We start from the raw sequence: 112,519 nt of genomic DNA, 5'->3' as shown, positions 1-112,519 counted from the left end.
TTGAGCTCCTCCTGGCTGCCGTGTCCCGAGACGTGCACGAGCGTGTTGGAGCGGTCGAAGACGGTGCAGCCGATCTTTGAGAGCGAGTTGATGATCCCCGCGACGCTCTTCTCGTTGCCGGGCACGGGGGTAGCCGAGATGATCACCGTGTCCTCGGAGGTGATGGTGATCGACTTGTGGTCTCCCGTGGCCATGCGGCCGAGCGCGCTCATGGGCTCGCCCTGGCTGCCCGTGCACATGACGACGATCTTCTCGTCGGGGAGGTCTGCCAGGTCGTAGGCGTCGATGATGTCGTCGTCGGAGATCTTGAGGTAGCCCAGCTCGCGCGCGACGCGCGTGTTGGTGACCATGGAGCGTCCCGTGACGACCACCTTGCGCCCCACGGCCACGGCCGCGTCGCAGACCTGCTGGATGCGGTGGATTTGGCTCGAGAAGGAGGCCACGATGACCCTGCCGGGCGCGTTCTTGATGATGTGGCGGAGCTGGGGGCCGACGGCGGACTCGGAGGGCGTGAAGCCCGGACGGGTCGCGTTGGTGGAGTCGGAGAGGAGGAGGTCGACCCCCAGCGTGGCGAAGCGGTTGATGGCCTGGTAGTTTGGCCTCACGCCGTCGATGGGGGTCTGGTCGAGCTTGAAGTCGCCGGTGTGCATGACGGAGCCCGCCGGGGTACGCATGTAGACGCCCATGGCGCCGGGGATCGAGTGCGTCATCGCGAAGAAGTCGATGCTGAAGGCGCCGAGGTTTAGATGGGCGCCGTTGGTCACCTCGCGGAACTTGGGCGAGTTGATGCGGTGCTCGGCCAGCTTGCCCTCGATGAAGCCCAGGGTGAGCTTGCTCGAGTAGATGGGCACCTTGCGGCCCAGGTCCATGAGGAGGTAGGGCAGGGCCCCGGTGTGGTCCTCGTGGCCGTGGGTGATGATGATGCCGCGGAGCTTGTCCTCGTTTTCGAGCACGTACGAGTAGTCGGGAAGGACGAGGTCGACCCCGGGTTGCTCATCATCGGGGAACATGAGGCCCGCGTCCACGAGCACGAGGTCGTTCTCGTACTCGAAGGCGGTCATGTTCTTGCCGATGCCGTCCAGACCCCCGAGGGGGATGATCCTCAGGGGACTCTGCTTCTTTGCCATGTGCGTTGGGTTCCTTTCGTGGTGCGGTGGCATTTCATGTATGTGAGACCCGCCTCTGCGGGAAACGTTCCAGACATTCCTCTACCCATTGTAGCTGCCGCCAGTCACCCTTGTCCCTGTGGAGGGCAAAGCGGACGCATCCCACATCTGGGGTCACGGCACAGAAAAGGGACCCGCCGGCCTTTGCCGGCGGGTCCCAGCAGCCCCGTCAGTCGAGGGGCCGGGAGCTATCGTTCGGGACTAGCCCTCGTGGTGTCGACGGGGCTGGCGGCTCGCGGAGCCACCCCTGTCGCCAGGACGGCGGCCGGCGCGCTCGCGCCTCTCGCCCTCATGCTCGCGGGGCTTGGAGGAGCGGGCGGGAGCCTCGGGCTTGTCCAGGCGGTCCAGGCTGACCTTGCCCTTCTCGTCCACCTCGAGGACCTTGACCTTGACCTCGTCGCCGATGTTGAGGACGTCCTCGACCTTCTCGACGCGGCCCTTGGCGACGCGCGAGACGTGCAGCAGGCCATCCTTGCCGGGAAGGAGCTCGACGAAGGCTCCGAAGGGCTGGATGCCCACGACGCGGCCGTTGTACTCCTCGCCCACCTCGGGGACCTTGACGATGGCCTTGATGCGCTCGGCGGCCTCGTCGCCCGCGCCGTTGGTGCCGGCGATGAAGACGGTGCCGTCCTCCTGGATGTCGATCGTGGCGCCCGTGTCGTCCTGGATGCCGCGGATGACCTTGCCGCCGCTGCCTATGACGTCGCGAATCTTGTCCGTCGGAATCTGGAGGCTGATGATCTGGGGCGCGTTCTCCTTGGTGGACTCGCGCGGCGCGGGAATCTGCTCGAGCATGGCGTCGAGGATGAACATGCGACCCTCGTGGGCCTGCATGAGGGCCTGGCGCAGGATCTGGGGCGTGAGGCCGGTGGCCTTGTTGTCCATCTGCATGGCGGTGATGCCCTTGGTGGTGCCGCAGACCTTGAAGTCCATGTCACCGAGGAAGTCCTCGAGGCCCTGGATGTCGGTGAGGACGACGGTCTTGCCCTCCTCCTGGATGAGGCCCATGGCCACGCCCGAGACGGGGCGCTTCAGAGGCACGCCGGCGTCCATGAGGGCGAGGGTCGAGCCGCAGGTCGACGCCATCGAGGAGGAGCCGTTGGACTCCATGACCTCGGAGACCACGCGGATGGTGTAGGGGAACTCGTCCTCGCTCGGGATCACCGGGAGAAGGGCGCGCTCGGCAAGGTTGCCGTGGCCGATCTCGCGCCTCTTGGGCGACCCCATGCGCCCGGTCTCGCCGGTGCAGAAGGGCGGGAAGTTGTAGTGGTGGATGTAGCGCTTGCCGTCGACGGGCTCGATGGTGTCGAGGCGCTGCCACTCGTTGAGCATGCCCAGGGTGGCGACGGAGAGCACCTGGGTCTGGCCGCGCTGGAAGAGGCCGGAGCCGTGGACGCGGGGAAGGTAGTCGGGCTTCACCATGAGCGGGCGGATCTGGTCGGCCGAGCGGCCGTCGACGCGCTCGCCGGTCTCGACGACCATCTTGCGCATGGCGTGCTTCTCGAGCCCCTTGAGCTCCACGGGGATCTCGCGCTCCCACTGGGCGCGCTCCTCGTCGGTGAACTCGGCACGGATGGAGTCCTTGAGGGCCTCGACCTTGCCGATGCGCGAGAGCTTGTCGGCGTCCTTGAGCGCGGCCTCCATCTCGGCGTAGTGGGCGAAGACGCGGTCGTGGACCTCGGGGACGGGCACGTCGAGGACGTACTCGTGCTTGGCGATGGGGCCGTTGGCCTCCTCGTACTTGGCAATGAAGGCCTTCTCCTCCTCGCAGAACGCGGCGATCGCCTCCTGGCCGAAGGCCATGGCGGCGAGCATGTCCTCCTCCGAGATCTCCTTCGCGCCGGCCTCGAGCATGCTGATGAAGGTGGCGGAGCCGGCGAGCTCGAGGTCGAGGTCGGACGCGTCGCGCTCCTCGTAGGTCGGGTTCACGAGGAACTCGCCCGTCTCGGGGTTGCGGCCGATGCGCACGCCGGCGAGCGGCCCCTCGAAGGGCACGCCGCCCACGGAGAGGGCGACGGAGGCGCCCATGATGGAGATGGTGTCGACGGAGTTGACCTGGTCGGCCACGAGGGGCATGGCGACGATCTGGACCTCGTTGCGGAAGCCGTCGGGGAAGGACGGGCGGATGGGGCGGTCGATCATGCGGGCCGTGAGGGTGGCCTTCTCGGAGGGGCGCGCCTCCCTCTTGAGGTAGCCGCCGGGGATGCGCCCGACCGCGTACATCTTCTCGATGAAGTCGACCGTCAGGGGGAAGAAGTCGTAGTTCTTGCGCTCCTTCGAGACCACGACGGTGACGTTGACCGTGGACTCGCCGCAGGAGACCAGGCACTCGCCTGTGGCCTGCTTCGCGAGCTCGCCCGAGCTGAGGGCGTAGTGCTTGCCGTAGAGGTCGAACTCGTGCGTAACCTTTGCCATGTTTCTTTTCCTCTTATCTCCGCCTGCCCCGTTGCAGGCGGGCCGTCTAACGCAAGGGAGCGCCCGCAGGCGCTCCCCTCTTGCACGCTTGTTACTGGATGTTGTCGCGGATGCCCAGGCTCTTGATCAGCGTGCGGTAGGCCTCGACGTCCTGCTTCTTGATGTAGGACAGGAGGCGGCGACGCTGGCCGACGAGCATGAGGAGGCCGCGACGGGTGTGGAAGTCCTTCTTGTGGGACTTCATGTGCTCGGTCAGGCCCTTGATGCGCTCGGTGAGGAGGGCGACCTGGACGGCGGCGGAGCCAGAGTCCTTCTCGTCCTTGCCGTACTGGGCGATGAGCTCGGCCTTGCGATCCTTGGTGACTGCCATGTTGCGTTTCCCTTCTTCATGGATGCGCCCCGAACTGGGATGGCCGTCTGGCATGGGCGGGCCTCCAAGTACGGGGTATGACTGGGGAATCATAGCACGAGAAGGGCCACGCGGCCCGCCGGAGGGGCGAGGCCGCGCGCGTTTTGTCCCTTCTACACGCCAGGCACACGATATGGCACGCGAGTCTTACACCAACGTGATGGGCAGGCCGCCGCCGACGTAGGAGGTCCTCCAGACGTTCCTGACCTGCACGCCGTCGGGCGTGTTCGAGTCGATCATCTTCCCGTCGCCGATGTACACGCCGACGTGCCCGGTGTGGTACTTGTCCTGCAGCGGGGAGAAGAACACGAGGTCGCCGGGACGGAGGTCCGGTATGGACGTCTTCCAGCCCGCGCGCTTCTCCACGCCCCACATCTGGCTGTCGTTGCGGTTGTCCTGCTGCGCATAGTAGGAGAAGTAGCCCTGGTTGTGCGAGAGGTTGATCCCCAGGGTGCTGTAGACCCACCATGTGAAGCCAGAGCAGTTGAAGGCGCGCCTGTCGGGATAGTAGGCGCTGTCGTCGTACGAATAGCTGCCGCCGAGCATGGTGCGCGCGGCGCTGACGATCCTCCTGCCGAACTCCTCGCGCGAGACGAGCACGCCGTCGTTGTCGGCGATGGCGACGGTGTCGTCGTGCCAGTCGCCGGGGAAGGAACCGTGGGTCTTCGCGTAGTAGCGGGAGACCACGTAGGTCCCGCGCACCACGTAGCCCTGGTCCTCCCGGCCGTAGTAGCGCTTGCCGTCGTAGGTGAACAGCCCGAGGCGGGCGCCCAGGAGGCCAGCGCCCACGGAGTCGTCGACGTAGTAGCGCTGCAGCTCGCCGTCGTCGTACTCCCCCGTCACGACCATGCCCCGGGACCAGAGCAGCGCGCCGGTCGTGGGGTTGGCGACGAGCATCCCCTTGCCCTGGCGGAGCTTGCCGCGCAGGATGCTCCCGTCGGAGGCCTGGCCCCAGAAGTGCTTCCCACCCCGCTCGAAGTGGCCGACCCTGGCCAGCGAGAAGCCCTCGCCGCCATCGTGCAGGTAGTACAGCCGCTCCCTGCCGTCCGCCCCCCTGAGCTTTGAGAAGCCCTCGCCGCCCGCGGCGAGGAGCCTGCCGTCGTCGTCCGCCACCATGGCGTAGCCGTCACCGAGGTCCCTGACGCCCCGCAGGATGGAGCCGTCGGAGCTTGCGTAGGCGTAGTAGCCCGCGCCCTCGGAAGGGGTCACGACGCGCTCGCGGGCGAGGAGGGCATCGCTCCCGACCCAATAGCGCTGCTTCGATCCCCAGGCACTAGTGACCATCCAGAAGCCCTTGATTGGCTGGGTGGCCTGCCTAGAGGCGAACCACGCCCTGCCCTCGTCCCTCCATCCGGCAGCGACAAGGTGCTTTGCCTCCTGGGGGCTCACGGTGAAGTTGTGCGCGCCGGCCCTCGCGTTGGGGTTGTACTGCCGGAGGACCGCCGTGCCGTCGTCTCCTTCGGACCTCCAGCCGATGCCCTCGTAGCGCCAGCCCGCCCTCACGAGCCCGTCGCGCTCCCGAGAGCTTGTAGTGTAGTGATGGTCCCCTGCGTTGGGGTTGTAGAGGCGAAAGACCGCCGCGCCGGAATCGGGAGACACCCAGCCCACGCCCTCGTAGCGCCAACCCGCCTCGCAGACCGTCTTGAGCTCCTTCTGGCTGCTCGTGTAGAAGTGCTCGCCTGAGTTGGGGTTGTAGAGCCGGAACATGTTGAGGTACTTGACGGCGGGCTTCTTGCCGGTCGGCTTGTTCGCCACGAGCTTGGGAGCCACGGGCTCGTCCACTTCGGGCTGCGTGGCTTTCACAGACTGGGGGGCCGTTGCCTCGGGCTTGCTGGACCAGCCCTCCTCCTCGCCTGCCGTCCCTGCCCTTGTGACGATGGCCATGTGGGGGCTGGGCGCGGCAGGGCCTGTCTCGATGGTCTCCTCGGGAGCGCGAGTAGGCGCCCCCCTCGAGAACTCGCTCGTCTGCGAGACCGCATGGGTAGCTTCGGCATCCTCGAACGACTCGTGCTCGTCCGGCGTCCCCTGGCCTTCGACGTCAGCTTGAGCCTGAGGGGCAACGACCCTCAGGGGAAATTCAAGCTTTGCTTCCGTGACCTTATCATCCGTTGGTTCCGTCTGACCCTCAGGCACATTTTGAACAGGGGATGCAGGCACGGATACGGGCGCATTGCACGCTTCCCGTGCGTCAAGCAAGGCCCCTTCCGCAGAATCGGTCGTGGACGCCGTGGCCCCAACGTCCACCTGGGATGAGCCGACATCGATGACGCGTTCCGCCTCGTTGGCAAGGGCGGTGTGGGCGCCCATGAGCAGGACGGCCACCACGGCGGCGGAGGCCAGAGCACCACAACAGGCGGGATGGGGCCACGAGAGGCTGATGTGGGCGGATGGTCGGTCTGTTCTCATGGGTTGCTCCAAACGGAGGATCTTCTTTGGGTAGGGACTCATGCAGCAAACTATCTTAAGCCTGTTTTTAGTCTTTTGCAAAGAAGCCCGGGCTCCGCACGTCGCAAAGCATGCCGTACCCGAATCCATCACATGCTGAACATGAACTCCAGGGCGCGAAGGCGTGCGTCCAAGTGGGTCGCCGCCCAGGCATGCGCGATGGAGAGGAGCTCCGTGGCCACTTGCTCGCCCACCTCGGCCCCCATGAGCTCCCCGAAGGTGGAGCCCAAAAGCGCCCGGAGCCACTGGAACTCGGAGCGGGAGAGCTCCTGGGCACCCGCCACGCCCCTCGCGCAGCTGGCGCAGAGCGCCCCTCCCGCCACGGGCGAGAAGTGCGTCACGTCCGGGTCGCCGCAGGCTATGCAGGAGTCGAGCTCGGGCATCCAGCCCTCGTGGGCGAGCACCTTGAAGGCGTACGCGGCCACCAGCAGGTCGAGATGGGGCTGCCCGCTTGCCCGCTCGCAGGAGCCCAGGGCGGCCGAGCAGATGCGGAAGAGGTAGGGGTCCTCGCTCTCCTCGAAGGAGCTGAGGCGCGCGACCTCGGCGACTGCGGAGGCGGCGCAGAGCCGGGCGTAGTCCCCCCTGATGCCGGGGTGCGCGTCGACGGTGACGGCCTCGCTCACCACGTCGAGGCTCCTCCCCCTGGCCATGAGGAAGTCCGTCTCGCAGAAGAGCTCCGAGCGCGAGGCGAGGCGTCCGCCCGGCTTCCGCGCGCCCTTCGCCACGGCCCTCAGCTGGGCCCCCGACTCCCCCAAGATGGTGAGGATGAGGTCCTGCTCCGAGAGCTTGGTGCGGGCGAGCACTATGCCCTTGCTCCTATAGGTCCGGCGCCCTCCCGCCACGGCCTACTCTTCCGCCTCGTAGCCCAGGCGGCGGATCTCGTTCTTGTCCCGGCGCCACTGCGGCTGGACCCTGACCTGCAGGTCGAGGAAGCACTGGGCCCCGAGGAGGCGCTCCACGTCATGGCGCGCCTCGGACCCGATGCGCTTGATCATCTGCCCCCCCTTGCCGATGACCATGCCCTTCTGCCCCTCGCGCTCCACGATGATGGTGGCGGCCACCGAGGCGTGGCCCCTCCTGGGCCACGAGATGTCCTCGCAGATGACGCCCACGGAGTGGGGGACCTCCTGGCGCATGTTGAGGAGCACCTTCTCGCGCACGAACTCCGCCACGAGATCCTCGTCCGTCATGTCCACGTCCATGTCGTCCGGGAACCACTTCGGGCCCACGGGCAGGTGGGCGGAGACCAACCCCACGAAGGAGTCGACGTTGAAGCCCTCCTTGGCACTCACGACGAGGGCGTCGTCGAAGCGGGCGAGTGAGTGCGCCGCCTCGAGCTGGGACTTGACCTGCTCGGGCCCGGCGAGGTCCGCCTTGGTGACCACGAGGACCTTGAAAGGCGCGCGCGCCGCGTCGACGTGCTTGGCGACCCACTCGTCGCCTCGGCCCACGGGCTTGGTGGCGTCGACGAGGAGGGCGACGACGTCCACGTCGGCGAGCTCTCCCAGGGCGACCTTGTTGAGCTCCTTCCCCAGGGCGTCCTTGGGCTTGTGGAGCCCCGGCGTGTCCACGATCACGAGCTGCGACGTGGGGGTGTTGACCACGGCGCGCATGCGCCGGCGCGTGGTCTGCGCCACGGGGCTCGTGATGGCTATCTTCCCGCCGTAGCAGGCGTTGAGCAGGGTCGACTTCCCCACGCTGGGGCGTCCCACCAGCGCGACGAAGCCGCTGCTGAAGTCCTCGGCGGGCACCGTGTCGTCCGTGCTCTTCTCGTCTTGCATCTCTCCTCCTTGAAAGGGAAGCCCTAGGGCAGGAGGGCGCGCACGAACACCACGGCGCCCACCACCGCCACCACGACGCAGAGCAACCACACCGCGGCGGCGGCGATGTCCTTCGCCCGTCCTGCGAGGGGATGGAACTCGGGCGAGACCAGGTCCACGACAGTCTCCACGGCCGTGTTGAAGAGTTCGGCCATGATGACCACCGCGCAGCACAGGAGCACAACGGCCCAGCTCAGCGCATCGATGCGCAGCACGATGCCCATGACGAGGGCAAAGGCGGCCCCGCCCAGCATGACCTTGATGTTGCGCTCCTGGCGCACGGCGGTGCGGAAGCCCTGGATGGCGAAGAGGAAGCTCCGCCTGAAGGTGGGGTGGCTCGGGCGCTTGCCGGGAATCATGCGTCGCCGCCTTCCCGGTGTCGGGTCAGGGTCACGTGATCCAAGGGCTGGTCGGTCTTCATCTTGAGGAGGAGCTGGTCCTCGCGGGCCTCCATGAGCTCCGCCTCCGCGTCCTCCAGGTGGTCGTAGCCAAGGAGGTGGAGCATGCCATGGACCAGGAGCAGGCGGAACTCGTCGCGTGCGGTGGTCCCGAAGCCCGGCGCCTGTTGGGCGATGTACGCGGGCGCGAGGACGATGTCGCCCAGCTCGCAGGGCTCCCCGGGGGCGAGGTCGGGGTCGTCCGGGCGCTCGCACTCGAGGCTCAGCACGTCCGTCGCCCGGTCCTGTCCGCGCCACTCGAGGTTGAGCTCGCGCATGCGCCCGTCGGACACGACGGAGACCGACACCATGCAGGGCCTGGCCACGCCCTCCTCGGCGAGCACCAGGTCGCAGGCGGCCTTGATGTCTGCTCCGTCGACCGGTGCGACGACGCCCTCCTCGAACACGAGGTCATAGTCGTTCTCCATGCTACCTCCCGCCGCCGCGCGCCGCGGCGCGGTCGTAGGCGTCCACGATGCGTGCCACCAGGGAGTGGCGGACGATGTCGTTGCGGTCGAGGTCCACGAACTCGATGCCATCAACCCCCTCGAGCACCTCGCGGGCCGACTCCAGCCCGTTGTGGCCCAGGAGGTCGCGCTGGGTGAGGTCTCCCGTCACGACGAACTTGGACGAGAAGCCCAGCCGCGTGAGGAACATCTTCATCTGGTCGGGAGTGGTGTTCTGTGCCTCGTCGAGGATGACGAAGGAGTCGTTGAGGGTGCGCCCGCGCATGAAGGCCAGGGGCGCGATCTCTATGACCCCCTGCTCGATGAGGGAGCTCCCCCGCTCCATGTCGGTCATGTCGAAGAGCGCGTCGTAGAGCGGGCGCACGTAGGGGTCGAGCTTCTCCTGGAGGGTGCCTGGGAGGTAACCCAGCGACTCGCCCGCCTCGACCACGGGACGGGCGAGGACGATGCGCGCCACCTCGCGCCTCTTCAGCGCCGCCACGGCCATGGCCATGGCGAGGTAGGTCTTGCCGGTGCCGGCGGGGCCGATGCCGAAGCTGATGGTGTTTCGCCGCATCGACTCGACGTAGCGCAGCTGCCCCGCCGTCTTTGGCCTTATGGCACGCCCGCGGTAGGTGAGCAGCAGGTCGCGACCCATGTCCGCGGGCTCCTGGGCGCCGTGCGACGCCTGGCCCACGAGGAGCTCCACCTCGTCGGTGGTGGGCACCTCTCCCCTCTCGACCATGTGGATGAGGCGAGAGAACACCGAGACGACGCCGTCCACGACTTCTGCGGGGCCCGAGACCAGGATCTGGCTTCCGCGCACCGAGACCAGGGCGTCGAAGCCCGCCTCTATGCGACGCAGGAGCGAGTCGGCCGGCCCCATGAGCAGGGTCGGGTCGACGGAATCGGGAATGGTGAGTCTGACCTGCGTCGGCTCCATGCTCCTCCAACTGCCTCCGGACGGCGCGCCGTCCCAATCATAGCCGCAACGGCGGCGTCCTACAGCAACGTGCCCACGAGCGTCCCGTCGTCCATGACGGACGTGACGCGGGCCCTCACGAGCGCGTCGAGGGGGGCGGACGGGTCGACCAGGAGGTCGTGCAGGCGCCCGGTGACGGCACGGCCTGGGTACTGGACCACGGCGAGCTCCTCTGAGCCCACTCGCGCGGAGGCGCTCTGGCGGCGCATGCGCGCGGCGAGCTCCCTCATGCGCCGGCCGCGCTCGGCCATAACCCGGGGAGGGACCTGCCCCTCCGCCGTGGCCGCGGGCGTGCCGGGGCGGGCGGAGTAGCGGAAGACGTGCATCTTGGCGAAGGCCATCTCCTCGCAGAAGGCGAGGGACGCCTCGAACTCCTCGTCCGTCTCGCCCGGGAAGCCCACGATAAGGTCGGTCCCCAAGGCGAGCCCCTCGATGCGCTCGCGCGCGTGGAGGACGGTCCTGCGGTACTCTGCCGTGCTGTACACGCGACGCATGCGCCGGAGCGTGTCGTCGCAGCCGGACTGCAGGCAGACGTGGAGGAAGGGCGCGACCCTCTCGCCTCCCCGCGCCATGGCGTCCAGGAGCTCGTCGGTGACGTCGGGCGGCTCGATGGACGAGAGCCGGACGCGCTCCACCTCGGTCTCCCCGAGGATGAGGTCGATGAGGCCCGAAAGCGCGATCCCCCTGCCGTCCTCTGCCTCACCTCGGAAGCGCCCCAGGTTGATGCCCGTGAGCACGACCTCGTGGCCCCCGCGAGCGACGGCGGAGCGGACCTGCCGCAGCACCTCGCCCACACCCATGGAGCGGGAGGCGCCGCGCGCCTTCCAGACGATGCAATAGCTGCAGCGGTTGTCGCAGCCGTCCTGGACCTTGATGCCGGGCCTCATCCTGCCCGTGGGCGTTGGCGTCACGGCGAGCTCGCCCGCGTCCGTCACGCTTCCGGGCTCAAGCCCGAGCCTGGACAGGGCGACCTCGGCGAGGCGCGACTTGTCGCGCACCACTTCGATGTTGGGGGCGAGGCCCTCGAGCTCCTCTCCCCTGAGGTTGGCGACGCAGCCGCTCGCGAGCACGAGGGGCGCCTGGGGCAGCTGCGCCACGCGGCGCAGCCGCTTTCGGGTCTTGGCCTCGGCCTCGCCCGTCACGGCGCAGGTGTTGACCACCACGAGCTCGGCCGCCGCGGGGTCGCAGAGCTCGAGCCCCGCCCCCTCGAGCTGGCTCGCCACGAGGTCATTCTCGACCCTGTTGACGCGACAGCCCAGGTTGACCAGGGCCACCTTGTGGCGCGTCACTTGTGCCCCTTGCGGCCACGGCGGCGGCCCTTCTTGGCGTCGTCGGCCCCTGCCTTGCCCGCGCCGTCCCCGGGACGGGACGAGCGCTGGCCCACGAGCTCGCGGACCGCCTCCATCTGCGCCTCGTCCAGGTCGCAAGGGACTTCGACCTGCACCACGGCTATGAGGCTGCCGCGTGAGCGCGAGTTGAGGCGGGGCATGCCCCTGCCCTCGACGCGGATCTGCTGGCCGTGCTGGCAGCCCGCGGGGACCTCGACGTCCACCCGCTCGCCGGCGAGGATCCCGGGGATGGCCTTCTCGCAGCCCACGATGGCCTCGAGGGCGTCGAGGGCGAGGCGGCAGTAGAGGTCGTCGCCCTGTCGCTCGAAGTCCTCGCTGGGCTCGACCTCGACGCGCACCACAAGGTCTCCCGCCACGTCACCGCGCAGCCCGGCCTCCCCCTTGCCCCTGATGCTTATCGACTGCCCGGAGTGGACGCCGGCGGGCACGCTGACCTCGACCGTCTCGCGCGAGGGAGTGCGGCCCTGCCCCTGGCAGGTCTCGCAGGGCTTGTCCACCACCTTGCCGGTGCCCCCGCAGTCCGGGCAGGTCGCCTGCGACTGCATCTGGCCGAAGATGGTGCGCTGGACCTCCACCACACGACCCGTGCCGTGGCAGCGCTCGCAGGTCCTCTCGTGGCCACCCTCGGCGACGCCGCTGCCGTGGCAGTCGTCGCAGGGGGCAAGGCGCTCGTAGGCGACCGTCTTCGTGCATCCCGCAGCGGCCTCGGCGAGGCTCACGCGCAGCGTCATGCCCATGTCGCGCCCGCGGGTGCGCGTGGCGCGCTGGCCGCCCTGGCGACCTGCTGCCCCGCCGAAGAAGGAGTCGAAGATGTCGTTTATGCCGAAGCCGCCGCCAAAGATGTCGGACATGTCCACGTAGTCGGAGCCGAAGCCACCGGGTCCGTCGGGCGTGCCGTAGCGGTCGTAGTTGGAGCGCCTGCGCTCGTCGGAGAGGACGGAGTACGCCTCGTTGACCTCCTTGAAGCGCTCCTCGGCGTCCGCCTCCTTGTTGACGTCCGGATGGAGCGTGCGCGCCTTCTTGAGAAAGGCCCTCTTAATCGTCTTGGCGTCGGCGTCGCGCGCGACGCCGAGCACCTCGTAGTAGTCCTTCGAAGCCAATGTCACCAATCCCCAAAGCAGTTGCAGACGAACGGATCGCGGGCAAGGGCCCGCGAAGGGAGGCTATCCCCTATAGCCGGCGCTTCCCAGCCCCGAGCCGCAGGAGAACATCATCACCAGGAAGAGCGCGAAGACCACGCCCGAGCTCGCGCCGTTTGCGAGCGACCTGAGGCCCGACCTCCACCAGCCTCGCGCGTGGGCGAGGCCCTCGCCGAAGGCGAGGAAGGCGCCGACCCCCACAAGCGTCACGATCACGAGGGCGACGGAGCCCAGGGTGTTGGTGAGCGCGCCCAGCACCAGGAAGGGCACGGCCAGCCCCAGCGAGTGGAAGCCGGAGGCCTGCCTCTGGCTCAGCCGCTCGGACGCCACCCCCACGCGGCAGACGAAGTCGCCCGAGGCCTGGCCGTTCGTGCCCGCGTTGCCCATGCCGGGGATGCGAACCTCGTCGCCGTCATGCGAGCCGGCGGGAACCTCGACCACGACCTCGCTCGCGGAGAGCACCCTGCCCGAACCACCGCAGTTGTGGCAGGGGTCGCTCACGACCCTGCCCGTCCCCTCGCACTCGGGGCACTCCATCTCCATGACGCCGAAGCCGAAGATGCCCGTGAGGTCGACGCTCATGTGGCCGCTGCCGCCGCAGGTGGGGCAGGTCTCCGCATGGTCGCTTCGCACCGAGCCCTGCCCGTGGCAGACGTCGCAGGCGACGTAACGCTGGTAGGTCACGCCCCGGCGCACGCCCTTGCGCGCCGACTCGTCGTCCAGGTCGAGGCGCACGGTGACGTCCGCGCCGACGCGTGGGTTGTAGGAGCGGGAGCGCTGGCCTCCGCGACCTCGCTGGGCCACGTCGGAGAAGGGGAAGCCCCAGCCGAAGGGGAAGCCCCCGTAGCCGTCGGGCGAGGCGCCGGGGGTGCCGCCGTAGTCGGCGGAGGCGAAGGGGTTCCCGGAGCGCATGGCGTCGTAGCGGCGCCTCTTGCCCTCGTCGGAGAGGACGGCGTACGCCTCGGAGACCTCCTTGAAGCGCTCCTCGGCGTCCGGCTCCTTGTTGACGTCCGGATGGAGCTTGCGCGCCTTCTGCTGGAATGCGCGCCTGATCTGCTCCGTCGTGCTGTCCTGTTCCACGCCCAGGATGGCGTAGTAGTCCTTCTCGTTCATCGAGGCCAAGTGCCTGCCCTACCTTCCCCCGTGCGCCGCCATGGCGACCTGACGTGCGGAACTATACCCCATGGCCGCATGCCGGATACCTCCGCCACGCAGCTTCACGAAGGGCGGTCATGGCTTGGGCGCGCCGCGGCCCTGGCAGCGCGACGTGAGGGTCTCTCCCCCGGCGAGGTCCCAGAGGGTCCCGTAGAGCTCGTTTCCCAGAAGCCAGCCACGATGGGTGGGGGCGAGCCTCCCGCCACCGTCCCGGGCGAGAAGCCCGCGCGCGACGCAGTCGTCGAGCGTCGCCTGGACGCGGCCCCCTCCGAGGACGAGCCTCGCGTGCGAGACGAGCGCGGGGTCGAGGCCCCGCGTCATGCGTGCCCCCAGCATGAGGTCCTCCGCCGCCGCCTGGCCCGCATCCAGCTCCTCCACCTCGAACGAGAGGCTGGAGAGCCGCGGGTCCTCCGCGATCGCCCTGCGGCCCGTGAGCACGCGGAGCCTCAGGCGCGCGCTGGCGGGGGCGGGCTCGGGCAGCTGGGGGCAGCAGGCGTCCCTGAGCCTCAGGTAGCCCTCGCGGGCGAGCATCCCCGAGGCGGAGCATCCCAGGCCCAGGTAGGGACGGCCGGTCCAGTATGCCTGGTTGTGCGCGCAGGCGCGCCCTGGCCGGGCATAGCTCGCCACCTCGTAGCGGGAGAGGCCCGCCTCCCCCAGGATCCGCTCCGCCTCCTCCATGAGCTCCGCGGCGAGCCCGTCTTCCGGCTCGTCCATGAGCCCCTCGTCCACGGCCCTGCCGAAGGCCGTCCCGTCCTCGATGGCGAGGGGGTAGACGCTCACGTGCCCGACCCCCTCGCCCAGCACGCCCCGGAGGCTCCTGGCCCAGCTCTCGGACGTCTGACGGGGGATGGCGCACATGAGGTCGCAGGAGACGTCGAGCCCGCTCGAGACGGCGTCCCCCAGCGCCCGAAGGGCCGTCCTTGCGTCGTGCGCGCGTCCCAGGAGGCGAAGCTCCCCGTCGTCGAGGCTCTGGACCCCCAGGGAGACGCGCGTCGCCCCCGCCTCGGCGAGCGCGCCGGCCATCCCCTCGGCAAGGGACTCCGGGTTAGCCTCCACACTCAGCTCTGCCGCCGTCGTCGAGGCGACGGCGCGCACGAGGTCCGACAGCCCGTCCGTGCCGAGGAGGCTGGGCGTGCCCCCTCCCAGGTAGGCCGTCCTGCAGGAGGAGAGGAGCCCCGCCCCCTTGAGCTCGCGGACCTGGGAGCCGAGGGCGCGGGCGTAGGCGCCCATGAGGGGGTCGCCCTCCCGGGTGACCCAGGAGGCGAAGTCGCAGTAGGCGCACTTGCTCTCGCAGAAGGGCAGGTGGAGGTAGAGGGCCTCTGCCGCCGTGGCGTGGAGGCGGCCCTCCCAGGCGTTGGGCGAGGGACCGTCACCCACGGCGGACGTCCTCCCGGCCCGCGGCGTCCCCATCCGCGAATGCCCTCACCCTAGCGAGGAGCCCGAGGTAGTCGTCCAGGCTCACGCAGCGCATGGCGCCGTCCCGCCAGGCGGCGGCGTGAGGGAGCCCCTTCAGGTACCAACCGGCAAGGCTGCGGGCGCGGGCGAGGTGGCCGCCGGTGGCGTCGAGGAGTCTCACGTGGCATTCGAAGGCCGCGAGGCGCTGGGAGAGGGTGGGCGCCGCAGGCCTCTCGCCCGACGCGAGGGCCAGCGCGGACGAGAAGACCCAGGGGTTGCCGTAGCTCCCGCGGGCCACCATCACGCCCGCGGCGCCCGTCTCCTCGAGCATCCGCAGCGCCGCCCCAGCGTCCTCCACGTCACCCGAGCCTATGACGGGCACGTCGACTGCCCCGGCGACCCGGCGCACGACGCCCCAGTCGGCACGACCGCGGTAGAGCTGGCTCGCGCTCCTTCCGTGGACCGCGATGGCGGCTGCCCCGGCGGCCTCGAGCGCGCGGGCGAACTCGGGCGCCTGCTCCTCCCCGTCGCGTCGGCCGCGGCGAATCTTGCAGGTGACGGGCACCTGACCCTGCTCGAGGCAGGCTCCGACGATCCTGGCCGCGAGGGAGGGGTCGTCCATGAGGGCGGACCCCTCCCCCTTGCGGGTCACCTTGGGCACGGGACAGGCCATGTTGACGTCTATGAGGGCGAGGCGCGGCCCCAGGCGCTCGGCCACCTCGAGGGCGGCCTCGCGGAACTGCTCGGGCTTCGACCCGAAGAGCTGCACGGCGACATCGGGCTCCCCCTCGGCGGGCAGGACGAGGTCCCAGGTCTTCTGGCCGCCGAAGTGTATGCCGGCGACCGAGACCATCTCGGTGTAGGCGAGGGAGGCCCCGCCCGCCCTCGCCATGAGGCGGTAGGCGCCGTCGGTGACGCCGGCCATGGGCGCCACGAGGAAGGGGTTCTGCGCCAGACGCGCCCGCACGTCCGCCCGCGGCACGGGACGGGCGTCAGGAAGCCTGAGCCCGGCTGGCGTGGCGAGGCCCTCGAGGATCCGAAGCGTCCCCTGGCCCCTGGCCGCGGACGTCACTCGTCGTCCACCTTGAGCACGGCGAGGAACGCCTCCTGCGGCACCTCGACCGAGCCGATGGACTTCATGCGCTTCTTGCCCTCCTTCTGCTTCTCGAGGAGCTTGCGCTTGCGCGAGATGTCGCCGCCGTAGCACTTTGCCAGGACGTCCTTGCGCACGGCACGCACGGTGGAGCGGCTGATGATCTTGTTGCCGATGGCACCCTGGATGGGCACCTCGAACTGCTGCCGCGGGATTATCTCCTTCAGGCGGTCGCAGAGGCCACGCGCCAGGGCGTAGGCCTTGTCGCGGTGCACGATGAACGAGAGCGCGTCCACCTCGTCGCCCGCGAGCAGGATGTCGAGCTTCACGAGCGGTGACTCGCGATAGTCCGCGAACTCGTAGTCAAGTGACGCATAGCCCTTGGTGCGGCTCTTGAGCTGGTCGAAGAAGTCCAGGATGAGCTCGGCGAGGGGGATGTCGAAGTGCATCTCGACGGACTTCTCGCTGAGGTAGACCATGTCCCTCGTGACCCCGCGGTGGTCTATGGCGAGCTGCATGACCGCGCCCATGTACTCGGGGGGCACGATGACCTTGGCGTTGAGGTAGGGCTCCTCGATGCGGTCTATGCGCGTGACGTCCGGCAGGTCCTGGGGGCTCCTGAGCTCGACCATCTCGCCGTCGGTCGTGAACACGTGGTAGTTGACGGAGGGTGAGGTAGCTATGAGGTCGAGCCCGAACTCGCGCTCCAGGCGCTCCTTCACAACCTCCATGTGCAGGAGTCCCAGGAAGCCCACCCGGAAGCCGAAGCCCAGGGCCACGCTGGTCTCGGGGGACCAGACGAGCGAGGGGTCGTTCACCTGGAGCTTCTCGAGGGCGTCGCGGAGGTTCTCGTACTGCTTGTTGTCTATGGGGAAGAGCCCCGTGTAGACCATGGGCTTCGCCTCGTGGTAGCCCGGGCAGGGCTCGGCGCAGGGCCTGGCCTCCTCGGTGATGGTGTCGCCGGTCTTGACCAGCCCGGGCTCCTTGAGGCCCGTCACCACGTAGCCCACCTCGCCCACCCCAAGCTGGTCGAGCGGGGTCTCGAGCGGGCGCTTGACGCCGACGCCGTCGCAGGTGAAGGAGTCGCCAAGGGCCATCATCTTGAGCTGCTGGCCCTTGCGCACCGACCCGTCGAAGACGCGCACGGTGGCGATGACGCCGCGATACTCGTCGAAGTAGGAGTCCAGGATGAGCGCCTTGAGCGGGCCATCCGGGTCGCCCTTGGGGGGAGAGACGAGGTACACGATGGCCTCGAGCAGCTCGTGGATGCCCTCTCCGGTCTTGCCCGAGACGAGCACGCTGTCCTCCGCGGGAATGGCGAGCTCGTCCTCGATCTCGGCCTTGACCTCCTCGGGATGGGCCGAAGGGAGGTCGATCTTGTTGATCGCGGGGACGATGTCCAGGTTGGCGTTCATGGCGAGGCTTGCGTTCGAGACGGTCTGCGCCTCGACCCCCTGCGTGGCGTCCACCACGAGGACGGCCCCCTCGCAGGCGGCGAGCGAGCGCGAGACCTCGTAGGTGAAGTCCACGTGACCAGGCGTGTCGATGAGGTTGAACTGGTAGGTCCCCCCGTCGTCCGCCTCGTACATGACGCGGACGGCATTGGACTTGATGGTGATCCCGCGCTCCCGCTCGATGTCCATGGAGTCGAGCATCTGGGAGGCGAGGTCCCTCTGCTCGACCGTGTGGGTGAACTCGAGGATGCGGTCCGAGATGGTCGACTTGCCGTGGTCGATGTGAGCGACGATCGAGAAGTTGCGGATATGTGAGGTATCGTTGGTAGTCATGCGGATGATATTATCCCAAAGGCTGGTGGAGTGCTATACTGCGCTGGTTGACCTCGCCGTGTCAGGTGTCGGATCCCCCACGTCCTTCACCTCATTAAGTTCAGAGGCCTCAGGGATAAGTACTGAAAGGAACCGCACGTGGCTAACATCAAGTCTCAGAAGAAGCGCATCATCACCGCCGAGAAGGCCCGCGTCCGCAACAAGGCGGTCCGCTCCGAGCTGAAGACCGCCGTCAAGAAGGTTCGCGCTGCCGTCGAGGAGGGTGACGCCACCGTCGCCCAGGACGCCGCCAACAAGGCCGGTCGTCTCCTCGACAAGGCTGCCTCCAAGGGCATCATCCACAAGAACCAGGCCGCCGACCGCAAGAGCGGCGTCCAGAAGCTGGTCAACACCCTGAAGTAGGCCGCTTCCCCTCAAATCGTCGTAACGTCGACGGGCCCGGAGCTGAATTCTGGGCCCGTCTAATTTATGTCGGCGGACCAAACCTGCCGAGCTGCCCCCTCAAGACATGTCGGGCTCCATCCCGAAAGCGCGACCGGGTCGCGTGGGGGCCTAGGGACGCCCATGGACGACGGCCGCCCGCATGAGCTTTTCCCAGGCGGCCAGGTTCGCCTCGTAGTTCTCCTCGTCGAGCGCCACGCGCCTGGAGAAGCGGGAGAACTCCCTGGCAACCTGGCCAAACGGGAGGTAAAAGCGCCTCTCCATCCTTGGGGCGAGGTATCTTAGCTCCCCGCTCACCCTCCGCGCCCTGGAGTCGAAGTCGTCCCGCCCCGCAAGCCACATCAGCAGCGGCTTGTAGCTGATCCACCCGAGGCAGGCCTTGTAGAACCTCTCCACGACCCTCGGATCCGTGGCCTCGACGCGCCCCAGGCGCAGGGGGAGGTTCCCCTGCAGGAGGCCCGAATACCGCATGAAGCCGTCGTGGAAGGTGTAGACCGGCGCGCGCGCGACCTTCTGGTCACCCAACGCCGCCGCAAAGAAGGCGTCCTCTCCCCCTCGCCCCGCTCGGATTGAAGAACGGGACCGTGCGCGTGCGATCCGTCAGCCTGATGCCGAGGTTCGACCCAGAGATTGGGAGCCCGTCCGTCCTCCCGCGCTCGAGGGCCGTCACCCTTGGCTCCGCGAGCGCCCCGTCATCCGCGTAGGTCACCCCACCGTTCCTCATCACGGCCGACATGCCGTCCCAGTTGAGGATGTCGTTGCTGACGGCGTCGGCGAAGACCCTGAAGTCGTCCTCCGTGAAGTCGTCCGTGAAGCCCATGTGGGGTATGGGCGAGACGTAGCCGCAGTGGTACCCGTTGGTCACGTCAAACGTGCCGAGCGCCTTGACGTGCTCTCGGAAGACGTCTTGGCCGCACCAGTACGCGAGCCCATCCCGACTCGTCACGGCAAGGGGGTACTCGTCGTCATCCAGGAAGAGGAGCGCATCCATGCCCCTGCGTATGGCCTCGTACAGGACCACGTTCCTCTTGCCCGCATAGCCCCTGCCGAAGAGCTGCCGTGCCTCCCTCTCCTCCAAGACCCCTCCGCCACAAAGGTCCTCGCACATGCCTCGCACCGACTCGGGTCCAATGAAGGAGACTGACCGGAACGTGTCCCTGATCTCGTCCTGGAGGTTGACGTAGTCGTCCACGCTCGTGTGGTTGTACTCCAGGTCGTAGGCAACGATCAGGTGAATACCTACGGGGTGTTCCCTGATCAGGCCCCTCCAGTGGCAGGCATAGGTCTTCAGAACGTTACGAAAGCTCTTCCGACCAGTCACGAAACCGATGGCGATGTCTCTCATCGGGTTAGCCCAACCTCCAGTCCTCGACGTGGCAACCAACAAGCGCGCGGCCGCGCGGGATGTGCGCGTTGACTCCCGGGGCGCGACCGCCTCGCGAACCTCAATGGCAGCAGCCGCCCTCGTGGTCGTGCCCTCCGCAATCGCCCTCGTGGCTGCCGCAACCATGGCCGTGCTCGTGGTCGTGATGGTTGCAGGTGGCAGACTCGAGCTTCACGAGCCGTCCGGAAAGGTACGCGTCCACCGCCGCGTCCGCATCGCCCTCCTGCCCGGGGTACACCTCTATGCCCGCGCGGGCCAAGGCAGCCTGGGCCCCACCGCCGATGCCGCCACAGACGAGGAGGTCGACCCCTCCCTCGGAGAGCAGCCCCGCCAGAGCGCCGTGGCCCACGCCGTTGGACCCCAGCACCCGGGACGAGGTGACCTTGCCTCCCTCGACCTCGTACACCTTGAACTGCTCCGTCCTCCCGAAGTGCTGGAAGACCTTCCCGTCCTCATAGGTGACCGCAATCCTCATGGTTCTCTCCCCCTTCTCAAGCGCCCAGGACCCGTCCCGGGCGTCCATGCCGGGGCGGAGGCGGACGTTTCCGCCTCCCACCACCAGCTCCCCGCCATTCACGAGGAAGTCCGCGACCTTCTTCCGCGCCCGGTCATAGATGCTGGCGACGGTGGAGCGGGCCACGCCCATGCGCGACGCTGCCCCCTGCTGGTCCAGCCCTAAGAGGTCGATGAGCCGAATGGCCTCGAGCTCGTCGAGGGCCAGCTCGAGCACGCGCTCGTGCGCCACCCCGTCCGGTACGAAGCGGAGGTATTCGGGCACCAGGCCCACCTCCCTGACCTTGGGTCGCCTTCCCAGCATGGGACCTCCTACTTAATGGCAAATGTCAGCAAGTAGTATAGGGCTTCTTGGGATGATATGTTGGAATATGTCAAAAGATTTAGAGAGGGCAGGTCAGCACGGGAGGCTCCCGTGACGCGAGGGAGCCGCACCACAGACGTCCAGGATGAGGGAGCTGACGCAGCTGCGTGGGTCGGCGCCGCCCTTCAGGGCGGCATCCGCGCCCCCACAGAGCACAAGCGCGCGCTCCAGCTCCCCATCGCCAAACGAGCCGGCCCACCTCTGGTGGTTCTTGAGCTGCCAATCCTGCTTCACGCGGGGCTTCGCTGGCCTCTTCGACCCCTTGCGCCTCACCGCGGGAGTCGCCGCGATCGAGTCATAGGCGAGGAGTTCGCCACCCAGACCCGCGATGGTGCCACGACGCATGAGCGAGCGGGCGCAGACGAGCTCCCGCAGGCGCGCGGCGAGGAGCGAGACGAGCCTGACCTCGGAGTTCGCAGGCATGAGCGCGTACACCGAGAGGGCCCTTCCAGCGTCCCTGTCGCAGACGGCGTCGAGGAAGTCCCAGGGCTTCACCTCCGCCATCCGGACGACGTGCTCCACCACATCCGCACGCGTGATGGAGCCGCTTGCCCGGCAGAGCTCGCTCAGGGTCTTGAGCTGGCCGTCTATCAGGGCGATCGACTCGCCAACGCGGTCGACGAGCTCGCGGGCGGCGGACTCGTCGATCGACATCCCCCGGCGCTGGGCGAGCCGGCGGACCTCCGCCGGGAGCTGCCAGGCCTTCTTTCCGCCGCAGTCGATCACGGCATCCCTGCCCACCGCCGCCACGGCCTTGTAGAGGCGGGTGGTCCTTGCGAGGGCCTCGGCCACCAGGCAGAGGACGCAGCCGGGATTGGGGTTCTGGAGGTACCCGACGATCGCCTCCGAGCAGGGCTTGGCAAGCTTGTCCGCCCCGTGGATGATGACGAGGCGCTGGCCAGGGCCGACGGGCAGCGTGTTGAGGGAGGCGAGGAGCTCACCCGGCTCGCTCACGGCAGCCGACTCCCGCTCGTCGAGGTTGAAGGCCGCGAGTCCGTCGTCGAGGCGCGCGCGGAGCCTTTCGACGACGCGCCCGGCCTTGACGGAGTTGCTGCCCACCGCCAGATATGCGGGGAGAAGAGCCCCCGATGCCTTTCCTGTCAAGACGACCCCCCCCTCTGCACGTCAGACCACTATGACACATGGCGACCACGGTGGTCGTCCTCTTCCATGCGGACGCATGACCGGACGAGGGCCAATGCAACCAGGCCCGACCAAAGGAGGGGCTCGACCCCTCCCCAATCCGGAAGTCCCACGGCGGCGAGGGGAAGGGCGGAGAGTGCGCCCACCAGAGCGGAAAGCAGCTCGAAGCAGCATCGGGACACGTCCAGGGGGAGTCGGGCCCAGGGCAGCAGACCCTCGAGCAGGAGCCCGGGGAGGCCTGTGGCGAGCCCGAGGGTGAAGGGGACGACCGCCAGGAGGTTTGAGAGGGGGGCGACCAGCGAGAGCGTCCCGAACGCAGAGCTGCACAGGGGCAGGGTCGAGACCTGGGCGACGAGGCTGGCCGACGCGAGGTCGAGGGTGACGGACGAGAGCTTGGAAAGCGGCTGGGGCAGGCGACGGCGCCCCATGCTCCATGGGGGCGCAAGACGTCCCAGGGCCCGGCGCAGGGCCTGGGACGTCGGCCAGGAAAGGAGGCAGAGCCCCGCAACTGAGACGAGCGAGAGCAGGAAGCCCAGGCTCCCGGAGAGCGAGGGGTCGAGGAGCGCCATCACCAACCCGACGAGGCAGAGGGACGACAGCGCATGTCCGCGCCTTCCCAGGAGCTCCGAGCCAGAGGCCGAGGCGGACATGAGAAGTGCCCTCACGGCAGACGGTGGCGCGCCACAGAGCAGCACGAGGGCCATCCCCAGGGAGAGGGAGGCCGCGAGACGGGGCGCAAGCGGCATGTCGAGGCGGAGGAGGAGCGTGCAGGCGATGGAGGTGGCGATGGCCAGATGGCTGCCGGAGACCGCCAGGAGGTGCGACAGCCCGCAGCGGGAGAGCCTCTCTCCCATGCCCCTCTCGCGCGCCAGCGCGGGACTGCCGAGGGCAACACCCGCAATCCATGCCGCCGAGTCGGTGGGTTGGGCGAAAAGCCCCTCCAACCTGTCCGAGCGCCAGGCCCTGAGCCGACCCAAGGGGCCCGGCTGCCAGGACCTGGAAGAGATGGACACGATCCGCAGGCTCCCAACGACCCCCTGCATCCTGGAGCTCGCGCCAAAGCCGTCCTGGTCGAGGGGCGACCAGCGCGTGCTGCAGCGAAGCAGCTCCCCCATCCAAACCCTCTGGGACGAGCGCAGCCAGACGCGGCAGCTCCTGCCCGAGGGCAGCTTCACGCTCGCACGACAAGAGTGGCTCCCCCGCCCGCACACGGAGTCCGACTCCACGAGCAGGGTGCAGCTCGACCCCGCGACGCGACCGAGCTCCGCCTCGCAGAGCCCCATCCCCCGGACAAGGAGGCCCGAGAGCGCCCAGGCGAGGGACGTGGACAGGGCCAGGGTGAGGATGACGCCCGCGACGGGCAGGCGCAGTCCGTCCCCAACAGTGGCCGACGAGGCGGCCAAGACGACCATCGCGCATGACGCGACGACGAGCGCAGTGACGTGGGAGGGAGGCGGGGGCGGCAGGCGGCCACCCAGCACGGCGCGCTCGACGAGGACGCACGCAACCAGCAGGTGGGCGCTCGTGGGAATCTGCGGGCGCGGCATCCCCTCCCCCGCCCGCGCCCTAGATGCAGGCATGGTCCCTGATCCTCTCGAGCTTCTTCTGCCCTATGCCCGACACGCGCGCCAGGTCGTCCACGCTCGCGAAGTCGCCATGAGCCTCTCGGTCCTCGATGATGGCCCTGGCTGTCGCGGAGCCCACGCCCGGAAGCGACTGAAGCGCGGCCACGTCCGCCGTGTTGAGGTTCACGAGCTGGCCCTCGGTGCGACCACCGGTCGGAATGACGGACGCGGTCCCGACCGACCCAGCGGCCTCGCCCTCGTGGGGAACGTGTATCTTCTCGCCATCCCTCACCTCGGCCGCGAGGTTGAGGCTCGTGCAGTCGGCGTCGTCGAGAAGCCCCCCGGCTGCCTCCACGGCATCGTTGGCGCGCGGGCTGCGCTTCCTCAGCTCGACGAGCCCCGGACGCGCGACGGCCCCGTCAACGTGCACCAGCACCGCAGCCGGTTCGGGCGCCTCCTGGACTGCGGCGCCTCCCTCGGCGGCCTCCTCCGGGTCTGCCCCAGGCACGCCCTCGGCCGCGACGTCGACCGTGGCGGCCTCTCCCTGGGACGCCCGCCCTCCCATACCCCAGGCGCCGACGCCTGCCGCGAGGAGACAGGCGAGCGCGCACGCCGCAATCGTCCCTCGCGACGGCGCGAGCCCCAACCTCGCGATCGACCCGCCCTTCCTTCCGCCGCCAAATCCCCTTTGTGCCAAAGAGACCACCCCCACCCCCATCTTGGGGGCGGGGGCGGGGCGAAGCGGCGGGAAATAAAACTGGGCTTGCAGCTGGCTGGCGGCATACTTGCAGGCAGCTGCAAGCATCTAGGGCGTCAGCTGGGATTTCTATGCGTTCCGGTCAGGCTCGATCGGGGCCAGGCTCGAGTGCCTCGCCCTGAGGCCCCTGGGAGGCCTGTAGGACGGGCACTGGTCGAAGTCGACGTACTCGGCCTCCTCGACCAGCTCGTCGATCATGGCGTCGTGGTCGAAGGAGTCCCAGGCGGCATGCACCTCGTCCATGCGGGCGTGGGTCTCGGGACAACGCGGCATGAAGAGGGTGCAGCAGTCGTCGGCGGACTGGCTGCTTATGTCGTAGGTCCCGATCTCCTCGGCGCGTCGCATTATCTCCTGCTTGTCGGAACCGATGAGGGGGCGCAGGACGGGCAGGCCCACCATCTCGTTGACCGCGGCGATGTTGTCGAGCGTCTGCGAGGCGACCTGGCCCAGGGACTCGCCCGTCACGAGCGCCTTGGCGCCCTCGAGCCGCGCGATGCGCTCGGACACGGCGAACATGACGCGCCGGTAGGTGATGATGCGCAGGCCCTGGGGCACCGCGAGCGAGATCTCCCTCTGGCGCTCCCCGAAGGGCACGGCGTACATCCTCCCCACCATGCCGGAGGGCTCGAGCGCCTGGACGATGTCCTGGCAGAGCCATTCGCTGGTGTCCGCGGTCATGGGACGGCCCGAGAAGTGCACGGGGACGCAGACGGCGCCCCGGCGGCCCACCATCCAGGTCGCGACGGGAGAGTCGAAGCCGCTCGAGAGCAGGGTGACCACCTTGCCCGCCGTGCCGACGGGAAGCCCCCCCACGCCCGGCATGGAGGCCGCATAGACATAGACGCAGCCCTGCACCACGTAGACGTAGACGGTCACGTCGGGATGGTGCACGTCCACCCTCTTGTCGGGGAACTCGCCGCAGAGGACGGAGCCGACGAGACGGTTGAGCTCGAGCGTGTGGAGCTCATAGGTGGTCGAAGAGCGGCGCGCGTGCACCTTGAAGCTCTGGAAGTCCCCCGCCTCATGCAGCGCCCTCACCGCCGCCGCGCTGAACTCGTCGCTGTCGAGCGCACAGACGTAGGCGAGCGAGACGCGCGCCACGCCAGGAACGCGGGAGACGACCCTCGCCACCTCCTCGTCGGCGTCGCGACCCTCGAGCGAGACCAGGATGTGGCCGGAGATGCGCCTGACGGAACCGACGGGCCAGTCCCTGAGGGCGCGGCGCAGGTTCCTCACGAGCTGGTTCTCGAAGGTCGAGCGGTTCTTCCCCTTGAGGCCGATCTCGTGGTAATGGACGAAGCAGACTCTTCTCGGCATGCGCTTAGAGGTTGTGCTCGACCTGGGCGTTGGAGCCCTTGATCTGGTTGTCGAACTCGTCCTTGACGAAGCTCAGGGTGCCGTCCTCGATCTCGGACATGGCGATGGAGACGGGGTCCTCCCCGGAGATGACGGGCGTGATGTCGTCGAACTCCTGGATGGCCGTCACGCGCAGGTGCTGGCCGCGCACCATGTTGTTGATGTCGCAGGCGCGCTTGGACGCGACGGCACAAAGGAGGAAGGGGTTCTGCTCGGTCTGGTCGAGCAGGGTGTCGATCTCGGGCTTAGTCACTGCCATCTTGGGAGTTCCCTCCGTTTTTCTCGAATGAATCGATCGTGTCCGCGAGGCGGGCCGCCGCTGCCTCGAGCTCGTCGTTGACGACGCGCGCATCGTACTCGTGCGCGCGCGCCATCTCGAGCCTGGCGTTGGAGAGTCGCAGCCCTATGGAGGCCTCGTCCTCGGTGCCACGGGCGCGGAGCCTCTGCTCGAGGAGCTCCATGGAGGGGGGCTCGATGAAGACGAGCACGGCATCAGGATAGATGCGCCGCACGTTGAAGGCTCCCTGTGGGTCTATCTCGAGCACCACCGAGCTTCCGCGGGCGAGACGGTCGTCCACCTCGCTTCTCAGCGTCCCATAGCGATGCCCGTGGACGTTCGCCCACTCGAGGAAGGCGCCCTCCGCGACGAGGCGCGAGAACTCGTCCTCGCCGAGGAAGTGGTACGAGACGCCGTCCACCTCGCCGGGGCGTGGGTTCCTCGTGGTAGCCGAGACCGTCAGGCCCAGGTCGGGACGCTGCCTCAGCACCTGCGAGAGCAGCGTACCCTTCCCCGCTCCTGACGGTCCGGAAATGACGAAGAGTCGTGGGGTCCTAGGCACTACTTGGAGAGCACCTCGATGAGCTGCTCACGCTGGCGAGCACCCAGGCCCTTGACGCGACGGGTGGCGGAGATGCCCAGCTCGTCCATGATCTTGGTGGCCTTGGCCTTGCCGTAGCCGGGAAGGGACTCGATGAGGGCGGAGACCTTCAGGCGGCTGGCGATGGGATCCTCGGAGTTAAGAACCTCCTCGAGGGTGATGTCACCCCTCTTGATCTTGTCGCGGAGCTCAGCGCGCTCGTGGCGAGCGGCAGCGGCCTTCTCGAGTGCGGCCTTGCGCTGCTCGTCGGTAAGCTGAGGTAGTGCCATGGTTCCTCCAAACATCGGAAAAATACGTCGTGATCCATACGTCACGGCAAGTACGAGCCGTCGGCGCAAGCCCATAGTTTGCCAATTGACTAGGTATTTTACAAGTCTACAACTGCAGCTTTGTTCTTCAAGGCCATTCTTCTACACAAAATGGCCCCGAATCGACCGCAACCGAAGGGCGCCTAGCCCTCGCAGAGCTCGGAAACGATGGACTCGAAGGTGGCCACGGGGTCTCCCGCCCGCGTGACGGGGCGGCCCACCACGAGCTTCGAGGCGCCGGCCGCAATCGCCGCGGCGGGCGTGGCGACGCGCCTCTGGTCGCCCAGCGCGGCGCCCGCCGGCCGCACGCCCGGGGTGACGATCAGGGCGTCGGGGCCGAGGAGGGCGCGCATCGACGCCGCCTCCTGGGGAGAGCAGACGATGCCGTCCGACCCCGCGCCGACGGCGAGCGAGGCGAGCCGGGAGACCTCGTCCGAAAGATCGCGGTCGATGCCGACCGAGCTCAGCGCCTCCTCGTCCATGCTGGTGAGGACCGAGATGGCGACGAGGCGGGTCCTGTCTCTCCCGCACTCCTCGGCGGCCCTCTCCACGCCCGCCCTGGCCTGGCTCACCATCTGCGCGGACCCCAGCGCGTGGATCGAGAGCATGTCGGCCCCACTGAGCGAGGCGGAGCGCGCGGCCCCGAAGACCTGGAAGGGGATGTCATGCAGCTTGAGGTCCAGGAAGACCCTGAGCCCCCTCTCCCCCATCTCGCGGACGATGGAGGGCCCCTCGGCATAGAAGAGCGTCATGCCCACCTTGACCCAGCGGGCCCTGCCCTCGAGCTGGCCGGCAAGACGCAGGGCCTCCTTGCGGTCGCAGTCCAGTGCGACGATGACGCTCTCGCGCGCCTCTGACTCGCTTAGCATTCCACGGCTCCAATCAGGTCGTTGACGTCCGCGACCCCCTGGTCGCGGACCCAGTCGGTCAGCTCCGCCAGGATCCTGGGCGCAGAGCTTGGGTCGGTGAGGTTTGCGGTCCCCACGGCGACGCTCGTGGCACCCGCCAGGATGAGCTCCGCGGCATCCTCGCCCGTTCGCACGCCCCCGATGCCCACGAGGGGGAGGCCCACGGCCTTGTGGGCCTCCCACACCATGCGCACGGCTATGGGGTGTATGGCGGCGCCGGACATGCCTGCCGTGGGCCGCGAGAGGCGGCTCCTGCGGCTGCGGATGTCTATCGCCATCGCGGGAATCGTGTTGATGAGCGAGAGCGCGTCCGCGCCCTCCGCCTCGAGCGCGCGGGCGATCTCGGACACGTCATGGGGGGCCATCTTCACCACCAGGGGAAGCTTCGTGCGGTCGCGTACGGCCCTCATGACCTCGGCGGCGGCCTGTGGCGTGGCGCCCATGGCCGCACCCCCCTGGCTCACGTTGGGGCAGCTGATGTTTATCTCGAGCCCTGAGGCGAAGGGAGCCAGCTCGTCATAGAGCTCCACGGCGCGGGCGTACTCGCCGAGCGAGTGGCCAGCGACCTGGCAGATGACCTGGCAGCCGCGGTCGCGCAGGCCCTGGAGGTACTCCCCGGCCTGTTCGACGAAGGCGGGGATGCCCGGGTTCTGGAGCCCCACCGAGTTCAGGATGCCCGAGTCGACCTCCGCCAGGCGCGGCGCGGGGTTGCCGGCCCAGGGGACGGCGGAGCAGCCCTTCGTCGTTATGGCGCCGAGCAGTGACACGTCAAAGAATCCCTCGAACTGCCAGCCGTAGCCAAAGGTCCCCGAGGCGGTGTTGACGGGGTTCTTCATCCTGATCCCGCCAAGGTCGACGGCCATCCTGGGTTCGCTCACCATGCCAGCTCCTCCGCGTCGAAGACGGGCCCGTCGCTGCAGCAGGAGCGGTAGCCCCCTGCCGCCATGGCCACGTTGCAGCTGTTGCAGGCGCCGAACCCGCAGCCCATCATCCGCTCCGTCGAGACCTGGCAGGCAATGCCCGCCGAGCGCGCGAGCCTTGCCACGCCGGCTATCATGGGCTGTGGCCCGCAGCTCATGACGAGGCCGTAGTCCCTCTCCCCCAGAAGGCGGGACATGGCGTCGGTCGTGAAGCCCTTGATGCCCCGGCTCCCGTCGTCAGTGGTGACGAGCACCGTCCCGGCGCCAAGGGACGAGAGCCGCTCCTCTCCCCAGAGCCTGGAGGCGGTCTGCGCGCCCAGGACGGCGTCGAAGGGGACCCCCGCCCCGGCGAGCATGCCCGCGGCGGCGACTATGGGAGGGGCGCCCACGCCACCCGCGACGAGGAGGACGCGGACGGGTGCGGGCTCCGGCAGCCTCCAGCCATGGCCGCTTGGCCCCACGGCCGTCGAGCGCTGCCCGGGAGCCATGTGCGAAAGGCGCTCCGTCCCCTCGCCCACCACCGCATAGACCAGATCGACCGTCCCTGCGACGGCGTCGGCCGAAGCGAACGAGAGGGGAATCCTCAGGGGGTGGCTGGGGTCCCCCGGGACCTCGAGGTTCATGAACTGGCCGGGCCGAATGGAGCCCGCCAGGGCGGGCGCGCGCAGGACAAACCGCCAGGTGGAGGTAGCGACCTCCTCGTTCGAGACGACCTCGAACTCGTGCAGCCCCACGCCAGAGCTAGGAATCAACTCGCTACTCCCCGCTACGAGGGGAGGCGCCCCGAGGGACGCCTCCTGTCCGACAGAGGCCCAGGCTAGGCGACGACGCCATCGACCAGGGTACGGCGACCGTCCACGAAGACGTCCGTGGCGGCACCGACGAGGGTCTGCCCCAGGAAGGCGGAGTTCTTCGAGAGCCCCTGGAGGTAGTCCTCGTCCACCTTGACCTCGAGCTCGGGGTCGACCAGCGTGAGGTCCGCGCGCGACCCCGCCTCGACGCGGACGGGGCGCAGCCTGAGGATGCGGCGCGGGTTGACCGCCATGACCTCGACCAGGCGATCCCAGCTCATGCGGCCCGTGCGCACGAGGTGAGTAAGCATGAGGGGAAGCGAGGTCTCGAGCCCGACGGTGCCAAAGAAGGCTATCTCCCACTCGCAGTCCTTCTCGTGCTGGGCGTGGGGGGCATGGTCGGTCACGACGCAGTCGATCGACCCGTCCAGGATGCCCTCGACCAGCGCCTCCATGTCGGAGGGAAGGCGCAGGGGTGGGTTCATCTTGAGGTTGGTGTCGTAGGCGTCGGTGATGTCGTCCTCGTTGAGGAAGAGGTGGTGCGGGGTCACCTCGCAGGTGACGGGCAGGCCCTCAGCCTTGGCGGCCTTGACAAGGTCGAGCCCCTTCTTCGTCGAGATGTGCGCGATGTGCAGCGGGCAGCCGGTGAGTCGGCAGAGCTCGATGTCGCGATAGATCTCCATCTCCTCGCCCAGCGCGGGCCAGCCGAACATGCCGAGCCTCGTGGAGGCCCTGCCCTCGTTGATGACGCCGTGTGCCGTGAGCGACTCGTCCTCGCAGTGCGCGATGGCCACGCGGTCGAACTGGGAGACGTAGTCCATGCAGGTGCGCATGATGCCGGCACTCTGGACTCCGTGCCCGTCGTCGGAGAAGGCGCAGGCGCCCTCCATCACCATGTCGCCGATCTCGGCCAGGGCCTCGCCCCTCTGTCCGCGGGTCAGGGCCCCGATGGGACGCACGTGGCAGAGCCCCGCGGCGTGCGCGCGGTCGATCTGGTAGCGCACGCCGGTGCCGGTGTCGATCACGGGGTCGGTGTTGGGCATCGTGGCGACGTCGGTGAAGCCGCCGTGCGTGGCCGCGCGGGCGCCGGTCTCGAGGGTCTCCTTGTACTCGAAGCCGGGGTCGCGGAAGTGGACGTGCATGTCCACCAGACCAGGAAGGAGGTACTTGCCGGAGCAGTCGATGACCTCGCAGCCCTCGGGGGCCTCGAGCGACTCCTTGACCGCGACGACCTCCTTGTCGTCCACGAGCACGTCACGGACGTCGTCCAGGCCAAGCTGAGGGTCGACGACGTGGGCAGCCTTAAGCAGAAACGGCATTGTTCTCTCCTCCCAGAAGCAGGTACATCTCGGCCATGCGGGTGAGGACACCGGCATTGACCTGGTCGAGGATCCTCGAGCGCGCGCAGTCGGCCACGTCTGCGTTGATCTCCATGCCGCGGTTCATGGGGCCGGGGTGGCAGATGATCGCATCGTCCTTCATGCGGCTCACGCGCTTCATGTCAAGGCCGTAGAGGCGGTTGTACTCGCGGCGGGAGGGAATCGCCGCGCCCTCCATGCGCTCCAGCTGCACGCGGAGCATGTAGACGACGTCCATGTCCTCGATGACCTCGTCGAGGCTCGCGGTCTGGGGGCAGCCAAACCAGTCGGGGTCGTCCACCTGGAAGGTCGGGGGGCCGACCAGCGTGACGTCGGCGCCCATGGTCTTGAGCGCGGGCGCCAGCGACCCGCAGACGCGGCTGTGCGCGAGGTCGCCCACGATGGCGACCTTCAGCCCGTCCAGGTGCCCGAAGTTCTTGCGGATGGTGTAGAGGTCGAGCATCGCCTGTGTCGGATGCTGGTGCTTCCCGTCGCCGGCGTTGATCACCACGGCGTCAGTGTTCTCGGTGATCTTCTGCGGGGTGCCCGCCAGCTTGGCGCGGCAGATGAACATGTCGACGTTCATGGCGTCGATGGTCTGGATGGTGTCCGCCAGGCTCTCTCCCTTGACGACCGACGAGGTGGAGCCCCCCATGCTCAGGCTGTCCGCCGAGAGGCGCTTCTCGGCCAGCTCGAAGGAGCTCTTGGTGCGGGTGGAGGGCTCGAGGAAGAGGTTGACGATGGTGCGGCCGCGCAGGGCGGGGACCTTCTTGATGGCGCGGTTGTTGACCGACTCGAAGGAGGCGGCCGTGTCGAGGATCTGCGTTATGTCATCGGCAGTGAGGCTGTACGTGTCGATGAGATGCTTGACCGAGAGCATTTACCTGGCACCTCCGGAGTTCTTCTCGCTGTTGACGTCCCAGATCTCGACGCTGTCGCGGCCGTCGAGGGCCTCCACGCAGACGCGCACGTCCTCCTCGTGGGAGGAGGGCACGTTCTTGCCCACGTAGTCGGCTCGGATGGGCAGCTCGCGGTGCCCGCGGTCGACCATGACCGCCAGCTGGACGGTCTTGGGGCGGCCGTAGTCCATGAGCGCGTTGAGGGCAGAGCGCACCGTGCGACCGGTGTAGAGGACGTCGTCCACGAGGACGATGTCCTTGCCGTCGACCGAGAAGGGGATGTTGGTGGCGTGCAGCACGGGCGCGATGTTGCGCATGACGTCGTCACGGTAGAAGCTGATGTCCAACGACCCGATCTGGGGACGCGAGCCCTCGATCCTCTCGATGGCCTCGGCGAGCCTGTTGGCCAGGGTCTCTCCGCGACGGATGATGCCGACCAGCGCGATGTGCTGGGCCCCCTCGTTGTGCTCGATTATCTCGTGGGCTATGCGGGTCACCGCCCGCTCCATCGCCTGGCCGTCCATGATGGTCGCCTTGGGTCTGGACTGTTCCATTGCTCTCCTCCCAGAACTAGAAAAAATGCCCTGACCGTCTGTCGACGGTACAAGACACCTGGGATGAGGCTATGTAGGGACGCATCGGTCCCGCACCTTACCGGTATCTCGTACCGCGCTTAAAGGTCAAGGAGAACGATACACGAATTCCGTCGGCTGGCAAGGGCGATTCGCCACTCTTGCCAGACCTGCCCTCGGGCGAAAAAAATCCAGAAATTCATGCTTGCAGGATCGTCTCTCTTGGCTATACTGGTCACCCGTGCACAGCGCACGACGAATTCCCCGGTGGCGCAGTGGTAGCGCAGCTGACTGTTAATCAGCGTGTCGCAGGTTCGAATCCTGCCCGGGGAGCCAGACGCATCAGGCCCGTGGGACTCGTTCCCGCGGGCCTTTTCCATGGGCGGGCCGCATGCCCGTCGCCTGGTGCCGTCTGGCGTTTGCATGAGGCCGCCGTTGGTGTGATAGCATCAAAAGGATTAGTGCGAACATGGCATCTACCTGCATGTGGGCAGGCATTTCATACCCAGGAGGAACCTTGGAAGAAGCTCCGAGCACAGGCGTGCCCAAAGCCCAGAGGACATCCCGAGAGGACGCGTGGTATCCCGCCGGCGAGCGCAACGCCTCGATCCTGCGCCAGCTCGTGTCGAAGGACTTCAAGCTCAAGTATCGCCGCAGCGCCCTGGGCGTCGCATGGAGCGTCCTCAACCCGCTCATGATGATGGCGGTCATGGCGGTGGTGTTCTCCGCCCTGGCCGGCCGCTCCGCGGAGGGCATCCCGAGCTTCCCGCTTTACATCATCCTGGGCAACGTGACCTTCTCGCTCATGAGCGAGTCCACGAGCCAGGGCATGTCATCAATCATAGGGGCCGCGTCGCTCCTCAAGAAGGTCAAGATCGACCGCTGGGTCTTCCCCATCGAGAAGGTCCTCTTCGCCGTCGTGAACTTCGTCTTCTCGCTCATCGCCGTCGCGCTCGTCATGGGCTTCGTGGGCATCTCCCCCACCGTCTACGTCCTGATGCTGCCCCTCCTTGTCCTCTACCTGGGGACCTTCTGCGCCGGCCTCTCGCTGCTCCTCTCCGCCGCCTCGGTCTTCTTCCGCGACGTGATGCACCTCTGGGGCGTCGTGCTCACCGCCTGGACCTATGCCACGCCGCTCTTCTACGCGGAGGAGATCCTTCCCGGCTGGCTCCGCTCCCTCGAGGTCTTCAACCCCATGTACCACTACGTGCGCTACATCAGGGAGCTCGTCCTCTACGGGCGCATGCCCTCCCTCAAGCTCAACCTCGCCTGCGCGGGCTGCGCCGTCGTCTCGCTCGCGGTCGGCGCGCTCGTCTTCCGCAAGAACGAGCGCAAGTTCATCCTCTACATCTAGGAGCAGCTCGTGTCCGAGACCAGCAGCAACGTTTCCGGCGCGACGCCAGCGAGCCCCGAGGGGCCCGGCTGGGGCGTGACCCTCAAGCTCTCGGCCGACACGGTCGACGACGCGACCCCCATCTTCGCGACAGCCCACGTGGAGGGAGCCGTGGAGTGGACGGACCTCGAGTTCCGCTATCGCTGGTCGCTCGACGTGGAGGAGGACGGGCCGCTCCACGGCAGCTCCGGCGTCTACGACGACCAGTCCCAATGGGGCTTCATCCCGCCGCAGACCGGCTCGTTCTGGCTCTGCGTCAGCGTGCGGCACAAGCACACGGGTGTCGTGATGGAGGCGTCGCGCTGGGTCACCGTCCAGGAGGACGAGAGCTTCAGGAGGCCTCCCCTGCCCTCGGCGGACGCGCCCAGCGTGGTCGAGGTCAAAGACGTCTCGATGATCTTCAACATCGCGTCCGAGCAGTTCAACTCACTCAAGGAGTACTTCCTCGCCCTCGCCCGACACGAGCTCAAGTTCAAGGAGTTCCGCGCGCTCGACCACATCGACTTCGAGGTCAAGCGCGGCGAGGCCTTCGGGCTCGTGGGAACCAACGGTTCCGGCAAGTCCACCATGCTCAAGATCATCGCGGGCGTGCTGGACGCCAGCGAGGGCAGCTGCAAGGTCACGGGCACCATCGCGCCCCTCATCGAGCTCGGCGCGGGCTTTGACATGGACCTCACGGCCAAGGAGAACATCTACCTCAACGGCGCACTCCTGGGGTATCGCAAGGAGTTCATCGACGCCCACTTCCAGGACATCGTCGAGTTCGCCGAGCTCCAGAACTTCATGGACATGCCGCTCAAGAACTACTCCAGCGGTATGGTGGCGCGCATCGCCTTCTCCATCGCGACCATCACCGAGCCCGACATCCTGATCGTCGACGAGACGCTCTCCGTGGGTGACTTCCTCTTCCAGAAGAAGTGCGAGCGCCGCATCAAGGAGCTCGTCCAGTCGGACGGCGTCACCGTCCTGCTCGTGAGCCACTCCATCGACCTGGTGGAACGCATCTGCGACCGCGTCTGTTGGATCGAGAAGGGCAAGATGCGGATAGTGGGCCCCACCGACGAGGTCTGCGACGCCTACAAGCGGCTGGCCGGCTAGGTGCTAGGCGCGCGCACCAGGCGAGGGCGCGGACGTCCTCGCCTTCGAATTCCTTTGGAAGCGACCGGGCGACGCCTCGCCCAGAAACGGGAGAGAGCATGACAGACGTGGCCCCGACGAGGACGGCGCAGGACGGCATCGACGTCAGCGTCATCGTCCCCTGCTACAACACCGAGGCCTTCCTGGACCAGGCGCTGAGTTCGCTCGAGGCAAATGACCGCTGCTCGCTCGAGGTCATCGTCGTGAACGACGGCTCCACCGACGGCTCGCTGGCCATCATGCGCGAGCACGAGGCGCGCAACCCCCGCGTGCGCGTCATCGACAAGGAGAACTCGGGCTACGGCGCCAACATGAACCGCGGGATCTCCGAGGCGCGCGGGACCTACGTCGGCATCCTGGAGCCCGACGACTACCTGCGCCCCCACATGTTCGACGTCATGTTCGAGTGCGCCGAGCGCCACGGCCTGCCCGACATGGTCAAGACGCCCTACATACGTGTCTGGATGCCCACGACCCCGCAGGAGCACCTCTACATGTGCTCCTACTACGGTCGCATCAAGCCCGAGGACGAGCCCTTCACGCTCGCGGACTGCCCCCGCCTCATCCAGCACCACCCCTCGATCTGGTCCGCCATCTACCGGCGCGACTTCCTGACGCAGAACGACATACGCTTCATGGAGGTGCCCGGCGCCGGCTGGGTGGACAACCCCTTCCTGATCCAGACCTGCGTCCTGGCCAAGTCCATCGTCTACATAAACGAGCCCTTCTACTGCTACCGAGAGGACCTTCCCGGCTCCTCGTCGGTGCTCAGGAAGGCGGGGCTCTCGTTCGAGCGCTGGAACGACATGGCCGACGTCATCGACCGCTGCGGCGTCACCGACGAGGGCATCCTGAGGTCCTTCTATGTGATCGGCTTCCGCTACGCGGGTGCCGCCATCGACGAGTTCGGGCTCGAGGTCCCCGAGGTCAGGGAGTGGATCAGCCAGATGTTCAGGCGCATGGACCCCAAGGTCGTGGCATCGATAGTCACGCTCTCGGGCTCCTTCAAGCGCACCTACTTCAGGCTTTCCGGCTACGAGCCGGTCCCCTTCAGCGACCTCCCCTACCTCAGGAGCCTCGTGGGCGAGTTCTTCTACAGCTGGTGCACCAACGGACCTGCCTTCGCCCTCTCGCGCCTGGGCATCTTCGCCCGCAGGCGCGCGGCGGAGAAGGGCCTCGTCAAGCCGACGTCCACGCACTCCGCCTCGATCTAGGATGCGGGGAGAGGGACGCGCCGCCCAGGTCGCAAGACCATGTGAAGCGCAGGGCCCGCAGCCATGTGGCTGCGGGCCCTGCGCTTCGCTGGCATGACCGTTCGACGGCCTACGTCGCAGAGGGGCCCCTCTCCCCCTTCAGGTTCCAGAGGTAGTAGCCCACGACGGAGACGGCCACTCCGCAGGTCACGAAGACGTCCGCGACGTTGAACACCGGGAAGTCCACGAAGCGCGTGGCGAGGAAGTCGGTCACCGAGCCCTGGAAGAGGCGGTCGATCATGTTGCCCACTCCCCCACCGGCGACGCAGCCGATGGCAACGGCAAGGGGCAGCGGGATGTCCTCCCTCCAAACCAGGGCCACGCAGCCGGCGAGGACCGCGATGGCTATGACCACCAGCAGCGGGCCCATGCCGCGCGCCATGCTGAAGGCGGCGCCCGTGTTCTCCACGTGCAGGAGGTCGAGCACGCCGGGAATCAGCGTCTCCCCCTCCCCCACCGGATAGAGGGCGCGCACCGCGGCCTTGACTGCCTGGTCGACCACCACGACGAGGCACACAGCAAGGAGGAAGGCCACGGAGCGCATTCCGCGACGGGACAGGGGCCTCGTGGCGTCCACGTCAGCCCTCCTACTCTGTCGCGCCGACGACGGAGGAGCAGCGCGCGCAGAGTCCATCCTCGCCCAGCTCGCGCCAGTTCCAGCAGCGGGGGCACTTCTCCCCGTTGGCGGGAAGGACCTCGCAGGAGAGCGCCTCTCCCTCGTGGACGCAGACCTCGGAGCACACGAAGGCCTCGGCGAGGTCGGGGGCGCCATCGCCTGCGAGGAGCGCGAAGGCGTCCTTGGTCAGGGTGAGCTCGGCGCGCGTGGCCTGGGTGGTCTTCTCGCTCACCACGCCGGAGGCGAGCGCCTCGTCATAGGCCTTGGTGAAGGCGCCGCGGGCGTCGACCATCGCCTGGTACGTGGCGAGGAGCGGCTCGTACTCCGACGCCTGCATCGGTGCCTGGAACCAGTCGAGGAGCGCGGCGTAGCGCTGGCCGTCGCGCAGGGACTCGGGCAAGAACGCCATGGCCTCGTCAGTGGTGTAGGCGAGGATGGGCTGGAAGTCGTGGACCAGCATGGAGAGGACATACGACCAGACGGTCTGGGCGCTCCGACGCTCGACGCTGCCGGGGGCGCCGCAGTAGCTGCGGTCCTTCGTCGCGTTGAGGTAGTCGTTGGAGAGCTCGGTGATGATGTAGTCGTACAGGGTGCGGTAGACCACGTTGAACCGGTAGCCCTCGTAGGCGCGCGAGACCTCATCGTGCACCTGGCACATGCGGGCGAGGGCGAGGCGGTCGTACGGCAGGAGTCCCTCGACGGGCAGGCCGTCGGCCGCGAGGTCGAACTGGCCCTCGAGCTCCCCCAGGAGGAAGCGGAGGGTGTTGCGGATCTTGCGGTAGGCGTCGCCCACGTGCTCGAGGATGCTGTCGTCGCAGGGGACGTCGGTCGAGGTGTCGACGGACGAGACCCAGAGGCGCAGGATGTCGGCGCCGCGGGTGTCGCACTCGGCGTTGGGATCGATCACGTTGCCCAGGGACTTGGACATCTTGCGGCCCTTGCCGTCCAGGGTGAAGCCCTGGCTCACCACGGACTTGTAGGGGGCCACGCCATACGCGCCGACGGAGGTCATGAGCGAGCTCATGAACCAACCGCGGTGCTGGTCGGAGCCCTCGAGGTACATGTCCGCGGGGAACTGCAGGTTGTCGCGGTGACGGCAGACGGCGGTGTGGCTCACGCCGGAGTCCCACCAGACGTCCAGGATGTCCTTGTTGGTCTTGAGATGGTGCCCTCCGCACTTGGGGCAGACGCAGGCGTCGCCCAGGTAGCTGGCGGGGTCCTCGGTGAACCAGCAGTCGGAGCCCCGCTCGCGGAAGAGCTCGATCACGGCATCGAGGGTCTGGTCGTTCATCACGGTCTCGCCGCAGTCCTGGCAGGTGTAGGCGGGGATGGGCACGCCCCAGTTGCGCTGGCGGCTGATGCACCAGTCCGGACGGCCCTCGACCATGGAGCCGATGCGCTTGACGGAGTGCGCGGGATAGAAGTCGACGTGCGAGAGCTCCTCGAGCGCCTGCCTCCTGAGGCCGGTCTTGTCCATGGAGACGAACCACTGGCTGGTGGCACGGAAGATGACCGGGTTCTTGCAGCGCCAGCAGTGGGGGTAGCTGTGGTTGATGTCCTCGTGGAGGATCAGCGCGCCGCGCTCGTCGAGCCACTCGATGATCTTGGGGTTGGCCTCGTTGACCTCCATGCCGCCCCAGGGGCCGCCGGTCCCCATGCCGTCTCCCACGTAGAAACGGCCGTCGTCGTCGACGGGCATGACCACGGGCACGCCGAAGCGCATGCCGGCGTTGTAGTCGTCCACGCCGTGACCGGGGGCGCTGTGCACGATGCCAGTGCCGTCGTCCAGGGTGACGTAGTCGGCAAAGATGAACACGCCCTCCTCGCCCTGGTCGCCGAAGATCGGCTGCCTGTAGCGGTTGCCCTGGAGCTCGGTGCCCGTCGCGTGCCAGGGCTCGCCGTCGGCGTCGCGCACGAGCTCGACGCCCTCGTAGCCAAACTTGGCGCAGCACCTCTCCTGCAGGGCCTCTGCCATGAGCTCGACCCTGCCGTCGACCCGCACGGCGACGTAGCTCGCCTCGGGATGGAGGATGACGGCGTCGTCGGCAGGAAGCGTCCAGGGCGTCGTGGTCCAGATGTCGACGAAGAGCGAGTCGGCATAGGGCTCGAGGCCGGCTGGCGCGGTGGTCATCCGGAAGCGGACGAAGATGGCGGGCGAGACCTCGTCGGAGTACTCGATCTCCGCCTCGGCGAGCGCCGTGTGGCAGTGGGTGCACCAGTGCACGGGCTTGCGGCCGCGGTAGATGGCGCCCTTGTCGAAAATCGCCTTGAAGATTTCCACGTCGGTGGCGTCATAGTCGTTGACGTAGGTTAGGTAGGGGTTGTCCCACTCGGCGAGGACGCCCAGGCGCTTGAAGCCCTGGCGCTGGGTGTCGACCTGCTCGACGGCCATCTTGCGGCAGAGCTCGCGGATCTTCTCCGTGGGAAGCTGGTTGAACTTCTCGGTGCCCAGCATCTCCTCGACCTTGTGCTCGATGGGCTGGCCGTGGCAGTCCCAACCGGGCACGTAGGGGGTCTGGTAGCCCCGCATGGACCAGTAGCGGTTGATGATGTCCTTCGAAATCTTGTTCTGCGCGTGTCCCAGGTGGATGGGGCCGTTGGCGTAGGGAGGGCCGTCGTGGAGCACGAACTTGTCGTGGCCTTCGTTCTTCTTGAGCATCTGCCCGTAGACGTCGTTGGCCTCCCACTCGGCCAGGCGCTTCGGCTCGTTCTGGGCCAGGCCCGCCCTCATGGGGAACCCCGTCTTGGGGAGGTTCATCGTCTTCTTGTACTCGTTTGCCACGCTCGCGCCCTTCCTCTCGTGCCCTTCGCCCCCGCGCGCCGCGGGTGCGTCCCCTCCGGACGCATGAAAAAAGCGCCCGTCCCTCCTGCTGGGACGAAGCGCTCGCACGACACTTCGCTTGTGACCACCCAGCGAGCGGAAATCCGCCAAACTCGGCTGGCCTGTGACGGCGGCCACTCCGACGGCGCCTACTCGCGAGCGTGCGACCCGTTGCCGGTCGCGCCCGCTTTGGGGCCGCGGCTCCGGGGTGATGTTCTCCGGGACGTGGTCGCGACTTCTCAGCCTCGTCGCTCTCTGTTGGCCACGCTGCCCCGGATACTCTTCCCCTTCACAGCTTTTGATGGGAGAGATGATAGCACGCAGGCGGTAGCAATGCGCGGGCGAACGGACCCTCCACGCCGGCGGTACGCGGGGCGGTCGTCCAAGGTCCGCCAGGCTCACCACATGCGGCCGGCCGTCGCCTGCCGAGGCCGCCATCTTTCGGCTGCCCGGCCGGCCGTCGCCTGCCAGACCCGCCGCCTTTCGGACGCCCGGTCGTCCATCTTGTCTATTGCCACGCTTTTTGGCGAGAATCGCTCACATTCCGTGGCGAAAGACAAGATGGTGCGTCGGGCGGCTCCTGGCAATGGTGCCTGAGAGGAGGCTGCGGCTCTCGCCTGCGGGCATCGTGCAGCTTCACGCAGGCGCACGACGCCTCCCACAGGTATCTTTGCCTCCCAAGCAAACACAGGGCACGAGGAGGGGGAGCGGAGATGTCGCGCGACGCGGACCAGAGGATTGGCAAGCTGCTCGACGCCGGAGAGCGCAAGCGCAGACTCGTCCATGCCGACACGAGGGCGGACGCGGCAAAGCTGCAGAGGCTGCGAGCCAAGGGCGCGCTGGTCTCCCCTCATCATGGCCTCTACGTCCGCACGAGCGCCTGGGCCGCGCTGACAGAGCCGGAAAGGGCCCTCTGGAAGATGAGGGCGCTCTGCGCCAGGCATCCCGGCTGGATGTTCTGCGACGTGTCCGCGGCGCTGGCCCATGGGCTGTCGGTGCCCCTCCGGGAGGTCGGGACCCTCCACGTCCTGAGCAGCCCTGGCTCGCCCACGAGAAGCACCGGAGCAATCGTTCGGCACGCGACGTCGGCACGAGGGGCGTGCTGGAAAGACGGCGTCCACGTCACCGACCTTGCGCAGAGCGTCTACGACTGCCTGAGGAGGCTTGGCTTCAGGGACGGCCTCGCGGTGGCGGACTCGGGCATGGCGGCCATGGAACTGGACGACTGGGAGACCCTCGCCGACCGCCTGATCGCCCTCCATCACGGCGAGCCGGGACTCCGCCGGGCGCTTGGCATCCTGCGGCACGCCGACCCCCGCGCCGAGAGCGGCGGGGAGTCCATCGCCCGCGCAGCGATGCTCGAGCTGGGCTTCGAGCTTCCGGAGCTCCAGGTCGAGGTGCCGGACCCGTTCGCCCCCGGACGCAGCTACCGGGTCGACTTCCTCTGGACGCTGCCGGACGGGAACCGGGTCGCCGGCGAGCTGGACGGGCGCGAGAAGTACGTGAACCCGCAGATGACCAAGGGTCGCAGCGCCGTCGAGGTACTGGCGGAGGAACGGTTGCGCGAGTCGAGGCTGAGCGCCGCGGGCGTGCGCGTCATGCGCTTCTCGTTTGCGGACGTCTGCAGGCTGGGCTTCTTCGAGTCGCTCCTGGAACGCTACGGCATCCCGCGGCCGGGACGCCCCTCTCGCCTGCGAAGCCCCTTCAGGGAAGAGTGGCGTCCCATGGAGCTTGGCGGCTGGAGGCTGCGCTGCAAGCGGGTCTGGCCGAGGAGCCGGCTGGCGCGCGAGCCGGAAGGTGGCCGCTGACATGGTCGAAGAGCCGCTCCGTACGCGACGGCAAGGCGGTCGATGGGCGGGTCCAGCCATCCATCTTGTCTTTTGCCACGCTTTTTGACGAGAATCGCGCGAATTCCGTGTCGAAAGGCAAGACGGATGGCCTGACGCCACCGGAGCCCGACGCCACCGGAGCCCGACGCCACACAAGCGCCACGACCACGCAGCCAAGCGGCGCCCATGCCGCCCGTAGGCTACCACGCACGGAAATCCACAGCTTGCGCATTGAAAGAGACGCCGCCGTCCCCAACGATGGGCACATGGCACAAGAGTTCCGCGGCCTCGTCCCAGCTGGCGCGGCCGCGACGGGGAGAAGGGCGGGACACCTTGGCAGGCGAGGCTCTGGAACCGACGGGCACGACGGCGGACGAGGCTCACGGAGGCCCTGACGACCTCCGCTACCTCAGGCTCCTCTCGCAGAACTTCCCCACCATGCGCTCGGCCTTCACCGAGATCATCAACCTCGAGGCCATCCTCAACCTGCCCAAGGGCACCGAGCACTTCATGAGCGACGTCCACGGCGAGGACGAAGCCTTCGAGCACATCCTCAACAACTGCTCCGGCGTCATCCGCGAGCAGGTGGACCGCATCTTCGCGACCGAGCTCGGGAGCGGCCAGCGCGCCGACCTCTGCACCCTCATCTACTATCCCAAGCAGAAGCTCGCCCGCGTGCGCGCGGCGGGCGCCAACACCGACGAGTGGTATGCGGCGACGCTCTTCCGCCTGGTGCGCCTTGCCCGCTACCTCTCGGGCTTCTACACCCGCTCCAAGGTGCGCAAGGCGATGCCCGTCGAGTACGCCTACATCATCGACGAGCTGCTGCACGCCTCCGGCCAGGGAGAGACGAGCCGCCACGAGTATCACGAGCAGATCATCTCGTCGATCGTGGGCACAGGTTCCACCGATGACTTCCTCGTGTCGCTGAGCTCGCTCATCAAGCGACTCGCCGTCGACCACCTGCACGTGGTAGGCGACCTCTTCGACCGGGGCGCGCACGCCGACAAGATCATCGAGCGCCTGATAGCCTACCATTCGCTCGACATCCAGTGGGGCAACCACGACATCTGCTGGATGGGCGCGGCGGCCGGCTCCGAGGCCTGCGTGGCCGCCGTCGTCCGCGCCAACGTGCGCTATCGCACCCTCGAGGTGCTCGAGAGCGCCTATGGCATCAGCCTGCGCCAGCTCGCCCTCTTCGCCGAGAAGACCTATGTGGACTATGACGTCATCTCCCCCATGGAGAAGGCCATCAGCGTGATCCTCTTCAAGCTCGAGGGCCAGCTCATCCAGAGGCACCCCGACTTCGGCATGCAGGACCGCCTGCTCCTGGACAAGATCGACGTGGTGGACGGCACGGTGGCCATCGGCGGACAGGAGCACGAGCTCAGGACCTGCGACTTCCCCACCATCAACACGGCCCACCCCTACGAGCTCGACCCCGAGGAGACCGAGGTCGTGCGCGGCCTGGTCAAGTCCTTCCGCGCGAGCGACCGCCTGCGTCGCCACGTCGCCTTCCTCTACGAGCACGGCAGCCTCTACCTCGTGCGCAACGGCAACCTGCTCTTCCATGGCTGCCTGCCGCTCGACGAGGACGGGCGCCCCAGCACCGTCACGGGCGAGGGCGTCAAGTACGCGGGCCGCGGGTACATGGACTTCTGCGACCGCATCGCGCGCCGCGCGTGGACGCGGGGGGACCAGCCCGCGCTGGACTGGATGTGGTACCTATGGTGCGGCCGGCACTCCCCGCTCTCGGGCCGCGTCGTCAAGACCTTCGAGCGCACCTTCGTGGCCGACCGCGCGACGTGGGAGGAGCCGGAGGACCCCTACTACCGTCTGACCAACTCCCCTGAGGTCTGCGAGCGCGTGCTCGCGGAGTTCGGACTCACCGGGAGGCACTCGCACATCATCAACGGCCACACCCCCGTGAGGGCGCGCGCGGGCGAGAGCCCCTGCCGCGCCGGGGGGAGACTCCTCGTGATAGACGGCGGCTTCTGCCATGCCTACCACAAGAAGACCGGCATCGCGGGCTACACGCTCATCTTCGGCGCGGGCGGCATGCGCATCAAGGCGCACGAGCCCTTCCAGGGCGTGGACGCGGCACTCGACCAGAACGCGGACATAGAGAGCGACGTCACCGTCATCGAGCAAGCCGACCGTCCCCTCAAGATCGCCGACACCGACACCGGGCGCAGCATTCGCGCGCAGATCCAGGACCTCTCTCGCCTCCTCGACGCCTACCGCTCCGGCCGCATGGGCGAGGGCAAGCGCCCCTAGGGCGAAGGCGAGAGGGCCCGCATCCCGGCACGAATGCGCCTCGCATGCGACCTGCTTCCGCGGCAGGGGGAAGGCGCCTCTCCCCCGCCCCACTTCCTGTGGAGCGGGAGTGAAGTGCCCCAACTTGGGTATCTAAAGCAGAACCGCCCCCTCGCGAGGGGACGGGGGAATCACGGCTCGAACACCAGCACGCGCCCAGAGGCACGGCAGAAGGAGAAATGCCAGATGGAGATGGACAACAGGAAGAAGCGACAGTCGATGATCCTCTACATGGTCATCGCCATCGCCCTGGCCATCGCTGTTCGGACGACGCTCTACCCCAGCATCGTGAGCAGCCAGGTGACCAGCGTCAGCTACAGCCAGTTCCTCGGGATGGTGGACTCGGACGAGGTGAGGCAGCTCCAGCTCGACACCTCGAACGGCAAGATCCGCTTCACCACCGGTGAGGGCGACAGCGAGAAGATATACGAGACCACGCAGTTCCCCGGCGACTCGACGCTGGTTGACAAGCTTCGACAGCACAACGTCGACATATCGGCAAACATCCCCGACCAGAGCTCCAGCGTGTGGCTCTACCTGCTGCTCTCGTATGGCCTCCCTCTGCTCTTCATCTTCGGCGGCGGCTGGCTGCTCAACCGCAGGCTCAAGAAGTCCATGGGCGAGGACGGACCCTCGATGAACTTCGGCGGCGGCTTTGGCCTGGGAGGCGCAGGGCTCGGACGCTCCGGCGCCAAGGAGGTCAAGGGGGAGGAGACCGGCATAACCTTCCAGGACGTCGCCGGCCAGGACGAGGCCAAGGAGTCCTTGGAGGAGATAGTGAGCTTCCTCGAGAGCCCCGAGAAGTACAACCAGATCGGCGCGCGCTGCCCCAGGGGCGCCCTGCTCGTGGGCCCTCCTGGCACCGGCAAGACCCTGCTCGCCAAGGCCGTCGCCGGCGAGGCCAAGGTGCCCTTCTTCTCCATCAGCGGCTCCGAGTTCGTCGAGATGTTCGTCGGCCGCGGCGCCGCCAAGGTACGTGACCTCTTCAAGCAGGCCAAGGAGAAGGCGCCCTGCATCATCTTCATCGACGAGATCGACACCGTGGGCAAGAGGCGTGACGCGGGCCTGAGCACCAACGACGAGCGCGAGCAGACCCTGAACCAGCTCCTGGCCGAGATGGACGGCTTCGACAACCACAAGGGCATCGTGGTGCTCGCCGCCACCAACCGTCCCGACTCCCTCGACCCGGCGCTCCTGCGCCCCGGCCGCTTCGACCGCCGCATCCCCGTCGAGCTCCCCGACCTCGCGGGCCGCGAGTCCATCCTCAAGCTCCACGCCAACGACGTGAAGATGGAGGGCGGCGTCGACTTCGGCGCCGTGGCGCGCCAGACCCCCGGCGCCTCGGGGGCCGACCTCGCCAACATGATCAACGAGGCGGCGCTGCGCGCGGTGCGCATGGGACGCAAGAAGGTCACCCAGACCGACATCGAGGAGTCCGTGGACACCGTCATCGCCGGCGAGAAGAAGAAGTCGACGGTCCTCTCGGAGCACGAGAAGGAGGTCGTCGCCTACCACGAGACCGGCCATGCCATCGTCGCCGCCGTGCAGGACGGCAAGGCCCCCGTCTCGAAGATCACCATCGTGCCCCGCACCTCGGGCGCCCTGGGCTTCACCATGCAGGCGGAGGAGGACGAGCACTACCTCACCACCCGCGAGGAGTACAAGCAGCGCATCGCCGTGCTCTGCGGCGGGCGCGCGGCGGAGGAGCTGATCTTCGGCCACATGACCTCAGGTGCCGCGAACGACATCGAGAAGGCCACCAAGATCGCCCGGGCGATGGTGACCCAGCTGGGTATGTCGGACAAGTTCGGCATGACCGCCCTGGGCGAGACGACCAACCGCTACCTGGGTGGCGGCTCCCAGCTCACCTGCTCGGAGGGCACCGCCCGCGAGGTGGACGAGGAGGTGCGCGCGCTCGTGGAGGAGGGCCACCAGACCGCCCTCAGGACCCTGCGCGAGAATCGCTTCAAGCTGCACGAGATTTCGCACTACCTGCAGAAGAAGGAGACCATCACCGGCGAGGAGTTCATGAACATCCTCAACCGCGACGACGGCTTCGCGCCCAAGTACCAGCAGGACTAGCGCAACGCTCCAATCCCAGGCCCCGCCCTCTCCGATCGGTAAGCGAAGAGCATCAAGCCCACGCTTTCCTATTCGGAGAGGGCGGGGCCCTTTCTGTCGGCACGCTCCTCCAGGTCCGGCGCGAGGGCGGCGTGCGGATGGAGGAGCGTGGGGAGGGGACGAGCCTAGCGCCTCGCGCAGAGCTCCCAGAAGGCGACGGCGCTGCTGGCAGCCACGTTGAGGGAGTCCACGCCCGCGGACATCGGGATGATGGCGCAGTCGTCGCAGGCGGCGAGCGCCTCGCGGCTGAGCCCCCAGCCCTCGCTGCCAAAGGCGAGCGCGAGGCGCGAGTGCTCCTTGAGCGACGTGTCGTCGAGCCGCAGGGCGCCCTCCACGAGCGCCATGCCCGTGACGTGGAAGCCCTCGGAGCGGAGCACGTCGAAGGCGTCTCCGGGCCAGTCACCCTCGGCGACGGCCCAGGGAAGCTTGAACACCGTTCCCATGGACACCCTGATGGCGCGTCGGTTGAGCGGGTCGGCACAGCTGGGCGAGAGGAGCATCGCGTCGACCCCCAAGGCGGCCGCGGAGCGGAAGAGGGCGCCGACGTTGGTGATGTCGACCAGGCCCTCAAGCACGGCGACGCGACGCGCCCCGCGGAGCGCCTCGGCGGCGGAGAGGGGCCGGGGCCGGTGGGCGACCGCGAGGTACCCCCTCGACTTGTTGATGCCCGTCACGTCCTGAAGCAGCTCCCGGTCGCAGCAGTAGATGGACAGGTCGGCTTCCTCGAGCTGCGGGACGCGTCCGAGCAGGGTGCCCAGGTGCCTCTCGTCCACGAGGACGGACTCGAGCTCCAGGCCCTCCCCCACGGCCAGCTCGATGACGTTGAGGGACTCGAGGACGCACCTCGCCTCCAACTCGTCACGCAGGCTCCTGAGCTGGCGGTCCGTGAGCCGTAGGTAGGGGTCGAGCTGCGGGTCGTCCGGTGTGTCCATGCGAAGAATTGCCATCCTTGCGCCCTCCATTGGAAGAATGCCCTAGCCGAAGGGTACTATTACTCCCTACCCATGCAGCAGGAAATGACGACGTACCAAGGGATGAGGCCATGAGCCTGCAAGAGAACCCCAAGACGACACCCTTCGTGCCCGACCCGGCGCTGAGCTCCCTCAGCCGCTCGAGGATCGGCTCGCACTTCTCCCCCGCCGACGGGCCGACGCGCCAGGACGAGACCCCCGGCAGGGGTGGCTCCGGCCGCGCCCCCAAGGTCGCGGCCGCCGTGGTGGCTGGTCTCGCCGCGGTCTACCTGGGCGGCGTCGCAGTCTGGTCCAACGTCTTCATGCCTAACACCTCGGTCAACGGCGTCGACGTCTCGCTCGAGACGCCGGCCTCCGTGGCCCGACAGCAGACTGTCGCCACCAGCAGCTACGAGCTCGCCGTGTCGGGCGAGGGACTCGACCTCAAGGTCTCGGCGTCGGACGTGGACCTCAGCTGCGACGTCGACGCCTTCGCCCGCGACGCGCTCGCGCAGACCAACGCCTGGGCCTGGCCCGTCGCCGCGATCAGGGGCAGCAAGGTGGACGTGCGGCCCCAGGCCTCCTTCGACGCGTCCAAGCTCGACGGGCTGGTGGGAAAGGCCGTGGACGCCGTCAACGCCCATGCCACCCAGCCCGTGAACGCCTCGGTCGGCTATGACCCGACGAGCTCCGGCTTCGTGGTGAGCCCCGAGAAGGCGGGAACGGCCCTCGACGCCGCGAGCGTGACCAAGGCCGTCGGCTCCGCGCTTAAGGAGGGCGCTACATCGCTTGCGCTCGACGAGTCGGCGCTCGCGCAGCCCAGCATCCTCTCGGGCGACGGGCGGCTCGCAGAGGCCGCCAAGACTGCCAACTCCTACCTCGCCGCGACCCAGACCCTCACGGTCGACGGCAATGCCGTCGCAACGGTCGACGCCGGCAGGATCGCCGAGTGGGTCCACGTCCAGGACGACCTCTCCGTCACCCTGGACGATGAGGCTATCAAGGCCTGGACCACGGGCGAGCTCTCGCGCCAGCTCGACACGGTGGGCACCACGCGCACGTACACGCGTCCCGACGGGGTCACCATCAAGGTGAGTGGCGGACGCTACGGCTGGAACCTCAACGGCACCGAGCTCGCGGAAACCCTCGCACAGAACGTGAGGGCCGGCAGCGCCACCTCCGTCGAGCTCCCCTGGTCGAGCACCGCCGCGCAGTACGGGAAGCGTGGCGCCGCCGACTGGGGAGACCGCTACATCGACGTCGACCTCACGAACCAGCACGCCCGCATGTATGACGGCGGTAGCCTCGTCTGGGAGTCGGACTTCGTCTCCGGCAACACGAGCCAGGACCACGGCACCCCGGAGGGCGTCTATTCCGTCAACTCCCACATGGGGACCAACCAGACCCTCAAGGGCATCGACGAGGACCACGACGGGGAGCCGGACTACGTCAGCCACGTGAGCTACTGGGTGCCCTTCATCGACAACCTCTACGCCTTCCACGACGCGAGCTGGCGCTCGCGGTTCGGCGGGAGCATCTACCAGACCGACGGCAGCCACGGCTGCATCAACCTCCCCAGCGCGAAGGCAGAGGAGTTGTACGACCTGGCCAAGGTCGGAGACGTCGTGGTGGTGCATTACTAGTCGTCTGGCGAGAGGGGCGCTAGTACCTCTCGCACAGCTAACCTAGACGAGCAAAAGGCCGCACCCCGGAACCCAACGGTCCGAAGCGCGGCCCTCCTTGACCGGGTTGTCTGCGGCGAATGGCGCTAGAACTTCCGACCGCCCTTGCCACCGTACATCTTCTGGAGCGCCGAGAGGTCCATGCCTCCCACGCCGCCGCCCATGCCCATGTTACGCATCATCCCGCGCATCTGGCGCATGGACTTCTTGGAGCCCATGCCGGCAGCCCCCGTCATCTGCCGCATCTTGCCCATCATCTTGTTCATCTCGCCCCATTGCTTGAGGACCTGGTTGACCTCCTGGACGCTGCGGCCCGACCCTGCGGCGATGCGCTTGCGGCGCTGGCCGTTGATCTTCTTGGGCTTGAGGCGCTCCTCCTTGCTCATGGAACGGATGATCGACTCGATGCGCACGATCTGCTCGTCGCCCATCTGGCCGCCCGCCTGCTGCAGCATGCGCTCTCCTCCGGGCAGCATGCCGATCATCTTCTTGAGACCGCCCATCTTGCGGATCTGCTGCAGCTGCGAGAGGTAGTCGTCCATGGTGAAGCCCTCGCGGAGCATGCGCTCGGCGTCCTCGACCTGCTGCTGGTCGGCGACCTGCTGGGCCTGCTCGATGATGCCCACGACGTCGCCCATGCCCAGGATGCGCTTGGCCATGCGGTCGGGGTGGAAGACCTCGAGGGAGTCGGGCTTCTCCCCCATCGAGACGAACTTGATGGGCTTGCCGGTGACCTCGCGGACCGAGAGCGCGCCGCCGCCACGGGCGTCGCCGTCGAGCTTGGACATGATCACGCCGTCGAAGTCGACGCGCTCGGCGAAGGTCGAGACGACGTTGACCACGTCCTGGCCGGCCATGGCGTCGACCACCATGAGGATCTGGTCGGGCTTGACGGCCGCCTTGATGTCGACGGCCTCCTGCATCATCTCCTCGTCGATCTGCAGGCGGCCGGCCGTGTCCACGATCACAATGTCGTTGAGGTGGTCGACGGCCTGCCGGATGGCTCCCGAGGCCACCTGGACGGCATCCTTGCCGTCGCCGCGCCAGACGCCGACGCCGATCTCTCCCGCCAGGGTCGCCAGCTGGTCGGCGGCGGCCGGCCGGTGGGTGTCGCAGGCAGCGAGCAGGGGGCTGTGGCCCTGCCTCTTGAGCAGGTAGGCGAGCTTCGCCGCGGCCGTTGTCTTGCCCGAGCCCTGCAGGCCCACGAGCATGATCACGTTGGGCGTGCGGTTCTGCGCCAGGACGAGCTTGGACTCGGTCGAGCCCAGGAGCTGCGTGAGCTGGTCGAGGACGATGCGCACCACGTTCTGCGAGGGCGTGAGGGACTCCATGACCTCGGAGGTCAGGCACTTCTCCTTGCACGCCGCCACAAAGCCCTTGACGACGCGGTAGTTGACGTCCGCCTCGAGCAGGGCCATGCGGATCTCTCGCATGGCGACGTTGATGTCGTCCTCCGTGAGGCGGCCCTTGCCGCGCAGCTTGTCGAAGGTTCCCTGGAGGCGGTCGGAAAGGCTGTTGAACATCGTCTACTCCCCCTCTCCCTCGCCCACGAGCGCGCGCGAGAACTCGAGCGCGTCGAAGCTCTGGAGGTCGTCGATTCCCTCGCCCACGCCTATGCGCAGAATGGGGAGGGCAAGGTCATGCGATATGGCGACGGCGATGCCGCCCTTGGCGGTGCCGTCGAGCTTGGTCACCACGAGGCCGTCGAGCTCGAGGGCCTCGTTGAACTCCTTGGCCTGGGCGAGACCGTTCTGCCCGGTGGTGGCGTCTATGACGAGCACGACCGAGACGGGCATGCCCGCGCGCCTGCGCGTCACCTTGACCACCTTCTGGAGCTCGCGCATGAGCTCGGGGGAGGTGTGCAGGCGGCCTGCGGTGTCGATGAGCACGAGATCGCAGCCCTCGCGCTCGGCCCTCTCGATCACGTCATAGCAGACGCTCGCCGGGTCGGCGCCGCGCTCCCGCGTGACGACCTCGACCCCCGCGCGCTCGCCCCAGACCTGGAGCTGCTCGATCGCGGCGGCACGGAAGGTGTCGGCGCCTCCCACGAGGCAGGAGCGCCCCTCCGAGCGGGCGACGCCGGCGAGCTTGCCCACCGTGGTGGTCTTCCCCGCCCCGTTGATGCCCACGAAGAGAACGCAGGACGGGAGGTCCCGGAAGGGGTCGCGCTCGGCATGCGCGAACTCCCCCGCTATGCGCTGGGCGAGGGCCTCCTTCAGCTGTCGGGAGGTCCTGAGGCCCTCGCGCGCGGCCTGTTCGCGCAGGTCGTCGGTGACCTGCATGGCCACCTCCGCCCCCATGTCGCCCATCACGAGGCGATCCTCGAGCTCCTCCCAGAACTCCTCGTCCACCTCGCCGCCCATGTAGAAGATCTCGGATATCGCCTCGCGCGAGCGGGTGAGACCCTCGCGCAGCCTGTCGCGAAGACCCATCAGGCCTCCACCACCTTTCCGCTGGCACGGTCGAGGCGCTGGCTCACCACGTGGCTCACGCCGTCGGCCTGCATTGACACGCCGTAGAGGACGTCCGCCTGCTCCATCGTCCTGCGCTGGTGCGAGATGACGATGAGCTGGGTGGAGTCCTTGAGCCGCTCGATGGCGTCGAGCAACTTGGAGAGGTTGGAGTCGTCGAGGGCGGCCTCAACCTCGTCGAACACGTAGAAGGGCACCGTCCTGGTCTTGTAGACGGCAAAGAGGAGGGCGAGCGCGGTGAGGGACTTCTCGCCGCCGCTCATGAGCGTCATCTTCTGGATGCGCTTGCCGCGCGGCTGGGCCACGATCTCTATGCCCGTCTCGTCCAGGTGGTCGGGGTCGCACATCTCGAGGTGGGCGTGGCCGCCCGGGAAGAGCAGGGAGAAGATCTCGGAGAAGTTCGCGTTCACCTGGTCGAAGACCACCAGGAACTGGCGGCGCATCTTGCGCTCGATCGCCGCGGTGATCTTCTGCAGGGACTTGCGGGCGCTCTCGAGGTCCTCGACCTGCTCGCCGATGTAGTCCGCGCGCTCCTTGAGCCTCTCGTACTCGTCCATGGCGACCTCGTTGACGGGGCCGATGTGGGCGAGGTCACCCTTGAGCCGGGCGACGTCGCGCTCCATCTGGGCGCGGTCGTCGGGCTCGGGGAGCCGGAGGGCGTCGTCGAGGCCCCAGCCGCTGCCCTCTATGGACTGGATGGCGTTCTGGACCTGCACCTCGATCTTGCCTGACTCGACCTTCACCTCGCCCGAGGACTCCCGTGCGGCGTCGAGCTCGCGGCTCGCCTGTGCCACCGCCTCGCGTGCGTCCGAGATGGTCTTCTTGAGGGAGTCGGAATCCGCCTCGGCGAGCGACGCGCGGTCCTTGAGGCGAGCCGCCCAGGCGAGTGCCCGCTCGCGGACGGCCTCGTAGCGCCCGTGCAGGGGCTCCACCCTCAGCTGGAGGACGTCAAGTGCGCGGGCGCTGCGCTCCATGGTCCCCCGCCTCCGGTCGAGGTCGGCGAGCTGGCGCGAGAGCTCCTCCTCGCGCACGGCGAGGTGGTTGCGCCGCTCAGAGACGGTCGCCAGCTTGAGGCGGGCGTCAGACAGCCTGCCCTCGGCGTCGGACTCCTCGCGCGAGGCGCGCTGCCGCTGGGCGGAGACCTCCTCGAGCTCCTCGCCGAGGCTGGCGGCCCGGGCCGTCGCCTCGTCGGCCGCGGCCCTGTGGCGCTCGACCTCCTCGCGGGCCCGGCTCGCCCTCTGGGCGGCGGCCTCGCGGCCCTTGGTCACCTGCGCGCGCTCGGACTCGGCCTGTCGCAGCTGCGCCTCCAGGCGTCCGAGCTCGCCCGTGACAGACGAGAGCTCACCCGCGAGGCGCGCGACCTCGCCCTTTGCCCTGGCGCTCGCCTCGCGTGCCTCCTGGAGCCGCAGCTCGCTGTCCTGGGCGGCCTGGCTGGCCTCCCCCAGCGCCCCCTCGAGCCGGGGCAGGTCGCCCCGGAGCTGCCTGATGCGGCGCTTGCGCTCGAGGGCGCCCTGCTCGGCCGTGGAGGCGTTGCCCACTACCACGCGTCCGTCGGGAAGCGCCATCGCCCCCTCCGCCGTCACGTAGCAGGCCTCGGGATGGCTGGCATGCGCCTCGATGGCGGACGCGACGTCGTCCACGAGCCGCACGTCTCCCAGGAGCCCCGCCACGAGCGCCTCCGCGCCGGCCAGGGGCACGAGCTCGGCGAGGAGCGAGCGGCCGGGAAGGCCATCGCCGGGGAGCTCCCGCCCGCGACCCTCGAGCGAGAGCAGGGACGCCCGCCCCTTCGCCTTGCTGGAGGCGGCCTCGCGGGCGAGGGCGACGAGCTCCTCCCCCGTGCTCACGACGAGGCCTCCCAGGTCGTCCCCCAGAAGGGACTCGACGAGGCCCTCGAGCTCGGAGGGGGCCTCGACCAGGTCTGCCACGCGGTACCTGATGGTGGAAGACAGCCTTCCGGCCGAGAGGGAGCCGACGAGGGCGCTCGAGTTCTGCGCCTGGCGGTCCACGGACTCGAGGGCGGAGAGGCGGGCGCGCGCGTCCGAGAGCGCGTGGCGGGCGTCGTTCTCCGCCTTGCGGGCGTCGCGCTGCTCGTCCTTGCAGCCATTGATGCGCGTTGCGAGCGCGGCGTCCTCCTCGCGGGCGGAGGCGAGCGCGCCCTCGAGCTCCTCCCTGCGGCCCCTGCGCTCGGAGAGGGACTCTGTGGCGGTGGCGACCCCATCCTCGATCTGGGCGAGGCGGCTCTCGAACATCTGGTCCTCCACCTGCGCGTTCGAGATCTGGTCGCTCAGCTTCGCGTAGGCGAGCGTCTCCTGGTCCGCCTCGCGCTGGGCGGCCCTCTGGTCCGCGGTCAGCTGGGCCTGCCTGGACCCGAGGGAGCGACGGAGCTCCTTCGCCTCCTTTGCTGCGGGGCCGAGCTCCGCCACCTTGCCGCGCAGGTCGTCCGCGAGGGCGCGGGCCTCGAGGAGCTCCCCCGTGACGCGCTCCAGCTCGGCCGCCGCATCAACGCGCTGGCGCTCCAGGGCGGAGAGGCCACGGCGCGTCTCGGAGAGGCGCGAGACCATGTTGCGGCCCTTCTCCTCCAAGAGGCGCATGTCAGAGTCCATACGGCCCAGGAGGTCCTGCATGCGCCGGCGCTGCTCGCCCAGGTCCCCCACGAAGATGCCCTTCTGCTCCAGGAGGGACTGGTATCGCTCGAGCTCCGCGTTCCTCTCGTCCAGGCGGTACTGAGCAAGCTCGACCGCGGCGTCGGCCTCGCGCCCGCGGTCGGCGAGGGCCTGGTAGCGCTGCTGGAGCTGGCGGAGGTCGTCCACGGCGAGCGTGGTCGTGAGGGTGGAGAGCTCGCCCGTGATGCTGCGGTGCCTCTGCGCCTTGTCGACCTGTCGCTCGAGGGGCTTGAGCTGGCGGCCGATCTCGCGCTGTATGTCCTTGGCACGGGTCAGGTTGTCCTGCATCGCCTGGAGCTTGCGCTCCGAGCGGTCCTTGCGGCGGCGATGCTTGCTGATGCCCGCCGCCTCCTCGACCAGCTCGCGCCGCTCCTCGGGCCGGCTCGCCAGGATCGAGTCGAGCTTGCCCTGGCTGATGATGGAGTGGGTGTCCTTGCCCAGGCCGGAGTCGTGCAGGATGTCCGTGATGTCGCGCAGGCGCGAGGGCGCGCCGTTGATGAGGTACTCGGACTCGCCCGAGCGGTACATGCGGCGCGTGACGGCGACCTCGGAGAAGTCGATCGGAAGGGTGTGGTCCACGTTGTCGAGGACGAGCGTCACCTCGGCGAGGCCCACCGCGGCCCTGCCCGAGGAGCCCGAGAAGATGACGTCCTCCATGGCCTGGCCGCGGAGCATCTTGGCGCTCTGCTCGCCCAGGACCCAGAGGATGGCGTCGGATATGTTTGACTTGCCGCTGCCGTTGGGGCCCACCACGACGGTGAGGCCGGGGTCGAAGACCATGTTGGTGCGGTCCGCGAAGGACTTGAACCCCTTGAGCGTGAGCGACTTCAGATACACGTCGAAAGAATCCCTTCCAGGCGCAGGGCCGCTAGTTCTTCTCGCCGCCCGAGGCGGGCAGCTGCCCCATGCGCTGGAGGGCATCCAGCGCCGCGGCCGACTCGGACTCCTTCTTGGAGCTTCCCTCTCCCCTGCCCATGCGCACGCCGTCCACGAGGACGACCGAGGTGAAGGTGGGGCTGTGCGCGGGACCGCGCTCTCCGGCGAGCTTGTACTCGGGGGCGCAGCGGAGGTCGCGCTGGGTCACCTCCTGGAGCCTCGACTTGGGCGAGAGGGGCCTCTCCGCAAGCTCCGGCGACATGTGCGGGGCCAGCGTGCGGGAGACGAACTCGTGCGTCGCGTCGTAGCCGGCGTCGAGGTAGAGGGCCCCGACTATGGACTCGTAGACGTTCTCGAGGGCGGAGTGCAGCCCCCGGGCGCCGGTCCCGCGCTCGGACTCGCCGAAGACGATGACCTCCCCTATGCCGAGCTCGTCGGCGACGGCGCTCAGCATCTTGCCCGACACGAGCGAGATCTTGAGGCGCGTGAGCTCGCCCTCGTCCATGCGGGGGAAGCGCTCGAAGAGGTCGGTGGCGACGATGGCGCCGAGTATGGAGTCACCCAGGAACTCGAGCCGCTCGTACGAGGCCGACACGGGCTTGTTCTCCACCGCGGAGGGATGCGTGATCGCCGAGGTGGCGAGGTTCTGGTCAGCGAAGTGGTGGCCCACTATCTCCTCGAGGCGGGCCACCTGCTTGTGGGACTTCAAGTGAGCGTGCCTCCCTAGGCGCCCAGGGCGCTGGCGATGGCGTCGACGGCGTCGCCCAGGGTCTGGATCTTCTGCAGGGAGTCGTCGTCGAGGGTGGAGCCGAACTCGTCCTCGAAGGCGGTGACGAGCTCGAGCAGGTCGAAGGAATCCGCCCCTAGGCTCTTGAACTCGGTTGACTCGTCCAGGCCCGCGGCGTCCGCCTCGAGCTCGTCCGCCGTGAGGGAGACGACCTTCGCCAGTATGTCGGAACGCTCCATGGATCCTCCTCGACCAAGGTGGCGCCATCGCCACCGGCTGCATTCTCCGTCGATTGTACCCTGCTACTGGCCCTGCTGGACCAGGCGGGCGACATTGTCCACAAGCCCTGCCCGCACGGCCCGCGCGCAGGCCAGGGTGCCGTTCATCACGGCGTCGGCGGAGGTGGCGCCGTGGCCGATGAGCACCGGCGCCTTGACCCCCAGCAGGACCGCGCCGCCCTTCTCGTCTCCCGAAAGGCTCGCCGCCACGGCCTTCAGCGCGGGCTTGAGCAGGAACGCCCCGAGCTTGGAGCGGCCCGAGCTCGCCACCGAGCGCTTGACCTCCGAGAGTATGAACTTGGCGGTGCCCTCGAGGCTCTTGAGTGCCACGTTGCCGGTGAAGCCGTCGGTGACGATCACGTCGTAGCGGCCGGCGAGCACGTCGGTGCCCTCGCAGTTGCCACGGAACCAGTCCGGGCCGGCCTCGGCGAGGGCCTTGTGCGCCGCCAGGACCGCCTCGGACCCCTTGGTGTCCTCGGAGCCGTTGGAGAGGAGCGCGACCGTGGGCTCCGCCACGCCCAGCGCGACGCGCGCGTAGGCGCGCCCCATCTGGGCGAACTGCACCAGCATGTCGGGGCGCGCGTCGGCGTTGGCGCCCATGTCGGTAAGGACGGTCTCGCGTCCCGTCATGCCTGGAAGCGAGCTGGCGATGGACGGCCGCTTGATGCCCTTGACGCGTCCGATGTGGAGCGTCGCCGCGGCGAAGATGGCGCCGGTGGACCCGGCGGAGAAGAAGCCGTCCGCCTCCCCTGCCCTCACGCTAGCGCAGCCCCGCACGATGCTCGAGTCCCTCTTGGCGCGCACCGCGTCCGCGGGATGCTCGTCCATGCCTATGACCTCGGTCGAGACGAGCGCGCGCACCCGCTCGTGGGACGCGGCGAAGGGAACCACCACGTCCTCGTCGCCCACGACGAGGACGCTCAGGTCCCCGTCGGCCTCAAGCGCCTTCCCTATGCCCTCGAGGACGACCCTGGGCTCCTCGTCTCCCCCCATGGCGTCAACGCAGATGGTGGTCATGTCCTGCCTCCCCCGTGCCGCTGCGCGGCGTGTACGTCTAAAGAGGGAGGCCGACCCCGGTTGGGGCCGGCCTCCCCAGGCCTCGTCTGTCAGGAGGGCTACTCGGTGACGACGACCTCGCGGTCCTTATAGTAGCCACAGTTGGGGCACACGTGATGCGGAAGCTTAGGAGCGCCGCACTGGGGGCAAACGGAGCGTGCCGGAGCGGCGAGCTTGCTGTTGGCCGAACGACGAGTGTGCGTGGCGCCACGGCCCTTTTTCTGCTTGGGAACTGCCATCTTGAACCTCTCTTAGACTCACATCATGCCCGCGCGGTTGCCCGGAGCGGTCTGACCTGCAAACACACAAGGACAAATATAGCACCAGACGCCCCCTTGTGAAGGAGAGCGCACCATTTCCACGGCAAATTGCCTCTAGGCGCCACGGTGCGTCCGACATGGTAGCAAAAGCCGGAGTGCATTGGGGATGACCGCGCCCCACCCAACACCCACCAGGGATGGCAGGCTATGCCCTGAGCGTCGCCCTCAGCCGGCTGGGACGCAGAAGGAGGTCAAGCGCCTCGCAGGGTCCGGGCACCAGCACGTCCGCATGCCCGAGCAGGGCAGCGCACACGCCCTCCTCCCCCACCACGGCGATTCGGAGCGCGGCGAGGTCGAACATCCCGATGTCGTTGTAGCCGTTGCCGACGCAGCAGACCCCACCGCCGAGGGAGCGCACGATCTCCTCCTTGCTGAGACCGGCGGAATCCGAGGGGAAGGTCAGGAGCCTGAGCGGCAGGCCCTCGCAGGCAGCGGCGGCGCTCCCGTAGGTGTCGGCCGTCAGCACGATGACGTCGACGAGGTCGCTGAGGAGCGCGATGCGCTCGGCCACGCCCCCGACGAGCCTGCCATCTGCGGCGATGGTGCCGTTGAAGTCGAGCACGAGGTGGTCAATCCCGAGCTCTTCCCTTCCCGGTATGTCGATGCGGATCACGTCGGGCCTCCCGATCCTGGACGGGGAACAAGAAGCTGCCCGGCCAGCTCAGCCGACCGGGCAAGGCGACGAGCGTGGCACGGCCCCCGCCTACGAAAGGTCGAGACCCTTGAGCACGGAGAAGGGATTCGACTCCATGCGAGAGGCCTCCAGCAGGGCGGCATGACCGCAGTTCTCGTGGTTGAGGTTCGTCCCGCAGACAGGGCAGAGCCCCGCGCAGTCCTCGCGGCAGAGGACGACGTAGGGGGTCTCCATGAGCAGGGCGGAGTTGATCGCCTCACCCAGGTCGATGCTGTGGTCGGGCAGGACGAGCGAGTAGTCGACCTCGTCTTCGTCATCGCCCTCGGGGAGGGTGCCGGGGTCCTTGAAGAGGTAGTACTCGTCCACCTCGCCGTCCACGTCGAACTCGGCGGGGTCGAGGCAGCGGTCGCAGGTGCCCACCACGTGCGCGCGCACCATGCCCGTGGCGAGGATTCCCTCGCCCACGTTGGTGAGGACGAGGTCGTAGTCCATGCCCTCGGGGAGCGAGAACTCGTGCTCGCCCAGGCTGTAGCCCTCCTGGTCGACGTGGCCCGAGAGGGGAAGGGTGTCCCCCGCCTCGGCCAGGCGCTCGTCCAGGATTTGCTTGATCTCTGCCATGGCGCTACCAGGCGACGTCGTTGGTCTGGTTGCGCGGGCCGGAGTTCTCGTCCAGCGTCTGGCGGACGCGCGTGACGGAGTTGGTGAGGGACTTGAGGTTGTCCTCGAGGTGGGCCAGGACGGTGTCGGCGTACTCCTCCGCGTTGTAGCGGGTGTCGCGCTCGTACTGGGCCGCCTTGTCGCGGATGTCGTCGGCCTGCTGCTGGGCGAGGCGCACGACCTCCTGGTCGCCCGCGAGGATCATCGCCTGCTGCTGGGCGTCGGCGATGATGGAGTCGGCCTGCAGCTGGGCACGCTCCAGGGTCTCCGCCTCCTCCTTGACGATGCGGCGGGCGTCAGAGAACTCCTGCGGGAAGACGCGGCGGATCTCGTCCAGTATCTCGTAGACCTCGTTGGCGTCGACGATCTTCTTGTTGGCGCCCGCGGCGAAGGGCGTCTTGCCCTCGCTCACGATCTGCTCGAGTTCGCCGACCAGGCTCTCGATCTCCTCACCCGGCTGCATACGGGCTCCTTTCGTCATGCTGGCGACCTGACGTGCGCCCCTCGGTTTGGATTCAGGCCGCATCGTTCACATGTTAGCAGATTGGATGAGCTGCCCGTTTGCCGGAAGGCCATTTGCGGGCAGCGTGAAGGCATGGGCGGACGACATGCGGTGGCTGCGCGCCTCTCGCCTAGGTCCTGTAGTGGAGCCTCAGGCGCTCCGCCACCCCCGGGGGCACGAGGAAGCTCACGTCCGAGCCCAGGGAGGCAAGTTCGCGCACGATGGAGGAGGAGACGTAGCCGTACTGGGGGTTGGACATGACGAAGACCGACTCGACGTCGGGCGCCATGTGGCTGTTGAGGTCGGCCTGCTGGAGCTCGTACTCGAAGTCAGTCATGGCCCTGAGGCCCTTGACCACGCCGCCGGCACCGACCTCCCGGCAGAAGGACATGAGGAGCCCCGAGAAGGGCCTGACCTCCACGCCGTGTATGCCCACCTCGCGCAGGGACGAGCGCAGCATGTCCACGCGCTCGTCGAGCGAGAACGCAGGACCCGTGCCGCGCTTGTTGACAGAGGCGGCTACGGCGACCGTCACCTGGGGGAAGAGCCTGCACGTGCGCTGGATCACGTCGAGGTGCCCGTAGGTCACCGGGTCGAAGGTGCCGGGCACCACCACGTGCTGGATCCTGTCGTCTGCCATCCTAGGCCTCCTGCGTCTGGAAGAGGGTCACCGTGGTGATTCCGTGGGACTTGCTGCGAACTAGGCGAGCGCCCGGGAGCGCAAGCTCGTCGGCATCCGTCGAGCGCTCGTAGAGCACGAGGCAGCCCGGGACAAGCAGGCCCCCGGAGCCCAAATCGACCACCATGTCCGAGACCGTGGAGGCGGGCAGGGCATAGGGTGGGTCAAGCACCACGATGGAGAAGGGCGAGCCCCAGATGCCGCCGCGACGGGCCAGCTTGAGCGCGTCGCCGCAGACCACGCGCGCGACAGAGTCCGCGCGGTCGCCTGCGAGCGACTGGACGTTGCGACGCACGCGCGCGGCGCTGGGCCGGTCACGCTCCACGAAGCAGCAGGACTGCGCCCCGCGCGAGAGGAGCTCGAGCCCGATGGCCCCCGACCCCGCGAAGGCGTCGAGCACCCTCTGGCCCGCGAGCTCCAGCCCGCAGGCCGACATCAGCATCGACGCCATGGACTCCCGGGTCCGGTCGGTCGTCGGTCGCGTCACGTTCCGGCCGTCAGGAGCCTCGATGTAGCGGCCCCTCCAGTCCCCTCCCACTATGCGAATGCGGCTCATGCCCGCTCCATCTCCTCGAAGTAGCTTGGGAATCGGTCCCTGACCTCGAGGGCGAGGGGCCTGTCGTCGTCGCCCGAGAGCGAGGGGTCCGCATCCAGGAGGGCGAGGGCATCCTCGTGGGCCCACTCTGCGAGGGTGGCGTCGGTCGCGAGGTCGGCGACGCGCAACGACACGTTGCTGCCATGCTGCCGGTATCCCAGCACCTCTCCCTCGTGCCTGAGCTCGAGGTCGAGCTCGGCGAGTTCGAAGCCGTCGTCCGTCGACTCCAGGGCGGCGAGGCGCTTGCGGGCGGGCGTGCCCCTCTTGGCAGCGCAGGACAGCCAGACGGAGCCCGCCACGGAACCCCTGCCCACGCGCCCACGGAGCTGGTGGAGGGTTGCCAGGCCAAAGCGGTCGGCGTCCAGAACGAGCATCGCCGTGGCATTGGGGACGTCGACGCCCACCTCGATGACCGTGGTGGAGACCAGGACGTCGATCCCCCCGGCAGCGAACTCCTCCATGACGCGGTCCTTCTCCGCCGCGGGAAGGCGTCCCGTGAGCAGGCCCACCCTGAGCCCGGGTAGCACGCGCCTCTGGAGCTCCTGTTGGGTCGACGTGGCCGAATGGAGCCTCTTGGCGTTGGAGCGCACGGACTCCGGGACGTCCTCGAGCTCGCCGCCCTCGTCGGAGTCGTCCACGAGCGGGCAGACCACGTATGCCTGGTGTCCCGCCTCGCAGGCCTCGCGCAGGCCTGCGTATGCGAGGTCCATACTCTCGGGCGGGATGACCCTTGTGGTCACGCCCGCCCCGGGCACCGGCCTGTGACGGATGCGCGATATCGAGAGGTCGCCATAGAGTGAGAGGGCCAGCGTGCGAGGTATGGGCGTCGCCGTCATGGCCAGGAGGTCTGCGCCCGGGCCCTTGCGCCTGAGGGCGGCGCGCTGGTCCACGCCAAAGCGGTGCTGCTCGTCGATGACGGCGAGCGAGAGGCGGCGGAACTCGAGGTCGTCCGAGAGGAGCGCGGTCGTGCCGAAGAGCGCGCAGGGCTCGCCCGACGAGAGGAGCGCGGCGGCACGCGCCCGCTCGTCTGCCGGGGTGGCGCCCGTGACCAGGGCCCAGGGCACGCCCGCCGCGTCGAGCAGCGGGCCGAGCTTGCGGGCGTACTGGCGCGCGAGCACGGAGGTCGGCGCCATGACGGCGGACTGGTTGCCGGAGTCTGCCGCCGCGGCGAGGGCGAGCGCCGCCACGGCGGTCTTTCCCGTGCCCACGTCTCCCAGGAGGATGCGGTTCATGACCTCGCCGGCCGCCATGTCGTCGAGTATCTGGCGGGCGGCCATGCGCTGCTCGTCGCTGAGCTCGAAGGGAAGGGAGGCCACGAGCCGCGAGAGCCTCGGTCCGTCCGTGACGTGCCTGAAGGGAGTGACGCCCCCAAGCTCCATCTGCCGTCTGGAGTGGAGGGCGAGCTGCAGGCAGAGGAGCTCGTCGTAGGCGAGGCGCTCCCTGGCCGCGGCGGCCTCGGCGAGGCTGAGGGGGAAGTGGACGGCCCTCAATGCACGACCCAGGCCCATGAGGGATCGCTCGAGCCGGAATCGGACGGGGAGGAAGTCCGCCACGTCGCCCGAGCTGGCGAGCGCGGACGAGACGATCCTGCGCATCCAGGAGGTGGAGACGCCCTCCCCCACCGGATGCACGGGAAGGATGCGGGCATAGGACGAGACGTCCCCCTGGCCCTCGATGACCTCGAAGAAGGGGGAGCGCATCTGCTTGAATCCGTAGGCGAAGCCCACCTTGCCCGAGAGGGCCACCTGCATGCCAGGCTTGAGCTGGTCCGCCACCCAAGGCGCGCGGAAGAAGCTGACCCGCATGACGCCGGTCTGGTCGAGCACGTAGACCTCGACCACCTGCATGCGCGGCCGAGGGCGTTTGAGCGTAACGCGGTCCACCGTGGCGATGACCGTAGCGTCATCCCCCACGTCCGCGAGGGCTATGTTGGTCAGCCTGCTGAAGTCGAGGTAGCGGTGGGGCAGGTGTAGGAGGACGTCGCGGACGCGGACGAGGCCCAGGCGAGCCAAGGCCTCATGGCGCGCGCCCGAGACGAACCTCAGGCGCGACGCGTCGTCCGTGAGCGAACAGGTCCTCGAGAGGCGCTCGCCCACCTCTGCACAGGTGGGAACGCTTGCTCTTCCTGCCAAGGCTTACTCTATCGAGAAGACCACCGGGTAGAGGGGCTGCTCGCCGCGGTGCGCGTCGACCTCGAGGTCAGGCTGGGCCTCCTCGATGGCGGCCACGAGCTCTTCGAAGGCCTCGTCGCCGAGGTCGGAGCCCGCGAGGATGGTGAGGGTGTCCCCCTCCTCCTCTTCCTGCATGCGGGCGATGACGTCGAGGGTGACCTGTCGCACGTCACTGCCCACGACCTCGATGGCGCCCCCCTCGATGCCCATGACGTCGCCCGCGTGGATGGGGGTGCCGTCCGCTGCGGCGGAGTCGCGCACCGCGGTGGTCACCTCGCCGTCACGGATGGTGCCGATGGCCTCTCCCATCTGCTCGACGTTGGCCTCGAGTCCCTCTTCGGCGTCCGCCGCGAACATGGCGGCAAAGGCCTGGAGGACGGTCTTGGTTGGGACAACCGCCGCCTCGACGTCCGTGCAGGCGCTGACGGCGGCCTCGGCGGCCATGCGGATGTTGCCGTTGTTGGGAAGCACGATGACGCTCGTGGCGTTGCAGGCCTCGATGGCCTCGAGGATGTCTGCCGTGGAGGGGTTCATGGTCTGCCCGCCGGACACGATGACGTCGACGCCCAGCGAGCGCAAGATCTCGGCCTGCCCGGACCCTGCGGCGACGGCCACGAAGCCCAGGCCCTTCTTGGGGGCGGCGTGGCGCGGCGAGGACTCCTTGTCCTCGCGGATGCCCTCGGTGCGCTCCTGTGCCTCGAGGTCCATGTTGTGGACGAACACGTTGAAGATCTGGCCGCGGTGCAGCATGTGGCGCAGGACGCGGTCGGGCCTGTTGGTGTGCACGTGGATCTTGTAGTCGGGGTTGGTGCCCACGAGGAGCTCGCAGTCGCCCATGGAGCTCAGGTACTTGAGGTTGGCCTCCTCGTCGAAGTCCTGGCTGTCGGCATGGAAGAGGAACTCGGTGCAGTAGCGGAACTCGGATCCCTCCCAGTCGTCGTTGATCTCTATGTCGACGACGTTGGCGACCTGCGCCTTGGCGCTCGTGGGGGTGACGCTGGTGTCGAAGTCCGAGACCTCGCCCGCCTTGCCCTCGTAGGCGTTGACGAAGGCCTCGATGAAGGTCGCGAGGCCGAAGGCGCCAGAGTCGACGACGCCGTTCTCCTTGAGGACGGGCAGGAGGTCGGGGGTGCGGGCGACGGACTCGTAGGCCTCCACCACGATGGCGTCGAGGGCCTCCTGGGGCGTGGCCTTGGCCCTCTCCATCTGGTCCGCCCTGGCCGAGACGTCCTTGAGCACGGTGAGGATGGTGCCCTCGACGGGCTTGCGCACGGCCTTGAAGGCCACCTTGACGCCGTTGCGCAGCGCCGAGGCGATGTCCGCCGTGGTGGCGTCCGGGCCCTTGGCGCCGGTGAGGCCCTCGGCCACGCCGCGCAGGATCTGGCTGGTGATGACGCCCGAGTTGCCACGGGCGCCCATGAGCGAGCCATGGGTGATGGCCTTGGCGATGTCGTTCACCGAGGCGTTGGCGGGGAGCGACTCGACCTCCTTCACCACCGTGCCCAGGGTGAGGGACATGTTGGTGCCCGTGTCGCCGTCAGGGACCGGGAAGACGTTGAGCTTGTTGATCTCGTTCGCCTTGTCGGCGACGACCTTGGCGGCGACGGGGAAGCAGCTGCGAATGGTGTTGGCAATCATGATCTGGAGAACCTCGGTTCCTCTCGTATCGTGGGGCACGCCTAGCGGGCGGTGCGCATCCCCTCGACGTGGACGCGTACCTCGACGTTGTCAAGCTCGGCAATCTGCCTGAGGATGAACTTGACGGCGCTCACGAGGTTTTCTGACACGGACGCCATGTTCACGCCCTGCTCAACGACCACGTGGAGGTCCACCTTGACGGTCTCCCCCTCTGCGGAGACGCCGACGCCCTTGCGCAGGCGGTAGGTCGGAAGGAGGTGGGCAGGGCCCTCCTGCTCGTCGGTGACCGCCATGCCCACCACGCCGTAGCACTCGAGGGCGGCATAGCCCGCGAGGTCGGCGATGCAGTCGTTGGACACCTTCAGGGTTCCGGGGACGACCATTGCCATAGCTTCTCCTCTCGCTTGGTCGATGTTCGACCGGCGCATTCATTCATAGAAGTCTAGCACGCGAGGCATGCGGCGCAGGAGGACAACCCGTACGCCCGGCCCACAGCCCGACGCCGCTGCCGTGGAAAGTCCACGCGAACGCCACCGCAGCCCGTCTCCCGTCTGCTAGTATCTTTCGTCGGTGACACGGGGCGGACTCCCCCGGAATGCTCTGCCACCAAAGGTCTTGTGGTCTGGCTACAAAACGCACACAAGCTGTCGCGCTTTGTTCTTGCATGCCGCTGGTCCTGTGCTATATTTGGACAGCTTTTGGTAATTGCTGGCGCCTTGCGCCACCCTATGGAGGTCGTAAACATGTCGAAGGTATGTGATATCTGCGGTAAGCACGCCGTTGCTGGTCGCTCCATCAGCCACTCCCACCGCACCGTCGCCCGCAAGTTCAAGCCCAACATCCAGCGCGTCACCGTCGTCGTCGACGGGCGTCCGCAGAAGAAGAACGTCTGCACCCGCTGCCTGAAGAAGGGCAACCTGGCTCGCTCCGTCGCCCAGGCGTAGCGCGGCGCGCGACATACCGGCGATTCCTCGGAGGCCCCTCGGGGCCTCCTTTCTTGTGCGTCACAGGCGGCTGCCCGCGGGGCGTCGCGCACCCCTCCCCACGGCCGCCGCGGACCTAGCTGACGAGAAAGACGGCCAGCACCCCCTCGTGGCAGGTCACGCTCGCGTCAGGCACGCACACGACGTTGGACACCCCCTCGTCCCCAAGCAGGGGAAGCGCGCGATGGTCGAGCTCCCACCTGAGCCCCCGCTCGCTCAGCACGCAGCCCGGGGAGAGGGCGATGGCAGAGAGCGTGCGCCCCTGCGCCTCAGGACCCAGCTCCCAGCTGGGCCGGCCCGTCGGCGAGAGGACGCGGCACTCGAAGCCGTCCTCCACGAGGCGAGGCCGCGCGTCGGCGGCGGAGGCGAGCTGGCCGACGACGGCCAGGGCGTGGTCGCTCCTGCCCCCCGACGCGCAGCAGAGCGTGAGCTCGAGCGCCTCCCGCCTGCGAGCCGCCTCGTTGCGGGCACAGGCTATGGCGATGGCGAGGTCGGTCGAGTACTTCTGCGAGGGGAAAGCGATCCTGGTCCGCGCCACCCCCTCCGCCCAGGCCCGGGCCGAGCCCCTCACGGAGTCGAAGTCGCCGCAGAAGGCGTCGGGCACGACGCCGGCGGCACGGAGGGCCTCGGCACCCCTGTCCGCCGCGACCACGTAGTCGGCATCCCGTGCGAGACGTGCCACGAGGCCGGGCGAGCTCGGTTCGGGGGAGCCGTCCACCACGAGCGCCCTGAGGGTGCCCCGCGTGCGCGGGGGCACGGGCTCGAGGTCGCGGATCAACGCCAGCGAGACGTCCACGTACCCATGCGAGAAGATCGTGGATGCGTCCTCGCAGAGCGCGCGGTCGCGCCCGCCCCCCTCGCTGTAGACGCAGACCGTGGGGAAGCCCGCCCGGTGCGCGGAGCCCAGCCCGAGGGGATCGTCCTCAAAGACCCAGGTGGCACTGACGTCGCAGCCCAGGCGCTGCGCCGCCTCGAGGTACACGTCGGGATGGCCCTTGCCCTTGCCGCACCCCTCTGCGGAGACGACGAGCTCGAAGAGCCCGAGCAACCCTTGGACCTCGAGCGCCTCGCGCACGAGGTCGGCGCTCGTGGAGCTCGCCACGGCGAGGTGGATGCCCGCATCATGCAGCTCGAGCAGGAGCTCGCGCGCGCCCTCGACGGGCCGCACGCGCTGCCGATACCCCTCGAGCGCCCTGCGTCGCAGGTCGCGAAGGATGCATTCCGGCTCCTCCCGCATTCCGTAGCGCTCGTGCAGAAGGCGACACATCTGGACCAGGGGCACCGACTCGACCTGCGCGTAGACTTGCCCTGGGTCTGGCGCTCCCCCGTCCTCGAGGAGCTCGAGGACGGCCTCTCTCCACATGGGCGCGGAGTCGAGGATGGTCCCGTCCAGGTCGAAGATCGCCCCGTCTATGCGCATGGCGTCAGCCCTCCCAGCCGCTGGTTGCAGGATTCATGGTAGCAGCCGCTCGGCGGCGGCCCCGGCGCAAGAGCCGGCCACACTTGGGTACAGTAGTCCACGTGGCCGTGAGGCCGCTTTTTGTGCACGCACTCTTCCGGAGGATTCACATGGCTCGCTATGACTACAAGTGCCCCTCGTGCGGGACCCGCTTCGAGGTGGAGCATCCCATGAGCACCCACCCCAGCGTCAGCTGCCCCAAGTGCGGCAGCAAGGCCCAGAAGGTCTTCTCCAGCTCGGGAATCGTCTTCTCGGGATCCGGCTTCTACAACACCGACCAGAGGGGCAAGAAGTAGCGCGCCTGGTCGCCGCCCGACTCCCACGGAGAATCGGAGTCGCGGTCGCGTCACCATAGCAAGAGCGGGGAGGAGGCCCGTCTGGCAGCTGTCCGGACGGGCCTCCTCTCGTGCGTCCGTCAACCGAAGCCGCTATCCCAACCTGCACAGGCGCGCCATGAAGTGACCGTCACAGAGCGGGGAGCCGAGCCGGTTCGCGCGCGAGGTCCTCAGGAAGCCCTCGGGGGTGAGCATGGAGCGCGCCAGGGCGAGCTGCTCGGGGGCGAGGACGCCCGTGGCGGGTGCGTCCAGCGGACCAGCGAGGCTGAATTCTCGCCCGACGTCCGAGGCGAGAAACGCCGCGACGACGTCCTCATCCTCCTGTCTCAGCTCCGAGCAGGTCGAATAGACCAGACATCCCCCGACCTCGACGCGACGGGCCACGGCCCCGAGGAGTTCGAGCTGGAGCTTCGGGAGCTCGCGCAGGGCCGCCTCCTCCCCCAGCGACCAGGCGACCTCGGGATGGCGGCGCAGGGTGCCGCTGCCCGAGCAGGGGGCATCCAGGAAGGCAAGGCGGAACTCTCCCCTGAGCCCTTCGGGAAGCGACTCGTCGGCTCCCGAGAGGGTCCTGCCGTCCAGGGCGTGGCAGCTCGCACGCCCGGCAAGCCCCACGGACCCCAGGCGTCGTGCGGACGAGGTGCTCTTGTGCGGGTCGCTCTCCACGCAGGCCATGCGAAGGTCCACGTCGAGCGCCCTGGCGGCGGACTGCAGGAGCAGGCTCTTGGTGCCCCTGCCCTGGCCGACCTCGAGGAGCCTTCCTCCCCGGGGGCAGGCGAGCCAGGCGACGACCTGCGCCGCGAGGTCGGCGGGAAGGACGTCGGACGTGCGCACCAGGCCGGAGCCAGCGAGGGCTGACGGGCGGCCGAGCCTGAAGGCGCCCGGCCACGGGAGCGGCTCCGGGGCGAGTCCTGCCACCTCGAGGGCCAGGCGAGAGGGGGCCTCGCCCTGCACTACGAGGTTGCCGGCCACGCAGGGCGTGGAGGGCTCGAGGGAGTCGAGCGCGACGGCGGCGGCGCGGGAGGCGCCGAGGGAGGAAACGAGCTCGCGGGAGAGCCAGCCGGGAAGGCAGCAACCGAGCGAGATGTCGCCTGCCGGGGAATCGGGGGTGGAGCCCTCGTCGACAGGCCGTCCTCCGGGGGCCGCGGCCGCATGGAGGCGGTCGCGCGCCTCGGCCAGGCGGGGCCGGTCCTCCTCCGCGATGCGGCGCAGGACGGCATTGGCGAGGCCGGCGGCGCGGGGGCTCGCCTCGCGGGTCAGCTCGACCCCCTGGCTCACGGCCGCCTGCGCGGGGGTGGAGAGGAAGAGGAGCTCGAAGGCAGCGACCCTCAGGGCGTCACGCAGCCGGGGCTCGAGCCTCGTGCCACGACGGAGATGCCCGTCGATGACCCCGTCAAGGCCGCCGGAGCAGCGTGTCACGCCCAGCACCAGGCGGGTAGCAAGGGACCGGTCGCGGGGCTCGAGGGCGTCAAGCCCCTCCGAGGCCCTCATGAGGTCGCGCGCGCGGGCAGAGCGACGCCGGCATTCGCCCAGCAGGCGCAGGGCCGCCCTCCTGGCGGCGGTCGCCCTCGCCATGCCTAGGCGCGCCCCCAGCCAAGGTCCCTCTTCTGGAGTCCCGCCGCCCAGGCGGAGGCGTCCATCTCGCACTTGCCGTCGGGCTTGACCCGCAGGAGCTCGATGGCCCCGTCGGAGCAGCCCAGGAACACGCGGCCCTTGCGGACCAGCACGCCACCCTGGGATAGCGCCTCGCCAGAGACGCGCGCGTCGAGCACGCGGACCCCCTTGCCCTGGAGCGCCATGCGGGCCGGCGCAGCGTCGAGGGACGCCTGGACGCGCCTGCGGTTTGCCAGACGGCCGTCCGCCGGGTCGAGGAGCATCTCTCGCTTGTCGATCTTGCGGGCATAGCTCACCTGCGACTCGTCCTGGTCGACCCAGCGGGCCGTCCCGTCCTCCATCTGCGCGAGGGCCAGGAGCAGCTCGTCTGCCCCCAGCTCGGCAAGCTCGGACATGACCGTCGCGCAGGGCTTCTCGCCCACCTCGACCGACGCCTGCCTGCAGTAGGCGCCGGCATCGAGCTCGTGGACAATGCGCATGATGGATATGCCCGCGCGCTCGTCGCCCTCGAGCACCGCCCTCTGGATGGGCGCGGCGCCGCGCCAGCGGGGCAGGAGCGAGCCGTGCACGTTGACGCAGCCCATTCGCGCGATGCCCAGGAGCTCGTCGGGCAGGATGCAGCCGAAGGCCGCGACGGCCACGGCGTCCAGGTCGAGGTCGCGCAGGCGATCGAGGAGCTCCGACGTCACGCGCCTCGCCTCGGCCACCTCGAGCCCGAGCTCGAGGGCCGCCGACTTCACCGCGGAGGGCACGAGGGCCCTCCCGCGGCCGCGCACGGCATCGGGCCGCGTCACGACGAGCGCGACCTCATGGACGGCGGCGAGCTTCCTGAGGGGGGGCACGGCGAAGTCTGGCGTGCCCATGAATGCCAGGCGCATCTGCGGCTCCCCTTCCGACTAGTCTACGGAGACGTCGCCGGGACGGGCGCCCGCGGCCGTGGCCTCCTGATAGGCCCTCATGGCGGCGATGCGCTGGCCGGCGCTCAGGTGGTCGACCATGGTCACGCCGTGGATGTGGTCGATCTCGTGCTGGAGGCAGACGGCCATGAGGTTGTCGCGGGCTTCGTACTGCATGAGGTCCCCGTCCAGGTTGAGGGCCTGGACCACCACGTGGCTGGGTCGCCTGACGGGAACCGTGATGCCGGGGAACGACAGGCAGCCCTCGCCCGTCTCGCGCTCCTCGCCGTCTGCGACGACGATCTTGGGGTTGATGAGCACGTAGGGGTTCTTGCCGTTGGGGCCGGAGTAGTCGACGTCTATGACGACCATCTGGACGAGCTCGCCGACCTGGGGTGCCGCCAGGCCGCAGCCGTCGGCGGCGTACATGTCGTCCAGCATGCGGCGCGCGAGCCTCTTGATGCGCTCGTCGATGGCCTCAATGGGCGCGCACTCTGTCTTGAGCCGCCCGTCAGGGGCACAGACGATGTCTTCCAGTGCACTCATTGCATGGCTCCTTGCTATGTGGGGGGCGCCGGGGGCGCCACGCTTTGTCCAGGCTATGTTACTACCCCAGCGACATGCCTCCCAAACCGCCGTCGCATGGGGCCAGGGACCCTACATCAGGTCGTACGCGTCCACGTCGATGGCGACGCTCACGCCGCGGGGGACGTCCAGCCCCCGCACGCAGGACTGCAGGAGCTCCCCTGGCTCGGAGCCCAGGGGGGCCTTCACGAGCAGGTGCCGGCGGGTGCGGTCCTTCACGCGGGCCTTGAGGCAGTCGGTGGGACCCAGCACCTCCCATCCCCGCCTCCCCTCCACCCTCTGGCGGACGGCGTGGGCCAGGGAGGCAATCGCCCCCGTCACGGCGGGGGCGCTTCTCCCCCAGACGACGACGTTGGCCAGCCGCGAGTAGGGCGGGTAGTTGCCCTCCTCGCGGTCCCTGAGCTCGGGCTCGAGGAAGAGGGACCTGTCGTGGTCCGCCACGGCCCGGATGGCGGGATGGCTCGCCCAGTAGGTCTGGATGATGACCTCCCCCGGGACCTCCCCCCTGCCGGCGCGCCCGCTCACCTGCTCGAGCAGGTCGTAGGTACGCTCGCCCGCACGGAAGTCGGGCAGCTTGAGCGTGGTGTCCGCGTTGATGACGCCGACCAGCGTGACCTCGGGGAAGTCCAGCCCCTTCGCGATCATCTGGGTGCCCACGAGCACTGCGCACTCCGCGGCGTCGAACTCCTCGAGCAGCCGCTGGTGGTCCCCCTTCCCGCGCGTGGTGTCCGCGTCCATGCGAATCACCTGGGCCCGCCCGCCCAGGAGCAGCGAGAGCTCGTCCTCGACGCGCTGGGTGCCCACCCCGAAGGCCGCCAGGTAGCGGCTGCCGCAGTTGGGGCAGGTCGTGGCCGGGTTGGGCCAGGCGACGACCGGCCAGCTCCTGCCGCAGCTGTGGCACATCAGCGAGTGCGTGCGCTCGTGGTAGGTGAGCGAGGTGGAGCAGTGCGGGCACTCGGGCACGCAGCCGCAGTCGCGGCACATGAGGAAGTTGGCGAAGCCTCGGCGGTTGAGGAGGAGGACGGCCTTCTCCCCTCGCTGGACCACGCCCTCCAGGGCGTCCCTCAGGGGTGCCGAGAAGATCGACTTGTTGCCCCCGGCGAACTGCTGCGTCATGTCCACCACGCGGACGCGGGGAAGCACAGCCGAGCCCGGACGCTCCGGCATCGGGACGCGCGTCCACGACACCCCGGCGTGCGAGCCCTGGCGGCAGCGCAGGAGGCTCTCGAGCGAGGGGGTGGCCGACCCCAGGACGAGCGGGCAGCCGCGCAGGCGGGCGAGGCGGGCCGCGACCTCGCGGGCATGGTAGCGGGGGGCCGACTCCTGCTTGTAGGACAGCTCGTGCTCCTCGTCGATGATCACGAGCCCCAGGTCCGACACGGGCGCGAAGAGCGCGGAACGGGCGCCCACCACGACGTGCACGCTGCCCTGGCGCACCAGGTCCCATTGGTCGAAGCGCTCCCCAGCAGAGAGCCTCGAGTGCAGGATCGCGACGTCATCGCCGAAGCGCGAGCGGAAGCGGCCCACGGTCTGGGCGGTAAGCGAGATCTCGGGCACGAGGACGATGGCGCCCCTCCCCTGCCCCACGCAGCGCTCGATGGCGGCGAGGTAGACCTCGGTCTTGCCGGAGCCCGTCACGCCGTCCACCAGGACGACGTCGCCGGCGCCGGCCTCGGTGGCACGGGCGATCTCTGCGAGGGCGTCCCGCTGGCCCTGGGTCAGGCGCTCGGGCCGGCGGGCGACGGCGCTCGAGAGCGTGGTTCCCGTCGTCCCGCGCACGCGGCGCCTCTCCTCTATCTGGACGACGCCATGGCGGGCGAGGGCCTGCGCCGCGGCGACGCTCCCCGGCATCGTGGCCGAGAGCTCCGCCAGACGAAGCGGGCCGGAGGCGAGGGCCTCCATGACCTGGCGCTGGCGCGAGGCGTTGGCGCGAGGGCGCCAGTCCTCGGCCTTGGGGGTGAGGGACGCCCAGCGCTCGTCGACGGGCCCGCTCTTCTCGCATACGAGCTCCCAGGGGTCGTCCGAGCCCCTGCGACGCACGCGGACCGTCTGGCCGGGGGCGAGGAAGGGACGGACGGCGTCGCAGAGGGTGCAGCCGTACTCGTGCGCCATCCAGGTGGCAAGCCGGGCCGAGACCTCGTCGAAGGCGGAGTCTGCCAGCACGCGCGCGATGCCGAGGAGCTTGTGCGCGGCGACGCCCGCGGGAGGCTCGTCCGACACCGACATGACGTAGCCCACCACGTTGCGATGTGAGAAGGGCACGAGGACGGTGGCGCCCACCGCGCAGGACGTCGAGAGCTCGGGAGGGATGACGTAGCTGTAGCAGCCGTCTATCGCCCGCGTGGGGATGTCCAGCGCGACCGAGGCGTAGGCGTATGGCATGTCGTCCCTCCCTCCCGTTGCCGTGTCGTTGTTGCCTTGCAGGCGAGGCCTGCGTTGGAAGTCGATTGTAGCCGCAACGCGGATGGGGGCGGGGGCCTGGCGGCGGGCGCGAAGGGTGGCGCTGAAGACAGCGCGGTGACAGTACGGAAGGCGGCGCCGAAGACAGCATTCTGTGAGATTTGCTGTCTTTCTCGCCCCTCAACAGGCCAAACGCCAAAATCGACAGCATTCTGCACAGAATGCTGTCTTCGCGAGAGGCGCTGGCGTCATCCATGGGCAGGCGGAGGGTCGAAAAAGCAGGCCAACGGCAAATGCGTCGCTGGCCTGCTGCTCTTGTGGTGGGCCCAGCAGGATTCGAACCTGCAACCCAGGGATTATGAGTCCCCTGCGCTAACCGTTGCGCCATGGGCCCCTATGAAAAAGGCGGCGACCGAAGCCGCCGCCACGTTTCTCGTGGTGGGCGATGCTGGATTCGAACCAGCGACCCCTTCCGTGTGAAGGAAGTGCTCTACCCCTGAGCCAATCGCCCTTAGCGCGCTAGCATCTTATCAGATGCCCCGACGGATGTCAGCAAAAAATTTGTCAGAGTCCGTCCCCTCCCCAAACGGGCAGCGCGTCTGCGACCACAATGGATGGGCACAAGGAGGAGGAGTTCGACCTCAAGAAGCGGGAGCTGCTGGGAATCTAGGCACCCCTTCCCGCATCGGTCCGCAGGCGAGAGGAGATTCGAAATTCTCGCTTGAACTGCTTCGCGGGATAGTGCTACTATGCACAAGCGCTGCGTGGGTCACCGCGTGGCAGACATAGCGGGTGGTGGCGCAGCTTGGTAGCGCACTTGACTGGGGGTCAAGGGGTCGCTGGTTCGAATCCAGTCCACCCGACCAGAAAATAGCAGGTCAGAGGTTAAGAGCCTTTGACCTGTTTTTTGTATGTACCAAGGGGCATGTGGCTCTACGTCGGGCGTGCGCCAAAATCTGCTGCCCCTTTTCACCTGTTTTCGAATCGGCGAGCGTCCACTGATTTATGCGCCATGCATGAGCGCATCGGGGAACACCACTTGCTGTCGAATCTGTCCCTACAGCTCCAGAATCCTGCCGATCTCACGGACACACCGCATTGAGTCCTCCGCCGTCACGACCGCGGCGTAGGGGTTAAGCCTCACGTATGCCTTCCAAATTCGTGCAATCTCTGTCGAATTCTCTATTTCGCGACTCACGCGCTCGTAGTCTCTCATCATGTGCCAGGCCCCTCGGTGCTCGGACGTACGACGCAGTGCGTTCGCGAGGACGTCCCACCTGATTTCCCGTTCGTACAGTCTCGTGAGGGTCGCAAGGTCGTACAAATCGCGGGCGCGGGTCGTCGCGGCACCACGCTTGACAATCGACTCGAACTTCTCTGCGATGCACGTCTCGAGGGGATACGACATCACATGAATCGTGCCCTCCTCGAAAAGAGTCGGGAACTCATACTCAACCTCATGCGGGGTAATAACGTCACCCGTCGTGACGTCTATTTTGAGTGGCGTCCTCATGCGTCCGAAGGAGGCGATGAGGTGGGCTCGCAATCCACCGTAGTCGTCATCCTCGCGAATGGGCTCTACGCTCTCGAGCTTGCAGGTCACATCGTCGTCCAGATCTTCAGCGCAGATTTCCTCTATTGCTATCGAGAGGTTCTCCGCGTCAAGCTTCATTGCCCGCACCGTTGCATCGAGATCCATGGTCGTTCGCTGGGCCACGCCCAACATGGCAGAAAGCAGAAGACCACCCTTTATGACGAAGTGCTCGCGATACCTAGTCCTCTCGAGCCTCATCAGGAAGTGCTCGAAGAAGTAGCGCTGCATCAGCTCCTGGGCTGACAGTCCATGCTCCTTGGCGAGTGCCTTCGCCTTGCCACGCAGGCTCGCGTCGCTCTTGATGGTCACGAGAGCACCTCCAGGTAGGTCTGAAGCTCAGGCGAGATACCCATGGCGTTGGCGTATCGCGCAAGCCGGGGAAGATCCTTGTTTGGCAAGGAGAAGTACGAGCCCATCGCTTGGCCCAGAAGCTGCGCGTCGGCCTCATCACGTCTGCGGGAGAGCACCAGGTCGCAGATGCTACGCTCGCAGTCGTGGAGGGCGAGCGGAGTTCCGGTGGGAGAATGCCCGGAGGCCACCCCAAGGCCGTAAAGCGCCTCGTTCTCGTGCGTGACGAGGCAGTTGGGAAACTCCTCCATTATGTGTCCCTCCTTGTAGCCCCGCGGGAGTGCAACCTCGTACACACCGGGGACGAAGTCCACCAGACCGTGCAGGTAGAGCGAGCTGCTGCAGCGAAACACCGCCCTCGGCCACCTCAGCGCGATTACGGCGAAGTCATCCGGCGGCGTCTCCGTAAGGGCATACACCCCACGACTCTCGAGCACCGCGACCCCCTGCGAGACGAGCAGCTGGAGCATGCTCGAAGAGAAGCCCGCCTCCCGGGCCTGCTTCGTGGTGATTCGGCCTGCGCAACCTTGCATGAGGGATATGAGCTCATCCTTCTTCGTGGCTTCCTCCTATGGTAAGATATACCAAAATATATTAATAAATTTGGTACATCTTACCATTTTAGGCGTTAGGAAAAAAAGTGTTCCACAATCAGGCGTGACATAACCGAGCAATTCGATCCTACGACCTACCTTCCTCCATGAGACCGCGTCCGCGCAGGCTCTTGTGGGCCAGGACCCTACTCCCCCACCCGTTCGAACTCGCCTGTGGCGTAGTCGATCAGGTATCCCCGCGCCGCGTTGTACACCTCCACCTCGAGGTCCAGCGAGCCGTCACTGGACATCAGGTCGACGATCACGCTGCGGGGAACGAGCTCCTCGCCCTCGTAGAGCGGGGTGACGACGTAGGTGACGCTCCCCTCCTGGTGAGCCTCGAGCCAGTCGCGCACGAGCGTCTCGCAGAAGGCCATGCCGCCCGTCTCGTCGTTTGACCCCACGTTCTGCATGCGCGTGCCGCACACCATGTTCTGGACGACCTCGGCCCCGCCCAGTGACTTCGCGACGAGGTGGGAGCGGTTCCAGAAGTAGCCGTGGTATGCCTTCCCGCGCGCCAGCGGTATGTCCACCTTCTCGTTGTGCCCCCATCCCGAGGGGCTGAGGGCCTGCATGTCCCCCCTTGGGCGAGAGGTGCCCTCCCGGACCATGTCCCAACTCACCCTCGCGGCAGCTTGCCCGGACCTCCCGAGGTCATCCAGCTCCGCGTAGCTGACCTCCCCGTCCGCGAGCTCCACGTCCACGAGCGCGAGGCCGACCACGCGATAGTAGTCGGGACTCGCCCGTTCGTCCCACTCGCTCCGCACCCTCGCGTGCGGGCGCCTCAACCCGTAGCCAGGGACGATCGCCCGAAACAGAGCGACTGCATCGACGCCGGAAAGGACCCCGCCGGGCGAGAGGGACCTCCCCAGCCAGAACGACGCAAGCACGCAGGCGAGACAGACCGCCCCGCCACGCAGCCTCAGGGCCCTCGCCCTTCTCCTCCCCCTCCTGACGCGCGCTCCCAAGACGCCCCTCCCTTCGTCCTCCTTGGGAAGAGGCTAGGGGACGGGCCGCGACATGAGGGGCACGAGGGACCACGTTCCAAAATGGGCTCGCCGCAGACTGACGCCAGACTGCCCCGACCTTCCGTGCAGACTGCCGGCAGTCTGCACGGAAGACGATGCTCCACGGACGACGCTCCCCGACGCAAGGGGCCCGCCGCCACCGCAGGGATGGCAGCGGGCCCGAGGCGCCGCATGCGGCCGCTGGCAAGGGCCCGTGCGGGAGCTACGCCTTGGAGACGACGGTGTACTCGCCGGAGTGGGGGTTGATGACGAAGGAGACGAACTCCCCCGCGAAGGGGTCTCCCACGAAGCCGGCATCGCCGTTCTGGAGCTTGCCGTTCAGATAGTCCTTGAGGCTCTGGGCCTCCACGAGCGCCACGTTGTGCATGCGCCCCTCCCTTCGATAGACGATACTGGGACGCATGCTATTTCCCGGCGCGCGCGATGTCTGTCGCTTTTCCAACACCATGCGGACTCCACCGCCGGGACGACGGGCACGATGGCGGCTCCAGCGCGAGGCAGGGGGACGGACATGGCGGACAAGGGCTTCTTCGGGCGCGTCTATGACGTGGTGCGACAGGTGCCGCGCGGGCGCGTGGCCACCTACGGCCAGGTCGCGGCGATGACGGGCGAGCCGTGTCGCGCTCGCTACGTGGGCTTTGCCATGCACCAGAGCCCCGGTATGGCCGGAGGCGTGCCCTGCCACCGCGTCGTGTTCGCGGACGGCAGGCTCGCGCCGGGCTTCGCCTTCGGGGGTCCAGACGCGCAGAGGGACCTCCTCGAGGGAGAGGGCGTGGGCTTCCTCCCCGACGGGAGGGTCGACCTCGCGCATTTCCGCTGGGAGGCGTGACGGGAGCTCCCGCCGCCCGCCGCCTACACGTCCTTGGTGGCCACGACGTCCACGCCCGTGCCGCAGACGTCTGCTAGCACCACGTCCCCGATGCGGACGGGGGACGTGAGCCTCACGTCCGCGAGGGCGCGCACGACGTCCAACACCCGCGCCTTGGGAACGTCGCCTGCCGTCTTGACCGAGACCACCGCGGCGACTGCCGACCCCCCCACGGGCACCGTAGTGGTCACGACGCGGGTGGGGTCGCAGACCTCTTTGCGCGCGTACGCGTCACCGCGGGGGCAGGCGTTGCCCCTGACCCCCACGACCTCGTCGCCGTCGAGCGTCACCTCGACCTGGCAGCCCCTCGGGCAACGTATGCAGGTGAGTTCCCTGGTCTCCATGGCACCTATGCCTCCTCGAGCAGGACGCGGATCTTCTCTCCCCCGTGCAGCCCCTGGAGTTGGTCGCGCCGCAGCACGACCTCCTGCATCTCGCCGGGGGCGACGACCTGCTTGCGACGGTGCACGATGCGCCGCTCACCGGCATAGACGCTCAGGTGGCAGTCCTGGTACACGCCGGACACGCGGAAGCGCAAGGTGAGCCTCTCCCCCATCCTCTGGGGAGAGAGGTGCGCGGGGACGGTGTAGCGGACACCTTCCCCGCAGACGAGCTCGTGCTCGGTCGGCATGGCATCTGAGGCAGCCGCCCGTCCCCCTCCCAGAGCCCACGCCGCGGCGGACCTCCCCGCGACGGCAGCCTCCTCGCTCACGTAGTCCACGAGGTCGTGGACGTGCAGGACGTTGCCGCAGGCGAAGATGCCCGGGACGCTGGTCTGGAGGGACTCGTCCACCACAGGCCCGCGGGTCACGGGGCTCAGCTCGACCCCCGCCTGGCGGCTGAGCTCGTTCTCGGGCAGGAGCCCAACCGAGAGGAGCAGGGTGTCGCACTCATAGCGCCTCTCTGTCCCTGGGATGGGACGAAGGGCCTCGTCCACCCGAGCTATGGTCACCGCCTTGACGCGTCCCCTTCCCTCGACACCCACGACGGTGTGCGAGAGGTAGAGGGGGATCCCGAAGTCGTCCAGGCACTGCACGATGTTGCGCTTGAGGCCTCCCGAGTAGGGCATGAGCTCCGCCACGCAGGCGACGTGCGCCCCCTCAAGGGTGAGGCGGCGCGCCATGATGAGCCCGATGTCGCCCGAGCCCAGCACCACGACCTCGCGCCCGGGCAGGTAGCCGTCGATGTTGACGAGCCTCTGGGCGCAGCCGGCGGTGTAGACGCCGGCAGGGCGCGTCCCCGCGATGCCGAGCGCGCCGCGCGGCCTCTCGCGGCAGCCCATGGCGAGCACGACGGCGCCGGCCTCGATGCGGAAGACGCCACGCTCGGCGTTGACGGCCGTCACCACCCTGTCGGCCGAGACGTCCAGGACGGTGGTCCTGAGCAGGTGGGTGATCTTGCGCTCGGTCGCCTGCGCCACGTAGCGCGCCGCGTACTCGGGCCCAGTGAGCTCCTCCTTGAAGGTGTGGAGGCCGAAGCCGTTGTGGATGCACTGGTTGAGGATGCCGCCGAGCTGCCCCTCGCGCTCGAGCACGAGGACGTCCCCCGCTCCCGCGTCGTGCGCCGCGACCGCCGCGGCGAGGCCGGCGGAGCCACCTCCGATCACCACCACGTCATGGCGCTCCGCGCTAGCCACGAGCCTCGCCTCCCTCGACGGGCTGCTTCGCGAGCCCCACTACGTACTCCGAGCCGGGACCGGACTTGCTCACGTGCAGCATGTCCATCCCCTCGACCTCCTCGCAGATGATCTGCATGACGCGGGGCGAGCAGAAGCCGCCCTGGCAGCGGCCCATCGTGGCCGTCACGCGACGCTTGACCCCGTCGACGGAGCGCGCGCCCGGAACGCGATGGCAGGCGTCGCGGATCTGCCCCTCGCTCACCCTCCTGCAGCGGCAGACTATGGTCCCGTAGCTGGGATCCCCCTCGACGAGGGCGTTCCACTCGTCCGGCGAGACCTTGTCCAGGTCGACGAAGCCCCTGCGCGTCGCCACGAAGCCCTCCTTGGGCTCGAGGCCCAGGATGTCCCGGACGATGCCGGCGACCATGACGCCGATGGCGGGGCTCGCCGTGAGGCCCGGGCTCTCTATGCCCGCGCAGTCGACGAAGCCGGGGGCGCCATGAACCTCCCCGATGGCGAACTCGTGCTCGGGACGGTGCGCCCTCAGGCCCGAGAAGGAGGTGATGGTCTCGCGGAAGGGGACGTCTTTCACCGTGAGGGCGCTCTTCTCGACCACCGAGCGCATTCCCCTGGGGGTCGTGGACGTGTCGTCCTTGTCGTCGATGTCGTCGGCGGTGGGTCCCACCAGGAGGTTGCCGTGGGTGGTGGGGGTGACGAGCACGCCCTTGCCCATCTTGGTGGGAAGGGCGAACACGGTGTGGCGCACGTGCGCGCCTGCCGTGGTGTCCAGGAGCTCGTACTCGCCGCGGCGCGCCACGATGGTCATGCGCCGTGGCGAGACCATGTTGTGCAGCTCGTCGGCGTGCACGCCCGCGGCGTTGACCACCGTGCGCGTAACGACCTCCCCGCCGCCCTCGAGCCGCAGGCGCCAGAGCCCCTCCTCGTCGCGGTCGATGGCGGCGACCCTGGCGTCGAAGCGGAACTCGACGCCGTTCGCGGCGGCGTTCTCCGCCAGCGCGCAGCAGAGGCCCCAGGGGTCGCAGATGCCGCCCGTCGGGGCCCAGAGCGCGCAGACCGCCTCGTCGGAGACGTTGGGCTCCATCTGGCGCAGCTCGTCACGCTCGACTATCCGCAGTCCCGGGACGCCGTTCGCGGCACCTCGGTCGAGGAGCGCCTCGAGGTCGGGCCGTGCCCCCTCGTCCAGGCAGACCACCAGAGACCCGACCTGCTCGAAGGGGAAGTCGAGGTCGCGCGAGAGCTGGGGGAACATCGCGTTGCCCTCGACGTTGAGGCGCGCCATGAGCGTGCCCTCGGCGGCGTCGAAGCCCGCGTGCACGATGGCGGAGTTGGCCTTGGAGGTGCCGCAGCACACGTCGTCCAGCGCCTCCAGGACCAGCACGCTCGCATCGTAGCGCGAGAGCTCCCGAGCCGTGGCGCAACCGCTCACCCCCGCGCCGACCACGGCGACGTCATACCAGCGCTTCTCCATGCTTCCCCCTCCTGACGCGGCACATGCGTTGACATCTTATGTCGCTGGTGGCATGCGGGGGAGCCGGCGTGCCGCCAGCGGTAGCGGCCGTGGGAGGGACGGCCCCAGGCGAGAGGGTCCCCTCCCGTCGCGTCCGCAGCTGGGCGCAGGCCTACGAGAGCGCGAACTGGCTCTGATAGAGGCGGGCGTAGAATCCGCCGCGGGCGAGGAGCTCGTCGTGGGTGCCCATCTCCACGATCTTGCCCGCGTCCATGACCACGATGCAGTCGGCGTTGCGGACGGTGGAGAGGCGGTGCGCCACGACCAGCGAGGTGCGTCCCACCATCATGCGGTCGAAGGCGTCCTGCACCTGCAGCTCGGTGCGGGTGTCGATGGAGCTCGTCGCCTCGTCCAGCAGGAGCACCGGGGGATCGGCTAGCATGACGCGGGCGATGCAGAGGAGCTGGCGCTGCCCCTGCGAGAGGCTGCCGCCGCCCTCCCCCACCGGGGTGTCGTATCCCTGGGGAAGCTGCATGACGAACTTGTGGGCGTGGGCCCTCCTCGCCGCCTCCTCCACCTCCTCGTCGGTGGCGTCGGGACGTCCGTAGGCGATGTTGTCCCGCACGCTCCCCTCGAAGAGCCAGGTCTCCTGCAACACCATGCCGAAGGCGGCGCGCAGGCTGCTGGCGCTGAGCCCCGAGACGTCCTGCCCGTCGACCAGGATGCGCCCGGAGTCGAGGTCGAAGAAGCGCAGCAGCAGGCTGATGAGGGTGGTCTTGCCGCAGCCCGTGGGGCCCACGAGGGCGAAGCGCCCGCCTGCGGGGACGTGGAGGCTGAGCCCGTGGATGACCTCGTGGCCGGGCTCGTAGGAGAAGCGCAGGTCCTCCAGGTCAAGCTCTCCCCTGGGGTCGGCGAGCTCCGCGGCGTCGGGCGCGTCCTGGGTCTGGGACTCGCTGTCCATGAGCTCGATGAGCCTGCGCGCGGAGGCGAAGGCACCCTGCACCTGGCCCACCACGGCCGAGACCTCGTTGAAGGGCTTCATGTATTGGTTGGCGTACGAGAGGAAGCTCTGCACCTGGCCAACGGTGAGCGGGCTGGGGCCCACGCCGATGACGCAGAGGCAGCCCACCACTGCGACGACGGCGTAGATCGCGTTGTTGACGACGCGCGTCGCGGGGTTGGTGAGCGAGCTCACGAACTGGGCCCTCTCGCCCGACTCGTAGAGGCGGGAGTTGATCTCGGCGAAGCGCTCGCGTGCGCCGTCCGCCCGGGCGAAGGCCGTGAAGAGCCGCTGGTTGCCCATGACCTCCTCCACGTAGCCCCCCAGCTCGCCCTGGATGCCCTGCTGGGCGGCGAAGCTCGAGGACGAGCGGCGGGCTATGAGAGAGGCGACGAGGGCCAGGGCCGGCGTGAGGAGCACCACCACCAGCGCCACGGGGACCGAGATGGAGCACATGAAGGCTATGGTCCCCGCGATGGTGACGATGCCGCCCATGAGCTGGTTGAGCCCCTGGAGGAGGCCGTCGCCCACCGCGTCGGCGTCGGCCACCACGCGAGCGAGGAGGTCGCCGTGGGGATGGGCGTCGATGGTCGCGAGCGGCAGGTCCGAGAGGTGGTCGTAGGCGTCGTCGCGCAGGTCGCGCACCGTCTCGAAGGCGAGCCGGCTCACGAAGTAGCCCGAGAGCCACTGGCAGGATGCAGCGGCGACGACCACGGCGGCGAGCGTCCTCAGCACGGGGACGAGCGCCGCGGTGCCCCCACCGTAGGCCATGGCGTCGATGGCCCGCCCGATGAGGATGGGGACGTAGAGTTGCAGCGCCACCGAGGCCATGGACGCGACGAACGAGGTCGCGAGCGACGCGGCATGGGGGGCCACGTAGCGCCCCAGTCTGCGGAGCACCGCTCCCGCGGAGAGGCCCTCCGCCACGCCGGCACCCTTGGGCGAGAGGGACGCGCCCCCTCCCCGGACGGACGAGACGAGGCCGGCGCTGGACCCCCCGGCCTGGTATGGGTTGGCCATCAGGCGAGCACCTCCCTCTCGGAGAGCTGCGAGAGGCAGATCTCCCTGTAGAGGGGGCAGCCCCCCACGAGCTCCTCGTGCGTGCCGAGGCCCGCGGGGCGCCCGTGGTCGAGCACGAGGATCTGGTCGCAGCCGCGCACGCTGGACACGCGCTGGGACACGATGACGCGGGCGCTCTGCGAGAGGTCGCGGGCGAGGGCCGCGCGCAGGCGGGCGTCCGTCGCGAGGTCGAGGGCCGAGGCGGAGTCGTCCAGTACGACGAGCTCGGGCTCGCCGACCAGGGCGCGGGCGATAGTCAGCCTCTGGAGCTGCCCGCCGGAGAAGTTCCTCCCGCCGGCCTCGACGACGGCGTCGAGGCCGCCCTCCTTGTCGCGGACGAAGTCCTCGGCCTGGGCGGTGGCGAGCGCGGACCAGAGCTCCTCGTCGCCCGCGTCGCCCTTCCTCCACAGGAGGTTGGAGCGGACGGTGCCCGAGACGAGCGCCGCCTTCTGGGGCACGAGCCCCACGTGGGAGCGCAGCTGTCCGCTGGGGTACTCCCGCACGTCATGCCCCAGGACCCTGACGCTGCCCGAGGCCGCGTCGTAGAGCCTGGGCACGAGCGAGACGAGCGTCGACTTCCCCGAGCCCGTGCCGCCGATGACCCCCAGGCTCCCCCCGCGCGCGAGCGTGAGGGTCACGCCGTCGAGGGCGGGCACCGCCGCGCCCGGGTAGGCGAACGAGACCCCCTCGAGCTCGAGGGCGGGGGCGTCCGCCAGGGGCTCGACCGGCCCGCTGGCGAGGTCCACCACGCTCGGCTCGCAGTCGAGCACCTCCACGAGCCTCTGCGCCGAGGCGGCGCCGCGGGTGAAGACCACCACGAGGTTGGCGATGTAGACGATGGAGAGCAGGGTCTGGGTCATGTAGTTGACGAAGGCGATGACCTTCCCCTGGGTGAGGGCGCCGGAGTCGACGCGCACCCCGCCCAGCCAGAGGATGACCACGACCCCCAGGTCCATGACGAGGAGCGTCGTGGGGTTGAGCAGGGACGAGAGACGTCCCGACGCGATGGCGTCCGCGGCCTGCGAGGCTGCCGCCACGCGGAAGCGCCCGCGCTCGTGGTCCTCGCGGCGGAAGGCCCTCATCACGCGCGCGCCGCCCAGGGCCTCCCTCACCAGGAGCGAGATGTGGTCGAGCTTCTCCTGCATGCTCCGGAAGTAGGGCACGCAGCGCGAGAGCACGGCCCAGAACACCAAGGCGATGACGGGCGTGCAGACCAGGAAGACCAGGCCGAGCCTCCAGTCGATGAGGAGGGCGGCCACGATGGAGCCCACGCCCAGGAAGGGCCAGCGTATGAGCTGGCGGATTCCCAGGGCGATGGCGAGCTGGACCTGGTTGACGTCGCTCGTTATGCGCGTGACCAGCGAGGCGGGGCCCAGGCGGTCGACGTCGACGGCCGAGAGGCCCACGGCCTTGGCGAAGCTCGCCTCGCGCAGGTCGGTCCCCATCCCCTGCGATACCAGTGCCGCCATCTTCTGGCAGACCGTCGTGAAGCAGAAGCCCACGAGGGCGAGGACCACGAGGAGCCCTCCCCTGAGGGCGATGGCCCTTCCGTCGTGCCGCGCCACGCCGACGTCCACCATGGACGCCACAATGACCGGCACGAGGAGCTCGAAGGCCACCTCGACGACCTTTGCGAGCATGCCGAAGGCCGCCTTGGCGCGATACGGCCCCAGATACCTCCTCAGGAGTTCCAGCACGTGGAATCTCCCTCCCTCTTCCTACTCGATGCCCAGCCTCTCGCCGAGCTCGAGCCACTCGTCCTCGAGCGAGGCCTGCTCCGCGCGCGCCGCGTCGACCGACGCCTGCGCCGCCATGAGGGCCTCGTAGTTCGAGGCGTCCACCTGCGCCATCTCTGCCTCGAGGCGCTCCGGCTCCCCCTCCAACCGCTCGAGGCGGCGGCCCACGGCATCGTAGCGCTTCTTGAGCTCGCGACGCTCGGCGTTGGAGAGGCGCGCCTTTCCCCCCTCCTCGGCGGGAGCGGGTGGGGGCGCCGTCGCCACGCGGGCCCGTGCGCCGTCGTTGGCGGGCTCATGCTCGCCGAGGAGCCTCAGGTATTCGTCCACGCCGCCTGGCACGTGGCGGACCCGCCCGTCAAGGAGGGCGAACTGGTCGTCGGTCACGCGCTCCATGAGGTAGCGGTCGTGGCTCACGAGCAGGAGCGTGCCGGGCCATCCGTCCAGAAGGTCCTCGAGCACGGCCAGCATGTCGGTGTCGAGGTCGTTGCCGGGCTCGTCCAGGACGAGGACGTTGGGCTCCTCCATGAGGACGCACATGATGGCGAGGCGGCGGCGCTGGCCACCCGAGAGCTCGCCCACGAAGCTCGCGAACTCGCGACGGTCGAAGCCCAGGCGCTCGAGCAGCTGCTCGGGGCTCTGCTGCCTGCCGTCCACCACGTAGTAGCTCTTGTAGCTCGAGAGGAGCTCCTGGACCCGCCAGCCGTCCCTCTCGGAGAGTCTCCCGAGGTTCTGTGAGAGGATGCCGAAGCGCACTGAGGCGCCGATCCTCACGCTCCCCGAGCTGGGACGGAGCCTGCCCGTCATGAGCGAGAGGAGCGTCGACTTCCCGGCGCCGTTCTCTCCCAGGATGCCAAAGCGGTCTCCCGGTCCCACGATCCAGTCGACGCCCGAGACGACGGGGGCGTCCGAGCCGGGATACGAGAAGGACGCTCCCCTCATCTCTATGACCTGCTTGCCCAGACGGCTCACCGCCATGCGCCTGAGCTCCACGGTGTCGCGCAGGGGCGGGTCGCCGGCGAGGAGCTCCATGGCCGCGTCGATGCGGAACTTGGGCTTGCTCGAGCGCGCCTTGGCGCCGTGGGCGAGCCAGTTGAGCTCCTTGCGCAGGACGTTCTGGCGCCTCTCCTCCATGACGGCCGCCTGCCTCTGGCGCTCGAAGCGCTGCTGCACGTAGGCCGAGTAGCCGCCCTCGAAGGGGTCGATGGCGCCGTCGTGGACCTCCCACATGTGGTCGCAGACCTCGTCGAGGAACCAGCGGTCGTGCGTCACCAGGAGGAGCGCCCCCTGCCCCTGGGGCCAGCGCCCCTTGAGGTGGTCGGCCAGCCAGCCAATCGCCTGCATGTCCAGGTGGTTGGTCGGCTCGTCCATGAGGAGGACGTCCCAGCGCCCCACGAGCACGCGCGCAAGGTCGCAGCGGCGACGCTGCCCGCCCGAGAGCTCGCCCACGCGGGCGTGCCAGTCGATGTCCCCCAGGAGCTCGTCGATGACGCCGCGCACGCGGGGGTCGGAGGCCCAGACGTACTCGGGCTGCTCCCCCACCACGGCATGCTCGACCGTCTCGTCGTCCGTGAGAGCGTCCGACTGGCCCAGGACGCCCACGCTGATGCCGTTCCTCCAGGTGACGGCGCCGGCGTCTGGCTCCACCTCGCGCGCGATGAGCTCGAGCAAGGTTGACTTGCCGTCTCCGTTCCTGCCCACGATGCCTATGCGGTCGCCCTCGTCTATGCCGATGGTCTGGCCCTCGAGCACGCGCTTGTTGGGCCACTCCATGTCGACGCGCTCGAGCCCTATGAGGATTCCCATGCGCGCCCCCTAGCCCTGGTCCCGGGGAAGGGCAAGCTCGCGCACGCGGTCCATGACGCGGCGCGCCACCTCGTCCTTGGGCAGGCAGGGAAGCTCGAGCTCGCCGGAGGCGTCGACCAGCGTCACGGCGTCCGTCTCGGAGCCGAAGGTCGAGTCCGCGCGCGAGACGTCGTTGGCCACGATGAGGTCGGCTCCCTTGGCGCGGAGCTTCGCGCGGGCGTTGGGGACGAGCTCGTCGGTCTCGGCGGCGAAGCCCACCACGACGCGCCGTCCCTTGCGGGCGCAGAGCTCGGCCAGGACGTCCGCCGTGCGCACCAGGCGGATGGAGTCGAGCGGCTCCCTTGCCTTCTTGAGCTTGTGGTCCGCGGGCTCGGCAGGGGTGTAGTCCGCCACGGCGGCGGCGCACACCGCCACGTCCGCGCCGTCGAAGGCAGCGAGGGCGGCATCGTGCATCTGGGCGGCGGAAACCACCTCCACGCGCCTCACCCCCTCGGGCGTGGGGAGCGAGACGGGCCCTGCCACCAGCGTGACGGAGGCGCCCCTCCTCGCCGCCTCGCGTGCGAGGGCGAAGCCCATCTTCCCGCTCGATGCGTTGGCGATGTAGCGCACCGGGTCGATGGCCTCGTGCGTGGGCCCCGCCGTAACCACGAGGGAAAGGCCCTCGAGGTCGCGCGCCTCCCCGCCCAGGAGGTCGAGGGCGGCCGCGAGGACCTGCCCGACGGGCGCGAGCTTGCCCGTGCCCACGGCGCCGCAGGCGAGCCTGCCGGAGTCGGGCATGACGAAGCGCACCCCGCGCGAGCGCAGGGTGGCGAGGTTGGCCTGGGTTGCCGGGGCCTGCCACATGCGCAGGTTCATGGCGGGGGCGACCAGCACGGGGCAGCCCAACGCGAGGAGCGTGGTGGAGAGCGCGTCGTCCGCCATCCCCGCGGCCATCTTGGCCATCACGTTGGCCGTGGCGGGGACCACCACCGCGAGCTCGGCGAAGTCGGCGAGCTCGACGTGGGGGATCGGGCCCTCCCCTGAGCCGTAGAGGCTCGTCGTGACGGGATGTCCCGAGAGGGCCTCGAAGGTCGTGGGGCCCACGAAGCGTGTCGCGTCCTCGCTCATGACGATGCGCACGTCGCAGCCCGCCTTCTGGAGGCCCCTCATGAGCTCGACCGCCTTGTACGCGGCGATCCCGCCGCACACGGCGAGAAGGACCCTACTCGACCTCATCGGAGGCCCCCTCGAACACCAGCATGCGGTGGCAGTAGGGGCATTCGGTCACCTCTGCGCCGGCGCGCCTGAGGTCCGAGAACTGGCTGGGCTGGAGCTTGACGCGGCAGACCGAGGGGAGGTTGCCCGCGAGCCTCTCCACGGCGAGGCCCCCGAAGCGCCTCGAGGCGGCCTCGTAGCGCGCGAGCACCTCGCCCGAGAGGTCTGCGACGACGGACTTGCGCTCGGCCGCGAGCTTGCGCACCTCGGCCATGAGGTCCGCGGACGCCCGCTCGAAGGCCTCCTGCTGGGAGGCCGCCTCCTCGTCCAGGCGCGCCATGACGCCACGGGCGTTGCGTTCCGCCTTGCGCAGGCGGTCGCGGAGCTCGACCTTCTCGCCATGCGTGAACTCGATTTTCTCGAGCCTCTTGGCAAGGGAGGTGAGCTGCGCCTCGAGGTCGGTGAGCTGGCGGTAGTCCGCCTGGCGCTCCGCCGCCTGGGCCTTGACCTCGTCCATGAGGACGACGAACTTGTCGTGCGCGGCCTCCGAGTCCTCGACGTCCATCTCGCTGTCCTTGCGCTGGCCCACTATGCTGGCAAGCTCGCCCTGGAGCTTGCGCTTGGCCTGGGCGATGGCCTGGAGCTTCTTCTGCTGGGGCATGGCCGAGAGCTGTCGCTTGAGCCTGAGGAGCTGGAGGTCGATCTCCTGGAGCCTGAGCAGTGCCTGGGATTCCTTCATGTGCCGCCTCCTTGGGGGCATGGTGTTTGGTCGCAGGTGGTTCGTGCCGGCGGGCTTGCTGTCGCGCGAGGCGGTCCGCTACGCCCCGGCCTTCTTGCACACGAGGGCGAGCAGGGCGTCCGCGAAGCGCGACAGGTCGTCCTCCCCCACGCGCTCGTCGAAGGACACGCGCAGGGAGCAGAGGGCGAGCTCGCGGGGTATCCGCATGGCCGAGAGCACGTGGCTCGGGTCCAGCGATCCCGACGAGCAGGCAGACCCGGCCGAGACCTCGAACCCCGCCTCGTCGAGCGAGAGGACCAGGGTCTCGGAGTCGACGCCCGGCACCAGCAGCGAGACCATGCCGGGCAGGCGCCCCTCGTCCATCTGGGGGGAGACGCTCGCCTCGATGCCGGTTCCGGGGGCGCAGAGGCGGTCGTAGAGGCCCTGGGCGCGGGAGGCGACGAGGCGACGGCGCTCGGAGAGCCCGTCCGAGCAGGAGCGGGCGGCGGCGGCGAAGGCGAGCGCGCCGCGCACGTCCTGCGTGCCCGCGCGCCTCCCCTGCTCCTGGCCGCCCCCGAAGGACTGCGGCCTGAGCGGGCAGCGGCTGCGCAGGGCGAGCGCCCCCACGCCCACCGGGCCGCCGATCTTGTGGGCGGCGAGGGAGACCGCGTCCACGTCCCCGAGCTCGAGCGGGATCCTGGCGAAGGCCTGGACTGCGTCCGTGTGCATGAGGGCGCCGGCCGCGTGCGCCCTCCGCGCGATGGCGGCCACGGGCTGCACCACGCCCGTCTCGTTGTTGGCGCACATGACCGAGACGAGGGCCACGTCCGGGCCCAGGAGCTCGCCCACCGCCTCGGGGGTGACGACGCCATGGCGGTCGGGACTCACGAGCCCGACCTCGAAGCCGCGGCCCCTCAGCGGGGGCAGGACGTCCAGGACCGAGTCGTGCTCGATGGCGGAGACCAGGACCCTGGTTCGCCTGCGGTCCCTCTCGCGTGCCGCCTCGGCCATGCCGAGGAGGGCGAGGTTGTTGGACTCGGTGCCGCCCGAGGTGAAGGTGACGTCCATGGGCCTGAAGCCGCCGCCCAGGCAGCGGGCGAGGTCGCGGCGGGCGCCGTCGAGGGCGCGGGCGGCCTCGCGGCCCAGGCTGTGCAGGGAGTTGGGGTTCGCCCCCGCGATGCGGGAGGACTCGTAGTCGAGCTCGGCCTCGCGCGCCGCGTCGCAGAGCGGGGCCGAGGCGGCGTAGTCGAGGTAGAGGGGGGCATCGGACGGCATCAGGCGCGCCTCGCGAGTCCGCCTAGGGCCGCGTCCCTGATGGACCGGATGGCCTGGACGCGGTCCTGCGCGCCGAAGACGGCGCTTCCCGCCACGAGCACGTCGGCTCCCGCCGCCGCCACGGCGGCGGCGTTCCCGGCCGAGATGCCCCCGTCGACCTCGACCCTGGGGCTCACGCCATGGGCGGAGCAGAGGGCCTTGAGGCGGCGGAGCTTGGCGAGGGAGCCCTCGATGAAGCCCTGGCCCCCGAAGCCGGGGTTGACCGTCATGACCAGCACCATGTCGAGCTCGTCGACGAGCTCCTCGAGGCAGGACACGGGGGTCGCGGGGTTGAGCGCCACGGCCGCCTTGGCCCCCGCCTCGTGGATGAGCGAGACGAGCCTCCGGGCGTGCGTCTGGGCCTCCCAGTGGAAGCTCACCACGTCGGCGCCGGCGTCGAGGTACCAGGGAACGCACTCCTCGGGGTTCGAGACCATGAGGTGCACGTCGACGGGAAGGTCCGTGGCACGCTTGACCTGCGAGAGGACCCCCACGCCGAACGAGAGGTTGGGCACGAAGTGACCGTCCATGACGTCGAAGTGGAGGAGGTCCGCCGTGGCTATGTCGTCGAGCTCGTCCGCGAGCCTGGTGAAGTCTGCCGAGAGCAGCGACGGCGCCACCCTCACGTCATGGTCAAGCATCAGCACATCCCCTATTCGTTTGTGCGGAGACCGTAGAACTCCTCGTTGGGCCCGCGGTCCAAGAGGAGCCCGGCCGCCTCCTCGAGTCTGACTCCCTCGTACAGGATAGCGTGTACGGCATGGGTCACGGGGGTCTCTATGCCCATCTCGCACGCAAGCTCCCAGACGCTCACCGCCGCGCGGGCACCCTCGACCACCATGCGGGTACGGCCCTCGTACGACTCGAGCGTCTCGCCCGCGGCGAACGCCTCGCCGAAGCTGCGGTTGCGCGAGTGGCGCGAGGTGCAGGTGGCGACGAGGTCGCCCATGCCGGCGAGCCCCATGCAGGTGAGGGTGTCGCCACCCAGGGCGCTCACTATGCGCCCCACCTCGGCGAGGCCGCGGGTCATGAGGACGGCGAGCGCATTGTCGCCCATGCCCAGGCCGGCGCAGACCCCGCACGCGATGGCGATGACGTTCTTGACGGCGGCGCAGACCTCGACGCCCCGCACGTCCCGGGAGCGGTAGGCCCTGAAGCTGGTCGAGTGGAGGAGCCGCTGGAAGTCGCGGGCGAGGGTCTCGTCCTCCGCCGCGACGACGCCGGCGGACACCATCCCGCGCGAGATCTCCTCGGCGTGGTTGGGGCCCGAGAGCGCGGCGATGCGGCGGGGATGCCCCAGCTCCTGGGCCACGACCTCGGTCATGAGCAGGTGGCTGCCCGGCTCGATGCCCTTGGTGAGCACCAGGAGCCCGGCGGGGTCGGGGACCGCGGCCGCACAGGACGCGAGGGTGGCCCTCAGGAAGGAGGAGGGCACCGCCACGAGGACCTGGCCCGCCCCGGCGAGCGCCTCTGCGGCGTTCGTGGTGGCACGGACGTTCGCGGGCAGCTCGTAGGAGCTGAGGTGGCGCGGGTTGCGGTGGAGCTCGCTGATGGAGCGGGCCACCTCATCGGAGCGGGCGAGCATGCAGACCTCGTCCGCATGCCCCGCAACGAGGCCGGCCGCCGCCGTGCCCCAGGACCCCGTGCCGATGACGGCGACCCTCCCGCTCATCGCGACTCCCCCTCCTCGTCGCGCTTGTCGGACGAGCCGCGATGCACGCTGAAGCGACGCTCCTCTCCCCTGGCGAGCTTCCTCAGGTTGGTGCGGTGCGACCAGATGACGACGACCGCGGTGACGGCCAAGGGCAGCTCCACCCAGGGTCCGAAGCCCATGAGGGCCCCCACCACGGGAAGGGCGGCAGCGGCGGCGACGGAGCCAAGCGAGACGTAGCGCGAGGGTATGGCGAGGACGAAGAACACGGCGAGGATGGCGAGCGCCAGGGGCCAGTGGAGCCCCAGGGCCGCGCCGAAGCCGACCGATATGCCCTTGCCTCCCCTGAAGCCCAGGTAGGGGGAGAAGACGTGTCCCATGACGCAGCTGAGGTAGACCAGGGCGAGGGCCCAGCCGAAGGGGGTTTCCACGCCCGCGGCGGCCCAGTCTCCCCCAAACACGAAATCGGAGAGCGCGAGGTGCGAGAGGAGCATGCACGCCATGCCCTTGCCCGCGTCGCAGGCGAGGGTGAGCGCCGCCGCAGCGGCACCCGCGGAGCGCGCGACGTTGGTCATGCCGATGTTGCCCGAGCCCACCGTGCGCACGTCCACGTGCTCGCGCGAGCCCTTGGCGATGAGCAGGCCGAAGGGTATGCCACAGACGAGGAAGGACGCGAGCATGCAGGCGGCGGTCGCCAGGGCGAGCGGGCTCATCTGCGCCCCTCCTCCCTCAGGCGGAACTTGAGCCTGACGGGGGTTCCTGTGAGGTCGAAGGCCTGGCGCAGGCGGTTCTCCATGAAGCGCTCGTAGTTGTCGTCCACGAGGTCCGGCGCGTTGCACCAGAAGGTGAGCACGGGAGGCCTCTGGCCGGTCTGCACGCCATAGTGGACCTTGAGGCGGCGGCCCTTGTCGGTGACGGTGTGCCCGCCCTCGCGGATCTGGGTGAGGAGGGCGTTGAGCTGCGAGGTCTTGAGCTGGCAGGCATGGTTCGCCGCCGCCTTGACCGCAGCCTCGAGGATCTTGTCGGTGGCGCGCCCGGTGAGGGCGCTCATGTTGACCGAGGGCGCCCAGGGGGCGAACGAGAGGCGCTGGGCGAGGGTGGCCGCCACGTCGTCGCGCTGCTTCTCGGTGGTGACGAGGTCCCACTTGTTGAGGGCCACCACGAGGGCGCAGCCGCGGTCCACCGCCATGCCCACGAGCTTCTGGTCCTGCTCGGTGACGCCCACCGAGGCGTCCACCACCAGGATGCAGACGTCGGCGCGGTCCATGGCCTCGAGGCCGCGGACCAGGCTGTAGTACTCGACGTCCTCGTGCACCAGGTTCTTCTTGCGCATGCCCGCGGTGTCGACGAGGCGGATGCGCGTGCCCTTCCACTCGATGATGCTGTCGATGGCATCGCGCGTGGTGCCCGCGACGTCCGAGACGATGGAGCGGTTCCTCTTGGTCAGACGGTTCGCGAGCGAGGACTTGCCCACGTTGGGACGGCCGATGATGGCCACGTTGAGGGCGTCGTCCGCCGGCCCCTCCTCGTCCTCCTCGTCCGGGAGCACGGCGACGACCTCGTCGAGGAGGTCTCCCGTGCCGTGGCCGTGCCCGGCCGAGATGGGACGCGGCTCCCCCACGCCCAGGGAGTAGTAGTTCCAGGACTCGAGCTCGCGGGCGGGGTCGTCGATCTTGTTGACCACCAGGAAGACCGGCTTGCCCGACTTCCTGACCACGCGGGCGACCTCCTCGTCCTCGTCGGTCACGCCGACGGTGCCGTCCACCACGAAGATGATGGCGTCCGCCTCGTCGCAGGCGGCGAGCGCCTGCTCGCGGATGCGCGGGGCGAAGACGTCCTTGCTCTTGGCGGACTCGATGCCGCCGGTGTCGATGAGGACGAACTCGCGGCCGTTCCAGTCGGTCGTGTGGTACGAGCGGTCGCGGGTCACGCCGCGCGACTCGTGGACTATGGCGTCGCGGTTCACCGCCAGGCGGTTGACGAGGGTCGACTTCCCCACGTTGGGCCTGCCGACCACGGCGACTATGGGCTTGGACATGATGCTCCTTGCTGTTCCTGCTGCAGATTCCTGGAAAAAGTCTAGCATGCGCGCCCTGGGAGCCCCGGGCGGCGGGGTCCGCGCACAGCAAAGCCACGGCAGGGGCGCCCCTCCCCTGCCGTGAGGCGTCGAGGCACGTGGCCCTCGCCCGACGAGGCCCTAGAGCCCGAAAGTCCCGGCGAGGGCTGCGACCATAGTTCCGGGCGAGGACTGGCTCACCAGCGGGAGCCCCCCGCGGGAGCGGATCTCGTCCAGGATGTGTGCCTGGCTGTCCCCGTCCAGGGTGACCTTGTCGAAGTTGAACATGACCTCAGGCAGCACGACCACCGTCGACGAGAGGTCCTGGGGCAGCTGCGCGAGCAGGTCGCAGGACACGATGAGCCCGGTCACGTTGACGTCCCCGCCGTAGTAGTCGTTGCGAATCGCGACGCAGCCGGCGCGACCCGCCGACCACCGCTCGAAGAAGCTCGAGATGGTGGGCTCCGCAGCCTCGCCGCAGACGACGAGCGCGCGCATGCCCCGCTCCTCGAGGCGCGACCTCAGGCCACTGAGGAGCCCGCCCTGCGTGCGGCAGAGCTCGTCCGCCTCGTCCAGGAAGCTCCTCAGCATGCCGATGCCGTCATAGAACTGCGGGTAGCCGTCGTATGTCTCGGCCGGCGGGACGGGCAGCTCGGCGTCCACGTAGAACTCGTCCGAGAGCTGGAAGCGGGTGCGCCCCAGCTCCCGCCTGGCCCGCTCCTGGTAGGGCTCGATGAGCCTCACCACGGCCCGCGACGCCTCGACGTCCTCCGAGAAGGACTCCGAGAACTGCTTGGAGTACTTGGTGTAGCCCATGGGGACGAGCGCCATGGAGCTGATGTTGGGCCTCTCCTCCACCCAGTCGAGGGTCCGCCTGAGCTCGTCGCCGTCGTTGATGCCGGCACAGAGCACGATCTGCCCGTGCACCTCGAGCCCCGCCTCGCAGAGCCGCTCCAGCACCTCAACGCCCCTCATGGCGCGCGGGCCGATGAGCGACCTCCTGACCTCGGGCGATATGGCATGGATCGAGACGTTCATGGGCTCGAGGCGGCACCGGACGATGCGCTCCAGGTCGTCGTCCCCCACGTTGGTGAGCGTAACGAAGTTGCCCTGGAGGAACGACAGCCGGTAGTCGTCATCCCTGAGCGAGAGGGACGCGCGCGCGTCCTCGGGGAGCATCCTCATGAAGCAGAACTGGCAGGCGTTGACGCAGGTGCGGATGCCGTCGAAGAGCACGTCGGTGAACTCGACGCCCCAGTCCTGCCCGGGCTCGCGCTCGAGCTCGCAGGAGTAGGACTGGCCGTCGTCGGGGTCGAAGACCTCGAGCTCGCAGTAGGCGTCAGCCCCCTCCCAGCGCCAGTCGATGAGGTCGCGCAGGGGGTGCCCGTTGATGGCGTCCACGCGCATGCCCGGCTCGAGGCCTGCCTCCCAGGCGGGGCTCCCGTCCTCGACGGCCTGGATCCAAGCCCCGTCCGCCTGCGGTCGGGTGGAGGCGTAGTCCGCACGCTTGAGCCTGCCCTCTCCCGCCTCCATCAGCCCTCCCCCACGAGCTCGCCGATACGCTCGACGACCTCGTCGATCTGGGACTGGGGCGTGGAGGCGCCGGCGGTCACGCCGATGAGCTCGGCCCCGTCGAACCAGGGCGCCTCGAGCTCGGACGCGCCCTCGATGTGGTGCGTGCGCGGGCAGGAGGCCTCGCAGATCTGGACGAGCCTGCGGGTGTTGGCGGACATGCGGCCGCCCACGACCACCATGGCGTCCGCCTGGGCGGCGAGCTTCGCCGCGGATGCCTGGCGCAGGGTCGTGGCCTCGCAGATGGTGTCGACGACACGCAGCTCGTCCACCCTGCCTATGAGGGCCCCCACGAGCGCGCGCAGGCGGGAGCGCGACTGGGTGGTCTGCACCACGAGTCCCACGCGCCGCGCGAGCCTGACGCCCTCGAGGTCCTCGGGTCCGCCCACGATGAGCGCCTGGGGGGCGTGCCCCAAGGTCCCCTCGACCTCGGGATGCCCCTCCTCGCCCAGGATGAGGACCTGGTAGCCCTCTCTTGCGAGCCTCTCCGCGGCGTTGTGCGCCCGGATGACGAAGGGACAGGTGGCGTCCAGGACCTCGTCGTGGGAGGCGCGGGCGGCGTCCTCCTCCTCGGGGGTGACGCCGTGCGTGCGCAGCACCAGCGTGCCGCCGGGCGCGTCCGCCGCGGAGGCGACGACGCCGACGCCGCGGCTCTCGAGCTCGCCCACCACGCTGGGGTTGTGGATGAGGGGGCCCAGGGTGTGGATGGGACCCCTGGCGTCGCGGGTCGCGTCCCTCACCATCTGGAGCGCGCGGTTCACGCCGTAGCAGGCGCCCGCCTCGTCGGCGACCAGGATCTTTGGCATCTCTTCTCCCCTACAGCTTGCCCGGGTGCTCCCGACGGAGCTCGTCGCGCATGGCATAGACGCGATCCATCGCCAGGGACTCCATCGCCTTCGCCTGGGCCTTGCGGCCCCTCACGCCCAGGTCGCCGAACTCGAGGCAGTCTCCGACCTTGCACCAGACCCTGCCCGGCCTCTTCCAGTGCGTGCCCTCGGGCGTGATGTTGAGGGCGCCAACGATGGAGAGGGGCTGCACGGGCGCCTTGGCGAGCTGGGCCACCAGGGCGAAGCCCGCGTGGAGCTCGACGGGCTGGTCCTGCGACCTGACGCGCGTCCCCTCCGGGAAGATGAGGATGCACTCACCCCTCCTGAGCGAGCGGACGCAGCGGCGCACGAAGCTCATGTCGGCCGTGCCCCTCACCACGGGGATGCCGCCGATGCGCGAGAAGAGCCAGGTCACGAACCTGTTGCCGTCGAACTCGCTCTTGTAGACGGGACGCACGCGCTGGCCGTGGGCCCAGAGCGAGACCACGACGGGGATCGGGTCGAGCATGGAGACGTGGTTCATGACTATGACGCGCCCGCGCCTCTCGTCCCAGAGCTTGCGGCCGTCCACCATCCTCCAGGGCCAGACGAGCTTGGTGAGGGCCCCGACCAGGCAGACCGCGAGGGCGAGAAGCGCTCGCGCCGGAAGCGGGAAGTCCGCCATGCGGTGGTCGTAGTAGTCGTCGAAGGAGTTTCCCGCGAAGGCGCGCATCCTGCCCTCGCCCGGCTCGGCGGCGGGCACGCCGACCGTCCCCGCCTCGCCTCCGGAGACCGCCTGGGACGCCGCCGGGACGTCGTCGCCGGAGTCCCTCTCACCCGAGGCGACCCGGTCCATGAGGGCCGAGATCAGCGCGACCTCCTCCTCCACGCTCAGTCTCGACGAGTCGATGTGCACGGCGTCCTCGGCGGGCCTCAGGGGGGACTCCTCGCGGGAGGAGTCGAGGCGGTCGCGACGGACGATGTCCTCCAGGATCTTGCGCTCCTCCTCGCCGTCCGCCTGCGCCGAGGCGTCGGTGGTGCTGTTGCCGCCGGCGCGCTGGACCGCCCTGCGGTGGGCGCGGGCCGCGGGGTCGGCGGTGAGGAAGACCTTCACGTCGGCCTGGGGAAACACCACGGTGCCGATGTCGCGGCCCTCGGCCACGACGTTGCTGGAACGCCCCAGCTCCCGCTGGCGCGCCACCATGGCGGCACGCACGGCGGGGACGGCCGCCACCGCTGACACGTTGTGGTCCACCTCGGCGGAGCGGATCTGGGCGCTGACGTCCTCGCCGGACTCGAAGACCGTCTGGGAGCCGTCCTCGGCCGTGCCGAAGCCGATGCCGCAGGCCTCGGCGACCCTCGCCACGGCCTCGCGGTCCGCCAGGTCGACCCCCCTCTGCAGGCAGCGCAGCGTGGCGCAGCGGTACATGGCACCGGTGTCGAGGTAGGTGAGGCCCCGCTCGCGCGCGAGCGCCCTCGCTATGGTTGACTTTCCGGAGCCGGCAGGCCCGTCGATTGCAACGATCACTTCACACTACCTTCCGCGATGTTCTCGGTCGTGTCCCTGCCCAGGAGGGAGGGATCCTCCGCCCTGCGCCGCACCTCCTCGGGTGCGAGCCCGATGGCGACGAGGGTGTAGCTCGTGCCGTCGCAGGCGAGGACCTGCGAGCTCACGTTGGGCAGGCGCAGCCTCCAGAAGCTCGTGAGCGGAATCTGGAGTGCCGAGGCCAGGACCGCCCTGGTGAGCCCCCCGTGGGTGACGCAGGCCGTGCGGCCCCCGAGAGGCCTCAGCGCCTCGAGCAGGCCGTGGGCGCGCGCGAAGAGCTCCTCGAAGCGCTCTGCCCCCTCGGGCGCCCGCGAGCGTCCGTCGGGACCCAGGGCCCAGGGGAAATCGTACCCCATGGCCCTGAGCTCACCCACCGTGAGGCCCTGCGCGGGACCGAACTCGATCTCGGCCAGCTCCTGCCTGACCTCGAGCGGCACGCCGAGCCTCCAGGCCGCCTCGCGCGCGATGGCGAGGCAGCGCGAGAGGGGCGACGACCAGACGCGGTCGGGCTCCCAGGCCACCAGCGCCTCGACGGCGCGCGCCATCTGGCGCTCCCCCTCCGGGCTCAGGTCCACGTCGCTCCTGCCCGAGAGCGTGCCGGCGAGGTTCGCCGTGGTCTCGGGGTGTCGCATCAGGAGGATGCGCTGCCTATCCCCTGGCATGCGAGGGCACCTCCCCCGTGGCCAGGGCCTCGACCGCCGCGCGCTCGCGGGCGTCGAGGGGCCTCCACTGGCCGGGCATGAGGCCCGTGAGGGCGAGGGGCCCGAACTCGTCGCGGTGCAGGCGCAGCACCTCGTGCCCCACGGCCTTGAGCATGCGCTTGACCTGGTGCTTGCGACCCTCGTGGATCCTGAGCGAGACGACGCTCGTCCCATAGGGAACGCCCTCGGGCGCCACGGGCAGGGTGTGCGGGTCGCCTGCGCGCAGCAGCCGCGCCTCCGCGGGTGCCGCGGCGCCACCCCGCAGCTCGACGCCCTCGCGCAGGGCCCGGAGGGCGTCTTTGCCCGGGACGCCTCGGACCAAGGCGACGTAGTGCTTCCAGACGTGGCGGGAGGGGTGGAGCATGCCGTTCGCCACGTCGCCGTTGGTGGTGAAGAGCAGGAGGCCCGTGGTGTCACCGTCGAGCCGGCCCACCGGGAAGAGGCCGGGATGGCGGTCCGTGGGCACGAGACTCGCCACGCAGGGACGGCCCTGGGGGTCCCTCATGGTGGTGAGGTAGCCCGCGGGCTTGTAGAGCATGACGTAGGCGTGCCCGTCGGCCAGGCGCACGAGGCGGCCGTCCACGCGCACCTCGTCCGCGTCGACGTCGACCTTGCTGCCCAGCTCGCTCACCACCTGGCCGTTCACGCTCACGCGCCCGGCGCACATGAGGTCCTCGGAGCCGCGCCGACTCGCGACGCCCGCACGGGCGAGGAAGCGCTGCAGGCGCATGGTGTGCGGCGCGCCCTCGGGAAAGGCCCGCTTGGCGCGCGCGTCCCCCTCACCCCTATTCGACATCACAGGACGCCTCCCCGACCACTGTGCCCGCGGCTTCCGCCTCGCCGCTCGGGACGACCGTCGCGGCGGCCACGCCGCCGACCTGGGCGAGGGGGGCCTCTCCCCCGTCCGCGAGGGCAACGAGGACCTCCGGGGCGTCCCCGTCGTAGCCGTCACCCAGGAGCTCCCGCTCCTGCTCCATGTCCTCCGAGGCCTCCTCCAGGGTGGACGAGATGGCCCGGCCGCTCAGGCGCTCACGGATGAACTGGCGCGACTCCTCGTCGGGCGCGAAGTCCTCGAGCGGCGGCAGGTCGCGCAGGGACCTGAGGCCGAACTGCTCCAGGAAGCGGCGGGTCGTGCCGTAGAGGAGGGCGCCGGAGCGACCCGACTCGTGCCCCACCTCGCGGACGAGGCCCTTCTCCTTGAGGGAGCCGATGACGCCGTCCGAGTTGACGCCGCGCACGGCCTTCACGCCCTCGCGCGTGACGGGCTGGTGGTACGCGATCACGGCGAGGGTCTCGAGGGCCGCCTGCGAGAGACGACGCATGTCCCACGAGAGCACGTAGCCCTCCACCTGCTCGTGATAGGCGGGGTGGGTGAAGAGCCTCCAGCCACCCGCGACCTCGCGCAGCTGGAAGCCGCGGTTGGCGTCGGAGTACTCCGCCGCGAGCTCAGCGAGGGCGGACGCCGCCTCGCCCGGGGCGACCCCCAGCGCCTTCGCGAGGTCGGTCGCCGGGACGGCGTCGGTCGAGACAAGGAGCAGCGCCTCGAGCTGGCCCCTGAGGGAGCCGGTGGAAAGTCGTTCGAGCTCGCTCATTGGAGTTCCTCCTCAATGCTGGTCAGTTCGGACTCGTCCAGCTCGAAGGCCGGTGCGCCCTCCACGCGTGCCACGTCGATCTCCCCGAAGGTCCGCGACTGGCTGAGCGTCACGGCGCCGCGCTTGCTGAGCTCGAGGATGGCCAGGAAGGTCGCGACGACCGCCTCGGGCCTCCAGTCACCGTCCACGAGCTCGGAGAAGGTCACGAGCGGACGGGCGCGGGTGAGGCGGTCGACCGATGCCACGGTGAGGGCGATGGGCAGGCGCTTGGGGGCGACGTGCTCCGCCTCGAGCAAGAAGCCCTCGCGCCTGCTGTCGAGGTCGGCGCAGATCACGGCGAGCGAGCGCAGGGTGATGCCCTTGAGGTAGTCGGGCATGAGGCCCATGAACTCCGGGTCGGGGCCGGCCGTGCGCGCGAGCATGAGGCCCTCCGCCTCCATGCGGCTCCCCAGGGCCATGCCAGCGTTCCTGAACTGCTTGTAGGCGATGAGCCGGGCGATGAGGACCTCGCGCACCTCCTCGGGCGAGAGGTCCGCGAACTCGTCGTCGTCCGCATCGTCGTCTCGCCGCGACGGCACGGAGTGGTCGGGCACCAGAGACGCGGCCTTCATGTCGAGGAGGGTCGACGCCACGAGAACGAAGTCACTCGCCACGTCCAGGTCCAGCTCCCCCATGGAGCGGACCTCCTCGAGGTACTGGTCGGCCACCTCGGCGATGGATATGGAGCCGATGGCCACCTTCTGCCTGCTCACGAGCTGGAGGAGCAGGTCGAAGGGCCCCGAGTAGGCCTGGGTCCTCACGCGGTACGACATGCTAGGCCCCCAGGAGGTGGCCGGCGAGGCGGATGGCGGTGGCCCTGAGGTAGGAGCTCAGGGGGTCGAAGCCCAGCAGGCCCGGCAGGACGTAGAGGACGACGAGCAGGATGGGCATGGAGTAGGCCTGCACCTGCTGGTATATGCGGCGTCCCTCTCCCCTGAGGAAGGGCGAGAGGAGCTTGGAGCCGTCGAGGGGCGGCAGGGGGATGAGGTTGAAGAAGGCAAGGGAGCAGTTGACGTAGCACCAGGACGAGGTGACGCGCAACAGCCAGTACGCCAGGCCGTACCCTCCGTCCCAGAAGCCCGCGAGGGCCTGGAAGGCGAGGCCGGCCACGACTGCCTGGAGGAGGTTGCAGGCCGGGCCCGCTAGGGCGACCAACGCCTCGTCACGGGCGGGATGACGCAGGCGGCGCGGGTCGAAGGGCACGGGACGGGCGTAGCCGAAGACCGGCCCCTGGGCGAGCGCCATGAGGACGGGCAGGAGGACCGACCCGAAGGGGTCGAGGTGCGCCGCGGGGTTGAGGGTGAGCCGTCCCTGCTCCTTCGCCGTGGGGTCGCCCAGCATGAGGGCGGCCCAGGCGTGGGCGAGCTCGTGCAGGACGAGCGAGAGGATGGCCACGCCGACGCTGACGAGCGTCCCGACGACGCTCATGAGGCTGAGGTCCACGTCCGCCCCCCTAGCGCCGAGATGCCCGGGACAGGAGCCAGTCGAGCACGAAGAGCGCGAGGGCCGCGATGGCGAAGTCGAGCCTCAGGACCCCGCCGAGCGGCGTCTCGAAGAGCAGGGCGCCCGAGAGGGCACGGGGCAGGAGCTGCGAGACGCGTGCCGTGAGCTCGAGGAGCTGGACGCGGTGCGATCCCACGACCACGGCGTCCGCGACCACGAGGGCCGAGAGGCCAAGCGCCGCGAGCCTGCAGGCGAGGGCGAGGAGCCACAGGGCGAGACGGGCGAGGAGCCCTCCCAGCGAGGACAGGAAGCCCCCATGGCGGCGGGCGGGCTCGGGCGAGAAGGCCTCGCGGCGAGGGCTCGGCACCGCGGCACGAGGCGCTGGCACGTAGGGCCTCTGCACCGGGGCCGGCTGTGCACGCGGCACCTGGGCCGCAGGCCTCAGCAGCGTGCGCTCGGGACTCTCGCCTGCCTGACGCGCGGAACGGTCAAGGCGCCTGGTCGCAGGCTCCGCCGCCTGCCAGGGGCGCGGCTCGTCGGCCGCCACGTAGGCGTCGGAAGGCACGTGGGCGCCCGCCTGTGAAAACTCCTGCCGGGGAGAGGCCGCCGTGCGCCCCTCCCAGCCACCACCCGGGACGTCGCTAGGCATTGAGGGCCTCCTCTATCTTCTCCGTGAGCTCGAGCCACTCCTCCTCGAGCGAGGGGATCTTCTTCGAGAGCGCGTTGTACTCCGCCATGCACGTGTCGAAGCGGTCTGCGTCGGCATAGAGCTCCTCCGAGGCCATGAGCTCCATCAGCTCCGCATAGCGCTTGCGCGCGGGCTCGAGGGCGGACTCGACCTGCCTCAGGCGGCACCTCTCGCCCTTGAGGGCGCGGTTCGCGGCGTTGCGCGCCTCCGCCTCCGCGCGGCGCTGCTCCTTGGTCTTCACGTTACGGCCCTGGGTCACGGGCTCCTCCTGGCTCGCCGTCGCACGGGTGGGCTGTGGCGCCTGCTGTCCGGACGCCTCGGCCTCCCGGGCCTCGAGCTCGGCGCGCTTGAAGAGGTAGTAGTCGTAGTCCCCGTCATAGAGGGTCACCTTGTGGTCGCGCACCTCGATGACCTTGTTCGCCACGGCGCGCACGAGGTGCTCGTCGTGGCTGATGAGCATGATGGTGCCCGGGAAGTCGACGAGCGCCTGCTCGAGCACGTCCACCGAGTCGATGTCCAGGTGGTTGGTGGGCTCGTCCAGGCAGAGCAGGGGGTCCGGCGAGACGAGCATCCTGGCCAGCGCGAGGCGCGCCCGCTCCCCGCCCGAGAGCACGCCGACGCGCTTGTCCACGTCGTCGCCATGGAAGAGGAAGGCGCCCAGGAGCCGGCGCTCCTCCGAGCTCGTCCAGCCGGGGGCAGCCTCGTCCATCTCCTGCATGACGGTCAGGCCCTCGTGCAGGGTCTCGAGCTGGTGCTGGGCGTAGTAGGTCTGGGTCACGTTCTGCCCCAGCTCGACCGTGCCACGACTGGGCTCCTCGTGGCCGTTGACGATCTTCATGAGCGTGGACTTGCCCGCACCGTTGGGGCCCACGAGGACCGCATGGTCGCCGCGGTAGAGCTTGAGGTCGACGCCCTCGTAGACGTGGTTCTCCCCGTAGCTCTTCGCCACGCCCTCGAGGCTGATCACCATGTCGCCCGTGCGCGGGGGCTCCGGGAAGCGGAAGCGGACCTTCTTCGACGACTCGGGCAGCACCACGAGCTCGGACTGGATCTGCTCGATGCGCCGGATGCGCTCCTGGACCTGCTTGGCCTTGGTGGGCTTGTAGCGGAACTTGTCCACGAAGACCTGCATGTGGTTGATGTCGCGCTCCTGGGCGGCGCGCTTGGCGCGGAGCTGCTCCAGGTTGTCCTCGCGCTGGCGCAGGTAGCCGGAGTAGTTGCCCACGTAGGTGACCAGGCGCTTGTTCTCGAGCGCGGCGACGTGGCTCACGCAGGAGTCCATGAAGGCACGGTCGTGGCTCACCAGGAGCACGGCGCCGTCATAGGAGCTCAGGAAGGACTCAAGCCACTTGACGCTCTCGAGGTCGAGGTGGTTGGTGGGCTCGTCCAGGAGCAGGAGGTCGGGATGGCGGAGGAGGAGCTTTGAGAGGGCGATGCGCATCTGCCAGCCGCCCGAGAAGTCGCGCGAAGGCTTGTCGAAGTCCTCGATGGGAAACCCCAGGCCGCCCAGGATCTGCCGGGCGCGCGCCTCGAGCTCGTAGCCGCCCAGCCGCTCGAAGCGGTCCTGCGCCGCGCCGTAGCGCTCGAGGAGGCCGTCCTGCTCGGGCCCGGTGGGCATGGACGAGATCTGGTGCTCCATCTGGGATATGCGGCGCTCGAGCTCCTTGAGCTCGTGGGCGGAGTCGACGACCTCGGCGAGGGCGCTCTTCTCGCCCGCCAGATGGGTCTCCTGCTCCAGGTAGCCGATGCTGCAGTCGCGCGCGAAGCTCACCGTGCCCTCGTCGGCGGACTCCTGGCCCATGATTATCTTGAGCAGCGTGGTCTTCCCGGCGCCGTTGGGACCCACCAGGCCCCAACGCTCGCCGGCATTGAGCTGCAGCGTAGCGGCCGAGTACAGGACCCGGCCGCCGAATGACTTCGAGATCTTGTCAGCGAGTGCGATCAAGCGCGTTCCTCCGGATGCCCGCCTACACGTGACCTCCCAGTATACGAGATGGCCCGACGGGGGCGACGTCTCCTGCCGACGCGCACATCGCAGGAACAGAATGGCTCGCCGACGACTGCAGGCCAGGCGCGCCCACTACGTCCAATGCGTGCCCTGGTTCGCCCACTGCGTCCGACGCGCTCGGAGGCTCGTCTCGACAACGCCCGATACGCGCGTATTCTTCTTGATAGCGTCTGACGCGCGCCAAGATTCGCCGAAAGCGTCCGACGCGTCTTTGGCGTGGCCGGCAACTGGGCAAACGCGAACGCTTCAGACGCGTTCGACGTATTCGTGGATTTTATGCACGCGTTCGACGTGCTCGTTCGACTCATGCGCAGCCCCGCACGCGCAGCGCAGCTCGACGGCGAACAACACGTATGTCAGGCGCGATGACGCCGCGAGTGCCGCGCCTACGAGCAGAGGTGGATGGCGAAGCCCGCGATCTGCCGCTCGAAGTAGATCAGCTGGGTGCTGCCATCAGGCCTGAGCACGCGCGACGCCTGGTTAAGCCTGAACCCGCGCGCCTCGAACCAGCGCTCCGCCGCAGGCAGGTCGTCGACATGGAAGCCGATGTGGCCCTTCTCCCCGCGCGGGGCCTGGGGGCGCATTATCTCGACCAGGCTGCCCGAGAAGAGCGAGATGGGGGCCTGGACGTTGCGCGGCAGCCCCATGAGGGTCTGGAAGAGGCCCGCGATCTGCTCCGCCTCCTCGTCCGTAGCCGCGTTCACGCCCACGTGGGCGATACTGAGCCCGAAGAGTGCCACCGGATCGTCCTGCACGCTCGTGTCCTTCACGCTCGTGTCCTTCACGCTCGTGTCCTTCACGCTCGTGTCCTGCACGCTCGTGTCCTTCACCTCGTCTGCCATGAAAAGCTCCCCTTCCTCGTCGTAGGAGGACCCTCTCCCCTCTTCCCCCTTTTCGCTCGAGTGTACAAGCTGAAGGTTTCAACTTGCGCACTCGTGAGACGGTTTCTCTCTCCTTCCTGCACAGACATCGTGGCGCGGCTGTCGAGTGCGCAATTGAGTGCTTTAAGTTTGTGCACTCGCAAGGGGGAGGTGGGACGAGGGTGGTGAATCAAGGGGCGCGCGGCTCCGGCGGTCGTCGCATCCACAGGAAAGCAAACAAATTACACAGGTACCTGTCTTATGTGGAGGAGCGGTGTAGATGCGCCTCCCAACGAGGCCGAGCGTCGCAATCCAACTCCGCACTGCTATCGTCGTAGACAGTTACACAGGTACCTGACATTCGAAAGACGCACGGAAGGACCGTGCGGGACGCCAGGCGCCGACGGAGGGATTCGCATGACCGAAGAGAACGACACCCAGACCCAGGCAGACCAGACCGAGGAGGTCGCGGGCGAGAAGGCCGAGGCCACGAGCCCCAAGGCCCACGAGGAGATCTCGCTCGCCCACAAGGCCGGACGCATGGGCAACCTGCTCTATCGCTACACCAAGCTCCAGACCGAGGCCCACGGCGGCTTCGGCGACCCGCTGCGCGGCCAGGGACGCGTGCTCGCGCTGCTCAAGGCCAAGCCCGAGACCAGCCAGAAGGAGCTCTCGTTCCTGCTCGACATGCGCCAGCAGTCGCTCTCGGAGCTGCTCGCCAAGCTGGAGGAGAAGGGCTTCGTCACCCGTGCCAAGTCCGAGGAGGACGGGCGCGTCACCATGGTGCGCCTGACCGAGGAGGGCGCGTCCGCCGCCCCCGCCGAGGACGACATGGACCCCGACGAGGACGTCTTCTCCTGCCTCTCCGCCGAGGAGCGCGCCCAGTTCGAAGCCCACGTTGACACCGTGATCGCCTCCTTGGAGGAGAAGCTCCGTGCATTGGGCTTCGACCCCAACGCCAGGCGCGAGCGCCACGACGACCGCCGTGGCGGCTTTGGGCGCGGGCGAGACGAGCGCGGAGGGCGCGGCGGCTATGGTCGTGGCGGCTTCGAGCGCGGAGGGCGCGACGAGCGTCGGGGCGGCTACGGCCACGGCCGCGACGAGCGCGGGGGGCGTGGGGGCTTCGACCGCGAGCGCCACGACGACCGCTGCGGCGGCTTTGGACGCGGGCGAGACGAACGCGGCAGCAGGGACGAGCGCCCCAGCCGCGGGCCCAAGGGCTTCGGCCCCCAGAACACGAGCCGAGGCTACGGCTATCAGAGCTCCGACCGCAAGGGCGGCTACGGCCACGGCCGCGACGAGCGCGGAGGGCGCGGGGGCTTCGACCGCGGGGGCCGGGACGACCGCCGCGGCGGCTACGGCAAGGGACGCGACCGCGACTAGGTCCCCAGCCCGCAAGTCAAACGTCCCTGACGCCCTGGTGTCCGGACAGGCAAGACGAGACCCCTCCAAGGCAACCAAGCCATGGAGGGGCCTCCTGTTGTTCGCGCGCCATCGGGCATGGCGCGCATGACCCAGACGCAGCGACCTCTCCCCCGTCGCGCGTCTCCTCTAGGCGTGGGACCCGTGCTGGGATCTGTAGAAGTCAACGAATTCCTGTGGCGAGAGGAACAGCTCCTCGTAGCCCAAGGCATGGCAGAGCTGCGCCGTGGTGGGCTGCTCCAGCCGCGCGCGCTCGAGGACGTCCCGCTGCGAGAACACGGAGCGTGGGTCCGCGTCGAGGAGGACCTCGCCGTGCGCCATGGCGATGACGCGCTCGAAGGTCTGCGCCACGAAGTCCATGTCGTGGAGGATCGATATGACGACCTTCCCCTGGCACGACAGGTCCCGCACGATTCGGGCGAGACGCTCCTTGCCGTCATGGTCCTGCGCGATGGTCGGCTCGTCGAAGATGACCACGTCGGTGTCCATGGCGAGGATGGCCGCGATGGACACCATCTTGCGATCCGAGAGCCCCAAGTCGTAGGGGTTCACAGCCTCGTGGCCAGATAGCCCGACCAGCTCGAGGGCGGCGAGCGCTGAGGCCCGCGCCTCGCCCTCGCCCATGCCGATCTGGAACGGCCCGAACATGACCTCGTCCAGCACGTTGTTCTTGAAAATCTGGTCGTTAGGATTCTGGAAGACAAGGCCGACGTGGCGCGCGAGCTCCGGGACGGAGGATCCGGCGATGTCGCGGCCGTCAAGCAGTATGCTCCCCGAGCTAGGCCTGAGCAGGCCCTTCAGGAGCTTCACGAAGGTCGTCTTCCCGGCGCCGTTCTGACCCACCAGGGCGCAGGAGCGCCCGTCGAGCGAGAAGTCGAGGCCCTTCAGGACCTCGGGACCCTTGGCATAGGAGAAGTGCAGGTCCCTAACGTCGATCTTGCTCATCGGACCTCACCGCCCCTTCCGCCCGCACCAAGCAGGCTGCGCGTCTCCTCGAGCGTGACCGGGTAGAGCCCGTCTGCGAAACGCACGCCGAGCTGCCGGCAGATCTGGGTGTAGGTCGGCGCGACGACGCCGTGCTCCGCGAGGTCGTCGCGCGAGAAGATGGCGCGGGGCGTGTCCATCGCCACGAGTCTGCCCTCGTCCAAGAGCATCACTCGGTCGCTGTACGCCGCGATCTTCTCAATCTTGTGCTCGACCATGACGATGGTCTTGCCCTGGGCGCGCAGGACGTCCACCGCGCGGAACACGTCCTCAGATCCCTGGGGGTCGAGCTGTGAGGTGGGCTCGTCCATCACGATGACCTCGGGTTCCATGACGATGATCCCCGCAAGGGCCATGCGCTGCATCTGGCCACCCGAGAGGTCGAAGGGAGCACGGTCCTTGTACTGGGCGATGTCCAGCAGCTCCATGGCCGCGTCGATGCGGCGGCGCATCTCCTTGGGAGGAACCCCGAAGTTCTCGAGCCCGAAGGCGATCTCCTCGTACACGGTGAGCTTCGATCCCGTCACCTGGTTGAAGGGGTTCTGGAACACGAGGCCCACCTTGCGGCAGAGCTCGTCCACGCTCGACTCCCGCACGTTCTGGCCGTCGATGGTCACGGAGCCTCCGTAGGCGCCGTGGTAGAAGTTGGGGACCAGCCCGAGCAACGCTTGCGTGAACGTCGACTTTCCCGCGCCGTTTCTGCCGATGACGCCCACGAACTCGCCGCGCTCTATCTGGCAGCTCACATCGTCCAGCGCGAGTCTCTTCGCGTCAGGGTAGCGATACTTCAGGTTTCGCACCTCTATCTGGGCCACGAGACCACCCCCACGATTCTCAGGACGAAGAATGCGACGCCGAGCGTGAGGAGGGCCAGGAGGGCGATCCGCACCGGACGGTCGGCAGAGCTTGGTACGAACTCGTCCAGGAAGGTCTTGCGCTCGTGCGAGTTGAAGCCGCGCACCTCGAGGGCGATGGACCGCTCGCGCGTGTCGGTGAACGAGCTCATGATCACGGGAGAGATGAGGGGGAGAAACGCCCTCACCCTCGTCCCCAGGCTTCCCTCGGTTTGCATGCCCCGGCTGCGCTGGGCGTCCGTGATGGTCGACGTGTGCTCCGTCATCTGCGGGATTATCTGGAAGAGCGAGACGAAGACGTAGCCCAGGCGTGGCGAGATGCCCCGTCTCACCATGGACTGCATCATGTCGGAGGGTTTCGTGGCGAGCACGAAAACGCAGAAGGCGAAGATAATGTTGAAGACGTTGAGGACGATTCCCAGGGAGTAGTCGAATCCCTCCCGGCGTGCCACCAGGGGCCCGATGCGGAAGAGCTCGGTGTATGCGCCGCCGCGGAAGAAGGTCTGGACGATCACGACAGTGAGGAGGACGAAGCCCGACACCGCGATGATGGGCCTTGACTTCGTCAGGATCTTGGAGCCCGCCAGGAGCGCAATGCTCAGGAGCATGATCGCCAGCTGTGGCACCGTCCCGCCCACGAGGGCAGGAAATGCGATGGCGACGACCACGTAGAGAAGCTTCGTCTCGGGCGAGAGTCCATTGAGGAAGGAGTGCTTCTCCTCGAACAGGCTGATGCTTTTCATGGTCACGGTTTCGATAGGGGTCCCGGCTGGGAACCAAGGGAACGGGGGCTCCCCGGGGGTTCCCGGGGAGCGGGAGGCGTTAGTCCAGGGACTCGTCCTTCGCCTGGTAGAGCGAGATGAGGCTCTTGGGCAGCACCTTGTAGATGCCGGCGGTGATGAAGAGCACCACGATCTTGTCGGGCAGGTCAACGATGATCTCGTCGACGGCGGAGGCGAGGAAGCCCTGCGAGCCCATGGCTGCGAATGCCGCGTCGCCCCAGACGTTGCCCGTGGAGCCTCCCCAGAAGGCCATGTTGAGCGGCGTCGAGATGCAGACCGCTACGAGGCCGGCGACGAGGCCGGCGACGAGGATGCCGGGCGCCTTGCGCATGTGACCGTACCAGGCCATGAGGCCCACGGCGATGCCGATGCCCGCCTGGGTGAGCCCGTACACTGTAGAGATCGGGTCCATAGTGAGGCCATAGATCACGTTGGTCAGGAAGCCCGAGAGCGCCCCCACCACGGGCCCGGCCATGCAGGCCGAAAGGCAGGTGCCGATCGAGTCGAGCCACAGCGGCAGCTTGAGCATGCTCGCGAAGAGCTTTCCGACGTAATTGATGCCGATGGCCGCGGGGATGAGCACGAGCGACGCGGTGTTCAGCTTGAGCGACCAGGGACTTCCCTCTCTCTTGCTTGACATGGAACTTGCTCCTTTCGTATGCCAGATTCTGTCGGACGGGGCGAGGCGCCCCTCCGAATGAGCCGATTGCCCGATGCGGCCGCTACTCCCCCGCCTTGCGGTAGTGCTCGAGGCGCACGACCGTCTCGAGCGCGAGCGTAATCTCGTTCCTCTCACCTTGGGCCGCCTTGTCCTCCGCGCCGGTGTAGGCGTTGATCTCGCTCGCGAGGTCGCCCCCGTAGAGCGAGACGACGTTCAGGATGGAGCCGCACCGAACCCTGCGCAGGCGTCCGATGGTGAAGAGCGCCGAGGTCTCCATGTCGGCTCCGAGCACGCCACGGTCGTGCCAGTAGCGGTCTATGTCCTCCTCGCGGTCGGTGTAGAAGCTGTCGTGGCTCCTCCCCAGCCCGACGTGGAACGGGAGGCCAAGCTCGCGGGCCGTCTGTACCTCAGCCATGAGTACATCGGTGTCGGGGACGGCAGGGTAGTTCTCGCCCACGTACGCCCTCGAGGCGCCGTCGTCGCGCACCACGCCGCTCAGCACGACGAGGTCGCCCATGCCCACCTCGGGCTGGAGGGCGCCGCAGGATCCGATGCGGATCATGCATTCGACGCCGACGTTGTGGAGCTCCTCGACGGCTATCCCCGTGGAGGCGCCGCCCATGCCAGTCGAGACGCACATGACGCGTACGCCCCGATAGCTGCCCACGATGCTCTTCATCTCCCGGTTGAACGCAATGTCCTGCACGTCGTCGAGGAACTCGCGCATGCGGTCCACGCGCGCCCAGTCTCCGGGCAGGATCGCGTAGCGGGCCGCGTCCTTCCTCGTGCACCTCACGTGCGGCTGCGGCTGCCCCCGTGGGCACTGCCCCTCTCGTGGCTGCAGTTCGTCTCCCATGACCTCGTCCCCTTCCCTAGGCGCCAAGGAGCTGGCGCGTCGCCGCCTCGAGCTCGTCGAGGGCTCGGGTCGACTCATCCCGGCTGCCAGCGATCCCGAAGAGATAGCACTTGAGCTTCGGCTCGGTCCCAGATGGCCTCACCATGACCTTGCACCCGTCGTCGAGCCTCCATTCGAGGACGTCGGACGCAGGCAGCGTCTGCGATCGGTCGTCCCCCGGACCTCCCAGCTGCGGAAGGGGTTGGGGGTGGAGGTAGTCGACGGTGCGGGTCACCCCGCGCCCGGCGATGTCCCGAGGCGCGCCCTCGCGTAGGGCCCGCATCTTGGACGCCATGAGCGTGGCCCCCTCGGCGCCGGGGTACTGGAGGTTAAGCGTGCGGTTCAGGTGGAAGCCGTGCCGCTCGTACAGGACGTCCATGGCCTCGACGAGGTCGAGGCCCCTCTTGGCGTACCAGCCCGCCATCTCGACGAGGAGGGTGAGCGCCGTAACGCCGTCCTTGTCCCGCACGTAGGGGCCCGGCAGGTATCCGTAGCTCTCCTCGTATCCCATGAGCCAGCGCTCGGCTCCGCCCTGCCGCTCGAGGACGGCAATCTGGCCGCCGATGTTCTTGAAGCCGGTGAGCGTGCGACGCAGCTGGAAGCCGTGCTCGCGCGCGACGTCGTCCAACATGTCGGATGACACGATGGACGAGACGGCCACCTTGCGTGAGAGGTCGTCTCCCGCCTCCGCACGCGTCCGTGCCATCCAGTCCATGAGGAGGATGCCCACCTCGTCCCCCGTGAGCAGGACGTACCTGCCATCGTGGAGGACGGCGCTGCCCAGGCGGTCCGCATCGGGGTCGGTCGCCACGACGAGGTCGGGATGCAGCTCGTCCGCAAGGGAGAGCGCGAGCTCCAGGGCCTCGCGGAACTCCGGGTTGGGATAGGGGCAGGTCGTGAAGTCGCCATCGGGTTCCACCTGCTCGGGCACGACGGACACGTCGCTCACGCCGATACTCGCGAGCGAGCGTCTCACCAACTCGAGCCCAGTGCCATTGAGTGGGGTGTAGACGACCCTCGGTGGACGAGCCGGGTCGATCGAGCCAGGGACATGGAGCGCATGCACGCACGCTAGGAAGTCGTCGAGGACCGAGTCGTCGATCCAGCTGACGAGCCCCTGGGCAAGGCAGTCCTCGAAGGGCAGCCTCCTGGACCCGTCCAGCACGTCAATCCTCCCTATGGCAGTGGCGACCTCCTCTGCGACCTCGCCGGAGATCTGGCAGCCGTCCGACGCGAATACCTTGCAGCCGTTGTACTGGCGCGGGTTGTGGCTCGAGGTGACCATCACTCCGGCGGAGCAGCCCAGGCGCGGTATGGCAAAGGAGAGGGTGGGCACGGGCTCGACCCTGGGGTACATGAGTACCTCGATGCCATTCGCGGCGAAGACCTCTGCGGCGACGCGCTCGAATCGCTCCGAGTTGTTGCGCGTGTCGCGGCAGAGGGCGACGCGCGGACGCTTCCCGGGCTCCGCGTTGGCATTGACCCAGTCGGCGAGGCCCTGCATCGCCTGCGCGACCACGTGCACGTTCATGCGGTTGGTCCCCACGCCCATGACGCCGCGAATACCTGCGGTGCCAAAGGAGAGGTATCGATAGAAGGCATCGAAGAGCTCGTCCTCATGGCCTGGCGCGAGAAGCGCGCGTAGTTCCCCCAGCAGCTCTGGGTCGCGCTCCCTCGCCTCCCAGTCGAGCACCCGTCTCATGAGCTCGTCGCTGAGCATGTCGCCCCTCATCCCCCTGCTCCACGGCAACCAACCGAGCAATCGCCATGACATACTGTTGCGTCTGTGCATAAAATCCGGCAACTAATGAAACATAGTAGTGTCCTCGTGTTGTGAAGAGGAAAAAATGTGTCGACGGTAGCGTTGGCCTGCATGAGCGGCACCGGGACGTGGCGAACGCCACCACGGCCTCCGCCACGTCAGCCATCAGAGCGCCCATCGGTGCGATTGTCATCCAGACGCTTTTTCGGGGTTCAACAAAATTTGTCAAAAAAGTCCTTGACCGACCTTTTCCCTTTGCTAATATAGCTACTGCACCAACGCGAACGGGGAATTAGCTCAGTTGGGAGAGCGCGTGACTGGCAGTCACGAGGTCAGGGGTTCGAACCCCCTATTCTCCACCATGTAGACTCGGAGCCAGGACTCAGGTCCTGGCTCTTTTGCTATCTCTGCGCCCAGGCGCGCATGCGGACCCGTCCCACAGCAGGCTGCCTGCCGCACATGCCCCCCTATTACAGGAAGGGGCCCGGAACCCCCGAACGGACGAGTCCCGAGCCCACGTCGTTATCGGCATCACGGCCTGGAGCCATGACCTCGTGGCAAGACCACGAGATTCTGAGCACCGCCTTGATGATCTTGCCGTCGTGCGAGTCCCGCAGGGCCTGGTCTATGTCCTTGAAGTCGTAGAACGAGAGGATGCGGTCGATCGGGAAGCGACCCTCCTTGTACCACTTGACCATCTGGGGGATGAACTGCTTGGGGTTGGACTCCCCCTCGCAGGTACCCCTCATGGTGCGCATGGGCATCATGATGTCAGCGCCGACCTCGAAGTGCTCGAGGGAGCCCGCGGCCGCCACGGGCAGGAAGGTGCCATGGAACTTGAGGCCCCGGATGGCATTGAGCATCATGTTGCCGTTTCCGGAGGTGTCCACGCTGATGTCGGCGCCACGACCGGTGATGCGACGGATCTCTCCCGCGATGTCCTCCACCTCGCGACGATTGATGGTGTGCGTGGCTCCCAGTTCGCGAGCGAGCTCGAGGCTCTTTGGATTGCCTCCCACGGCGATGATGGTCTTGCAGTCCACGACGGCAGCTCCCATGATGGCGCTCATGCCTACGGCGCCACAGCCAAAGACCGCGACCTGCGAGCTGGGGTCGGCCTGCCCGGCGTTGATGACCGCGCCGGCGCCCGTCTGGACGCCACACCCCAAGGGTGCGACGAGCCCCAGGTCAATGTCATCGTCCACCTTGGCCACCGACGCGGCAGCGGCCACAGAGTGGGTGGCAAAGGAGGACTGGCCGAAGAACATGCTCACGTCCCTGCCGTCCTGGTGCAGGCGGGTGGTGCCGTCGGTCGTCGCCACGCCACCGAAGTTGATGGGGTTGAAGTTCTCGCAATAGTAGGGCTCCCCGTGCTTGCAGGCGTCGCAGCTGTTGTCGAAGGCGTAGGTGATGCCCACGTGGTCGCCGGGCTTGAGGTCCTCGACGCCGGTCCCGACGCGCTCGACGATTCCGGCTCCCTCGTGCCCGAGGACGAGGGGAAGGGGGATGGGGACGCCCTGGCTGCGGCCGAACTCGTCGGTGTGGCAGATGCCGGTCGCGACGTTGCGGACAAGGACCTCGCCCGCCTTCGGCTCGTCCAGCTCGACGTCCTCGAGCAGGTAGGGTCCGTTGGCCTCGTGCACGACGTATGCCTTGATCTTCATGAGGTCCCCCTCCCAAGGATCGGCACGATGCCGCAGGCGCATCCGTACGCCCGCGCGCGGTGCCCGTCACCCATTATGAGCGAACGCAGCCCCCGTGCTCCCCTGGCGCCCCTCTCCCCCGTCATCGACCCCCTGGCGTCCCGCCGGCGTTGCGCCGCCGCCCTGCCGGCATTCCACCATCGTTCTCTATGCCGTTCCGCCGTCGTTCTCTATGCCGTTCTCTGAAGTCGGCCGTGCAAACGCCCAGTTGGCAAGGCTATCGATTCAGCAAGTTGCATAGAGAACGAGAACGCGGGGGAAGGGTGGGAGAAGGGCAGAGGGAGAAGGGCAGAGGGAGAAGGGC

101 protein-coding genes and 5 tRNA genes (1 of these 106 cut by a window edge) are annotated in these 112,519 nt (G+C 68.6%); 15 read left to right on the top strand and 91 right to left on the bottom strand.

Features of this window, described 5'->3' with window-relative positions; all coding sequences use genetic code 11:
* From ACMPH2_RS02600 to lepA, 15 genes are all read right to left on the bottom strand, one after another.
* A protein-coding gene (locus ACMPH2_RS02600; protein ID WP_009279270.1) for a ribonuclease J crosses the window boundary here: on the bottom strand, nucleotides 1–1,127 show its 5' portion. The gene continues 538 nt to the left of window position 1, outside the view; only the first 1,127 of its 1,665 coding nucleotides appear in the window; it begins with the start codon at nucleotides 1,125–1,127; its stop codon lies beyond the left edge, outside the window.
* Nucleotides 1,128–1,367: 240 nt separating this feature from the next.
* Nucleotides 1,368–3,581, bottom strand: coding sequence for a polyribonucleotide nucleotidyltransferase (locus ACMPH2_RS02595; RefSeq protein ID WP_417118543.1), 2,214 nt, complete (start codon nucleotides 3,579–3,581; stop codon nucleotides 1,368–1,370).
* Nucleotides 3,582–3,672: 91 nt separating this feature from the next.
* Nucleotides 3,673–3,951 (bottom strand): 30S ribosomal protein S15, encoded by a 279-nt coding sequence (gene rpsO / locus ACMPH2_RS02590; protein ID WP_009279272.1) that lies wholly within the window; start codon nucleotides 3,949–3,951, stop codon nucleotides 3,673–3,675.
* Between the two features lie 186 nt (nucleotides 3,952–4,137).
* Nucleotides 4,138–6,396, bottom strand: coding sequence for an NlpC/P60 family protein (locus ACMPH2_RS02585; RefSeq protein ID WP_129583128.1), 2,259 nt, complete (start codon nucleotides 6,394–6,396; stop codon nucleotides 4,138–4,140).
* Between the two features lie 128 nt (nucleotides 6,397–6,524).
* Complete coding sequence (gene recO, locus ACMPH2_RS02580) at nucleotides 6,525–7,277, bottom strand: DNA repair protein RecO (protein ID WP_314638322.1); 753 nt, start codon at nucleotides 7,275–7,277, stop codon at nucleotides 6,525–6,527.
* A 3-nt stretch (nucleotides 7,278–7,280) separates the two neighbouring features.
* On the bottom strand, nucleotides 7,281–8,216 hold the full coding sequence (era, locus tag ACMPH2_RS02575; protein WP_417118542.1) for a GTPase Era: 936 nt from the start codon (nucleotides 8,214–8,216) through the stop codon (nucleotides 7,281–7,283).
* Between the two features lie 23 nt (nucleotides 8,217–8,239).
* The gene (locus ACMPH2_RS02570) at nucleotides 8,240–8,614 is read right to left on the bottom strand and encodes a diacylglycerol kinase family protein (RefSeq protein ID WP_314638324.1); all 375 of its coding nucleotides are present in this window, start codon (nucleotides 8,612–8,614) and stop codon (nucleotides 8,240–8,242) included.
* On the bottom strand, nucleotides 8,611–9,120 hold the full coding sequence (ybeY, locus tag ACMPH2_RS02565) for an rRNA maturation RNase YbeY (RefSeq protein WP_314638326.1): 510 nt from the start codon (nucleotides 9,118–9,120) through the stop codon (nucleotides 8,611–8,613). Before ybeY ends, ACMPH2_RS02570 begins: the two co-directional genes overlap by 4 nt.
* A 1-nt stretch (nucleotide 9,121) precedes the next feature.
* A complete protein-coding gene (locus tag ACMPH2_RS02560; protein WP_417118541.1) occupies nucleotides 9,122–10,081 on the bottom strand; it encodes a PhoH family protein in 960 nt (319 codons plus the stop codon).
* A 59-nt stretch (nucleotides 10,082–10,140) separates the two neighbouring features.
* Nucleotides 10,141–11,409 carry a MiaB/RimO family radical SAM methylthiotransferase gene (locus ACMPH2_RS02555; protein ID WP_417118540.1) on the bottom strand — a complete coding sequence of 423 codons (1,269 nt, stop codon included), beginning with the start codon at nucleotides 11,407–11,409 and terminating at the stop codon, nucleotides 10,141–10,143.
* Nucleotides 11,406–12,569: a molecular chaperone DnaJ gene (gene dnaJ, locus ACMPH2_RS02550; protein ID WP_314638329.1), complete on the bottom strand. Its 1,164-nt coding sequence runs from the start codon at nucleotides 12,567–12,569 to the stop codon at nucleotides 11,406–11,408. The genes ACMPH2_RS02555 and dnaJ overlap by 4 nt, the downstream gene beginning before the upstream one ends.
* A 63-nt stretch (nucleotides 12,570–12,632) precedes the next feature.
* Nucleotides 12,633–13,721, bottom strand: a complete 1,089-nt coding sequence (locus ACMPH2_RS02545) for a DnaJ domain-containing protein (RefSeq protein ID WP_197414954.1) — start codon at nucleotides 13,719–13,721, stop codon at nucleotides 12,633–12,635.
* Nucleotides 13,722–13,838: 117 nt separating this feature from the next.
* Nucleotides 13,839–15,140 carry a coproporphyrinogen-III oxidase family protein gene (locus ACMPH2_RS02540; protein ID WP_314638330.1) on the bottom strand — a complete coding sequence of 434 codons (1,302 nt, stop codon included), beginning with the start codon at nucleotides 15,138–15,140 and terminating at the stop codon, nucleotides 13,839–13,841.
* On the bottom strand, nucleotides 15,133–16,230 hold the full coding sequence (locus tag ACMPH2_RS02535) for a tRNA dihydrouridine synthase (protein ID WP_314638331.1): 1,098 nt from the start codon (nucleotides 16,228–16,230) through the stop codon (nucleotides 15,133–15,135). The genes ACMPH2_RS02540 and ACMPH2_RS02535 overlap by 8 nt, the downstream gene beginning before the upstream one ends.
* Nucleotides 16,227–18,038: a translation elongation factor 4 gene (lepA, locus tag ACMPH2_RS02530; protein WP_314638332.1), complete on the bottom strand. Its 1,812-nt coding sequence runs from the start codon at nucleotides 18,036–18,038 to the stop codon at nucleotides 16,227–16,229. Before lepA ends, ACMPH2_RS02535 begins: the two co-directional genes overlap by 4 nt.
* Nucleotides 18,039–18,176: 138 nt before the next feature.
* Here lepA and rpsT point away from each other — a divergent pair, with 138 nt between their 5' ends.
* Entirely contained in the window at nucleotides 18,177–18,440 is a 264-nt protein-coding gene (rpsT, locus tag ACMPH2_RS02525; protein ID WP_009279285.1) for a 30S ribosomal protein S20, read from the top strand.
* A gap of 150 nt (nucleotides 18,441–18,590) precedes the next feature.
* Here rpsT and ACMPH2_RS02520 read toward each other — a convergent pair whose 3' ends face one another.
* The 16 genes from ACMPH2_RS02520 to pyrR all read right to left on the bottom strand — a co-directional run bounded on the left by ACMPH2_RS02520 (nucleotide 18,591) and on the right by pyrR (nucleotide 32,177).
* Entirely contained in the window at nucleotides 18,591–19,004 is a 414-nt protein-coding gene (locus ACMPH2_RS02520) for a hypothetical protein (RefSeq protein WP_314638333.1), read from the bottom strand.
* Entirely contained in the window at nucleotides 18,997–19,824 is an 828-nt protein-coding gene (locus ACMPH2_RS02515; RefSeq protein ID WP_314638334.1) for a hypothetical protein, read from the bottom strand. Before ACMPH2_RS02515 ends, ACMPH2_RS02520 begins: the two co-directional genes overlap by 8 nt.
* Nucleotides 19,825–19,924: 100 nt before the next feature.
* The gene (locus ACMPH2_RS02510) at nucleotides 19,925–20,680 is read right to left on the bottom strand and encodes a NifB/NifX family molybdenum-iron cluster-binding protein (RefSeq protein WP_417118539.1); all 756 of its coding nucleotides are present in this window, start codon (nucleotides 20,678–20,680) and stop codon (nucleotides 19,925–19,927) included.
* A 93-nt stretch (nucleotides 20,681–20,773) separates the two neighbouring features.
* Nucleotides 20,774–21,844, bottom strand: coding sequence for a DNA polymerase III subunit delta (gene holA / locus ACMPH2_RS02505; protein WP_417118538.1), 1,071 nt, complete (start codon nucleotides 21,842–21,844; stop codon nucleotides 20,774–20,776).
* 29 nt (nucleotides 21,845–21,873) lie between these two features.
* Nucleotides 21,874–23,463 carry a ComEC/Rec2 family competence protein gene (locus ACMPH2_RS02500; protein ID WP_417118537.1) on the bottom strand — a complete coding sequence of 530 codons (1,590 nt, stop codon included), beginning with the start codon at nucleotides 23,461–23,463 and terminating at the stop codon, nucleotides 21,874–21,876.
* The gene (locus ACMPH2_RS02495; protein ID WP_417118536.1) at nucleotides 23,450–24,145 is read right to left on the bottom strand and encodes a ComEA family DNA-binding protein; all 696 of its coding nucleotides are present in this window, start codon (nucleotides 24,143–24,145) and stop codon (nucleotides 23,450–23,452) included. Before ACMPH2_RS02495 ends, ACMPH2_RS02500 begins: the two co-directional genes overlap by 14 nt.
* Before the next feature lie 129 nt (nucleotides 24,146–24,274).
* On the bottom strand, nucleotides 24,275–25,522 hold the full coding sequence (gene thiI, locus ACMPH2_RS02490; protein ID WP_417118535.1) for a tRNA uracil 4-sulfurtransferase ThiI: 1,248 nt from the start codon (nucleotides 25,520–25,522) through the stop codon (nucleotides 24,275–24,277).
* Nucleotides 25,523–25,526: 4 nt separating this feature from the next.
* The gene (locus ACMPH2_RS02485) at nucleotides 25,527–25,820 is read right to left on the bottom strand and encodes a DNA-directed RNA polymerase subunit omega (RefSeq protein WP_009279292.1); all 294 of its coding nucleotides are present in this window, start codon (nucleotides 25,818–25,820) and stop codon (nucleotides 25,527–25,529) included.
* Complete coding sequence (gmk, locus tag ACMPH2_RS02480) at nucleotides 25,807–26,400, bottom strand: guanylate kinase (RefSeq protein ID WP_303131403.1); 594 nt, start codon at nucleotides 26,398–26,400, stop codon at nucleotides 25,807–25,809. The genes ACMPH2_RS02485 and gmk overlap by 14 nt, the downstream gene beginning before the upstream one ends.
* Nucleotides 26,400–26,708 carry an integration host factor, actinobacterial type gene (gene mihF, locus ACMPH2_RS02475; RefSeq protein ID WP_009279294.1) on the bottom strand — a complete coding sequence of 103 codons (309 nt, stop codon included), beginning with the start codon at nucleotides 26,706–26,708 and terminating at the stop codon, nucleotides 26,400–26,402. Before mihF ends, gmk begins: the two co-directional genes overlap by 1 nt.
* 182 nt (nucleotides 26,709–26,890) lie before the next feature.
* On the bottom strand, nucleotides 26,891–27,616 hold the full coding sequence (pyrF, locus tag ACMPH2_RS02470) for an orotidine-5'-phosphate decarboxylase (RefSeq protein WP_417118534.1): 726 nt from the start codon (nucleotides 27,614–27,616) through the stop codon (nucleotides 26,891–26,893).
* Nucleotides 27,610–28,536 (bottom strand): dihydroorotate dehydrogenase, encoded by a 927-nt coding sequence (locus tag ACMPH2_RS02465; protein WP_417118533.1) that lies wholly within the window; start codon nucleotides 28,534–28,536, stop codon nucleotides 27,610–27,612. Before ACMPH2_RS02465 ends, pyrF begins: the two co-directional genes overlap by 7 nt.
* Nucleotides 28,530–29,327, bottom strand: a complete 798-nt coding sequence (locus ACMPH2_RS02460) for a dihydroorotate dehydrogenase electron transfer subunit (RefSeq protein ID WP_417118532.1) — start codon at nucleotides 29,325–29,327, stop codon at nucleotides 28,530–28,532. The genes ACMPH2_RS02465 and ACMPH2_RS02460 overlap by 7 nt, the downstream gene beginning before the upstream one ends.
* Nucleotides 29,328–29,392: 65 nt before the next feature.
* On the bottom strand, nucleotides 29,393–30,685 hold the full coding sequence (locus ACMPH2_RS02455; protein ID WP_009279298.1) for a dihydroorotase: 1,293 nt from the start codon (nucleotides 30,683–30,685) through the stop codon (nucleotides 29,393–29,395).
* On the bottom strand, nucleotides 30,669–31,604 hold the full coding sequence (locus ACMPH2_RS02450) for an aspartate carbamoyltransferase catalytic subunit (RefSeq protein ID WP_009279299.1): 936 nt from the start codon (nucleotides 31,602–31,604) through the stop codon (nucleotides 30,669–30,671). The genes ACMPH2_RS02455 and ACMPH2_RS02450 overlap by 17 nt, the downstream gene beginning before the upstream one ends.
* Nucleotides 31,605–32,177: a bifunctional pyr operon transcriptional regulator/uracil phosphoribosyltransferase PyrR gene (gene pyrR / locus ACMPH2_RS02445; RefSeq protein ID WP_009279300.1), complete on the bottom strand. Its 573-nt coding sequence runs from the start codon at nucleotides 32,175–32,177 to the stop codon at nucleotides 31,605–31,607.
* A 279-nt stretch (nucleotides 32,178–32,456) separates the two neighbouring features.
* Here pyrR and ACMPH2_RS02440 point away from each other — a divergent pair.
* From ACMPH2_RS02440 to ACMPH2_RS02425, 4 genes are all read left to right on the top strand, one after another.
* Nucleotides 32,457–32,531, top strand: a tRNA-Asn gene (locus ACMPH2_RS02440).
* Between the two features lie 181 nt (nucleotides 32,532–32,712).
* The gene (locus ACMPH2_RS02435) at nucleotides 32,713–33,549 is read left to right on the top strand and encodes an ABC transporter permease (RefSeq protein WP_009279301.1); all 837 of its coding nucleotides are present in this window, start codon (nucleotides 32,713–32,715) and stop codon (nucleotides 33,547–33,549) included.
* Nucleotides 33,550–33,558: 9 nt separating this feature from the next.
* Nucleotides 33,559–34,686: an ABC transporter ATP-binding protein gene (locus tag ACMPH2_RS02430; protein ID WP_314638351.1), complete on the top strand. Its 1,128-nt coding sequence runs from the start codon at nucleotides 33,559–33,561 to the stop codon at nucleotides 34,684–34,686.
* A 98-nt stretch (nucleotides 34,687–34,784) separates the two neighbouring features.
* The gene (locus ACMPH2_RS02425) at nucleotides 34,785–35,939 is read left to right on the top strand and encodes a glycosyltransferase family 2 protein (protein ID WP_417118531.1); all 1,155 of its coding nucleotides are present in this window, start codon (nucleotides 34,785–34,787) and stop codon (nucleotides 35,937–35,939) included.
* Between the two features lie 109 nt (nucleotides 35,940–36,048).
* On the opposite strand, the gene lspA is transcribed toward ACMPH2_RS02425, so the two are convergent.
* Together lspA and ileS are read right to left on the bottom strand one after the other, a co-directional pair.
* Nucleotides 36,049–36,555 carry a signal peptidase II gene (gene lspA, locus ACMPH2_RS02420; RefSeq protein ID WP_417118530.1) on the bottom strand — a complete coding sequence of 169 codons (507 nt, stop codon included), beginning with the start codon at nucleotides 36,553–36,555 and terminating at the stop codon, nucleotides 36,049–36,051.
* Between the two features lie 10 nt (nucleotides 36,556–36,565).
* Complete coding sequence (gene ileS, locus ACMPH2_RS02415) at nucleotides 36,566–39,376, bottom strand: isoleucine--tRNA ligase (RefSeq protein WP_417118529.1); 2,811 nt, start codon at nucleotides 39,374–39,376, stop codon at nucleotides 36,566–36,568.
* Nucleotides 39,377–40,128: 752 nt separating this feature from the next.
* Here ileS and ACMPH2_RS02410 point away from each other — a divergent pair.
* The 3 genes from ACMPH2_RS02410 (at nucleotide 40,129) to ftsH (ending at nucleotide 45,642) form a co-directional block, all read left to right on the top strand.
* Nucleotides 40,129–41,223, top strand: coding sequence for a hypothetical protein (locus tag ACMPH2_RS02410; RefSeq protein ID WP_417118528.1), 1,095 nt, complete (start codon nucleotides 40,129–40,131; stop codon nucleotides 41,221–41,223).
* Nucleotides 41,224–41,577: 354 nt separating this feature from the next.
* Nucleotides 41,578–43,521 carry a fructose-1,6-bisphosphatase gene (locus ACMPH2_RS02405; protein WP_417118527.1) on the top strand — a complete coding sequence of 648 codons (1,944 nt, stop codon included), beginning with the start codon at nucleotides 41,578–41,580 and terminating at the stop codon, nucleotides 43,519–43,521.
* A 225-nt stretch (nucleotides 43,522–43,746) separates the two neighbouring features.
* On the top strand, nucleotides 43,747–45,642 hold the full coding sequence (gene ftsH / locus ACMPH2_RS02400; protein WP_303131386.1) for an ATP-dependent zinc metalloprotease FtsH: 1,896 nt from the start codon (nucleotides 43,747–43,749) through the stop codon (nucleotides 45,640–45,642).
* Nucleotides 45,643–45,806: 164 nt separating this feature from the next.
* Here ftsH and ACMPH2_RS02395 read toward each other — a convergent pair whose 3' ends face one another.
* Nucleotides 45,807–46,628: a TrmH family RNA methyltransferase gene (locus tag ACMPH2_RS02395; protein WP_417118526.1), complete on the bottom strand. Its 822-nt coding sequence runs from the start codon at nucleotides 46,626–46,628 to the stop codon at nucleotides 45,807–45,809.
* Nucleotides 46,629–46,723: 95 nt separating this feature from the next.
* On the opposite strand from ACMPH2_RS02395, the gene ACMPH2_RS02390 reads away from it, so the two are divergent.
* Complete coding sequence (locus ACMPH2_RS02390; protein ID WP_417118525.1) at nucleotides 46,724–48,274, top strand: L,D-transpeptidase family protein; 1,551 nt, start codon at nucleotides 46,724–46,726, stop codon at nucleotides 48,272–48,274.
* A 125-nt stretch (nucleotides 48,275–48,399) separates the two neighbouring features.
* Here ACMPH2_RS02390 and ffh read toward each other — a convergent pair whose 3' ends face one another.
* The 15 genes from ffh to ACMPH2_RS02315 form a co-directional block, all read right to left on the bottom strand.
* Nucleotides 48,400–49,836, bottom strand: a complete 1,437-nt coding sequence (gene ffh, locus ACMPH2_RS02385; protein WP_062530990.1) for a signal recognition particle protein — start codon at nucleotides 49,834–49,836, stop codon at nucleotides 48,400–48,402.
* A gap of 3 nt (nucleotides 49,837–49,839) precedes the next feature.
* On the bottom strand, nucleotides 49,840–50,745 hold the full coding sequence (gene ftsY / locus ACMPH2_RS02380) for a signal recognition particle-docking protein FtsY (protein ID WP_009279312.1): 906 nt from the start codon (nucleotides 50,743–50,745) through the stop codon (nucleotides 49,840–49,842).
* On the bottom strand, nucleotides 50,745–54,284 hold the full coding sequence (smc, locus tag ACMPH2_RS02375; RefSeq protein ID WP_417118524.1) for a chromosome segregation protein SMC: 3,540 nt from the start codon (nucleotides 54,282–54,284) through the stop codon (nucleotides 50,745–50,747). Before smc ends, ftsY begins: the two co-directional genes overlap by 1 nt.
* Nucleotides 54,285–54,315: 31 nt before the next feature.
* Complete coding sequence (gene rnc / locus ACMPH2_RS02370) at nucleotides 54,316–55,032, bottom strand: ribonuclease III (protein ID WP_009279314.1); 717 nt, start codon at nucleotides 55,030–55,032, stop codon at nucleotides 54,316–54,318.
* Between the two features lie 14 nt (nucleotides 55,033–55,046).
* Entirely contained in the window at nucleotides 55,047–55,289 is a 243-nt protein-coding gene (locus ACMPH2_RS02365) for an acyl carrier protein (RefSeq protein WP_062530986.1), read from the bottom strand.
* Nucleotides 55,290–55,352: 63 nt separating this feature from the next.
* Nucleotides 55,353–56,345 carry a phosphate acyltransferase PlsX gene (gene plsX / locus ACMPH2_RS02360; RefSeq protein ID WP_417118523.1) on the bottom strand — a complete coding sequence of 331 codons (993 nt, stop codon included), beginning with the start codon at nucleotides 56,343–56,345 and terminating at the stop codon, nucleotides 55,353–55,355.
* Between the two features lie 98 nt (nucleotides 56,346–56,443).
* Entirely contained in the window at nucleotides 56,444–56,623 is a 180-nt protein-coding gene (gene rpmF / locus ACMPH2_RS02355; protein WP_009279317.1) for a 50S ribosomal protein L32, read from the bottom strand.
* 226 nt (nucleotides 56,624–56,849) lie between these two features.
* Nucleotides 56,850–57,317 carry an ATPase P gene (locus tag ACMPH2_RS02350; protein ID WP_417118522.1) on the bottom strand — a complete coding sequence of 156 codons (468 nt, stop codon included), beginning with the start codon at nucleotides 57,315–57,317 and terminating at the stop codon, nucleotides 56,850–56,852.
* A gap of 90 nt (nucleotides 57,318–57,407) precedes the next feature.
* Complete coding sequence (locus tag ACMPH2_RS02345; protein WP_009279319.1) at nucleotides 57,408–57,956, bottom strand: YceD family protein; 549 nt, start codon at nucleotides 57,954–57,956, stop codon at nucleotides 57,408–57,410.
* A 4-nt stretch (nucleotides 57,957–57,960) separates the two neighbouring features.
* Complete coding sequence (locus ACMPH2_RS02340; RefSeq protein WP_009279320.1) at nucleotides 57,961–58,458, bottom strand: hypothetical protein; 498 nt, start codon at nucleotides 58,456–58,458, stop codon at nucleotides 57,961–57,963.
* Nucleotides 58,459–58,627: 169 nt separating this feature from the next.
* Entirely contained in the window at nucleotides 58,628–59,137 is a 510-nt protein-coding gene (gene coaD / locus ACMPH2_RS02335) for a pantetheine-phosphate adenylyltransferase (protein WP_009279321.1), read from the bottom strand.
* 1 nt (nucleotide 59,138) lies between these two features.
* On the bottom strand, nucleotides 59,139–59,732 hold the full coding sequence (locus ACMPH2_RS02330) for an RsmD family RNA methyltransferase (protein WP_417118521.1): 594 nt from the start codon (nucleotides 59,730–59,732) through the stop codon (nucleotides 59,139–59,141).
* Entirely contained in the window at nucleotides 59,729–61,903 is a 2,175-nt protein-coding gene (locus ACMPH2_RS02325) for an ATP-dependent DNA helicase RecG (protein ID WP_417118520.1), read from the bottom strand. Before ACMPH2_RS02325 ends, ACMPH2_RS02330 begins: the two co-directional genes overlap by 4 nt.
* A gap of 3 nt (nucleotides 61,904–61,906) precedes the next feature.
* Nucleotides 61,907–63,580, bottom strand: coding sequence for a DAK2 domain-containing protein (locus ACMPH2_RS02320; protein WP_417118519.1), 1,674 nt, complete (start codon nucleotides 63,578–63,580; stop codon nucleotides 61,907–61,909).
* Between the two features lie 41 nt (nucleotides 63,581–63,621).
* Entirely contained in the window at nucleotides 63,622–63,969 is a 348-nt protein-coding gene (locus ACMPH2_RS02315; protein WP_062530973.1) for an Asp23/Gls24 family envelope stress response protein, read from the bottom strand.
* Nucleotides 63,970–64,323: 354 nt separating this feature from the next.
* Here ACMPH2_RS02315 and rpmB point away from each other — a divergent pair, with 354 nt between their 5' ends.
* Complete coding sequence (gene rpmB / locus ACMPH2_RS02310) at nucleotides 64,324–64,524, top strand: 50S ribosomal protein L28 (protein WP_009279326.1); 201 nt, start codon at nucleotides 64,324–64,326, stop codon at nucleotides 64,522–64,524.
* Nucleotides 64,525–64,639: 115 nt separating this feature from the next.
* On the opposite strand, the gene ACMPH2_RS02305 is transcribed toward rpmB, so the two are convergent.
* Complete coding sequence (locus tag ACMPH2_RS02305) at nucleotides 64,640–65,983, bottom strand: thiamine diphosphokinase (RefSeq protein WP_417118518.1); 1,344 nt, start codon at nucleotides 65,981–65,983, stop codon at nucleotides 64,640–64,642.
* A gap of 149 nt (nucleotides 65,984–66,132) precedes the next feature.
* Between ACMPH2_RS02305 and ACMPH2_RS02300 the strand changes: the two genes are divergently transcribed.
* Nucleotides 66,133–66,318, top strand: a complete 186-nt coding sequence (locus tag ACMPH2_RS02300; protein ID WP_417118517.1) for an FmdB family zinc ribbon protein — start codon at nucleotides 66,133–66,135, stop codon at nucleotides 66,316–66,318.
* Between the two features lie 132 nt (nucleotides 66,319–66,450).
* Here ACMPH2_RS02300 and ACMPH2_RS02295 read toward each other — a convergent pair whose 3' ends face one another.
* The 6 genes from ACMPH2_RS02295 to ACMPH2_RS02270 form a co-directional block, all read right to left on the bottom strand.
* The gene (locus tag ACMPH2_RS02295; RefSeq protein ID WP_417118516.1) at nucleotides 66,451–67,929 is read right to left on the bottom strand and encodes a transcription antitermination factor NusB; all 1,479 of its coding nucleotides are present in this window, start codon (nucleotides 67,927–67,929) and stop codon (nucleotides 66,451–66,453) included.
* Nucleotides 67,930–67,931: 2 nt separating this feature from the next.
* Nucleotides 67,932–68,846, bottom strand: coding sequence for a methionyl-tRNA formyltransferase (fmt, locus tag ACMPH2_RS02290; protein WP_417118515.1), 915 nt, complete (start codon nucleotides 68,844–68,846; stop codon nucleotides 67,932–67,934).
* Between the two features lie 18 nt (nucleotides 68,847–68,864).
* The gene (gene def / locus ACMPH2_RS02285) at nucleotides 68,865–69,410 is read right to left on the bottom strand and encodes a peptide deformylase (protein WP_417118514.1); all 546 of its coding nucleotides are present in this window, start codon (nucleotides 69,408–69,410) and stop codon (nucleotides 68,865–68,867) included.
* A gap of 111 nt (nucleotides 69,411–69,521) precedes the next feature.
* Nucleotides 69,522–71,831: a replication restart helicase PriA gene (priA, locus tag ACMPH2_RS02280; protein ID WP_417118513.1), complete on the bottom strand. Its 2,310-nt coding sequence runs from the start codon at nucleotides 71,829–71,831 to the stop codon at nucleotides 69,522–69,524.
* Between the two features lie 336 nt (nucleotides 71,832–72,167).
* Nucleotides 72,168–72,243 (bottom strand) — tRNA-Ile (locus ACMPH2_RS02275).
* A gap of 42 nt (nucleotides 72,244–72,285) precedes the next feature.
* Nucleotides 72,286–72,360: transfer RNA gene (locus ACMPH2_RS02270), tRNA-Val, on the bottom strand.
* Nucleotides 72,361–72,638: 278 nt separating this feature from the next.
* On the opposite strand from ACMPH2_RS02270, the gene ACMPH2_RS02265 reads away from it, so the two are divergent.
* Nucleotides 72,639–72,715: transfer RNA gene (locus tag ACMPH2_RS02265), tRNA-Pro, on the top strand.
* 191 nt (nucleotides 72,716–72,906) lie between these two features.
* On the opposite strand, the gene ACMPH2_RS02260 is transcribed toward ACMPH2_RS02265, so the two are convergent.
* The 4 genes from ACMPH2_RS02260 to ACMPH2_RS02245 form a co-directional block, all read right to left on the bottom strand.
* On the bottom strand, nucleotides 72,907–73,752 hold the full coding sequence (locus ACMPH2_RS02260) for a nucleotidyl transferase AbiEii/AbiGii toxin family protein (RefSeq protein WP_417118512.1): 846 nt from the start codon (nucleotides 73,750–73,752) through the stop codon (nucleotides 72,907–72,909).
* Nucleotides 73,749–74,324, bottom strand: coding sequence for a type IV toxin-antitoxin system AbiEi family antitoxin domain-containing protein (locus ACMPH2_RS02255; RefSeq protein ID WP_009279334.1), 576 nt, complete (start codon nucleotides 74,322–74,324; stop codon nucleotides 73,749–73,751). The genes ACMPH2_RS02260 and ACMPH2_RS02255 overlap by 4 nt, the downstream gene beginning before the upstream one ends.
* 206 nt (nucleotides 74,325–74,530) lie before the next feature.
* Complete coding sequence (locus tag ACMPH2_RS02250) at nucleotides 74,531–75,352, bottom strand: DNA/RNA non-specific endonuclease (protein ID WP_417118511.1); 822 nt, start codon at nucleotides 75,350–75,352, stop codon at nucleotides 74,531–74,533.
* A 262-nt stretch (nucleotides 75,353–75,614) separates the two neighbouring features.
* Nucleotides 75,615–75,779, bottom strand: coding sequence for a hypothetical protein (locus ACMPH2_RS02245; protein ID WP_417118510.1), 165 nt, complete (start codon nucleotides 75,777–75,779; stop codon nucleotides 75,615–75,617).
* A gap of 144 nt (nucleotides 75,780–75,923) precedes the next feature.
* Between ACMPH2_RS02245 and ACMPH2_RS02240 the strand changes: the two genes are divergently transcribed.
* Nucleotides 75,924–76,241, top strand: coding sequence for an MGMT family protein (locus ACMPH2_RS02240; protein ID WP_417118509.1), 318 nt, complete (start codon nucleotides 75,924–75,926; stop codon nucleotides 76,239–76,241).
* Nucleotides 76,242–76,264: 23 nt separating this feature from the next.
* Here the strand turns inward: ACMPH2_RS02240 and ACMPH2_RS02235 are convergent, their stop codons facing one another.
* The 24 genes from ACMPH2_RS02235 to ACMPH2_RS02120 all read right to left on the bottom strand — a co-directional run bounded on the left by ACMPH2_RS02235 (nucleotide 76,265) and on the right by ACMPH2_RS02120 (nucleotide 103,134).
* A complete protein-coding gene (locus ACMPH2_RS02235) occupies nucleotides 76,265–76,624 on the bottom strand; it encodes a DUF1667 domain-containing protein (protein WP_417118508.1) in 360 nt (119 codons plus the stop codon).
* Nucleotides 76,625–76,629: 5 nt separating this feature from the next.
* On the bottom strand, nucleotides 76,630–77,916 hold the full coding sequence (locus ACMPH2_RS02230) for an NAD(P)/FAD-dependent oxidoreductase (protein ID WP_072499949.1): 1,287 nt from the start codon (nucleotides 77,914–77,916) through the stop codon (nucleotides 76,630–76,632).
* Nucleotides 77,909–79,387, bottom strand: coding sequence for an NAD(P)/FAD-dependent oxidoreductase (locus tag ACMPH2_RS02225; protein WP_417118507.1), 1,479 nt, complete (start codon nucleotides 79,385–79,387; stop codon nucleotides 77,909–77,911). Before ACMPH2_RS02225 ends, ACMPH2_RS02230 begins: the two co-directional genes overlap by 8 nt.
* Nucleotides 79,388–79,538: 151 nt before the next feature.
* The gene (locus ACMPH2_RS02220; RefSeq protein WP_417118506.1) at nucleotides 79,539–81,386 is read right to left on the bottom strand and encodes an ABC transporter ATP-binding protein; all 1,848 of its coding nucleotides are present in this window, start codon (nucleotides 81,384–81,386) and stop codon (nucleotides 79,539–79,541) included.
* Nucleotides 81,386–83,122 carry an ABC transporter ATP-binding protein gene (locus ACMPH2_RS02215; protein WP_314638371.1) on the bottom strand — a complete coding sequence of 579 codons (1,737 nt, stop codon included), beginning with the start codon at nucleotides 83,120–83,122 and terminating at the stop codon, nucleotides 81,386–81,388. Before ACMPH2_RS02215 ends, ACMPH2_RS02220 begins: the two co-directional genes overlap by 1 nt.
* 21 nt (nucleotides 83,123–83,143) lie before the next feature.
* Nucleotides 83,144–84,964, bottom strand: a complete 1,821-nt coding sequence (locus tag ACMPH2_RS02210) for an ABC-F family ATP-binding cassette domain-containing protein (protein WP_417118505.1) — start codon at nucleotides 84,962–84,964, stop codon at nucleotides 83,144–83,146.
* Between the two features lie 9 nt (nucleotides 84,965–84,973).
* Complete coding sequence (coaBC, locus tag ACMPH2_RS02205) at nucleotides 84,974–86,179, bottom strand: bifunctional phosphopantothenoylcysteine decarboxylase/phosphopantothenate--cysteine ligase CoaBC (RefSeq protein WP_062530322.1); 1,206 nt, start codon at nucleotides 86,177–86,179, stop codon at nucleotides 84,974–84,976.
* The gene (locus ACMPH2_RS02200; RefSeq protein ID WP_417118504.1) at nucleotides 86,166–86,897 is read right to left on the bottom strand and encodes a zinc ribbon domain-containing protein; all 732 of its coding nucleotides are present in this window, start codon (nucleotides 86,895–86,897) and stop codon (nucleotides 86,166–86,168) included. Before ACMPH2_RS02200 ends, coaBC begins: the two co-directional genes overlap by 14 nt.
* A gap of 78 nt (nucleotides 86,898–86,975) precedes the next feature.
* The gene (locus ACMPH2_RS02195) at nucleotides 86,976–88,151 is read right to left on the bottom strand and encodes a cysteine desulfurase family protein (RefSeq protein ID WP_417118503.1); all 1,176 of its coding nucleotides are present in this window, start codon (nucleotides 88,149–88,151) and stop codon (nucleotides 86,976–86,978) included.
* Nucleotides 88,151–88,831 (bottom strand): ribulose-phosphate 3-epimerase, encoded by a 681-nt coding sequence (gene rpe / locus ACMPH2_RS02190; protein ID WP_417118502.1) that lies wholly within the window; start codon nucleotides 88,829–88,831, stop codon nucleotides 88,151–88,153. The genes ACMPH2_RS02195 and rpe overlap by 1 nt, the downstream gene beginning before the upstream one ends.
* An 11-nt stretch (nucleotides 88,832–88,842) precedes the next feature.
* Nucleotides 88,843–89,862 carry an NAD(P)H-dependent glycerol-3-phosphate dehydrogenase gene (locus ACMPH2_RS02185; protein ID WP_072499892.1) on the bottom strand — a complete coding sequence of 340 codons (1,020 nt, stop codon included), beginning with the start codon at nucleotides 89,860–89,862 and terminating at the stop codon, nucleotides 88,843–88,845.
* Nucleotides 89,859–90,554, bottom strand: coding sequence for a glycerol-3-phosphate acyltransferase (locus ACMPH2_RS02180; protein WP_062530314.1), 696 nt, complete (start codon nucleotides 90,552–90,554; stop codon nucleotides 89,859–89,861). Before ACMPH2_RS02180 ends, ACMPH2_RS02185 begins: the two co-directional genes overlap by 4 nt.
* On the bottom strand, nucleotides 90,551–91,879 hold the full coding sequence (gene der, locus ACMPH2_RS02175; protein WP_417118501.1) for a ribosome biogenesis GTPase Der: 1,329 nt from the start codon (nucleotides 91,877–91,879) through the stop codon (nucleotides 90,551–90,553). Before der ends, ACMPH2_RS02180 begins: the two co-directional genes overlap by 4 nt.
* A 159-nt stretch (nucleotides 91,880–92,038) precedes the next feature.
* Nucleotides 92,039–93,430 (bottom strand): DUF512 domain-containing protein, encoded by a 1,392-nt coding sequence (locus ACMPH2_RS02170; protein ID WP_417118500.1) that lies wholly within the window; start codon nucleotides 93,428–93,430, stop codon nucleotides 92,039–92,041.
* Nucleotides 93,430–94,275: a 4-hydroxy-3-methylbut-2-enyl diphosphate reductase gene (gene ispH / locus ACMPH2_RS02165; RefSeq protein ID WP_417118499.1), complete on the bottom strand. Its 846-nt coding sequence runs from the start codon at nucleotides 94,273–94,275 to the stop codon at nucleotides 93,430–93,432. Before ispH ends, ACMPH2_RS02170 begins: the two co-directional genes overlap by 1 nt.
* Nucleotides 94,276–94,285: 10 nt before the next feature.
* Nucleotides 94,286–95,803 (bottom strand): (d)CMP kinase, encoded by a 1,518-nt coding sequence (gene cmk, locus ACMPH2_RS02160; protein ID WP_417118498.1) that lies wholly within the window; start codon nucleotides 95,801–95,803, stop codon nucleotides 94,286–94,288.
* Complete coding sequence (locus ACMPH2_RS02155; protein ID WP_417118497.1) at nucleotides 95,800–96,483, bottom strand: histidine phosphatase family protein; 684 nt, start codon at nucleotides 96,481–96,483, stop codon at nucleotides 95,800–95,802. The genes cmk and ACMPH2_RS02155 overlap by 4 nt, the downstream gene beginning before the upstream one ends.
* Nucleotides 96,470–97,252 carry a pseudouridine synthase gene (locus tag ACMPH2_RS02150; protein ID WP_417118617.1) on the bottom strand — a complete coding sequence of 261 codons (783 nt, stop codon included), beginning with the start codon at nucleotides 97,250–97,252 and terminating at the stop codon, nucleotides 96,470–96,472. The genes ACMPH2_RS02155 and ACMPH2_RS02150 overlap by 14 nt, the downstream gene beginning before the upstream one ends.
* 55 nt (nucleotides 97,253–97,307) lie before the next feature.
* Entirely contained in the window at nucleotides 97,308–98,114 is an 807-nt protein-coding gene (scpB, locus tag ACMPH2_RS02145; RefSeq protein ID WP_062530299.1) for an SMC-Scp complex subunit ScpB, read from the bottom strand.
* The gene (locus ACMPH2_RS02140; RefSeq protein WP_062530297.1) at nucleotides 98,111–98,926 is read right to left on the bottom strand and encodes a segregation and condensation protein A; all 816 of its coding nucleotides are present in this window, start codon (nucleotides 98,924–98,926) and stop codon (nucleotides 98,111–98,113) included. The genes scpB and ACMPH2_RS02140 overlap by 4 nt, the downstream gene beginning before the upstream one ends.
* 1 nt (nucleotide 98,927) lies before the next feature.
* Complete coding sequence (locus tag ACMPH2_RS02135) at nucleotides 98,928–99,596, bottom strand: site-2 protease family protein (protein WP_231782241.1); 669 nt, start codon at nucleotides 99,594–99,596, stop codon at nucleotides 98,928–98,930.
* A 10-nt stretch (nucleotides 99,597–99,606) separates the two neighbouring features.
* Nucleotides 99,607–100,245, bottom strand: a complete 639-nt coding sequence (locus ACMPH2_RS02130; protein ID WP_062530295.1) for a flagellar biosynthesis protein FlhF — start codon at nucleotides 100,243–100,245, stop codon at nucleotides 99,607–99,609.
* A complete protein-coding gene (locus tag ACMPH2_RS02125; RefSeq protein WP_062530293.1) occupies nucleotides 100,238–102,229 on the bottom strand; it encodes an ABC-F family ATP-binding cassette domain-containing protein in 1,992 nt (663 codons plus the stop codon). Before ACMPH2_RS02125 ends, ACMPH2_RS02130 begins: the two co-directional genes overlap by 8 nt.
* Before the next feature lie 449 nt (nucleotides 102,230–102,678).
* Entirely contained in the window at nucleotides 102,679–103,134 is a 456-nt protein-coding gene (locus ACMPH2_RS02120; RefSeq protein WP_417118496.1) for a VOC family protein, read from the bottom strand.
* 435 nt (nucleotides 103,135–103,569) lie between these two features.
* Between ACMPH2_RS02120 and ACMPH2_RS02115 the strand changes: the two genes are divergently transcribed.
* A complete protein-coding gene (locus ACMPH2_RS02115; RefSeq protein ID WP_062530287.1) occupies nucleotides 103,570–104,535 on the top strand; it encodes a MarR family winged helix-turn-helix transcriptional regulator in 966 nt (321 codons plus the stop codon).
* Nucleotides 104,536–104,703: 168 nt separating this feature from the next.
* On the opposite strand, the gene ACMPH2_RS02110 is transcribed toward ACMPH2_RS02115, so the two are convergent.
* From ACMPH2_RS02110 to ACMPH2_RS02085, 6 genes are all read right to left on the bottom strand, one after another.
* Nucleotides 104,704–105,519 carry an energy-coupling factor ABC transporter ATP-binding protein gene (locus tag ACMPH2_RS02110; protein ID WP_417118495.1) on the bottom strand — a complete coding sequence of 272 codons (816 nt, stop codon included), beginning with the start codon at nucleotides 105,517–105,519 and terminating at the stop codon, nucleotides 104,704–104,706.
* Entirely contained in the window at nucleotides 105,516–106,373 is an 858-nt protein-coding gene (locus ACMPH2_RS02105; RefSeq protein ID WP_417118494.1) for an energy-coupling factor ABC transporter ATP-binding protein, read from the bottom strand. The genes ACMPH2_RS02110 and ACMPH2_RS02105 overlap by 4 nt, the downstream gene beginning before the upstream one ends.
* Nucleotides 106,361–107,155 (bottom strand): energy-coupling factor transporter transmembrane component T family protein, encoded by a 795-nt coding sequence (locus ACMPH2_RS02100; RefSeq protein ID WP_062530281.1) that lies wholly within the window; start codon nucleotides 107,153–107,155, stop codon nucleotides 106,361–106,363. Before ACMPH2_RS02100 ends, ACMPH2_RS02105 begins: the two co-directional genes overlap by 13 nt.
* A 79-nt stretch (nucleotides 107,156–107,234) precedes the next feature.
* Nucleotides 107,235–107,834: an ECF transporter S component gene (locus ACMPH2_RS02095; protein ID WP_009279368.1), complete on the bottom strand. Its 600-nt coding sequence runs from the start codon at nucleotides 107,832–107,834 to the stop codon at nucleotides 107,235–107,237.
* A gap of 82 nt (nucleotides 107,835–107,916) precedes the next feature.
* Nucleotides 107,917–108,711, bottom strand: a complete 795-nt coding sequence (locus ACMPH2_RS02090) for a nucleoside phosphorylase (protein WP_062530279.1) — start codon at nucleotides 108,709–108,711, stop codon at nucleotides 107,917–107,919.
* A gap of 16 nt (nucleotides 108,712–108,727) precedes the next feature.
* Nucleotides 108,728–110,482 carry a phospho-sugar mutase gene (locus ACMPH2_RS02085; protein ID WP_314638382.1) on the bottom strand — a complete coding sequence of 585 codons (1,755 nt, stop codon included), beginning with the start codon at nucleotides 110,480–110,482 and terminating at the stop codon, nucleotides 108,728–108,730.
* A gap of 316 nt (nucleotides 110,483–110,798) precedes the next feature.
* Here ACMPH2_RS02085 and ACMPH2_RS02080 point away from each other — a divergent pair.
* Nucleotides 110,799–110,874, top strand: a tRNA-Ala gene (locus ACMPH2_RS02080).
* A gap of 108 nt (nucleotides 110,875–110,982) precedes the next feature.
* Here the strand turns inward: ACMPH2_RS02080 and ACMPH2_RS02075 are convergent.
* The gene (locus ACMPH2_RS02075) at nucleotides 110,983–112,176 is read right to left on the bottom strand and encodes an NAD(P)-dependent alcohol dehydrogenase (protein WP_417118493.1); all 1,194 of its coding nucleotides are present in this window, start codon (nucleotides 112,174–112,176) and stop codon (nucleotides 110,983–110,985) included.
* Between the last annotated feature and the right edge of the window lie 343 nt (nucleotides 112,177–112,519).

This window comes from Olsenella phocaeensis (assembly GCF_048189965.1).
Classification (GTDB): domain Bacteria; phylum Actinomycetota; class Coriobacteriia; order Coriobacteriales; family Atopobiaceae; genus Olsenella_I; species Olsenella_I phocaeensis.
The sequence above is the reverse complement of the archived record's forward strand: the minus strand, read 5'-3'. Positions and strand labels throughout refer to the sequence as shown.

Excerpts from the sequence above, each read along its gene's own strand:
- ACMPH2_RS02515 (WP_314638334.1), bottom strand. The coding sequence starts at position 19,824 with ATGAGAGACATCGCCATCGGTTTCGTGACTGGTCGGAAGAGCTTTCGT.
- ACMPH2_RS02485 (WP_009279292.1), bottom strand. The coding sequence starts at position 25,820 with ATGGCAGTGACTAAGCCCGAGATCGACACCCTGCTCGACCAGACCGAG.
- ACMPH2_RS02570 (WP_314638324.1), bottom strand. The coding sequence starts at position 8,614 with ATGATTCCCGGCAAGCGCCCGAGCCACCCCACCTTCAGGCGGAGCTTC.
- scpB (WP_062530299.1), bottom strand. The coding sequence starts at position 98,114 with ATGAGCGAGCTCGAACGACTTTCCACCGGCTCCCTCAGGGGCCAGCTC.
- mihF (WP_009279294.1), bottom strand. The coding sequence starts at position 26,708 with ATGGCACTACCTCAGCTTACCGACGAGCAGCGCAAGGCCGCACTCGAG.
- ispH (WP_417118499.1), bottom strand. The coding sequence starts at position 94,275 with ATGCCAAAGATCCTGGTCGCCGACGAGGCGGGCGCCTGCTACGGCGTG.
- der (WP_417118501.1), bottom strand. The coding sequence starts at position 91,879 with ATGTCCAAGCCCATAGTCGCCGTGGTCGGCAGGCCCAACGTGGGGAAG.
- ACMPH2_RS02365 (WP_062530986.1), bottom strand. The coding sequence starts at position 55,289 with ATGGAGCGTTCCGACATACTGGCGAAGGTCGTCTCCCTCACGGCGGAC.
- ffh (WP_062530990.1), bottom strand. The coding sequence starts at position 49,836 with ATGTTCAACAGCCTTTCCGACCGCCTCCAGGGAACCTTCGACAAGCTG.
- ACMPH2_RS02210 (WP_417118505.1), bottom strand. The coding sequence starts at position 84,964 with ATGGGAATCCTCATAGGGCTCGAGCGCGTCGACATGGAGTGGCCCAAC.
- lepA (WP_314638332.1), bottom strand. The coding sequence starts at position 18,038 with ATGACTACCAACGATACCTCACATATCCGCAACTTCTCGATCGTCGCT.
- ACMPH2_RS02150 (WP_417118617.1), bottom strand. The coding sequence starts at position 97,252 with ATGCGCCTGCAGCGCTTCCTCGCCCGTGCGGGCGTCGCGAGTCGGCGC.
- ACMPH2_RS02585 (WP_129583128.1), bottom strand. The coding sequence starts at position 6,396 with ATGAGAACAGACCGACCATCCGCCCACATCAGCCTCTCGTGGCCCCAT.
- ACMPH2_RS02510 (WP_417118539.1), bottom strand. The coding sequence starts at position 20,680 with ATGCTGGGAAGGCGACCCAAGGTCAGGGAGGTGGGCCTGGTGCCCGAA.
- ftsH (WP_303131386.1), top strand. The coding sequence starts at position 43,747 with ATGGAGATGGACAACAGGAAGAAGCGACAGTCGATGATCCTCTACATG.
- fmt (WP_417118515.1), bottom strand. The coding sequence starts at position 68,846 with ATGCGCCTGGCATTCATGGGCACGCCAGACTTCGCCGTGCCCCCCCTC.
- ACMPH2_RS02465 (WP_417118533.1), bottom strand. The coding sequence starts at position 28,536 with ATGGTGAGCGAACCCAGGATGGCCGTCGACCTTGGCGGGATCAGGATG.
- era (WP_417118542.1), bottom strand. The coding sequence starts at position 8,216 with ATGCAAGACGAGAAGAGCACGGACGACACGGTGCCCGCCGAGGACTTC.
- ACMPH2_RS02315 (WP_062530973.1), bottom strand. The coding sequence starts at position 63,969 with ATGGCAATGGTCGTCCCCGGAACCCTGAAGGTGTCCAACGACTGCATC.
- ACMPH2_RS02455 (WP_009279298.1), bottom strand. The coding sequence starts at position 30,685 with ATGCCGTTTCTGCTTAAGGCTGCCCACGTCGTCGACCCTCAGCTTGGC.
- ACMPH2_RS02390 (WP_417118525.1), top strand. The coding sequence starts at position 46,724 with ATGAGCCTGCAAGAGAACCCCAAGACGACACCCTTCGTGCCCGACCCG.
- ACMPH2_RS02320 (WP_417118519.1), bottom strand. The coding sequence starts at position 63,580 with ATGATTGCCAACACCATTCGCAGCTGCTTCCCCGTCGCCGCCAAGGTC.
- ACMPH2_RS02120 (WP_417118496.1), bottom strand. The coding sequence starts at position 103,134 with ATGGCAGACGAGGTGAAGGACACGAGCGTGCAGGACACGAGCGTGAAG.
- ACMPH2_RS02300 (WP_417118517.1), top strand. The coding sequence starts at position 66,133 with ATGGCTCGCTATGACTACAAGTGCCCCTCGTGCGGGACCCGCTTCGAG.
- ACMPH2_RS02240 (WP_417118509.1), top strand. The coding sequence starts at position 75,924 with ATGGCGGACAAGGGCTTCTTCGGGCGCGTCTATGACGTGGTGCGACAG.
- ACMPH2_RS02425 (WP_417118531.1), top strand. The coding sequence starts at position 34,785 with ATGACAGACGTGGCCCCGACGAGGACGGCGCAGGACGGCATCGACGTC.
- ACMPH2_RS02560 (WP_417118541.1), bottom strand. The coding sequence starts at position 10,081 with ATGGAGCCGACGCAGGTCAGACTCACCATTCCCGATTCCGTCGACCCG.
- rpmF (WP_009279317.1), bottom strand. The coding sequence starts at position 56,623 with ATGGCAGTTCCCAAGCAGAAAAAGGGCCGTGGCGCCACGCACACTCGT.
- ACMPH2_RS02100 (WP_062530281.1), bottom strand. The coding sequence starts at position 107,155 with ATGAAAAGCATCAGCCTGTTCGAGGAGAAGCACTCCTTCCTCAATGGA.
- ACMPH2_RS02545 (WP_197414954.1), bottom strand. The coding sequence starts at position 13,721 with ATGAACGAGAAGGACTACTACGCCATCCTGGGCGTGGAACAGGACAGC.
- ACMPH2_RS02305 (WP_417118518.1), bottom strand. The coding sequence starts at position 65,983 with ATGCGCATAGACGGGGCGATCTTCGACCTGGACGGGACCATCCTCGAC.
- ACMPH2_RS02110 (WP_417118495.1), bottom strand. The coding sequence starts at position 105,519 with ATGAGCAAGATCGACGTTAGGGACCTGCACTTCTCCTATGCCAAGGGT.
- ACMPH2_RS02450 (WP_009279299.1), bottom strand. The coding sequence starts at position 31,604 with ATGCTCTCGGTCAAGCATCTCATCGACACGTACAGCCTCACTGCCGAT.
- ACMPH2_RS02245 (WP_417118510.1), bottom strand. The coding sequence starts at position 75,779 with ATGCACAACGTGGCGCTCGTGGAGGCCCAGAGCCTCAAGGACTATCTG.
- ACMPH2_RS02075 (WP_417118493.1), bottom strand. The coding sequence starts at position 112,176 with ATGAAGATCAAGGCATACGTCGTGCACGAGGCCAACGGACCCTACCTG.
- pyrF (WP_417118534.1), bottom strand. The coding sequence starts at position 27,616 with ATGCTAAGCGAGTCAGAGGCGCGCGAGAGCGTCATCGTCGCACTGGAC.
- ACMPH2_RS02155 (WP_417118497.1), bottom strand. The coding sequence starts at position 96,483 with ATGCCAGGGGATAGGCAGCGCATCCTCCTGATGCGACACCCCGAGACC.
- ACMPH2_RS02115 (WP_062530287.1), top strand. The coding sequence starts at position 103,570 with ATGACCGAAGAGAACGACACCCAGACCCAGGCAGACCAGACCGAGGAG.
- ACMPH2_RS02595 (WP_417118543.1), bottom strand. The coding sequence starts at position 3,581 with ATGGCAAAGGTTACGCACGAGTTCGACCTCTACGGCAAGCACTACGCC.
- ACMPH2_RS02195 (WP_417118503.1), bottom strand. The coding sequence starts at position 88,151 with ATGCCGTCCGATGCCCCCCTCTACCTCGACTACGCCGCCTCGGCCCCG.
- coaD (WP_009279321.1), bottom strand. The coding sequence starts at position 59,137 with ATGGCAGACGACAGGATCCAGCACGTGGTGGTGCCCGGCACCTTCGAC.
- ACMPH2_RS02090 (WP_062530279.1), bottom strand. The coding sequence starts at position 108,711 with ATGGGAGACGAACTGCAGCCACGAGAGGGGCAGTGCCCACGGGGGCAG.
- ACMPH2_RS02095 (WP_009279368.1), bottom strand. The coding sequence starts at position 107,834 with ATGTCAAGCAAGAGAGAGGGAAGTCCCTGGTCGCTCAAGCTGAACACC.
- ACMPH2_RS02225 (WP_417118507.1), bottom strand. The coding sequence starts at position 79,387 with ATGGAGAAGCGCTGGTATGACGTCGCCGTGGTCGGCGCGGGGGTGAGC.
- ACMPH2_RS02220 (WP_417118506.1), bottom strand. The coding sequence starts at position 81,386 with ATGGCCAACCCATACCAGGCCGGGGGGTCCAGCGCCGGCCTCGTCTCG.
- ftsY (WP_009279312.1), bottom strand. The coding sequence starts at position 50,745 with ATGGGTCTTCGCGACAGGCTGCGCGAGGGTCTCACCCGCTCGCGCGAG.
- priA (WP_417118513.1), bottom strand. The coding sequence starts at position 71,831 with ATGCCATACGCCTACGCCTCGGTCGCGCTGGACATCCCCACGCGGGCG.
- def (WP_417118514.1), bottom strand. The coding sequence starts at position 69,410 with ATGAGTGCACTGGAAGACATCGTCTGTGCCCCTGACGGGCGGCTCAAG.
- pyrR (WP_009279300.1), bottom strand. The coding sequence starts at position 32,177 with ATGGAACAGTCCAGACCCAAGGCGACCATCATGGACGGCCAGGCGATG.
- ACMPH2_RS02185 (WP_072499892.1), bottom strand. The coding sequence starts at position 89,862 with ATGAGCGGGAGGGTCGCCGTCATCGGCACGGGGTCCTGGGGCACGGCG.
- ACMPH2_RS02170 (WP_417118500.1), bottom strand. The coding sequence starts at position 93,430 with ATGGAGGCGGGAGAGGGCAGGCTCAAGCGTGCGGACTACGCCTCCACC.
- rpmB (WP_009279326.1), top strand. The coding sequence starts at position 64,324 with ATGTCGAAGGTATGTGATATCTGCGGTAAGCACGCCGTTGCTGGTCGC.
- ybeY (WP_314638326.1), bottom strand. The coding sequence starts at position 9,120 with ATGGAGAACGACTATGACCTCGTGTTCGAGGAGGGCGTCGTCGCACCG.
- ACMPH2_RS02130 (WP_062530295.1), bottom strand. The coding sequence starts at position 100,245 with ATGCCTAGCGACGTCCCGGGTGGTGGCTGGGAGGGGCGCACGGCGGCC.
- ACMPH2_RS02235 (WP_417118508.1), bottom strand. The coding sequence starts at position 76,624 with ATGGAGACCAGGGAACTCACCTGCATACGTTGCCCGAGGGGCTGCCAG.
- thiI (WP_417118535.1), bottom strand. The coding sequence starts at position 25,522 with ATGCCGAGAAGAGTCTGCTTCGTCCATTACCACGAGATCGGCCTCAAG.
- coaBC (WP_062530322.1), bottom strand. The coding sequence starts at position 86,179 with ATGAGGTCGAGTAGGGTCCTTCTCGCCGTGTGCGGCGGGATCGCCGCG.
- ACMPH2_RS02330 (WP_417118521.1), bottom strand. The coding sequence starts at position 59,732 with ATGAGCCGCATTCGCATAGTGGGAGGGGACTGGAGGGGCCGCTACATC.
- ACMPH2_RS02255 (WP_009279334.1), bottom strand. The coding sequence starts at position 74,324 with ATGCAAGGTTGCGCAGGCCGAATCACCACGAAGCAGGCCCGGGAGGCG.
- plsX (WP_417118523.1), bottom strand. The coding sequence starts at position 56,345 with ATGACCACCATCTGCGTTGACGCCATGGGGGGAGACGAGGAGCCCAGG.
- ACMPH2_RS02140 (WP_062530297.1), bottom strand. The coding sequence starts at position 98,926 with ATGTCGTACCGCGTGAGGACCCAGGCCTACTCGGGGCCCTTCGACCTG.
- ACMPH2_RS02295 (WP_417118516.1), bottom strand. The coding sequence starts at position 67,929 with ATGGCGAGGGCGACCGCCGCCAGGAGGGCGGCCCTGCGCCTGCTGGGC.
- ACMPH2_RS02085 (WP_314638382.1), bottom strand. The coding sequence starts at position 110,482 with ATGAGGGGCGACATGCTCAGCGACGAGCTCATGAGACGGGTGCTCGAC.
- ACMPH2_RS02410 (WP_417118528.1), top strand. The coding sequence starts at position 40,129 with ATGTCGCGCGACGCGGACCAGAGGATTGGCAAGCTGCTCGACGCCGGA.
- ACMPH2_RS02395 (WP_417118526.1), bottom strand. The coding sequence starts at position 46,628 with ATGGCAATTCTTCGCATGGACACACCGGACGACCCGCAGCTCGACCCC.
- rpsO (WP_009279272.1), bottom strand. The coding sequence starts at position 3,951 with ATGGCAGTCACCAAGGATCGCAAGGCCGAGCTCATCGCCCAGTACGGC.
- ACMPH2_RS02200 (WP_417118504.1), bottom strand. The coding sequence starts at position 86,897 with ATGAAGGAATCCCAGGCACTGCTCAGGCTCCAGGAGATCGACCTCCAG.
- ACMPH2_RS02180 (WP_062530314.1), bottom strand. The coding sequence starts at position 90,554 with ATGAGCCCGCTCGCCCTGGCGACCGCCGCCTGCATGCTCGCGTCCTTC.
- rpe (WP_417118502.1), bottom strand. The coding sequence starts at position 88,831 with ATGCTTGACCATGACGTGAGGGTGGCGCCGTCGCTGCTCTCGGCAGAC.
- ACMPH2_RS02345 (WP_009279319.1), bottom strand. The coding sequence starts at position 57,956 with ATGGCAGAGATCAAGCAAATCCTGGACGAGCGCCTGGCCGAGGCGGGG.
- ACMPH2_RS02340 (WP_009279320.1), bottom strand. The coding sequence starts at position 58,458 with ATGCAGCCGGGTGAGGAGATCGAGAGCCTGGTCGGCGAACTCGAGCAG.
- ACMPH2_RS02500 (WP_417118537.1), bottom strand. The coding sequence starts at position 23,463 with ATGCCTGCATCTAGGGCGCGGGCGGGGGAGGGGATGCCGCGCCCGCAG.